Genomic DNA, 115,343 nt, shown 5'->3' with positions numbered 1-115,343 from the left:
TTCCAAAGAAAGCAGAACAAAGGGGAAAATAACAAAAGACTATTGACCATTGACTAATGACTAAAAATTGGTTCCGCATTGGGTTAGTGAGTATCTTTTTACTCTCACTCGCTTTGAGATTTTGGGGACTAGATAGGTTTAACACCTTAGTCTTTGATGAAATTTACTACGCTAAATTTGGGAATAACTATCTCACCCATGTTTCTTTTTTCGATGGTCATCCACCGTTAGGAAAACTGATAATTGCCCTAGGTATCTGGCTAGGTAGTCATGTACCATTTTGGCATGAAAGCGTGAATGGACTCACAGGTTCGCTGCGATCGCCTTGGGATTATCGTTGGATTAATGCTTTTTTAGGCTCGTTTATCCCTTTACTAATTGCTGGGATTGCTTATCAATTAAGTTCTCGGCGCAGTTTTGCCTTAATTGCTGGCTTATTCACCGCTGTTGATGGCATATTTATCGTTGAATCTCGCTATGCGCTAATCAATATATATATAGTTTTATTTGGTTTGTTGGGGCATTGGTTATTTCTTTTAGCCTTAAATAACCAGAGACAAAAACGGAAATTATGTTTAATAATTGCGGGTATCGCCTTTGGTTGTTCTATTACGACTAAATGGAATGGTTTATTTTTTCTAGCTGGTGTTTATGTTTTGTGGATATTTGCTTGGATATGGCAAATATTCGTCACAAAAATCAATCATAATGATGCAGAAATTAATCAAGAATCTTTATCACCGCTGCAAAAGTTAACACAATTATATGTTTGGCAAGTTGTCTTATTTTTAGGAGTTCTCCCACTTACCGTTTATAGCCTGATTTGGATTCCCCATTTACAACTAGATACCAAATATGGATTTATCGCCGTCCACAAGCAAATCTTAGCTTTTCATGAACGGCTGGGTGGGAATAATGCTGAAGTACATCCCTACTGTGCTGCTTGGTATAAATGGCCGTTGTTAACTCGACCAATGGCATATTATTACCAAACAGCCCAAAAAGCGACTGATCCATTACCTGGCTTGGGGCCTGAATTACCTGCTGGTGCCGGGAAAATTATTTATGATGTTCATGCAATGGGTAATCCTTTTTTGTGGTGGTTTGGTGTGACTGCCATTTTATTTTTAATTGGGATGCTCATTGCTTCAATGGTAATGTTTTGGCAGCAGCAAAAAAGGTTTACCTTACCAAAAAATCTCACTGTTGATACATGGATTGCCTTATATTTAGTGGTAAATTATGCCACTAACTTAGTCCCGTGGATGGGGGTATCGAGGTGCGCTTTTATTTACCACTACATGACTGCTGTGGTATTTGCATTTTTAGCGATCGCTTGGTTTGTCGATCAATGTCTGCGTAGCTATTATCGGCAATTACAGGCGATCGGTGTCACCATTTCTTTGATGATTTTGGTAGCTTTTGTGTATTGGTTGCCCATTTATTTAGGTTTACCTATCACATCCGCAGGTTATAAACTACGGATGTGGTTTAACTCTTGGATTTAAAGCAATTTAGCCTTAAAATGCCTGTTATAATCTAAGCTTTTTATCCTTAATATTGCTACATATATACAGTGTAAACAATCATATATTTTTTACATTTCTTATCTGTATTTATAGAGCCTGCCTGCTAGACTGAAAACGCAAGCAGGATAGATAAAAGATATACAACGCAACTGAGGTATTAAAAGTTAAGCATCGCCAAAAACAGAATTGATGAAGAAATTTCTCATAATCCATCATTCTGCGTTTTTAACAGTAAAAATTGATTAACTAGTTAATTTCTAGAATAAAAATTATACAAGCTTACATCTAGAAAGTGTCATAAAGCTATAAAGTCAATAGGTGTAGAACCTCTATAGACTCTATTTTTGATGCTCTCTAGGTATAGAGGAGAATCCTAATGGAATTAAACTTACAACTTCCGAGCATCAATGTTACTAGCTTAAAAGAAGCTCCGATTCATACATCTCGGCAAATTCAGCCGCACGGAGTGCTGTTAGTTTTGTCAGAACCAGAATTAGAAATATTACAAATTAGTAATAATACTTGGACTGTTTTCGGGATAGAACCCGAACAGATGTTGCAAAAAAAACTAGAAGATTTACTTGACTCGTTTCAACTCGAAAGAATTAAAGCAGGGTTAGCAGAAGATAATCTGGAATTTATCAACCCAACAAAACTTTGGTTCAGAAAAAAAGGTGATGAATACGTTGTTTTCGACGCAGTTTTTCACCGCAATTCAGAAGGGAATTTAATCTTAGAACTAGAACCGACATTTTCTCAAGAAAATATCCCATTTTTAAGCTTTTACCATCTAGCAAAAGCTTCTATTAACCAGTTAGAAAAAACCTCAACGCTGCGGGACTTTTGTCAGATAATTGTCCAAGAAGTACGGAAGGTAACTGGTTTTGATCGGGTAATGCTATACAAATTTGATCATGATGGACATGGTTCAGTTATTGCCGAAGAAAAGCTAGAAATCTTAGAACCATATTTAGGCTTACATTATCCTGAGTCAGATATTCCCAAACCCGCCAGAAAATTATTTGCCTCTAATTCTATTAGAATTATCCCAGATGCTCAGGCAGCACCAGTTCAACTGATTCCGGCAATCAATCCAGTTAGTCAGCGTTCATCAGATTTAACTAACTCAATTCTCCGCAGTCCTGCTGCTTGTCATCTTGAGTACTTGCACAATATGGGTGTGGGTGCTTCTTTGACTATCTCTTTAATTAAAGACAACAAACTCTGGGGATTGATTGCTTGTCATCATCAAACACCTAAATTTGTTTCTTACGAATTGCGGAAAGCCTGCGAATTTTTAGGCAGAGTGATATTTGCAGAAATTTCCGCCAGAGAAGAAACAGAAGATTACGACTATCGCATGAATTTGACACATATTCAATCATTGTTGGTTGAATATATGTCCCAAGAAGAAAACTTTATTGATGGGTTAGTCAAACATCAGCCAAATCTCTTAGATTTAACCAGCGCCCAAGGTGCGGCTGTGTGTTTTGGTGAGCATTGTACATTAATAGGTGAGACTCCCGCAGAAGAAGACCTGAATTTTTTAGTGCAGTGGTTAAAGAATAACGTCGATGAAGAAGTTTTCTATACAAATTCTTTGCCCCAGGTTTATCCCGATGCAGAAAGATTTAAAAATGTTGCTAGTGGTTTGTTAGCGATTCCGATTTCCAAGCGCAATTATGTTTTGTGGTTCCGACCAGAAGTAATTCAAACTGTAAATTGGGGTGGTGATCCTAATAGAGCGTTTGAAGTTAGCCAGACAGATGGAGATGTGCGTCTGTGTCCCCGCAAATCTTTTGAACTATGGAAAGAAACAGTCCGCCTGACATCTTTACCTTGGCAATACGTCGAAATTAAAGCTGCGCTGGAATTACGAAAAGCGATTGTTAATATTGTATTGCGCCAAGCCGATGAACTAGCGCAATTAGCGCAGGATTTAGAACGTTCTAACGCTGAATTGAAAAAGTTTGCCTACGTCGCTTCTCATGACTTGCAAGAACCACTCAATCAAGTGGCGAATTATGTGCAGTTATTGGAGATGCGCTATAACGCAGAACTGGACGAAGATGCCAAAGAGTTTATTAACTTTGCCGTTCAGGGAGTCAGCTTGATGCAGACATTAATAGATGATGTTCTAGCATACTCCAAAGTAGATACACAGGCGATCGCCTTTCAACTAACTGAAGTCGAAACAGCCCTAGAACGCGCCCTCGGTAACTTACGACAGCGCATTGCCGAAACCGGTACTATAATTACCCATGACCCCTTACCCACAGTTATGGCTGGTAGTACCCAGCTAATGCAGCTATTTCAGAACTTGATAGCTAACGCCATCAAATTCCGCAGTGACCAACCACCGCAAATTCATGTAGGAGCCGAGAGATTAGAAGATGAATGGTTGTTCTGGGTGCGCGATAATGGTATCGGCATTGACCCCAGATTTAGCGATCGCATTTTTGTCATCTTTCAACGCCTACATACACGAGATGAGTATGCTGGTACAGGGATGGGTCTAGCTATCTGTAAAAAGATTGCCGAATGCCATCGTGGTCGGATCTGGGTAGAATCACAACTTGGAGAGGGAGCCACCTTCTACTTTACAATTCCAGTTGGAGGGCGCGAGCGTGAGCGTAGAAATGGAAGAAAAGCTCAAAACAATCTTTTTGGTTGAAGATAATAAAGCCGATGTGCGCTTAATCCAAGAAGCATTGAAAAATAGCTCAGTGCCGCACCAAGTAGTGACGGTGAGAGATGGGGTAGATGCTATGGCATTCCTACGCCAAGAAGGAGAGTATGCCGATGCTCCCCGTCCTGACCTGATTCTGCTAGATTTGAACTTACCTAGAAAAGATGGTCGGGAAGTATTGGCAGAAATCAAAAACGACCCCCTACTCAAACGTATCCCCGTAGTTGTGCTGACAACCTCAAAAAATGAGGATGATATCTTTCACAGCTACGACCTCCATGTAAACTGCTACATTACTAAATCCCGTAACCTCAGCCAACTATTCCAAATCGTCAAAGGCATCGAAGATTTTTGGCTATCTACCGTCACCTTACCGTCAGAGTAAGTAAAAAGGCAAAAGTAAAAAGTAAAAAGTAAAAAAGAAAAAATCAGAACTAAAGCTCAAGATTTCTTTTGCCTTTTGCCTTTTGCCTTTTGCCTTTTGCCTTTTGCCTTTTGCCTTTTGCCTTTTCACTTCCCAGGATCGAAACCAGAAAACTATGGCTGGAAGCTTAGTAAAAATCTTGTTAATTGAAGACAATCTGGCAGAAGCTAGGTTATTGCAAGAGTTTTTGCAGCAAGCCGATGCGAAAGAATTTGTGCTAGTTCATGTCAAGCGATTGCAAGAAGGACTCAATCAACTCAGAACCAACAATTACGACATCATTTTATTAGACCTCACCCTACCCGACAGTCAAGGATTATCATCTCTGCCAGTGCTGATTAATTGTGCGCCGAGCTTGCCAATTGTCGTACTCACCAATACTAACGACGAAGAACTAGCAGTGGAAGCAGTTAGGGAAGGAGCGCAAGATTATTTAGTCAAGCGTCAAGTCAATGCTAATGGCTTGGTTCGCTCTATATGTTATGCGATCGAGCGTAAACAGCTATTAGAAACATTACGTCAAGTTAATCAGACATTACAAGTGCGGGTTGATGAGCGCACCGCCGAACTAGTGAAAGCTAACGAAATCAACCAGTTCCGATCAGAATTTGTTTCGATGCTTTCTCATGATATTCGTCAACCGCTAAATACCATTCTCTTAGCCGCTGGATTACTTCAAAATAACGAAGATAAATTAACTCAAGAGAAAAAGCGGAATCATTTACAGATGATTCGTACAGCCATCAAGAATATGGCACAAATGTTAGATGAAGTGTCGTTAATTGGTAGGGCTGATTCCGGCAAATTTCAATGTGACCTTGAGCTATTAGATTTAGAAATATTTTGCCGTCAACTAGTAGAAGAAGCACAATTATCTCTTAAAGATAAAAATTTAACTCTAGTTTTTGCAAGTTATGGAGGAGTTGGTGAAGCCGTCTTGGATGAAACATTACTGCGCCACATTTTAGGTAATTTACTAGGCAATGCGATTAAATATTCATTACCTAATGGCAAAATTCAATTTGAATTAATTGGCCAAGAAAATTCCGTGATGTTTCGCTTTCAAGATTGGGGTATTGGCATTCCTAAACAAGACCAAAAGCGGATGTTTCAGCCTTTTCAACGTGCAGAAAATGTCGGCAGAATTCCTGGTACTGGCTTAGGCTTAGCAATTGTCAAAAAGTGTGTGGATGCACATGGTGGCGAGATTATGGTGAATAGCGAAGTTGGCGTTGGTACTACATTTATCGTTACGTTACCTTTAATCAAGCTTTAAACTCTGAAAGGCTGTTTGCAATCGCATCACTCACTGACTTGTTGAATACTTGTTAGGCAGAGCTTGGCTTTGGTAAACCAACATTATCAAGACTTGGTTGGGTTGCGCTACTGCTCTACCAACCTAATTTTCTGCTTTCAGCAGAAAATTCTAGTTAAATATTGATGAGAAAAAAGAGACATAATTAATTCTATTCTGCGACATCTGGTGTCAGATACTTTATTGCAATTCAAGTCAGATGGGCGATGTGCAGATTTTATTGAACCCCTATTTTTACGGTGTGGACATTGCTCAACTTACAATAATTGAGAATGCTACAAGACACATCCAATTTAAAAAATACCTCATCATTTCGATTTAAACCCACAGAAAGTGCGCTATTTTTGTCCCGATTCATACTTGCTATTCTCTTGCATTCAAAAATCAAAGAAAGCATGATGTTAATAGGAAGAGACAAATCACAGTTTGCTTCCCAAAAACAACTTGAATCTAGAGGTTTATTATCATGGCTGAAATTAAAATCACTCAACTCAACTCTGAAAAAACTGCTGATGAAATCATTGACTTAAAGGCTAAATCTGCCAAAGATTCACCCGAATTTACAGCTTTCACAACTGTACGTGGTGGAGTTGCTTTTGCAGTTGCTAAATGGTCTTCTTTCTTAGCTTAAGATAGTTTTTTAAAATAGTTCTGAAATACACAATATTTATTGCTGCTTTCAGAACTATTTTAAAAGGAATTTCCACAGTGACATAGTTAATTATATAAACTAACGTCACTGTGATTTATCTCATATCTAGCCAATTCTCATCATCGCTTTATTTACTTAGGACTGTATTAACTGCTTAGGGATAAAAATCAGGAGATAATTTTATGCCAACTCTTAATAGTTCACCAATAGCTTGGTTAAATAGACAATATTTTGATCTTGGCCCTTTAAATGGTGGCAAACCACATCATTATGGGATTGAATTTAGTTATAATAGTTTAATAAATAACAAAACACTTCCCTATACTGTACAAGTAAATATTTCTCCTTTTTTTAGAGAATCTCTGGTAAAAGAAACTGGGATGTTTCAATACCATATTGATCATCCACTACAACTAGCAAAAGAATTACGTACCGAGCGTTGGGAAAAATTTTGTGAGTATTTAGCAAATTATCAAGAATTGCCAAATCTCACTAAACTACGCGTGATGAATTTGTTGAGAAGCTTGTGCTTTCATCGGGTAGTGAAAGAGTATATCCCAGAGATATCTAGTGCAGAAATTGCCAGTGATGTAGAACTGGCTACTCTCGCATGGTGTAGAGCGCTTTCGAGCTTGATTACTCACTTTGACGATCGCACCTTTGATTACATACAAGAAATTGAAGCGATCGCCACTCATGCGCCATCAGGAAGTAAGGTAAAAATCAATGCTGGTTTACAAATGGTAGTTGAGTATGCCAAAACATTTGGAGATTTAGCCGCATCTGAATTTTGGCGTGAAGTAGTTACCAAGGACATTCAAGAATTAAAACCTTCACTCAACGATTTTGAATTTAATTTGTTGATGAGTATGTACTATCGTTCTGTTTCTTTTGTGCCATTTTTACGCAGAGATAAACAGAAGGTAGTTGAAGAAATGGATTTATGCGAATCTCACGCCAGAAGTTTAAATCCTGAAAATGAATTGCAACAAATTGTAGCGCGGGAAAATCTTAGCCTGTGTATGGAAAGCCGTTCTAAAGAGTCTATCTGGCTCAAAGATCTCGATCTTGCAGAAGAACGAGTACGCCTAATAGTCCAACTAGAGCCTTTAGAGCCTAGATATCACTTAGAGTTGGCAGAGGTGTTGAGCAAGCAAGGTAAACTGGAAGAAGCTGCCAAAGTTTATCGTTCAGCTACAAGGTTAGGCCCTCCAGGTACTCCAGTGGCTTGGTTTATGGCTGGTCAATGTCACGAAAAAATTGGTGAATTAGAATTAGCTAGTGACTGTTATCTGGCTTCTCTGCAAATCGAGCCAGAGGCTATCTCAGTTGTCAAACACCTATCGAATATAGCTCCTCGCTTGGGAAATCCCGGACTTGTAAATTGGAGTAATTTGCGTTTAGCTGAACTCGAAGAACAGCAACAAAAATTACAGCCTAAAGCTGCACCTAAATTCCAAAGTGAATCTCTATCTGCATTAAAGCGATCAGCAGATAAAGTATTAGTTTAATATAACAATTAAGGTATAGCAATCCTAAATGATTTGTCAATAAATCTACTTATTCTTTCATATCTAGATAAGTAGTTTATCAATCAAATAGGATTACTATATCTCATTTTTTGTGTTCCACATCATCAATAAATTAATGAAAATGACAGACCCTATCGTAATTACCAACCAGGATATTCTGCATCAACTGAAACTATCTTGTAAACTGCCAGAAATCATTGAACAAATTACCGCTGATCATATTGTAAAAGCTGCTGCTGTGGAAAATGGGATTAGGGTAGAAACAGAGGAGTTGCAACAAGCAGCAGATAAAATTCGGTTAGCTAATAATCTTGATAGTGCGGCACAAACATGGCAATGGCTGGAAAAAAACCATTTATCCCTTGATGATTTTGAACAAATTACACATAGCAGTCTGATTTTTGGCAAGTTAGCAGCACATCTCTTTGAAAATAAAGTTGAAGAATACTTTTTTGCCCACCAGCTAGACTATGCTGGTGTAATTATGTATGAAGTTATTTTAGAAGATGAAGATTTAGCATTAGAACTTTTTTACGCTATTAAAGAAGGTGAAATTAGCTTTTATGAAGTTGCTCACCAATACATCGAAAATATAGAATTACGTCGCGCTTGCGGATATCGTGGGTTAGTGCGCCGCAGAGATTTATTACCAGAACTATCTGCGGCTATTTTTACTGTTCAGCCACCCCAACTTCTCAAACCAATTTTTACATCAAGAGGAATTCACTTGATTTTGGTGGAGGAAATTATTCAGCCGGAGTTAGATGCTCAACTGCGCCAACAAATTGTGGCATATTTATTTGCGGAATGGCTGAAACAGCAAACTCAACAAGCTACACATCAGCTTCAGTTTGACTCAAATCAAAAAATTAACTCTTTATACTCAGTTTAAAATTACTTATTATTAGTCACTATATAATCAAAAATATTAATTTTTGTCCAAACTGCTTTAATTGATTATAAATAGTATATATATGTTATAAAGCATATATATTTTGATGAAAATCTTCTGCTAGATACCATAGAGATATAAATTTGTAAATAATTAAGGGACAAAACTTAGCTTTGCAAACTAAATATTTAAGCTGTAAAACTTAGGAATTAATTTCACAGATTTTCGGGACATAAATGTTTTAGTTTATGTCCCGAAAACTTTTTATCTAATAAGCGATCGCCTCATCGCCTAGACAACAGATATCACCTAGACTTCATCATTCAATGAGAATTGAAACGAAAAAAATATTTATTTGTTTTTACGGAAATTAATTTTTTGTATATGTATTTATAGCCCGGTGCAATTTAACCTGTACCGCTGATTGTCATTTACCTGATGTCTAATCTGTATTGGGTAAATAACAACAGACATATCAATTTATAGTGCATTTTTACCGTTATGTCGTACCAACAAGCACAACATGACATCCCAAGGGCGCAAGCACCTACAGGTAAGTATTTAACAAAGTTTCAGCGCAAACTGCTGCAAGAAAATTTGCAAAAAGATTTATCTGATTCCTATCGTCAGCGAATTGAAATTATGTTGTTGGCGGATGAAGGAAAGTCACAAACAGAAATTTGTCAGATTTTGGGCTGTTGTGCTGCTACAGCACGCCATTGGATACACATTGCGCGAATGGGAATGGCGCATCAATGGCAAGATTTCCCAATTGGTCGCCCAAAAGCGGTGAATGAGCAATATTTAGAGCGATTGAAAGAACTTGTCAGTAATAGCCCCCGTGACTATGGCTATTCTTTTCGGCGATGGACAGCCAATTGGCTACAAAAACATTTAGCAAAAGAATTAGGTGTGGAAATTAGCGATCGCCATATTAAACGACTCCTGAAACAAATGGGGTTGTCTACATTACCAAAATCTCAAAATGCTGAAGTAAGCAATACTCAGCCAACGAATGAGTCCAAAATTTTGATTAAAGATTTGCGATCGGCAAGATTAACAGATGATAGCGATTTCTTGTCGATGAAATTTACAAAATTAGGCAGAAATGTAGATCCTTATGGCGCATAATCTATCTGTTCAGTTGGTTACTCTAGAACAACTCAACGCAAGTTTGGGCTGTTCCCTCTCGCTCGAAGAATTTCAGTTCTGTCTGCAACAAGCAAAATCCCTTAATCCCAAAGTTGGTAAATTTTGGCAAGGCATAAATGTTGAACCGGGCATTTATATTGTGGTATCAGGCAAAGTCAGGTTACTAGATGAAGCCGATGAATTAATTGCCACGTTAGAAACAGGAACTTCCTTTGCGGAATTTACCTTATTTCCAGAAGCTAACTTCAAACCATATTCAGCTAGGGCTTCCGTTAATTTACAACTGTGCTTTATTCCCGGTGATATATTGCAACCATTAATGGCCAAATATCCCGAAATTCGGGGTCATCTTTGGACTAAAGCCTTATCCCGTTCGCCACAACAGACAGACTCAGATGATTTTCCCCTCACAACATCACATCATCAAATAGACATTGTTGCGCCACCTGTCGAACTTGCAGACAACAAAAAGATTAGCAAAGCTTACTTCCCCAACCCTACCCAGCGAGTCGGCCATTTATGGCAAAAAGTCACTCGGCGCTATCCATTTTTTGCTCAACAAAGTGCTTCTGACTGTGGTGCAGCTTGTTTAGTGATGGTGTCTCGCTATTGGGGTAAACGCTTTAGTGTGAATCGCTTGCGAGATATTGCTAATGTAGACCGCAACGGTGCATCTTTGCGCGGTTTAGTGATGGCGGCGGAAAGTCTCGGCTTTAATACTAGACCTGTCAAAGCTAGTTTCAACCAGTTAGCCAAGCAAAAACTACCAGCGATCGCTCATTGGGAAGGCAAACATTATATAGTTGTTTATGAAATCACACCGAAAGATGTGATTATTGGCGACCCCGCCATTGGTCAAAAAACCCTCAGCCACAGCGAATTTAAAAGTAACTGGACTGGCTATGCTTTGCTGTTGCAACCAACAGCCGCCCTCAAAGATGCCAAAGAAACCTCTACACCTTTTTGGCAATTCTTGAGATTAATGCAACCCCACTCGTTGGTAATACTGGAGGTGTTGATTGCTTCAGTCTTTATCCAGATATTTGGACTGATTACCCCTTTATTTACCCAGTTAATTTTAGACCGTGTGGTTGTACAGCGATCGGAACTCACATTAACAGCCGTGGGTTTAGGATTGTTGATGTTTAACTTGTTTCGCGTCGCCATGATAGGGTTACGCCAATATCTGTTAGACCACACAGCTAACAAAATCGACTTAGTTTTAATTGTGGGTTTTATTCGCCACACATTCCGGCTACCGTTGAGTTTTTTCGAGTCACGTTATGTGGGAGATATCATCTCTCGCATCCAAGAAAATCGCAAAATTCAAAGATTTCTATCTGGTGAAGCCTTATCTATCCTGTTAGATTTATTCACCGTCTTTATTTATGTAGGATTAATGCTGTGGTACAGCTGGCAAATGGCACTACTAGTATTAGTTATAGTCCCACCTTTTGCCTTATTAGCATTGATAGCTACACCTTTTCTCCAAAGGATTTCACGAGAAATATTTAATGCTGTTGCCAAAGAGAGCAGTTACTTAATTGAAGCCCTAACTGGTGTACGAACAGTAAAAGCTACAGCCGTCGAACAAAATGTACGCTGGCATTGGGAAGAGTTATTAAATCAAGAAGTAAAAACCAACTTCTCCAGCCAAGTTATTAGTAACCGTCTGCAAATAATTAGTAACACAATTCAAGCCTTGGTAACTACTGCCTTGTTATGGTTTGGGGCGCATTTAGTCATCCAGAATCAGTTAACAATTGGTCAATTAGTAGCATTTAATTTGCTATTAGTCAATATTATTACACCCTTTCAAAGATTGACAGTTTTGTGGAATCAATTACAAGAAGTAGTAATTGCTGTAGAAAGGATTAATGATGTTTTAGATGCAGAACCAGAAGAAGATTTACAATATCAGCTAAGGCAAAACTTGCCGCAAATTCAAGGCAGTATTCGCTTTGAAAATGTGACTTTTCGCTATCACCCAGACAGTGATGTGAATATTTTAGAAAATCTTAGTTTTGCAATCAAGCCAGGGCAAATGGTAGCTTTAGTGGGGCGTAGTGGTTCAGGTAAAACAACCATTTCTAAGTTAGTTTTAGGCTTATATCCCCCTACTGATGGCAAAATCTGGATTGATGGTCATGATATTACCAGTATTTCCTTACGTTCTCTCCGTTCTTGTGTGGGAGTAGTTGACCAAGATACCTTTTTATTTGGTGGCACAATTCGAGAAAATATTAGCTTAGGGTATCCTGGAGCAACTTTAGCAGAATTGATAGAAGCAGCTAAATTAGCTGGTGCTGATGAGTTTATTAAAAAGTTACCTTTGGGATATGAAACTCAAATAGGTGAAGGTGGTGGTTTGTTGTCTGGGGGACAACGACAGCGAATTGCGATCGCTAGGGCTTTGTTGGGTAATCCGCAGTTATTGATTTTAGATGAAGCTACTTCTCATTTAGATACCGAATCTGAAAGAATTATTCAACAAAATCTCACCAAAATTCTTCACGGAAGAACAACATTAGTTATAGCCCACCGACTTTCGACTGTGCGGAATGCAGACTTGATTTTAGTTCTAGATAGAGGGCTGCTAATTGAAAGTGGAACCCATGAAGAATTAATGAATAAAAAAGGACATTATTTCTATCTCAATCAACAGCAGTTCCAGCTTAATAATTAATGGTTAATAGTCATTTGTGATGCTCTTGATTGTCTCTCCTCTTCATTTTTAGCACCTACCTCCTGTTTTGAAAAAATATGACAGATACATTTAATGGTAAACGACCAAATACATCTGATCAAGCAATTATAGACAAGTCTACGCCAGCAAAAACTGATGATTGGTCTGATGTTACGCGAGAAACACTAGATAACTTACCCGAAGTGTGGACGCGAGGAATACTATATTTTTTAGTAGTGTTTGTCTCAATTATTTTACCTTGGACAATTTTTTCTCAGATTGATGAAACAGGTACAGCTAGAGGCCGAATTGAAACTCAAGATAAAACCATTAAGCTCGATGCGGCTGTGGCGGGGACGGTAGCTGAAATTCAAGTAAAAGAAGGAGATTCAGTCAAAGCCGGACAAACTTTATTAATCTTAGACTCGGAATTAGTCAAATCTGAATTGCAACAAGCCCAGGATAAATTAGAAGGGCAATTAAATCGATTGACGCAGTTAAATTCAGCGAAAAATCAACTATTTGTTTCTTCGGCAACGCAAGCGCAACAAAATCAATCGCAACAGTTAGAGAAACAATCACAAATTGAACAATTCCGCCAAAATCTGCAATTAATTACCAATAATTTTAATTTACATCAAGAAGAAGGAATAGCACAATTAAACCAAGCTAAACAAACTATTATACAACACGAAAAAGCGAAAAAATTAGCTGAAGTTAGCTTGGCGATCGCCCAACGAGAACTAGAGCGTTATCAAAAGGCTTTCAAAGATGGAATTGCGGCTGAAGTTAATGTTGTGGAAAAAGAAGATGCTCTACAAGAAAGAATAAAATTCTATGAACAAACAAAAGCAGATATTCAACAAGCAAAGTTACGTTTAGCAGAACAACAAAGCAGTTATGAACGGAATATTCGCCAAGCTAATGCAGATATTCAACAAGCCCAGTTACGTCTCAAAGAACAAGAAACAAGTTATCAAACTTTAACTCGTTCTGGCAAATTAGCCATTTTAAGAATTGCTGAACAACAAAAAAATCTCGAAACTGAGATTACATCTTTGCAATCAGATATCGCTCAAACTAAAAGTCAAATCGAATCGCTCAAATTTCAATTGCAACAGCGAGAAATCAAAGCTACTACTAACGGGATTATATTTCAACTACCAATACAAAAACCAGGAGCTGTTGTCCAATCTGGAACAATGGTGGCGGAGATAGCACCTGCAAATTCACCTTTTATTATTCGCGCCACAATGTCTACCACTGAAAGCGGTTCTTTACATACAGGATTACCAGTCAAGCTAAAATTTGATGCCTATCCATTTCAAGATTATGGAGTGATCTCAGGAGAGTTAATGAAGATTTCTCCGAATACTACAGAAATAGACACCCCTAATGGCAAAGTTGCGGCTTATAACTTAGATATTGCGCTCAAACAAAACTGTTTGCCCTCTGCTAATAAATGTATACCCTTGCGCCCAGGTGATACAGCCATAGCCGAAGTCATTATCCGCCAACGGCGAATCATTGATTTTCTACTTGATCCATTCAAGCAGTTACAGCAAGGAGGAGTTAAGTTGTAATATTACCCTTGTTTCACAAACAAAGCGCGATAAATTGGTTCGCCTTTATTTTGGGTAAATATTTCTCGTTCTGTGGGTACGGCTAATGGATTTTCTGTTAACCATTCGTCTGCACCAACTCGTGTAAAGGCTGAGTTTTCGGCAAAGCGATCGCACATTTCCACAGCGACAAATTTCATATCTGATTGCAGAAATACCACTCCACCCACTGCTAAATATTGGGCTAATTCTGCCACTAATTTTGGTTGCACTACACGGCGTTTAGCATGACGAGTTTTAAACCAGGGATCGGGAAATTGAATCGTCACCCGTTGTAACATGCCTGGAGTTAAGCCTGATAAAAGAGATTGTAAGGAGTTATTCGCATTGCCATACAAATAATACAGGTTAGTTAAACCCAAGTCAGAACGCAACTGATTCGCCTCCACTACCAATGGTTCCCGAATTTCCAAACCTAGAAAATTCCAGTTAGGTTCTACCTGCGCCATTTGCAACACAAACCTCCCTCTCGCACAGCCAATATCTAAATGCAGTGGTTGGTTTGGTTGTGCATAAATTTTTTCCCACTCAAGGGGATTGACTGGTGTACGATATTTTTGGGCAAGTGGGTTAACGTGTTGGCGGACTCTCACAGCTGGCAAAGTGAAAACTCCTTGTAGTAACGACAGTAAACAGAGATTTGCCGATAAAAAATTAGGTATACTATTATATAATAAATTTAATTTGACAGCTAAATAATTAATAAACTATTCAATTTTAAAAATATTAAACATTCTCTGTTGAGCAAAAAACGGTGAAAAAAACTCAAATATTCAGTCAAAAATATGAGCTATCTTAACCGTAAAAATAGCTCATATTTTTCTAATAGCTAACAAAAATATAAAATTTTTCAATTATGCGTGAATAATTCAGATCCCTGGCTTCTTTAAGAAGTCTGGGATCTAAGTTTCATATACAAATGTTAAGTCATGATTTTCCGGCAGAGTTGCCAAAGCAAAGGTTATACTTTGTGGAAAAGGCTTTTTTTTACCCGTATTTATAAAATTGTCTGCAAATCAATGGCTCTCAATTTTCGCTTTGCTGTAGTCAGCGACTTACACATTGCGCTTCCCCATACAATCTGGGATCATCCCAGTCGGTTTCATTTGGTGGAAGTTAGTATTCCGGCTTTTGAAAGTGTCATCGAACATATAACACAACTTGATTTAGATTTTCTGTTGCTTCCAGGGGACTTAACTCAGCACGGTGAACCAGAGAACCATCTTTGGTTACAAAAACGCTTATCTGAGTTGCCATTTCCGGTGTATGTTGTTCCGGGTAATCATGACGTTCCTGTTGTAATGGCAGATCAGCAATCCATTGGTTTTGCTGATTTCCCTCATTATTACGGCAAGTTTGGTTATGACAATCCTGAGCAAATTTACTACACTCATCAAGTGTTACCTGGAGTGCGGTTGATTGGTCTTAATTCCAACTTTTTTAATGAAGAAGGTCAGCAATTAGGTCGTTTGGATAATCAACAACTAATTTGGTTAGAAAATGTTCTAGCAACAGCGACTGAAGAATTAGTCTTGGTGATGGTGCATCACAATGTAGTTGAGCATATACCGCAGCAGTCGCGCCATCCAATGGGCAATCGCTATATGCTGCAAAATGCGCCGCAACTGCTAGAATTGCTCCGTCAGTATCAAGTCAAGTTAGTATTTACAGGTCATTTACACGTTCAAGATATTGCCTGCTCTGATGGTGTTTACGATATCACTACTGGTTCTTTAGTCAGTTATCCTCATCCTTATCGAGTTTTTGAGTTTCGCCAAGATAACTACGGTAGAGAATGGTTGCAAGTTTTATCTCATCGTGTAGAGTCTGTCCCTGATTTTCCTGACTTGCAACATTTATCAAAACAATGGATGGGCGATCGCTCTTTGCCTTTTTTAATGAAATTTCTCACTCATCCACCTTTAAACTTACCACCAGAACAGGCTCAAGAAATTGCCCCTAGTTTGCGTTACTTTTGGGCAAATATCGCTGATGGAGATGCTCTGTTTGACTACCCGCAATTTCCTCAAAAAGTGCGTCATTACATTCAAGCCTACAGTGCGATCGCCCGTTGTGGTACTCCTCACCTCATTGATAACAACAGCACCCTACTGTTGGAAAAGATGGGGGATTAAGGGTGTGAGAGAGCAAGGGTGTAAGGGTGTAGGGGAAGAATTTCTTACTCAGCACTTATCACTCATGCTGACGACAAATGCCAAACACAGAAGTGTAACCATGTAAAAAAGTATTACCGCCTACAGGGCCGATTTCGCCACCACAGAAAAAACCACCAATCGGTATATTTTGGAAGTAGCGCCTAAATAGTGAGGAATCAAAATTAGGTTTACCATAAAGTCCTTCACCTCGACCGATGCAAGAAAACATTAAAGCGGCGATCGCAGAGGATGAAGAAGCTTCTTGATTGTGATATTTCTCTAGCAGAAATTCCAAATCTTCTGCGGAAGCTTCAGCATCACGTAAATGAAATTGTAGACGTTGACCAGGGCGAACGCGATCGCCAATTGCGATCGCACCTCCGGCGGGATCTACCCCTAAAATACTGCGAATTAAAAAGTCGCCTTGTTGCAAAGACAGCTTAAACTCATCCATCGCTACGCCCACAAATAAAGAATGCTGGGCTAAAGTTCGTTCTTGATCGCTCAAACTATTAATTAAATCTCGCAGCACCACCAATGGCACTTGCTCATCTAGTTCTAAAATAATATTGCGTTCAGCCTTGGTAACTTGCATCGGCTGACCAATGGGGCGACAGCCCTGAGCCACAATCGTTTCTAGTACAATATTGCCAGTCAAAGCCAAGGCGACAGTTCCTTCACGATAGAGGCGATCATTACAAAATAGAGCCTGTCGTCCACCCATACCACCACTGGCTTGTCCTCCCACAATCACAGAACCAGGATAAGCAAAATCTAAACCTTGCAAAAGTTCGTTGATTCCTGAAGAAAAAGAACTAGACAGCAAAATAAACTGCGGTGTGGCAGATGGTTGTACACCAATTAAATTCACCCAAGCATCTGGCGAACTATCTAAATCGGGTAACTCTTCCGCCAAAATATGAGAAACTTGGAGATTTACTCCAGGCAAATGTGCCAATGTCAAGCTCAAAGCCGCTTCTGCTTCTATTTCTTGGGTTTGTCCATCAGTTGTAGTACCAATTACACCACCACCGCTACAACCAATCATGACGGGTACGGAAAGTTTTTCTGCCAGCAAAGGTAAAAGCCGGGAATATTCACTAGCAAAAGCAGATGAAATAAATACCAGCCCTAAATCCGCCTGTGCTGTTAACAAAGACGTAGTTTTTTGCACCACCTCCGTAACAGCGGCTTCTAGAGAAGGACGGGTGGATAGGGCATTAGCCCACTGCATTTGATCTGCCATGAAATTTCATCTCTTCCTTTTTCGTAGTGCTTTTAGCCCAAGGTTTTGAAGAGGCAAAGCTGTCTCACAGACTGCCTCACCGCACTGCTTCACCTCCTACATAGCTGCCTTCACAGACAGATATTCATCAATTCCCATTACATGCAATAAATATAGTTGATAGATGCACTTTCGCAGTACGGACTCTAGAAAATCTTAAAAGATAGACAAAGATACAGTCTGAATATCCCCATTTGCCGTGGTTATCAATCATTCGCCTGCCACATCCACTAAGTAGATCAACTTATTAGGTAGAATGATGAGTGGTAGTACAGAAAATAGCAATTTTTGAATTTTTCTATACTAGTATTAACAACACACAACAAAACGACAGCTATGAGCGAAACCAAAGCAAAAGTTGACATTCAAGAACAAATTCAAGAAGAAGTAGAACAAGCTCGTGCAGTTTGTGATATTTCAGGTAGCAATTCTGCTGAGTGTGCTGCGGCTTGGGATGCAGTGGAAGAACTACAAGCTGAAGCTTCTCACCAGCGCCAAAGTAAGCCTAAAAATTCTCTAGAACAGTACTGCGATGACAATCCAGATGCAGCTGAGTGCAGAGTTTACGATGAATAGACATTGAGTGGGTAAACTTCTATTCATCCAACAGGCAAGCAACCAACATCTGTTTACTGCGACCTTGTACTTTATCTGTTTAGGGTAGGTTTTGTAACTGACCCTCAATATAACTTGTCAGTTAGTACAAGCTACAAATGTAAAAGATATGCAAGTTGCTTGTTTTTTTTACCTATAAAGAGATGAATTTCGCCCCAAGGAAATATTCACACACCAATAATTAAATTAATATTAATTTAGATATTGAGAAATTTGACTATCAGTCCAACATCAGGCTACCCATAACTACAGCCTCTGTCCTACTCTGTACTATGCCTCATTTTGTTGCTCAACGGAGTAATTTATTTTGCATGACTATTTAAAGTATTTGCAGAAGTATCCGTTATATTAAATATCTGTTCTTCATGCAAAATTTTTATTTATCGTCTGGCAACAACAATGGAAGACGTTTGGTTTCGCCCATATATCTGGGCTGATTATCGACTAGCAGTATTATTTACGTTGATTATTCCCCTAATTCTGCTAATTTGGGCATTTGTACAAAGGGCAGAAGGTATACAACGCCTATTAATGATTTATTGGCGAGTTGCTAGTCTTTTGGCAATTACAATTTACTTGATGATAGCTGAGTATCCAGTCAGCTTTATTTCCGGGTTGATAGCACGGATTTTGATACCCATTTCTCTGTGGTTTTGGGTGGATCTCAATGATGAAATTGAGTATCAACCAAGTGGCCCGTTGAAGCTGATTTTTACCTCTTGGCGTTGGGCTGTGACAGTTTATAGCCTGCTGGGTGCGATCGCTTTTCTCCCGTTTATCGGTTGCGCTTTTTCTGAATCAGCCATTAAAACTCCCTATTGTCGAGTCTGGTTTGAAGCCCCCTTACTCTTTAAAGATTATTTCCATCACAACAGCAAGCCTGGATTTCTCGGTTTTCTGGGCATCATCTTTTTAGTCATTTATGTGCTTTACTTAAGCTACTTTGTTCTCATTAAGCTGGGTAAACAAGGACGTTCAGCTACACCTCAGTAATTAAATACAAAGCCAAAGTTCCAATTTGATGAATAATTCCATTGGCAAGCGCCTAGAACAGTACACCACCAAACGCCCCCAAGAAGTTTTATTGATCACGGTGGAAATAGCCGATGAACAAGACAAAATTGCGGTTTTTAAAGGTTTTTCGAGTTCTTTGATGCGCCCCACAGCTTTTGATCCTGATGTCCCAGTGCTATTAGATGCAGCCACAATTCTAAGTATCGATCGCATCGCTAGTCCCTATAATCCTGAAGCACCCCGCTACATCGAAAAAGGCATCTCTTGGGAAGCAATGCAAGCTTTGTTGTCAGAAGTCGGAGTTTAAAGGGAGCAGGGGAGAAGAATTAATGACTATTGACCAATGACTAATGACTAATGACTAAGGCCGGATACACTTTACCTGTCTTTGCTTGTGCTGGGGCTATGGCGGCGTTACATTGGTTACGCCAGCGTCAGCCTCTGCAAACTGTAGCGGTTGATTTAATTACACCGCCGCAAATTGCGGAAATCCCCATTGAACAAGTAGCAGGGTTATCAGAAAATATTGCGCTGGCAATTACACGGAGTGACCCTGGTGATAATCTTGACCTCACGCGCGATACACCAATTTGGGCAATGGTGGAGTGGGGTGGAGACACGGAATCAGTCGTCACAATTAAAGGTGGCGAAGGAATTGGCAAAATTCTCAATGCAGATGAACAGCCGGCGATTTATAGTTATGCCCAAAGATTATTGCAAGAGAACTTGCAGCGTATGCTCACACCGAGCGAGAAAATCACAGTCACAATTATTTTACCGTTCGGGCGATCGCTCGCTGTGCGGACTTCTAATGCTGCCTTTGGTGTAGTGGAAGGACTTTCGCTATTAGGGACAACCGGGATTTCTCAACCTTTAAGTTCACCAGATCAGTTAGCGGCTTTTCGGACAGAATTACAACAAAAAGCCAGCCGTTTTGCCAGTTTAGTTTTTTGTATTGGTGAGAACGGCTTAGATTTAGCGCAAAAACTTGGGATTAATCCCGAACAATTAGTCAAAACAGCTAACTGGTTGGGGCCGATGTTGGTCGAGGCTGATGCTTTAGGCGTGAAAGAAATCTTATTGTTTGGCTATCATGGCAAGTTGCTGAAACTCGCTGGAGGGATTTTTCATACCCATCATCATTTAGCCGATGGTCGGCGAGAAATTTTAGCAGCCCACTGCGCTTTGGCGGGTATGCAGTCATCAGATATACAAGTAGTATTTAATAGTGCAACTGCGGAAGCGGCGCTGAAATATCTGCGAGAATTAGATACTTCTAAGGGTAGTGATTGGGTGAATTTAGTTTATGGAGCGATCGCCCAAGCGATAGATACACGTTCTCAAGAATACATGCAAACCCATAATAACCGAGGTGCATCTGTAGCAAATTGTGGCTCAATTCTCTTTGATCGCGATCGCAAAATTATCGTAAAGAGTAAAACAGCTTGTTTCTTGAGCGAGAAATTATGTTAACTTATTATGAATAATCATTAATAATCTACATAAATAGCTTTTTCAGTAACCACTCTAGGGTAAGTTATTCCTTCTAATACTATGTCAGACTGATTAGCCGAGCAAACGCTTCATAACCCGCGTTTGTAGGGGACTCCTTTACCATTTACCAGCCACAGAAAGCAAATAGAGCAAAGTGCTGAGTATATAACCAGTTACTAGCTTTGTGCAATCAACTATTGTTCTCATCTATTTGACTAAGGCTATAGATGGTATTTTTGTCAGATTACAGTGCAACTATCTACTACTTCATTCACACTCCCCCATCATGAATACAGCGGTGACTCTACTAACCGAACAAGCGCCTCAACCAGTAGAAGATTTGAGGCGGCTTGATCGTCAAATAATTGTGATTCTCGACTTTGGCTCTCAGTATTCCGAACTAATTGCCCGACGCATCCGGGAAACTCAAGTATATTCTGAAGTTCTGTCTTATCGCACTACAGCTGAACAATTGCAGCAACTCAACCCCAAAGGCATCATTCTCTCTGGCGGGCCGAGTTCAGTTTATAGTGAAAAAGCCCCCCATTGTGACCCAGCAATTTGGCATTTAGGCATTCCCATCCTGGGTGTATGTTATGGGATGCAGTTGATGGTCAACCAACTCGGCGGCGAAGTCGCAAAAGCCGATCGCGGTGAGTATGGCAAAGCCTCATTATATATAGATGATCCCACAGACTTATTAACCAACGTCGAAGATGGCACAACCATGTGGATGAGTCACGGAGACTCTGTAATTAAAATGCCACCTGGTTTTGAAGTCTTAGCACATACAGAAAATACTCCTTGTGCTGCCGTTGCTGACCACGAAAAGAAACTATATGGCGTGCAGTTCCATCCAGAAGTTGTGCATTCCCTTGGTGGTTTAGCCTTAATTCGCAACTTTGTTTATCATATCTGCGAGTGCGAACCCACCTGGACAACCGCAGCATTTGTAGAAGAAGCAATCCGCGAAATTCGGGGTAAGGTTGGCGATAAACGTGTACTTTTGGCGCTATCTGGGGGAGTAGATTCTTCTACATTAGCCTTTTTACTGCATAACGCGATCGGTGATCAGCTGACTTGTGTATTTATCGACCAAGGCTTTATGCGGAAATATGAGCCAGAAAGATTGGTGAAATTATTCCAAGAGCAGTTTCATATCCCTGTAGAATATGTGAATGCCCGCGATCGCTTCTTAGAGGCCGTTGCTGGTGTCACCGATCCCGAAGAAAAACGCCGTCGCATCGGTCATGAATTCATTAGTACATTTGAAGAAGCATCCAAACGCCTTGGCCCCTTTGATTATTTAGCTCAAGGCACACTTTATCCAGATGTGATCGAATCTGCCGATACCAACGTTGATCCCCAAACAGGTGAACGGGTAGCAGTCAAAATTAAAAGTCATCACAACGTTGGCGGCTTGCCTAAAGATTTGCGATTTAAACTTGTAGAACCTCTGCGGAAACTGTTTAAAGATGAAGTCCGCAAAGTTGGTCGTTCTATTGGTTTACCAGAAGAAATCGTTCAACGCCAACCCTTTCCCGGCCCTGGTTTAGCAATTCGCATCATTGGCGAAATCACAGCCGAACGCCTGAATATTCTCCGCGATGCAGATTTAATTGTGCGTCAAGAAATCAATCAACGTGGATTGTATAACGAAGTTTGGCAAGCCTTTGCTGTTTTATTGCCAATTCGCAGCGTCGGCGTAATGGGAGATCAGCGTACTTATGCTTTTCCTATAGTTTTGCGGATTGTTACCAGTGAAGATGGTATGACCGCAGATTGGGCGCGTCTTCCTTATGATGTTTTGGAAGTAATCGCCAACCGGATTGTCAATGAAGTTAAAGGTGTGAATCGCGTAGTTTACGACATCACATCCAAGCCACCTGGAACCATCGAATGGGAGTAATAGGTGGACGATGAGTAAAGCGAAATTTAAATGAAAAATCGAGGTGGGAAATACCCACCTCGATTTTTCATTTAAGCCTCACGCAAAGGCGCAAATAAAAGCGTGCAAATAAGGATTTTTATAAGACGTTCAATAGCTACACAAAGTTTTAAGTAGTCTTAATTTTACTCTTTTTAATTTGATACTCCTTCGTTTCAAATAGAAAGTCACACAATGTTTTAGCTGAATTAACTGCTAACCTGGCATGATGCTCTGATGGTTTGTAAGAAATGACATGAGAATCACTCATTGTATTCCGCAACGTAGCTAGACCAGAAACTATACTTGTTAGCCCTGAAAGAATTTGCCGTAAACACTCTGCAAGGCTTTCCTGACCTGGAGAAAGATTCAAATGCTTTTGAACTCTCTTGTAAAGCTTTGGAAGATTTCCGTCATACTCTGATGGATTAGGGTCGAACTCTTTTTCTATTGCCGCTAAAACTGCCTCAACTAGAGATCGCGCATTAGTTATTGCTCCGTCAAAATCACCTTCAGCTAGTTTTTTGTCACATTTTTTGATTTGCTCATCAATAAAGATATGTGTTATCTCAACTGAATTCTCATACGGATGTAACAAATTAATTTGAGTTCCACCTAGCTTATAAATTTCCCACTTCTTACCCGCAGGTCGTAATTCGTAGTTATCAAATTCAAGAAATTGGTTAAGGTATTCAACTGCAACTTTAATATCAAGTTCTTTTGCAAAAAAATGACGAGGATCAAGAGCCGTGAGCAGTATATCTTTCATAGTCGGCGTATCATTAAATTCACGCAACTTTTCCTCGGCATACTGCCAACGAGAAGGAAACCCACTACCGTAGATATCCTCCAAACCAAATTCATTAAAGAAAGCAACAATTTGTGGGCCAGTTCGATAAGGTGAACGTCCTTGATCGCCTGTGACAATAGTGCCAAGTGCTGATATTGTTTGTTCTGATAACTTCACATTTAGACCAAGCTTGTATATCCTAAACAATTATTTTAATAAATCCCTTTAATGTTGAGCAAACTTAAAGCACTGTGAACTTTCGGTGATGTTGGGTTAAAAAAGAAACATGAAAATTATCAAACCCATCACCAATTGGTTAGAAAATCGTGCCAGTACCCCGACATACGGCGGTTGGGTGCTTGCGGGAATTGCTATTTGTTTTTTTGGGGCGGCTGTGAATACGATGGCGGGTTGGCTGTACGCTATTAGCGGTGTGAGTGTGGCGCTGTTAGCAGTAGCAGCAGTTTTACCACCGCGATCGCTTGTGGGTTTAACTATCACCCGCCATTCGATTCAACCTGTCTCCGCTGGGGATGACTTGACTGTAGAATTAGAAATCCACAACCCCACACCACAATCTGTCAGTTTGCTGCAAGTAGAGGATATTTTGCCCTTTGTTTTGGGTAAGCCCATCAAACAGGCGATTGAAATTATTCCGAGTAAAAATAGTTACCGTTGGGTTTATTACCACCCGACCCAGCACCGGGGTATTTATCGCTGGCACAATGTTGAATTAGCTACTGGCGCACCTTTAGGTTTATTTTGGTGTCGTCGTCAGCGAAATTGTGAGGCGACGGCGATTGTATATCCGACTGTATTACCGTTAACTACTTGTCCATTAGTGGATGAAATGGGGCTAGAAGAAAGCAAAAAAGGCGATTCGATCAATCGACCTTTGCAGACTGCGACATCGGGATTAGTGCGATCGCTCCGTCCCTACCGCATCGGAGACCCCACCAGACTCATCCACTGGCGAACAAGCGCCCGTTATGGTGAATTAAGAGTGCGGGAGTTAGAAGTTGTCACAGGTGGACAAGAAATAATTATTGCCTTAGATAGTGCTGGTAAATGGCAAGAAGATGATTTTGAACAAGCCGTAATTGCCGCAGCCAGTTTGTACTTTTACACACAACGTATGGGGATGCCTGTTAAACTCTGGACAGCATCGACAAGTTTAGTTAAAGGCAATACCAGTGTTTTAGAAACCTTAGCAGCTACCACATTTTCAGAAGATGCTAACACCACAGAAGCGCCAAACTATCCTTTAATTTGGTTAACTCAAAATTCTCTGACACTATCTTCTTTACCCAAAGGTAGTCGCTGGATTTTGTGGCAAAATAATAATTCCTCAGATCAAACATCAGTGGTAGTTAATCGTGATTGCCCTGGTGTTGTGGTGCAGAGCGAACAAGCATTGCAAACTCAGCTACAAAAACCTATACAAGCATTGTAAATGAGTATTCTATGTATTCAATATTTCAATGAATGCTGATATATTCAGGTTTTTGTCAGACATCATCATTGAATCTGTTCAGGTTGGGGAGATATCCCCAGTAACAGCGCCTTGAGGCTGAGGTACAATGCAAAGAAATATTTAAATTATGAGCGGCCGATCCACATGATCACATCAGAAGTTAACGCAAATTCCAGCGATAAAAGCCTAGAGGCAATGCGGCATTTTTCCGAACAATACGCCAAGCGTACTGGAACTTACTTCTGTAGTGAACCTTCGGTTACAGCAGTGGTAATTGAAGGGTTAGCCAAACATAAAGACGATTTAGGTGCGCCTTTGTGTCCCTGTCGCCACTACGAAGACAAAGAAGCTGAAGTCAAGGCTACATATTGGAACTGTCCTTGCGTGCCAATGAGAGAACGGAAAGAATGTCACTGTATGCTATTTTTGACACCAGACAATGAGTTTGCTGGAGAACAACAAGAAATATCTCTCGAAACTATCAAAGAAGTACGAGATAGTATGGCATGAGCGAAACTATGCCCCAAGAGTTTTGGCAAGGTGTAGAACAGTTCAATTCTGGGCAGTTTTACGCCTGTCATGACACCTTAGAGGCTTTGTGGATCGAAGCCAATGAACCCGAAAAAACTCTTTATCAGGGTATTCTCCAAATTGCTGTAGCCTTGTATCATCTAAAAAATAATAATCTGCGCGGTGCGGTTATTTTACTTGGAGAGGGCAGCAACCGCCTACGCCGTTATCCAGATACTTACGGCGGTATTAATGTAGATGAGTTATTAAGCCAAAGTGCAGCATTATTGACGATATTACAGCAAACAGGCGTAAACAATATATCCGCAGATGAATTGCTTCAAAGTCAAGTTTTGCCTATACCGAAAATTGTCCTATCTGACGATTAGTCAAGTTTTATCAGGTGGTTAGGAATGAGGAATTGGGGAATAGATTTTTCTACTCCCCAATTTTTTGCTTAATTAATCAGGCTTGAAAGATGTTCAACTATTCTTTACTTTTGCCTTGTTAGACGTTGACGATTTCTCTAGGTGGTGTTGCTTTGTAATAGTTACTAGGTGCTTCATTACCTACTTGTAGCGGCGATTTTTGTCCAGTAATCAATCTTGCGCCACGTTTGCGGGTGACATAATTCCATACCCACTGAATCATCACTACTAGTTTGTTATCAAACTCGATTAAGAAGTAGATATGAATCACAAGCCAAAATAGCCAAGCAAAGAATCCTTTGAGTTTGATAAAGCCTAAATCCACAACGGCTAGATTTTGCCCAATCATGGCTAAACTGCCGCGATCGCTATAATTAAATGCAGGTAGGGTATTACCTTTGAGTTTTTGCTGAATTAATTTGGCAACATATTCTCCTTCTTGCATCGCTACTGGTGCAACACCAGGTAGAGGTTTGCCATTTTGATGGGAGAAGTTAGCTAAGTCGCCAACTATATGAACATTGGGATAACCTTTGATGCTTAAGTCGGGTTCAACAATTACTCGTCCGGCGCGATCGCACTCTGCACCTGTACGTTCGGCTAAAACTTGTCCCATTGGCGAAGCTTTCACACCTGCTGCCCATAATACTGTTTTTGCAGCGATTTCTTTCACTTCATCCCCTTGCTTGAGGGTGACAACATCGTTTTCAATGTTGGTGACTAAAGTTTTTGTTTTGACGCTGACACCCAATTGTTGTAAGGATGCTTCGGCTTGTTGAGATAATTCTGGTGCAAAGGGTGGCAGAATCCGATCTAGTCCTTCTAAAAGTAAAACTCTCGCTTCTGAGGTGTCGATGTTGCGGAAATCTTCTTTGAGGGTTTGATAAGCGAGTTCGGCGATCGCACCTGCTAATTCTACCCCTGTCGGGCCGCCACCAACAATCACAAAAGTTAACCAAGCTCGACGTTTTTCTGGATCTGTTTCTTTTTCGGCTGCTTCAAAAGCCGAGAAAATCCGGCGACGCATTTCTATCGCATCTTCTACGGTTTTTAACCCTGGGGCAGAATCTTCCCAGTTATCTTTACCAAAATAGGAATGCTTGGCACCTGTAGCCACTATTAATGTATCGTATGGTATTGCTTGATCACCCAACAAAACTTGCTGTGCATTGGGATCAATATCATTCACTTCACCCAGCAACACTTTTGTATTTTTGCTCTTGCTGAGTACCGAACGCAACGGTGAGGAAATATCGGCGGGTGATAGTGTACCTGTGGCAACTTGGTACAGCAATGGTTGGAACAGATGAAAATTCCGTTTGTCAATCAGCGTAACGTTGACTTTAGCCTTAGCAAGTGCCTTTGCCGCGTACAGTCCACCAAAGCCGCCACCAATGATCACAACTTGATGGGGTGGGTTATTCTCAAGGGAGTCTACCATAAGAAGAAATATTTCCTAGTGTTACGGGTGCTGTAACTATTCTTAACAAATATGTATCAAACTTGTCATATATTTTTCTGTTCATCTTGCACAAATGAAAAAAAGATAAAGGTGAGCAAGGCTACAGTTACAAGGCGATAGATATTACATTGATATATTGCCCTCTTAGCTCTAGTGCCTATCGCCCTTTGCATAACTTTTATCTAAGCAAAGGGCGCTCTTTAGAGTATGAAGACAAGGTAAAAATTGTATCTCTCGTACTGCCCTGCGACCTTAACGATAAGTCTTTCACCAGACACGATATTATTCTTGCGCGCCTGCTTTTTGCAAAATCTTGACTATATCTTGATACCCGTTAAATTCTGCCAGCATCAAAGCTGTATAACCACCACGATTTTTTAAATTGGGGTTGGCACCAGCTTGGAGTAATATCTGCACAGTCTCAGTGTAACCTCCAGAGGCAGCCCACATTAGTGCTGTGGCTCCGGCTATGTCTTGAAAATTGACATCTGCACCTTTGGCTAGTAACAGTTGAATAATTTCTGTCTGATGGCGTTTAGCCGCCTTTAACAAAGCTGTCTGACTGTCATTTCCCAGCGTATTAGGATTAGCGCCGTAGTCTAATAATACTTTGACGGTTTGAATATGTCCCAAGGAGATGGCAGCGATTAAAGGAAGTTCTGATTCTCCATAAATATTGGCACCAGAACTTAGCAGTGCTTCAAGAATTTCGCTGTGTCCTTGCAAGACGGCGACTATCATCGGTGTGTCGCCTAAATTATTTCTAAGTTGGGCATTTGCACCCCGACTGAGTAAGACTTGCACTACATCAAGATGTCCTTCGACAACGGCAATATGTAATGCTGTTTCACCGTCTTTGTCTTGCAGATTAACTTGGGCATCTTTATCTAGTAAAGCAGAGGCGATCGCACTATTACCAGATGCCGCAGCAGCCAATAATGCTGTACCACCATCACTGTTTTGTAAGTTAGCATCTGCACCTGCGGCTAATAATGCTTGGACAATCTCTAAATTGCCCAAGTCCGCAGCAATCATCAACAGTGTTTCACCATCTTCATCTTGAAGATTTACATCAGCGCCATTTTGTGCTAGAGCTTGCACAACTTCTGGGTGTCCTTGTTTGACTGCCAATTTTAAAGCAGTGTCATCATCTTTATCGGCAATATTTACTTTCGCACCAGCCGCGAGTAATATCCGCACTATCTCTACATAACCTTTGAGTGCAGCGGCCATTAATGCGGTGCTGCCATCTTCATTGATAGCATCAACATCAGCACCTCTAGATACTAAAAGCTGGACAATATCTACTTGTTTATTACTAGCAGCCAACATCAACGCCGTTAACCCATAGCGTTTTCTGGCTAAGTTGATATTTGCCCCCGCATCTAAAAGCGATCTCACAATTTCGGTGTAACCTAAATTAGCAGCATACATTAATGCCGTAGTTCCATCGCGATCGCACCCATCCACCTTGACACCAGCAGCGAGAATTTCACTCAGCCGCTTGATATCACCATTTTTCGCAGCCTTCAGCAGCAAGACATCGTTGTTTTCAGTCATGAATTAAATCCTGCCTGGGCAGTTTTATCATCTATTCCCCAAATTTAGTTTGAAATTCTTTAAGTACTTTTGCAATAGGGGTGTCTGGATAAAGTGCTGAGTGCTGAGTAAACACACTCCAGCATGACTAATTAATTACAAATTACGAATTACGAACTACGAATTACCCTTGGACTTATGCTAATTTTTATTAAGATTTAAGAATTGGGCGAGAACACGATGACTCCGGAAATATCTCCCTCGGTAAAATACTGGCTTAACTTTTTCCACCCGCTAATGATGTGGGTACTTTTAGCGATTTCACTTTATGCTGCTTATTTAGGATTGCAAGTACAGCGTACCAGAAACGCTCAAGGGGAAGAAAAGAAAGAACTGATTAAAGGTAAATTTAACGTCAAACACTACCAAATTGGGTCTATTCTCTTAGCTTTGATGGTAGCAGGCGCAGTTGGGGGGATGGCTGTTACCTATATTAATAACGGAAAGTTATTTGTAGGGCCGCACTTGCTTGCAGGGCTAGGTATGACTAGCTTAATTGCTTTTTCGGCTGCCCTATCTCCTTTTATGCAAAAAGGAGCCAATTGGGCAAGAGTAACTCACATTTTGTTGAATTTCGTGATTTTAGGCCTATTTACTTGGCAGGCTATCACTGGCGTACAAATTGTGCAAAGAATTTTGAGTAATGCTTAGTTATTAGTCAAGAGTCATTAGTCAATGGTCAAAAATCTTTGGACTATTGACTCTTGACTTTTGACCTAGCGCTTCTTTTTAGAATTAGCCGGAAAAGGTATACCTATCGACTGATGAAAATCTTCTTGAACTTTGCGAGTTAAGCGGCGAGAAACTTGGCGGACAATTTGATTAAGTAAGCGATCGCCTGTAGATTGAATGAGAGACTTGGGCAATCGTTGAATAAATCTGGGAAAGTGAAGATAAACTTTTAAATCTAAATCCCATTCCACTTGCGTTACTCCAGCGGAAATCTCAGCATCATCACTGGCATACTCTTTTAGTTGCATTGATGCTCGATAATCTACGTCATAACCTGGTGCTTGATAATCAGGAATGGGGATAGTCCGAATGCGATATATGCCTTCTTCCGGTGGTAAAAGTTCTAAACCAATTTTTGGCTCCACTTCATAACCAAACGAGCCAAAACGACCAATAGTCAAAGCATAGCCATTTTCTCCCAATGGCTGCACCTTCATTGGTTCAGCGCAACGTGTAAACCACGAAGAATGAGCATTGAGATATTCAGCAACTTGATGTATTGGGGCATACATCGCCATATAATCGCTGTAGCAACCACAAAACTGTGTTTGTGCCGCTAAAGTAGCATCTGTAACTACATGATCAGTTTCTACTAAGTTGGATTCTACAGGTAAAACAGTTTCTTTTATATCCAAGGATTGATATTCGCCGTTTGTTGAAAGCATCAAAGCATTCCCCTCTGAGTTGGCGTTTGGCTATATTTATAATTCCCAGCTTACTTGGGTGATTTCGCAGGCAAGATCTTATTTTGGCTGAAATTTCAAGATTCTGTCATGAACTTTATGAAATCACTAAAATACGGATAAATCACATACTAGTTTTTTAGGATAGCGTTTGTTATGAAAGCATTTGTAGCAGGGGCCACAGGTGAGACAGGCCGCCGAATTGTCCAAGAGTTGGTAGCGCGTAACATTCCCGTACGTGCTTTGGTGAGGGATGTAGAAAAAGCTAGAGCGATTTTGCCCCCCGATGTGGAATTGCTTGCAGGTGATGTCTTGCAACCTGAAAACCTCGCTACAGCTTTAGGAGACAGTACTGTATTGCTGTGTGCAACAGGGGCAAAACCAAGTTTTGATCCGACTGGGCCATATAAAGTAGATTTTGAAGGTACTAAAAATTTAGTGGATGCTGCTAAAGCCAAAGGAATTGAGCATTTTGTGTTAGTTTCTTCGTTGTGTACATCACAGCTATTCCATCCTTTGAATCTGTTCTGGCTGATTTTAGTTTGGAAAAAACAAGCCGAGGAATATATTCAAAAAAGTGGTCTCACCTATACTATTGTGCGACCTGGTGGATTAAAAAATGAAGATAACTCTGATGCGATCGTCATGCAGAGTGCAGATACATTATTTGATGGTAGTATTCCTCGGCAAAAAGTTGCCCAAGTTTCTGTGGAAGCACTCTTTGAGCCAGCAGCCCGCAATAAAATTGTTGAGATTGTTGCTAAACCAGAAGCTAGTACTAAAACCTTTGGAGAGTTATTTCAGCAATGCTGAGTCTAGAGTCTGTAGTTAATAGTTAACGCCGTGTGCAACTTTCTCTCAAACCTAACCCCCAACCCCTTGCCTACGAGGGAAGGGGCGCAAGAAAGTAACAAGATTCAAAGCCTCTCTCCTTGCAGGGGAGAGGTTTGGAGAGGGGTTTAAAAAATAAGTTGTACATCGCGTTAGTTAAGGCAAAATACCATTGACAAAAACGAAGGAGTCAAAATCTGAAACGTTTTGAACTTAAAGGCGTTGAAAAATTAATCGGCCCGATCGCAGCGCTGCTGGCTTTTGTATGCTTATTGCAGTGGTATCTCTTTGGAGATTTGCGATCGCCTTCCGATCCCGTCTTTAATGATAATCAACCACCCCTAGTCATGAAAGGCGGCGACCCTTATATTCGCGCCTTAATGCGAACTATTTCCGCCAGCGAAGCTAATGGGAACCGTCCTTACTCTCTCCTATATGGCGGACAACAAGTAACAGACCTCAGTCGCCACCCAGAAATCTGCGTCACCATCGTTACTGGGCCAAACACAGGTAATTGTTCCACTGCTGCGGGGAGATATCAAATTATCAACACTACTTGGCATAATATTGCACCACGCTATCACCCCAACCCTATGAGGATGGTGTTTTGGACTGCTTATAGTTTTGAGCCTGAATTTCAAGATACAGTAGTTTATCGTTGGTTGAACGATACTCAAGTTTGGGGAGTAGATATTCCTAAACTGCTGCGTCAAGGCAAAATCATTGAAGTGTTACGGCGTTTATCTCCAACTTGGACAAGTTTAGGATATGGAATAGAAACTAATTCTATCAGTAGTTCTTTACCTCAGATTTATCAAAAAATGTTAAAGGAAGAGTTAACCGCAACCAATCAACCAGTATTTGCCATAACACCAAATCCAGCACTTACACCTCAAAAGAAATAGAAGGTAAACACATTAATGTAATCATCCGAATTTTTAAGTTTTTGGTAAAAAAGTGCAAAAGTCTTGAATGTTCTGCACAAAGTTGTTAGTACTTTCTAAGTGAATATTGTGAGCAGAATTACTAATTATTCTTACCTGAGCTAGTTTGTCTCTTTTAGCTATATTTGTGTTAATAATTAAAAATTTCTCATCATTTTTACCTACTAGTAAAAGCAAAGGTACTGTATTATCTTTAAGTTTTTCCCATAAAGAAGGCTGACTTCCAGTTCCCATGAATCTTAGTGACTTAGCTAACTCCAGCGGTTGATTTTGTAACCGACTCTCTAACATCCTGGCAAATTCTGGATGATTTTTGATAACGCCAAAAATCGGCTGATTATACCAGTTTAATAAAAATTCTCGAAACTGATTTTTGGAAACACATCTTGTTAGTTTTCTTGCTATTTGTTCATCTTTTCTCACACGTTCTAATCGTTCTTGTTCTGTAGCCAAACCAGGGGAAGCTGATTCTAATATAACTTTGTAAAAACGTTCAGGAAAATGCAATGTCAGATATAAAGCTAATCTTCCACCCATTGAATAGCCCACTAAAAAGCATTTAGGGATATTCAACTCATCTAATAAATTAATTAAAGCTTGAGCAGTTTGTTCAATTGTATAGTATTTATCTTCACCTAAAACTTGAGTTTTACCATGTCCGGGAAGGTCAAGTGTGAGATAAGAAAATTCTGTACCTAGCAATTGTATAACTTCATCAAACTCATCTAAATTGCCAATAAACCCGTGCAAGAAAAGAATAAATTGTTCGTTTTTTGAGTTAATTAACTTATAATTAAATTTATAATTTTCTTGCATATTTTAGTTATTATAAACTAATTAATTAAAAACAAACTTATGATTATTTCGGAAATTCATAATAAGCTAATATATGACATAAAGTGATATTATGCGAAATGAAATGCTTAACATCCGTTGTGAAACTTTGCCAGACTATCCAGCAATAGCTGAGATAAATATATTAGCCTTTGGACAGGAAAATGAGGCTAAACTTGTAGATAAAATTCGCCATTCAGACTGCTACATTCCGGAACTTTCACTAGTTGCTGAGATTGAGGATGTCGTAGTCGGTCACATTTTATTTAGCTATATTAACTTAGTGAATGAAGAAAACCTACAGGTAATCGGTTTAGCACCTTTGGCAGTTCGTCCAAAGTTTCAAAGACAAGGTATTGGCAGCGCACTAGTACAAGCAGGGTTAAACATAGCAGATGTAAGAGGAGAAGCCATAGTAATTGTATTAGGTCATCCCGACTTCTATACTCGCTTTGGATTTCAGCCTTCTGTTTTTTATAAAATCGAGTCTCCCTTTCCAGTACCAGAGGATGTTTTCATGGTTAAACCACTGCAAAACTATCAGCAAAAGTATATGGGGAAGGTTGTTTATCCACCTGCTTTTGATGAAGTTTAAAGCGATCGCACGCACACTGCCTTATTTTCTAGGCAAAAACGATTTAACTAATGGGATTCCCCCAATTACTACAAAAAGTGAACCCATGCCAGTAAACATAGCAGGTAAAAACCATAAAGCAAACCAAGAGTTTATCTTGGCAGATTCTGGCTCTTGAGGATTGTAAAGAATTTCTACTTTTTGACCTTTAGTATATGCTGGAGGGTTGCTACCACTATTGGCTTCAAATTCTATTGGCTTACCAGAATTTGCAGTAAAGCTTATTACTGGATAATAAGCAGTAGAAAAACGGCCGTTACTGTCTCTAGATGTATGTTTCTTCAAATCAATAACAGTTCCTTGAGTAGAGATAGACTTGCCAAAAAAATTGCGCGTATTCACGCCAATTATGATGCCCATGATTAAAAAAATGCTGCCAACACCAGCGAATATAGATCCAAATGCACGAAAAAAGGTCACATCTTCATTCGTCATATAATTTTTAACAATTAAGTAGATATTTACCCTTGAGTACCAAAATTTTGGTATAGCATACTTTATATTTCTGATTTAGCAAAGGTGATTTGGAAAAGAATATCTAGATTTGGCGATCGCGGCGATTATAAGGTGAGTCAAAATTAATGATCGGGCCTATTGGCATAATCCCATTAGGATTCAATTCTGGTAAACCTACATAATAAAGTTGTTTAATATGACTGATATTACACCATTGTTTGACACCAGGAAATTGATATAACTCTCGGCAATAGTTCCACAAATTAGGATGCTCAACTAATCGCTTGATATTACACTTAAATAAACCATAATATACTAGGTCAAATCGGAATAGAGTAGTAAATAAGCACCAATCTGCTAAGGTAATTTCTTCACCGCAGAGATATGGTTGTTTACCTAAAACTTTTTCCCAATATTCTAGTGCGAGAAATAATTCTTTGAGTGCTTGTTCGTAAGCAGTTTGTGATGTTGCAAAACCAGTACGATATACACCATTATTTATCGGTTGGTAAATAGCATCTATAGTTTTATCAATTAAAGTTTGCAACGATTTGGGATAAAAATCTACCGTCTTCTCAGCGAAGAAATTAAACTCTGTATTTAATATGTAAATAATTTGGCGAGATTCATTATTGATAATAGTTTGTGTATGTTTATCCCACAACACTGGGACGGTAACTCGCCCGGTATAATTTGGGTTTGCTTTGGTGTAAACTTGCCAAAGATAATCCGCTTGGTTGACTTTATCTCGAATACATCCTGGTTTATCAGAAAACTTCCATCCTTGGTCACTAATTACAGGGTCAACAATAGAAAGACCAATAACTTTTTCTAGCCCTTTCAAAGCGCGTAATAAAACAGTGCGATGCGCCCAAGGACAACCTAAAGAAACATATAGATGATATCGGCCTGCTTCTGCCCTAAATCCACTGGCTCCATCTGCTGTAATCTGATGATGAAACTGTGTTGGCATTCGCTGAAACTCACCGTTTTCGTTGCGTTCTGTCCAGACAGTTGTCCATTGACCGTTAACTAATCTACCTAATGCCATATTTTTGCCTATATTAATTAATTTGTTATCTAATCAAAAGCGTTGCTGCCATAATAAACACGCCGTAAGTATAGCTACTATGAACACCACTTGCACCTACAGCCACAAATAACGGTACTAAGTGTCGTCTGTGGGTAAGCTGTTAAGCATTTAATTTGCACATTGAGGCCGCAGGGGAGCAGGGAGCAGGGGAGAGGGTTTGCAGCTTTTATTACCATGAACATGGTGCAACTTAAATGACGATTAGCTTATCTAAAGTGTAAGGAGCGAGTTGGCGATAGTGTAGCAGGCTTTTGACATCATTTTGCGCGATCGCCTGTGCCAACCATTCATCAAATTTTGTTACCCATAGTGGTGGTTTGACATTGTAACTGGCGTTTGGCTGAAGAATGAACTGCGGAAACTGGCGCAGAAAATTTTGTACAGCACCAGATTTTACTGGTATGTCCGATGCGCCATGAGAAATGAATACTGTTGGTAAATAAGTCATAAATTAACTTAATTATTTCTAATTAGTTTAATTCTAGTTAGAAATATTTGGTTTAAATAACCTAAAAAACCAAATGCAAGCGACTGAGTAAAACACACAATAGTTCTAACTCAGACTTTTCTAGCTGCTCAAAGCGTTCTTTGAGGTGAGCAATATGGAGAGGAAATATCACCTCAAACAAGGCTTTTCCTTCATGGGTAAGTTTGACAATCACACTACGGCGGTTGTCTGCGGGTACTTCTCGCAGTACTAAGTTTTTTTTCTCCAAGCGGTCTATCACTCCTGTCAGGGTTCCTTTGGAGATTAAAGTTTTCTCACCAATTTCTCCCATACACATACCAGATGTGTTACTCAGAGTTGCAATAACATCAAATTGTGCTGGTGTGAGGTCAAATTGTCGGATGTGAGCTTCTGAATAGGCGGAAAATGCTTGATAGGCTCGCACTAATTCACGCATAGTGAGAATAAACGGCTCTTGCGCCGCTACTCTAGCTGAATAATCAGACATAGGGATATATAATTTAAATAGACTATTCTAGTTAGAACATTATGATAAAAATTAAGCATCAAGGCGAAGATTTCACCTTATGCTTGATCTAATTAACAAGTATTTTCTTGCTAGTGCATTTCGTCGTATTCTGGTGCTTCAACGCGTCTAGCTTCTTGACGGGAAGGCGGGAGAAACTCAGCCCGACGCACAGGAACCAAAGGTGCTGTAGAACCACCTTGATAAGGATGAATTACCTGCACCGTACGAGTCGGACGATTGCGAGGGCCAAACAAAGCCAAGACACCAGCAACAACAATACCACCACCAACAGTCAGCGTCGCGCCTCCTACAGCCCAAACAATAGGTGATGTCCACCAAGCATTTTGAGATTGCAATGTTTCAGATGCTACAGCTTGTTTTTGCTGTGCTAATTGCAATTGTTGAGCGTTGAAACCATCGATTAGCCTTTGGTTCTGTACCCTTAGCTGTTCGTTATCGTTTTTTAAACGATCCATATCAGCTTTTAACTGATTAAATTCTGCGCGTTGCTCAGGGTTAGGCGCTGCGGGTGGCTGAGTATTGGGATAAGGCTGTCCGTAGGCGGATGGATATTGCACGGGTGGCTGTAGCTGGGGTGCAACTACAGTGGGGATTTGGGGGGTAACAGCGAAGTTAGGTTGTAAGGGATTATTTGTTCCCTTGAGCAAAACAAGAGCCGCCAGCCCCGCCACAGCGACTCCACCGATAAATGCCATACTCTCACTCATCGCCTTTGCCCCTCAACTGCGACGTAATCATTTGTGACTGACACACTCTCACACTCATAATCTTTTACTTACTCAACTTCACCTAAACACTTCAAGTATAAGCGGCAGTATCAGCTAGTTTTTTTACAGCCTGCAATCTGCTGTTAATATTCAAGACCATAAACGTCAAATTGTCTACTAAACTAGGGTAAAAAAACTGCACTGTTATACATTCTTAATCTACTTTTTCTGAGGTGGCAAGAAAGTCATTAGTCATTGGTTAATAATTCTTCCTTACTCTCTATTCCTTAGTTATGAGTGCAGATTTGAGACTTTGGCAAAATTGACCGATCGCCTGAAGCCCTTCTTCTGGTGTGGCTTCTGCCAAACGTTTGACAAAAGCACTACCAACAATTGCCGCATCTGCGCCCCAATCTCTCACCTGACGGGCTTGTTCAACTTGAGAAATGCCAAAACCTACCCCAATGGGTTTATCAGTAACATTACGAATTTGTTGCAACAAATCTGATACTCGTACCTCCATTTGCGATCGCATCCCAGTAACACCAGTGACGCTAACTAAATAGATAAACCCTTGGGAAGCACGGGCGATCGCTTCAATTCTATCGCTAGAACTAGTAGGTGCTACCAATAAAGTTAAATCAATCCCTATCTCACCAGCCGGTTTAAGCAACCCAGCCGCTTCTTCTAAAGGTAAATCAGGTACTACCAACCCTGCGACACCAGCCGCTGCAATTTGCTGGAGAAACTTTTCAATACCGCGGTGCAGAATTGGGTTGTAATAAGTAAACAAACTAATCGGCGCTTGCAAACTGGGGGTAATTCCTTGCAACATTTCTAGAACGCCTTCTAATTTCGTTCCCTTTTGTAAAGCGCGGGTAGCAGCCGCTTGAATGACTGGCCCATCGGCTAAAGGATCAGAATAGGGAACACCCAGTTCAATTATGTCAGCACCACTGCGATCAAGGATTTGCAAGGCAGAGGCGGTGGTAGCTAAATCTGGATCACCAGCAGTAATAAACGGAATCAGAGCGCACTCTTGATTCCGTTTTAAGATTTCAAAGCGATCGGAAATGGCGGTCATTAGTCAAAAATCAAAAGTCAAGGGTCAATAGTCAAAAGAATTCACAAGAACCTAGAAAACGGTTAATTCTTATAGAAGTTGATATCTCTTACTCCTAGAATTGAGAACAGAAAATATTTCTCTGTTCCCTGTTTCCCCTTCGGGGTGAGTCAGTCGCTCATGGGGGTTTTCCCCTTGGCGTTAGCCTCTCCCTTTGGGAGAAGACCGCGCTGACTCACCTGTTCCCTTCTTCCATGACTATTGACTATTGACTCATAAAATGATCACTTTACACCTGAGATTGCTTTTCTTGTTCAATCTCAGTTTGAATTTTCGCTAGTTCTTCCGGCGTAAGTTCATCCAAACGCTTTTGGAAAAACGCTTGTTCATAGTCTTCCCGTTGCTGATGGTAGGTCATATTGTTATTCACAGCGCGGTAAACATAAGTGCTTACCCAACCAATTAAGCCAATTACTACTAGGACAGCCTGGCTCCATATCCCAGCTTGTTGACTATCTACACCAACTAGCTGTAATCCCACATAAGCCAAGCCACCAGCAATAAAAATACCTAAACCAATTACAAGAGCGTCGATGCGTCGCATGAGAGTTATGACCTACCAATCTCGTTAGACTTCTATTTTGCGCGGTTGTGGTCGCAGATTGACAAACGGCGACAGAACCAATAAACCGGGAAAGAAGAAGAAAACCAAAAAGTACATAATAGTACGCTCAATAGAGGTAGCCACATACCACCGCTGCTTGAGGTAAAACAGTACAGCCACAGGAATGACTAATAAATAAGCTCCAGCCAAAATCAGATACAGCAGGGCGACGATCATAGGTTTTTTCTCTTTGTAGACAAGGCCATTCGGTGCATCTGTTTCTCATCATAGGCTGAATGCGTAGCTTGAGGAAAGTCTGATTAATCATACCGTCCAACAATTACGCAGTTTTACCTGGACAAAACTCAGGATAGTGCTACAATAGCAAAGCCAGTATCTAATCAGTGTACTTGTCACACCCAGATGAAGATGCTTGTCGAAAGTGAAAGATTGCCAAAAAAATTCGGCGATCGCTCAAAATAGACAAATTTCTTAAATCTAGTTGCACAAAATACACATTAGTGGTGGAATAGATGAGGAGGTATTTGCTGCCTCCACAACATAAGTGGCTCCTAAGTAAACTTGGGGGTGTGGCGGAATGGCAGACGCTACGGACTTAGAAAACTGAGCCTTGAGGAAGAAATTCTTCAAGTGGAAGCTCTCAAACTCAGGGAAACCTAAATCTGTTTCCAGACAAGGCAATCCTGAGCCAAGCCTAAAATTAAGTACTGAGAAAAAAGTGCTGAGTGCTGAGTAATTTTAAAACTCATACTCTTAAATTTTAACTCAGAGTTTTAGGAAGGTGCAGAGACTCGACGGGAGCTACCCTAACGTCAAGGCGAGGGTAAAGGGAGAGTCCAATTCTCAAAACCGGAAGGTAGTAGTGAAAGCTGCAAGAGAATGAAAATCCGTTGACCTTAAACGGTCGTGAGGGTTCAAGTCCCTCCACCCCCACTGAAAAAATCAAGTTAAATAAAGCCTGCTTAGATATATCTAAGCAGGCTTAACTGTATATATACAATTTGAAAATCAATTGCAGGATGGCGATCGCACTTAATTTAAACGAGCTATAAAATTAACTCCCCTGTCCTACACCCAAAAGCCCTATCTCCAGTTCTGGTATTTCACCTTTTCTTCGTAAAATTTCCGTCTAAACCCTTGATTCGTCATCTCGCTGCTTCAGCCTTGTTTCCGTAATTCTCCTGAAAAATTTAGTTTTTTAAATTGAATCTTGAAGAAGACTTCAGTAAATTCATCAAAACTCATTCAAAAAATTACTTTATCTTTGAAAACTTGATTGCTACTGGTGGCTGACAAAGTTAATCTAATAAATAATAGATTCATACACTTCATTGGTCTTGAGAACTTCCATGACCACTCATAGCTTATTTACGGATTTAGAAGATCCAAATTTTATCAAACCCCATCTTCAGCCATTAAATCTCCAACTTGGGCAAGAAAAAGTATATGGCTTCTTCATGGAAATTGTTAATCAAAAGCCCCCAGAAGAGGTCTTGCGAGAATTTAAAAGACTATTTTTCGATTTTCTCGAATCAGGCAGTTTAAATACTGTACCCATCATTCGTAAACTCCTGTTAGCTAATCATGAGCAGGAATTTCGCAATACTATCAAACGCTGTTGCTATATCATCGTCAATAACTGGGCATCTAAAAGAGAATATGAATATATTCAAGAATTAATTAACTTATTGGTTAATTATGATACATGCTGCAAAAAAAGCAGTTATACCAGTTTACATATTTATAAAAGCTGGCTAGAAAATTTTGTTAAAAGTGACGACTATCAAGAATTAAAACTCTTTGCTAATAGACACGATCATAAGAGCAAAGTTCATTGGGCTAATCGTTATGCAGCTTATTTACTAGTTGCTCAATCTCTTGATGCTAATAACCCCAAAGAGCAACAAGAAGCAGCCCAACAGCTTTCTCAGCAAATGAAAGACAACTTCAAGTTTGAATTAGCAATGTATATTGCTCGTTCTCAGTCTGCTGCTTCCAGTAATAGCCGTTATGTAAATCCTAGCATTTTGGGCGATAACGTTTTGCGTTTAATCAAAATGATTATCGTGAAAAAAGGTGCATTTAGTTATGAAAATCTAGCCCATATATTTATTAAACAAACTCAGGGTCAAACCTTTAAAGGATTTAAAGAAAGCATCCGTAAGTACTTGTTTTTTTCGGTTAAAAACATAGGTTTTGTCAAAACTATAAATCGCCAGCTAACAGAAAATTTATCTAACTGGAAAACAGAGTGTGATGAAGAAATTTTAGATAAAAATTTGTTTCTGAGAAGCTGTAATCGTCTGATTGATTGTCTGACTACAGAAAATGGTCGAGAGCCTTCACATCTATTTACTTTATTGCTATCTCAAGGTCATCCATTAACCTTGGTGATTATATTACTCAAAATTATCTTAATTTGTCAAAATTCCCGCAGTCATTTAGAAATTAGAATTGCCCATTTAATTCGCTATTACGAAAAATTACCACAAGATGAATGTAAATGGGTAATTAATTTTCTGGAAATATTTAATATTACTTTTGCCATCTACGCTGAGAACATTGAATATAACTTGATTAAAGTGCCAAAAAATCGGCAGAATTCCCAAGGAAAATCAAAGATAGAAACTTATCATGTTTTTTCACAATTAAGGGAAAACATCTATAAATAAACCAGTGAAAGTGCTTTTGATTCAGCACTTTGCTGTATTTAGTGGGAAAACATAGCGATCGCCGGGAAAAGCTGATAAGATTCGCTTTTAATGAGAATCGAACATCCCAAGTAGATTAATACTAAAGGAAAGACTTTGCGACCATAGCGAGTCAGCATAGGAGCTAACAGAGGATTACGCGTTAAATTGTAAGAAAGAAAACACCACATTCCCACAGTTAAATAGCAGACACAGAGAATTACGCCTAAGCTGGGGAGATTGCTACTAGCAAACAGTGGTACGTAAATTCCAATGTTATTTCCTCCATTTGCAATGGTGACAGCAGAAACACGATAAGTTTGACGGTCGCGCAGAGTTTTCCAGATAGATTGTTTTTGGCGCTTGGTTGAAGAAGCAGAGAAATCAACAGATACAGCTTGTACTGCTTCTTCCGCTTGTTCTCGCGTTAATAGATGATTAATCCCAATAGCTATAGGTAAAAATCCTAGTAAGCCAATCCAAGCTGTGGGTAAAATTAAACCACCTAAAAAACCAGGAAGACTAGCAAATATTAATACTGTAAACCCTAAAAACTCACCAAGAATAATATTTTGCGGACGAAAATGACGGTTAACTTTACCAAAAAAAGCTGTCAAATATAAATTGTCGTCAAAAGTAGTGGCAAAAGCAGCAGAGATGCCGATAATTATTGTACTAGTTAGCCAATTCATGATTGTTGCGTAAGGTAATGTAACACTCCAAAACCTGGAGAATTGATTGTATTGTTTTAGCTAGGTACCTTAGCCGCGTATGTCATAAATATTAGGGCTAACAACTAAATAGGAGCAAATATTCTTTTTTGTTAAATCGATAAAAAAAGATTATGAACTTGAGGAAATTAACAGATGATATGTCAATTCATCTAAAACCTGGTCTGATACTCAATTACAGCGCGACTATCATCTTCTAAATTAGTAGAAGCCCGTACCCGCAATTCATCATTAATACGGTAATTTATCCCCCATTGAAAGGGATCATTGGCAGTTAAAATTTTAATGCTGGAAATAGAAAACTTTGTGGAAATATCAACACCAGCTTCTGCCGCTAATTCTAATGTAGAACTGCTTCTCCCAGCTTCGGGATTATCAGAAATCACAGTTGGAAATATGCGAAACTCACTTAAACCAAAAGCATTAGCAATTTGGTTAAATGTTGTCTGAAAATTATTAAAGACTGCTGAACCGGCAATATTAATTAAGCCTAATGTACTATCAGCACGCCCTTGAGTATCGACAAATCCCCCGCCTAACAACGCGACAATTTCGGTTTGACTGCGTGAAGGACTGCTGGTGAGTTCGAGATTTTCGTTGAGTTTACTCGCAGGCCCTTGGACTCTCGCTTCAACTCGCACACTTTCTAAAGAACCCAATCCACCTACGCTACTTGTTCTAGAGAACTCGGAAGTTTGGACTGCATCCAGTACCTTAGCAAATAGCTGCACATCTAGGATGGGATCACGCGGTTGATCAGATCTAAATGTCGCTGTATTTTTATAGCCGCGAGCCAAGTTAAATTGGGTGGTAAATAAATTCACTCCACCCTTTTGGAGACGGATTGTACCATCGGGTATAGGAGAAGATAAAGCCCCATTAACTGTCAGATTACCTGTAGCGAGAAAACTGAGAATCGGGGGACGGGTAATTTGGATATTGTTACCTAATGTTAATTGCAGATTATTTAATCTGGCTGTATTGGGATTATTTCTCGCCTCAGTTTTATCTTGCTTGTTAGCTTTGACAGCATCGCTAGTTGTAGATTGATTAGTATTGGTTGATTCTGCTAATAAAACCTGACCATCATACAGACGAATTTGACCACCAATCAGTGGATTTAAGGCTGAACCAATAATTTGTAAATTTCCACTAGCGCCGCCTTTATACAATCCTTTGAGATTTAAATTTAATTGCTCAAGATTAACCGTGAGGGGATTATTTGACGCTTCCCCATTATTAAATACAGGAAGTTCACCAGCAGCCACTACTTGACCTCGACTAAATCTGCCTTGCAGACTTTCTACTACAATGCGGTCAAAATTGAAATTAATCTTACCTGTCACCCGTCTGATTTTACCGGGTAAAGCTTGGGCTGCAAAAGTTGCATCTTTGACAGAGGCAATTCCTGTTAACTCTGGACGCTGTCTAGTTCCACTTACTCTTAGGTCAATTTCCCCTTCACCTTTCTCAAAGGCTATCTGATCAGTCAGTAAATTTAACAGGGCTAATCCTTCATTTCTAACTTTCACATCTAAACTAATTTCATTGCTGGCGGGTGCAGTAGTGGCGAAGGGCAACTGATAGGGTATGCTGCCAGTAATGTTAACTGGTTCTGGGCCAGCCACGGAAACATTACTACCAAAGTTCAAACGGCCATTGATATAGCTAAAGCTGGCGGTAGCTGATTCTACAGGCTTTTGATTGAGGGTTCCGTTGGTAATTTCTAATTCGCCTTGGGCTTGGGGATTGGTGATACCGCCTGCTAAAGCTGCTGAGGCGTTGAGATTACCTGTGATATCCACTGGGAGTTTGACAAAGTTATTAATTAAAGCGATGGGAAAATTAGTAACGCGCAACTGGCCTGATTGGTCTTTACCGCCGATGTTTCCGGTAAAAGCTAAGAGACCATTGTCTAACTCAACACGTAGCGGACGGAACTGCAACACACCATTTTCAAAGCTACCTTGGGCAATAATCTGTTTAGCATTGTAGAATCGCTCGCTTTCACCTTTTTTCCCCCAGGTAAAGTTCTGCCCGTTAATATTAAATTGCACCGATAGTCCGTTGGCTGTGGCGGTATCTAAAGCTACTTCCCCGTTGAATGTTCCTTGTAAGTCTGCTAGTTCTGGTAAGTAATTAGAGTCACGCCGTTGTTGTTGCTGTTGGGCTAATTCTGCGTCAATTTCGTACAAGCGTCGCAGTTGATCGAATAAAGGTTGATTGGGTAAACCCCGTGCGTAGGTAGTTAAATCGGCGGCTGTACCATAAGCTGGTTCTGATATGCCTCGTTGAAAGTCTTGGATTTCAAATATCTGGGCTGCGGCTAAGACATCTTGGATTTTACCTTGGCTAACGTTGAGTTTGCCTTGGAGTTGTGGCCCTCTCGGAGTTTGACCGAAACTCCCTGCAAAGGCGTAAATGCTGCTACCTTTGACAAATTTACTACTGGTAAGAGTGGCTTTGCCATTGGCATAGTTGAATTGCGCGGTTAACTGGTCGCCTTGGATACGTCCGATTTTCGGTTGGGCGATCGCTAAATTACCATTGGCTAAGAATGTTTGGGGATTTACTTGCAAATCTCCACTAATTAGCCCCGCTACCTTCCCAGTTCCTAAACGCAGGGCTGGCGGTACAGAAACATTCAAAATTTGTAGGGGGAAGTTCTGCACATTCAAGGCGATATTATTGCCTTGAAATTGACCTTTAGCTACAGCATCTTGCCACTGCACTAAAAAGGATTGGGGGCGATTATTGCCATCTAAATTTAGGGCAATGCGATCGCGGTTGCCAATCAAATCTAAGTTCAGGCCGCGCCCTTGGGCTGAATCAATACTACCCGTTAACAATGGCTCAAAAGCAATGTTCTGGACAACCAAGTCACGTAAGGCAATTTTGCCGTTGACGTTGGGTAATGGTAACTTCCCTGTAACTCTACCGTTAAAATCTACCTTGCCTTTCACAGCTACCTGATTCGGCAAATTAATCGGTAACTGTTGCAAATTATAGTCTTGGGCTTGGACATTCAAATTTAAAGCCGTAATTTCTGGTATCCCGGCTTTGTTGGCGTTGGCGGTGATGTCACCAGTCACATTTAAACCAGGGGCGGTGAGTTGATTAATCGCTAGTTTCTCACCATTCCAAGCGATCGCTGCTGTTAATGGCCGTTCTAAACCCGGCAAGCCTTGGGATAACTGCACGTTACCAGAGGCATTCACATTCGCTAATGTGGCAGAACCCAACGCCCCAGCTACTTGTAATCTGCCCCCCAATTGACCCCGCAACTGCTGATTTAATTTTGTTAACTGCACACCAGCGGCATCGACTAAGGCTTGATAACGACCGTTATTTACTTGAATATTGGTGGCGGTAATTGTCCCCCCAGCAATATTCAACTTTCCTTGACCACTAGCTTGAATAGTTTGTGGTTGGAAGGATGCAACAGAACCAGCAACATTTAATTGACCTGTTAATGCACCTTGAAATTGTGGCGGGACTGCGACCAACTTTTGCAACGGTACATTACTCGCTTGAATTTGCGTTTGATAACGACCGTTATTTACTTGGATATTTGCGGCGGTGATTGTCCCTCCGGCAATAGTCAACTTTCCTTGACCACTAGCTTGGATGGTTTGCGGTTGGAAGGATGTCACTGAACCAGCAACATTTAATTGACCTGTTAAATCTCCTTGAAATTGGGGCGGGACTTTGGTCAAACGTTGGACTGGCACGTTATTAGCCTGAATTTGCGCTTGATAACGACCGTTATTGACTTTGATATTTGTGGCGGTAATTGTCCCACCTGCAACAGTTAACTTGGCTTGACCATTAGCTTGAATACTTTGCGGTTTGAAGGATTCCACCGAACCCGCTACATTAAACTGACCAGCTAATCTACCGCGAAGTTGTTGTGTATTAGGCGTGAGTTGCTGTACAGCCAGATTATTGGCGACCAACTGAGCTTGATAGATTCCCTTCGCCAGTTGAATGTTTGTGGCTGTAACTATACCATCTGCAACACTGAGATTAGCTGTGCCAGTACCCCGAATAGTTTTCAGGCTGAGGTTATCTCGATTGCCGGCGATTTGGAATGTTCCTGCCAAGCGCCCTTGCAAAGCCGAGGGAGCTTGTTTGAGAATACGTCCTAGCCGCACATTATTGGCGACTAATTGCGCCGCAAAGTTTTGGTTTTGGAGTTGGACATTGGAAATGGCGATCGCCCCACCCGCAATCTGCACTGCTGCGCCTTGAGTGCGAATCGAGGCGATTTGAAATGGCCCACTAGTACCAGCCAAAATCAACCGCCCGTTAAATTCTGCCCCATCTAAGGAAATATTTTGCAGTTGATTTTTGTTAACAAAAGGTTCTAACTGTACGCCATCACCTGTAACGTCTGCTTGCCAACGTTCATTCGCATATCTACCTACTGCCCGCACTACGCCACGACCAACTCTCAGGGCGACATTTTGGAAATAGACGGTGCGATCGCTGGTGATAATAGTTTCACCCCTACCGGGGTATGTGGCTTGGGGTACTTGCCACTGTACGGTGGTTTTGACATTGGAGGGAGCGCCAGTGACTTGGGCTGTGGCGGCGACTCTGCCGATTTGGAAAGTTGGGCTGGAGTTGTAGATTTTAGCGATCGCATCTCCACCAATATTCTTAGCAGCAAAATTCAAATTCAGTCTTGGAGTTTTGCCAACAGCGATTTGGCCACCTCCTGTGATTTCACCTCCCACAGTGGTTGCACCTTGAATATCTCTCAAAGTTAATAAGGCTGCATTCGGTGAAAATTCAAACTTACTCGTAATACTTTTAAAATTAACTTTATCAATCCGGGCAGTGTTAATTGTGGCCACAGCACCCGAAAGAATTGGGTTGGTGGCTTTACCTGTGATTTGTAAATCTGCTTTGAGTTGCCCAGCTACAGGTACAGGTAGTTTCAGCTTGAGTGTTGTTTGGGCATTGGCAACACTCACTGTTTTGATCCGCCCTGTGAGTTGATAGCCGGCTTTACTATCAATAATGCCGTTAGCAACTAAGGGAATTTTGCCGTAGTTAGTATTGAGATTATCAAGCCGTATTTCTGTACCTTTAAAGTAAATGTCTCCTTCTGTATTGCTTAACAGTTGAGGTACGCGGGGAATTTGCAGTGTGACTTTTTGTAAATCTGCACTGCCATATAACAAAGGAGTTTGCTCTGGTGCTAGTTTAATTTGCAAGTCTCCATTGACTCTGCCTGCTTGTAAGTTCAGCGGTAACTTCACCAAATTAGTCACAGTAGCGGCGAGTAAATCTTTTCCTTGCAACTGAAGATCAGCAACTAAAGTTTTCGTCCGCGCCTGTCCTTGAATTGCTACATTCCCACCCGTTTCTGCCTGTCCCGCCACATCAAACTTCACCAGTTGGTTATTTTCCACCAGTTGGGCAGAACCGTTAAGTTGGGCAAATGTTACAGGTGATGTGACTCTGCCAACACTTTTATGAGCTAGTAATATTACCTTGCCATTGCGTAGCCGCAGATTATCTAAATCAGTTTTAATTAATCCGCTTTTACCTGGTGGCGCAATGGTAGTGCTAACCCAACGTCCTTGCTCGTCTTGTTCAATGTAGACATCGGCATTAACTAAGGTGACATCAAGCTTGAGTTGACGATTAAAAACTAATTGCCACGGATTAAAACCTACTTCTACAGTCTCTACGGCTGCTTTATCTGGGTCTGTAGGCGTTGCCGGAATTTCCGAAGCCCCAAACTGCACACCTGTCAGGGAAAAATTGGTCACTTTTCCCAATTTCACCGGACGGTTAATGGTATTGGTAAGGCTTTGTTCTGCTAACGGCGCTAACTCTTTTTGGACAAAACTTTGTAACCGCCAAATGCCCAAAATAATTCCTACTAACAAGATTCCTAACAAGGGAATGCAACCACGACTTAAAATCAACAACCACATACGCACACGGGTGCGGGATTTGGATTGACGTTCTTGATGGCGAGAGTTAGTCATCTGGTTTCACTCTATACTTGCTGAACCTAGGGGGAACGTTACTGGCACTAACAGCATATTTTGTTCACTATGCCAAATCCCAGGAGCCAAACCAATTTTAGACCTGGAAATTTGCATGACCTTGGTCAACTCATGTTGTTCAGGGGAGTTGGGGGAATATTCAATTAAATTTTGTGCTATCTGGAAACTTTGATGAATAAATCAAGTTCAAGTGTGCGGGAATCTACATATAAAGGGAGTTGCAAAATGCCAGCCAATCAAAATTATCTGACCCACAACTAATGATTCTATCTCAAAGCCTAATGTTTATAGGTAATATATAATTCATTGATTTAAGCAATTTTACGGTAGTAAACTTAATTTTTTTACAGATAAACGGAAAAATCTCAAATAATGCCTGATACTATTTATACTATATTTTTAGCGATTCATAAAGATGAAGTAAAGACTTGCAAAGTAATATCTAATAGAGTCAGCCAAGTATATATAGGGAACACCTGCGGTATCACAAGAAAGGTGACGCTGCTAAGGTCACTAACACTAACGCCAACAAACCTTAACTCATCTACAATCTGATACCTTCATAAAATACCTTCTGATTCCGCAAATTTTCGCAAGCGTGGCAGACATTGACGCTGATAAAAGCTACTCAAAGTAGGAATAGGTAATTTAAATTCCTCTGATAGTTCTTTCCAGCTAACTTCTGGCGGTAAGCGTTTGAGAATCAAGACCTGACAAGTCACATCTGGGCGACCTTTAATGTGAATACTGCATAATTCTCCATCTGCATCAGTCTTAGCCCATGTTTCCACATTTTCGAGAATTGGCGGGACTTGGGGTGTCGCCTGGAGGTTGTCGGTAAAATCAATAGTTTCTGTATTTCCACTTGACCAAGACTGGCGTACTTGTAGAGGAACCGTTAAGGCTTGTTCTCGATGATGGTTGAGGTAAAAGTCTTGGAGTCTGCGTTTGAGATAAGCATTTAACCAAGTGACCACAGTACCATAAGTAGGGTCATAGGTCTGACCAGTTAAACCATCACAAATATTTCGACAGAAATACAACCAAGTTTGTTGCAAGGCATCTTGATAATAGATAGTACTTTCCCGCCAAAGTCTGTCTGAAGTTAAACGGATGATTTGGGTCAGCAGCTTCTGACGCTGCGGATTTCCTGGAGGATAGCCGCAGGCTTGAGTAACTAAGTTGCGTAACTCTTCATCGAGTTCCATGATGGCAATTTTGACGAAAAAATAGCAAGAATATTTTAAGTATTGCTTACAATGACACCCCAAATATTAACCCTATGTTATGGATAGACAATCTTCTTGACTAGAAGATTCCCGATTTATTTAGCACTTCAAATCAATTTTGTGAGCAGGACTGCTTAAAAAAGTAATCATTTCGTCACACCAAGCTAACCAGGCGTTCTCCGACTGAATTCCACATCTGAGGGTGACATATTTAAATTTCCAATCATCTGGTAACTCTTGGGGTTGGAGAAAGAACTTTTGCTCAATTTCTTGATAAATAACTAGTCTTTGCTGATGTTCACGCCGATGGGTTTCTAGCTTTGTCAGGATAGTTTCACGCTTCACTAAATAACCAGCATATAGCTTGACAAGTAAATCATTTTTAAATGATGTTGCTGTTTCAGCTTCCGCAATCCAATCACATAATTCCTGTTTGCCTAAGTCTGTGACTGAGTAAATTTTTTTATCTGGGCGGTTTTCTTGTAAAACTTTTTCCGCTTGCAGCCAGCCTTTTTCTTCGAGGCGACTTAATTCGCGATAAATCTGCTGAAAGCTGGCTTCCCAAAAAAATCCTACTGAACCTTCTACAGATTGATCAAACCTTTTAGCCAAGTCATAGCCGCTACACGGGCTATCTATCAATACTGACAAAATTGCATGGGCTAAAGCCATAGTTTTTTATTGACATATTCACATAGTTGAATATATCATGCTAATTATATTCAACTATGTGAATAATCTGTTAGTTGAATAAACAAGTTTATAAGGAGAATCTAATCATGACAAAAGTGATGTCAGGACGCTTCACGGCTGAAATAGACACACCATTTGTGGTTTTCTTGATTGGGATGCGTGTTAACCAATTTTGGTCTTTTTCCAAGTGGCTACCTGTGGCTCAAGCAATGGCTCCGATGCTGAAAACCTTACGTGAGCATCCCGAAAAAGGCTTTTTGGGTGGAGAACATTTCTTTAATTTGTCTCCAATATCGACGTTGATGCTGTCATACTGGCGATCGCTAGAAGATTTAGAACACTTTGCTCGTAATCCTTCTGATCTGCATTTACCTGCTTGGCAACGTTTTAACAAAGCTGTTGGCAATGATGGCACTGTCGGGATTTGGCACGAAACTTACATCATCGAACCCGGACATCACAAAGCAATTTATGGCAATATGCCAGCTTTTGGTTTAGCCGCAGCAACCAAACTCGTTCCCATCACCAAGCGGACTGATACAGCTAGAGCAAGAGTGCAAAGAGTCATCAATTAATTCCCGTGAAATATCCTGAAAAAGTTCTGAAAGCACAAAACTCTACTTTAATTTGCACAATGATGGCGAGAGATGGAAGCCAAAAAAATATTTTTGGTAACTCTGTCACAATCCAACATGGAATCTAGGAGCATAAATCTATGACTTCCTTTCGCCCAGAAGATGTGCAGCAGATTCTTCAGCGAGCAATGGCTGATAAACAACAAGAAGATTTTTCCGAACAGCAGTTACAAGAAATGGCCGCAGAACTGGGTATTTCATTTGTCAGCTTACAAACCGCACAACAACAATGGCAACAGGAGAAAGAAATTATGAAACGGCGGCAAGCATCTAACTCTCACCGCCTACAAAAAATCAAGCCACATTTGATTAGCTTTCTTGTGGTTAATCTCTTTTTAATTGTGTTGAATTTGGTAGTTAGTCCTGGTTACTTCTGGGCAATTTACCCTCTACTAGGTTGGGGGTTGGGTCTTGCTCTCCATGCTGCCAGTGTTTACCTACAACAATAGGACTTACCGAACAAGGCAAAAGTAAAAAGTTAAAAGGCAAAAGAAAGAAAAAGAAAAATGGTTTGTTCGCGCGGCTTCTCTTCAGAGAAGCCCCTAAATTTATTTATGGGGATTATCTTTTTACTTTTTACTTTTTAAGCAGTGCAACGATTAATTAATAATTTTAGTCAGGGGTTTAGGGGTGTGAGGGTGTAGTGTTCAAAACCTTACACCCTGATAACTAGCCTTGCTTAACTACATTCCCAGCCAGGACATGAAATTTTCCCACCAAGAATAATTCAAATCACCCAGACTCAACTTCATTTTTTGGCGAATGTCTTGGATCTTCCAATTAGTGAGTTTTGCCAAAGTTTGGGCTTCTTGTTCAAACCGCTTGGGTAAAGACCGCTTGTATTCTCTACCAGCTTGACATTTGAGGTCGCCTGTAAAGGGATGCTGTAGAATGTATCTGCCTTGAAAAGATTCTTGGTTAGAGGTGGCTTGAAATATTGGGTCTTCTGGGAATTTGTCACGGGTGTAGCGAATATGCAATCGGGTAATAAATACGTTGCTACTAGAAAACGACGGACGACGGAAATTTGAGGGTACTGGCACATCGTCGCTGGAATTGTTATCTAGCCAAAATACACCTGCTTGCTTAAGTTCTTCTTGGTTCAACGGTTCGGCTGAACAAGGGTCACAACTACTCATATCCCAAGCGTATTCTAAGAAAGCTACCTTTCTGTCTTCTTTGAGATATGCAGTTTGAAACATGGACTTGTAGAAATCACTAAATTCATTTTTAACAAACACAGGAATATTGGCATCAGAGGGAACTTTCACGGTGCGGTAGTTAGTGATTTCTGCTTGCCCTTTGGGCGAGAGGACATAGACAATCAAATCCTGGGCTGCGTTGGCATTAATCATACCTAAACGAATGGGCAGCATGAACTTGGGTGATTGGTAGGAAATTTGTAGGGGACGCAGGAACTGATAGCCAGATTGCTCAAATTTATCGAGGTTGACTTTCGCCACAAAGAATTTCATCCCAGAGCGAATGTATGGTTTAAGTAGCTGTTTCGCGCCTCTGGGAATTTTGTAACCGTTACGATTGAGCCAAGTTTCTAGTCCGCCCGATTCTTTAGCACTCAAAATCACAATGTCGTATTCACCAACATTGAAACGTGCTTCGACGGTTACGCCTAAATCACTCGCACTACCTCTGGCGGCTCCTGCTGCTCTGGCTGCTGGTGAGGGTACGGCTTCGTTAAGTACTCGGTCATATTCAGTGCAAGGATCAGAGTCGAAGTATTCTACTAAGCGTGGTGCGCTAAAAGCATCTAAACGCTCGACAATTTTGGGTGGAGCAATCCGGACTTGCTCTTTTTTTAAGACGGTTGGCACAGGTACAACCATTGCAAAATCTTTGACTGCACCTTGAAAGTCATTAGCCATAGTTAAAACAGTGCGATCGCCATCCCGCGCTAACACTACCTGAGATGCTTGGTTATATAATTTACTATCGGCTTTGGCGACATAAAAGCCACAAAATGCCCAGGCTGTCGGGGCAAAACACAGCACAGCTAACACTGTGATTAATGATGAAATTATCAGTCTAAATCGCTTCATTTTATACCTCTTTTTAAAATGCTGAGTTTTGAGTTTTATCTTCTTCCGTGACTTCTAGCCAAGAGAATCTGGGAGATGACCACAGCCAATCTAAAAGGATGGTCAACGGTGCAAGGGCAAACAATGACCAAAATACGGCGGTGGAGATGAAGAAATTATTTCGCAGAATAAAAGTTAAGCTGGCGATGCAGATAGCCCAAATCACACGCCCAATTTTGGCGTTGGGAATTGAGCGTGGATCTGTCACCATAAATAAAGCAAACAGCAGTAAAGACCCACTCATTAACCGATGCCAATATACATCCCAAGTCCAACCTAGATAGAAGTTGCGGATGGCTTCTAGCAGCGAGTAGGAACCTAAAAAAGCTACTGTGGTATCCCAACGACCAATGCGTTGCAGAATCAATCCACCAGTTCCGGCAAATAATATGCCATACCACCACTCTTCACCCCATTGTCCTGGTGATACCCAAGCATCGGAAGTAAGAGTCAAGACGGTGATGATGCCAAAATTGGCAGGATTGAAGAAATGTTTATCGCCAACTTTCAAGAAAAATTTACTGGCGATCGCACTAACTGCTGCTAACAGCATTGTTGTCCAATGGTCAGCCCGCAAGAGCAAACTCAGTCCTAGCGAAGTAATCAAAGCACTACGCAGATTTATTTGTTTTTCCTCTTGACCATTGACCAATGACAATATCCACTGCGTTGATAAACAAGATGCGATCGCCACAGCAATCATCTCTGGTCGCAGTGTCCAGTCTCTTGTGCCAATTCCCAAGGCCAGAAATGAACCCAGAAATAGAATTTGATAGTCCCGTATATCTTTCAGCAACATTACCCCTATATTCAGGGATTACCCGGAGATTTTTCCCCAATCTAGTCGAGTAAAAGCTCAAATACCATTGCTGTTACAGATTTTGTTACAAACAAGCAGCTGTTGAGGCTGGGTGTATGGGTTTTTGCGCCCCCATACCTTACACTTTTCCCAAACCCTTGATTGTTTGTAAGCTATAGCCATAGCCAGAAAGATTAGGACGTAAACTATAAGAGTTAGCATTGCATCTACCTCATCCCAATGGCAAAAGCTTATAGTGATGATTTCCGGCGAAAAGTTATGCAAGCGATTGAATTAGATGGTCTCAAAAAGTGCGAGGCAAGCCTTCTGTTCAATATCAGTCGCAACACAATTAACTTGTGGTTTCAACGCAAAGCCGAAACAGGTGATGTCAAGCCTAAACAGAGGAAAGTATCGCCGCACAATGGCAAAATCGGTGATTGGGAGAAGTTTCGCACCTTTGTTAAAGAGCATGGGGATAAAACTCAGACTGAGATGGCACAGGTATGGGAGGGAGAGATTAGCCAGCGCACGATTTCCAGAGCGTTAGGAAAGATAGGAAATTCGCGTAAAAAAAAACTTACGGATATAGTCAACGAGACGAAGCCAAACGGGCAGCGTTCTTAGCACAACTGGAAAATCCGAAAGCATCGCATCTAGTATATGTTGATGAGTCTGGCATGGATGAACGCGACAACTACGGCTACGGATACTCCCCAATAGGGGAGCGATTCTATGACCTCAAATCAGGTAGACGGCAGGGTCGCATTAATATGATTGCTGGGTATCGACAAGGAAAAGTGATTGCGCCATTTACTGTCGAGGGGGCTTGTAACCGTACCGTGTTTGAGACTTGGTTAGAAAATTGCTTGATTCCGGTGTTATGTTCAGGCCAGTGGGTGATTGTAGATAATGCCACGTTTCATCGGGGCGGTAGGATTGCTCAATTAATTGAAGCCGCAGGCTGTCAGTTAATCTATCTGCCACCCTATTCGCCAGACCTCAATCGTATTGAAAAGTGTTGGGCAACTTTGAAGAGTAAGGTTCGCAAGCTATTACCTCATTCTAATAATTTACGTGATGCAATGGAAACTGTTCTCAAACAAGCAGCGTCCTAACGAAGTTGGCTACAGCTATATTACGCCTACAAGTTGGACTATTGAAATTGTGAATAAAAGACTCATACCTTCTCCTCAGCTCCCCTGCCCCTCTGCCCCTCTGCGGTCTAAACTGCAAATTAGGTGCTGAATAGCTTATAGTTTTTAATTAACGCTGTGTGCAACTTTCTCTTAAACCGGACGGGGAGCAAGAATCAAAGCCTCTCCCCGCTGCGGGGAGAGGTTTGGAGAGGGGTCTGAAAAACTCAGCAGCACATCACTTTACTTTTTTGGTCGTATATTTCCCCAAATATTCACTCTGCCGTCAAAACCGCCGCTGGCTAAAAGTCTTCCATCAGGACTAAAAGCGATCGCACTCACCCAATCACTATGTCCATAAAGTGTATTTAATAACTCGCCTGTAGTTAAATCCCACAGTTTAATCCCATCTCTACCAGCACTAGCTAGGGTTTGGCCATTGGGGTTGATGGCGATCGCATTTACCCAGTTATTATGTCCTTTGAGGATACGGACTAAGCTCTTTGATTGGATATTCCAAAGTTTGATGGTGCGATCGCGGCTCGCACTGATTAAAGTTGTACCATCTGGTGTAAAAGCTACAGCATTCACTGCTTGAGAATGTGCCGAAAATGCTCTAATTAATTTTCCGGTCTGCAAGTCCCAAAGCTTGATTTTACCTTGATTATCGCCACTAGCGACAGTCTGTCCATCTGGACTGATTGCTACTGTATAAATTGAGTCACTAACTTTGATTAGTGTTGTCAACGGGCGTTGTTGTAACAAATCCCACACCCGAATTCCGTCTAAAGCACCACTTACTAGGACTTTACTATCAGGAGATACAGCTAAAGATAAGACATTGCTGGTGTGTCCGACAAAAGAACGACGAAATTTATTATTTTTCAGATTCCAAAGATTAATTGTGTTGTCGGTACTACAACTAACTAGAGTTTGACCATCTGGGGCAATCACCAAAGATTCTACAGATGTTTTATGTGCTTTACTATTCGCCAACCTTTTACCCGTTAAAGGGTTCCACAAGCGAATTGTACCATCATTTTCTGCGCCACCACTGGCGAGAATTTTCCCATCTGGACTAAAAGCTAGAGATTTAACAGTTCCGGCGTGTCCCACCAAGCTATAAATTAGCTGAGGATTGACAAAATTAGTGGGAGCTTGGGAATCTGGTATTTGTGCGATCGCGGCATGAGCAGTATGAATCTCAAAACTTTGCCAAATAGTTACTGGCAGAGTCAATGCTGCCATAAATGCCAAAACAATATATGGGCGTAGCCCAGAGCCACTCCCCATTTTTCCCTCACTCCTCACAAGTTTTTCCTCACTGTTTAAAAAGTTAAGTCAATTTATTTCCCAATTGTGACTCAACATTTCAGACTCAGCACTTCTTAACGAGGTGGCTTTTTCTTCGCCACAGTCAGTATCGGTAGAGTCGGACTAGATGAGCGCGAGGGTAAGTAATGTTGCACCACAGGTTCCTCTGGTATGGGGCGATGCTGCTGCATTCGCCACAACTTAAAGGCGAGACTGATACCTGCTGTTCCTAACCCAACGGCTAACAATGACCAACTATCATCAAATCCACCAATCACAGCATCTACAATGCCTATCGTTATCAAGATACTGATAATTGGCTCTTTTCTGTAGGCTGATTTCAAAAAACGAGGTAATGCAGCATTCATCACAGCTTGGTTTATCCAAATCACCTTTGTGTAAGTTTACCGAGAATACCTCACCACCAGATGTCTTTTATCAAAAACACATCTAAATATTATAATTTTGATCAGTAGGTGAGGAAGTGTAACAATTAGCTTTCCTGCATATTTGCCACCCTACAAAGTTATAGACAGCAAATCCTGCAAGATAGTTCTCTTGATAAAGTTTTAACCAGCTGAACATGCCAGCTGGTTAAACCTGTCTACTTACTAGCTTACAACTAGAAAGCTTTTGCTTTGTGATGGCACTACTTGAGACCGAGCCAAGATAGCACACCTTGATTGGTCACGTATTCAATTACCACCATTAAGCCGAAGCCAATCATCGCCGCCCGACCATTGAGACGTTCGGCATATTCATTAAAGCCAAATTTGGGGTCTTCTAGTTTAGGGGTAACTGTTGGTTGTGGTTGTGTCATGTTCAAAAAACCTCTGTTCGGCAAACGGGACTTGAGAGTAAAATCTTAAATCGTCACTTTTGTAAGATTTGAGCCAGAGAGCTTAAGAACTCTAGCAGCAGCTTCTCAAATGTAGCTGTGCTAAGGCTCGTTTAACAATTTGTAATTATTCTTTATATATTGTAGTCAACTATGACAATAGTCAAGGGTAAGAGTTTTCAGCTTTGTTACCGTGAAAGGGAAAACTAAGGTTGTAGATAGCTATATCTAATACGGAAGTGTCAGTCTGAGACTGGCAGGCTAAATTAAACCAAAAATTCATCAGAGGCGTTATATGGAAATTGGCGTTCCCAAAGAAACGAAAGACCAAGAGTTTCGAGTAGGTTTAAGCCCATCTAGTGTGCGAGTGCTGCACGAAAATGGGCATAAGATTTTTGTCCAGACACAAGCAGGTAATGGTGCTGGTTTTACGGATGCAGATTACATCAGTGCTGGTGCAGAAATTGTCTCTTCCGCAGAAACAGCTTGGAATCGAGAATTAGTAGTTAAAGTCAAAGAGCCGTTATCAAGCGAATATAAATTTTTGCAAAAAGGGCAAATATTGTTTACATATTTGCATTTAGCAGCCGATCGCAAATTAACCGAACATTTAATTGATTGTGGCACTTGTGCGATCGCCTACGAAACCGTAGAACAACCAGGCCCTAACAGACTACCTCTACTCACACCCATGAGTGTCATAGCAGGTCGCCTATCAGTGCAGTTTGGCGCGAGATTTTTAGAACGTCAGCAAGGCGGTAGAGGAGTACTTTTAGGTGGTGTTCCCGGTGTTAAGCCAGGCAAAGTTGTAATTTTAGGTGGCGGTGTAGTCGGCACAGAAGCAGCGAAAATTGCTGTGGGGATGGGTGCGACAGTGCAGATTTTAGATGTAAATGTAGAGCGCTTATCTTATTTAGAAACTTTGTTCGGTTCGAGAGTTGAATTACTTTACAGTAACTCTGCCCACATAGAAACTGCTGTTAAAGAAGCTGACTTACTCATCGGTGCTGTTTTAGTCTTGGGACGCAGAGCGCCAATTTTGGTACCCCGCGAATTGGTAAAACAGATGCAGCCTGGTTCAGTAATTGTTGATGTTGCTGTTGACCAAGGCGGTTGTGTCGAAACCTTACACGCCACCTCTCACACCAATCCAGTCTACATTGAAGAAGGCGTAGTCCATTATGGCGTTCCCAATATGCCAGGTGCAGTACCTTGGACATCAGCCCAAGCACTCAACAACAGCACATTACCATTCGTTGTGCAGTTAGCAAATCTAGGCATCAAAGCTCTAGATGTTAACCCATCCTTAGCCAAGGGTGTCAACGTCCAAAATCATCGCCTTGTACATCCTGCGGTGCAAGAAGTATTTCCTGATTTGGTGAATTAACTACACATAGGTCAAATCAATGGTTAAGACAGCAAATATATTGGCAAGCTTGAAGTAATATCTTGCATCTATTCCTAAATTTCTTAATGATGAATTTCAAGCCAACATTAAACGTCTTGGCCTATCTTTTAATATCACCCATAAACCCACTGTTCTAATACAGTGGGTTTATTTTTATGGGCGTGGCGTTTGAATTTTAGGAATTATCCAGACGCAAGGTATTTTGGAATTTTGCTTTTGGGACAGGAAGCTTTATTGCGGTACTTGGTCAAAGATTAGCCTTTGGTGCTGTACTCAATATCGTAGAAACAAGAGGCGAGTATAGGCATAACTATGGGGAATATTATGAGGAGAAATCATTAATGGAAAACCCTAAATTATGCAATTCCTGAGAAATATTCGCTGGCGCACAATTCTTTCATTAGCTTTCATTCTCCCCATTGGACTTTTATACAGCCATTATCGCTATTCTGTTTCGTGGTTAAACCAAGAAGTAGGCGGGATTTTTTACCAGATATTTTGGTGTTTGTTTGCCTTTCTATTTACAACCACTCGCGCTTCCGTTTGGCAAATTCCTTTATGGGTATTGGTCATTACTTCTTTGGTAGAGTTTATACAATTGTGGCATCCACCATTTCTGGTTTGGGTACGTTCATTTTGGTGGGGCAGAATGTTAATTGGTACTGCCTTCACCTGGGCAGATTTTCCCTATTATTTTATTGGCAGTGGCTTAGGATGGCTGTGGTTGCGGTTAATAGTTCGGGGAACAAAACTAAAATAATTTAGCCTAATGGTGTGATGTGTCAGGATGCTCATCAGACTTTTTCGCACCTTTCACCGTTCGTCGATCCGATTTTTGTGATAAAGGTTTAGTATGAGAGCGATCGAGACGCTTTTTCCCTTTGGGTCTATGCTTGCGTTCATCTAAAATTGGTTCGGGCTTAATTTGTGAATTAGCACCAAAGCCATTAACCACTTCAAACGGCAATCGTTGTTTAATCAGCGTTTCGATATCTGCCAAAAGATTATATTCATCGGCACACACCAGCGATACAGCTTTACCTGATGCACCCGCGCGACCTGTACGACCAATGCGATGAACATAATCCTCTGGAACATTGGGTAAATCGAAATTGACCACATGAGGCAATTCGCTGATGTCGAGACCGCGTGCAGCAATGTCCGTTGCTACTAATACCTGTAAGCTGTCGTTCTTGAATTTTGCCAAAGCGTGGGTACGTGCCGATTGGCTTTTATTACCGTGGATAGCCAGTGCTTGAATACGTTCTTGGGTCAATTGCTTCACCAAACGGTCAGCACCATACTTTGTCCGTGTGAACACTAGCACTTGATACCAGTTATTTTGCCGAATCAGCTGAACCAGTAATTGGCACTTGCGATCGCGATCTACCTTGTAGACTTTCTGTGTCACAGTGTCAGCAGTAACGTTACGGCGTGTTACCTCGATCATCTCTGGGTTATCTAGCAACCCCGTAGCTAGTTCCTTAATTTTGTCCGAGAAGGTAGCGAAGAATAACAAATTTTGTCTCTGTTTTGGTAGAAGCGAGAGAATGCGACGGATATCACGAATAAAACCCATATCCAACATCCGATCTGCTTCATCCAGTACTAAAACCTCAACATTTGCAAGGTTAACTGTCCTCTGCTGCACATGGTCTAGCAGTCGTCCTGGAGTAGCGACCAGAATATCCACTCGACCCCTCAAAAGCTTTTTTTGCGGATTAATGCTGACCCCGCCAAACATAGCCATTGTGTTTAGTTTTAAGTACTTGCCATACTCACGCACACTTAACTCCACCTGGGCGGCTAATTCACGAGTCGGAGTGAGAATCAGCGCCCTGATAGGGAAGCATTCATCAGATGTGCTTTTAAGGCTCTTTTCAGACGACAATTTTTGCAGCAGCGGCAGAGTGAAGCTGGCTGTTTTTCCAGTCCCCGTTTGCGCCCCAGCTAACAAATCACGCCCTGACAAAACCGCAGGAATTGCCTGCATCTGAATTGGTGTGGGTTTGGTGTATCCTAGCTCGGTGACGGCACGGATAATTTCATTAGACAAGCCGAGATGAGAAAAAGACATAGAACTCCGTAAATAACATCGGCCTGTCGCCGCTGGCGGCATCAGTCTTAGGCGGACGCGCGTTTGAAGGGTGGTATGGGCGGTAGCGCAAAGACTGAGAGCGAATGCCGCAGTTCTGCATTCTAACAGAGTCGAGTCTATATTTTAATGCTCTTCAGATATTCTGACTTACGCTCCAGTCATCCTGGATAAGCCTAGTTTATGGATAGTATTTATTATTTATTGTCAAGTTACATTGATTATTTGTAACAACAAAGTTAAATTTATTTACATAAAGTAACAAAAAACAAAAAAAATTATGTATACCACTATTAACGACAGCGGTCTTCTGAATAACTACGCAACTGAACCCCAAATTTACTACGCTGAATATCCCAACCAAGAGGCGCAAAATCGTTATAAATTACAAGGTGCAGTTGCTACCCTACTAGTTACTGCTCTAGTTTTGGTTGCCTTGGGCGTTAGCTAAAATTTTTGAACTTCGGTTAGGTTATCTTTATCATCGCCATTTAGACTTATCTTAATTTCCTCGGTACTTAAAGCCGAGGTTTTTTGTTGGAGTGAGCGCCTGTGAAGAGAATTGGCGCTCCCTTGGCTTTCACCGATACCAAGATATGTCATACTAGATTTAAATAATGCTTCTGTTTACGGGATGCAGAAAATTCCCTTCTATGTCATCTTAGAAAACGAGAGTTAATTCGGTGAGTATTTTTGTTTTTAGTATTGACAGGCTTTTACCTTTTAGTATTTACAGAGTTTTCTCCGAAATTTACATCTCTACACACTAAAAATTTTGGAGACAATCAATGTCAATTTATGTAGGCAACCTCTCTTACGATGTTACAGAAAATGATATTACGGGCGTTTTTTCTGAATATGGTACAGTAAAGCGAGTACAAGTACCTACAGACAGGGAAACAGGCCGTCTGCGTGGCTTTGCTTTTGTGGAAATGGGAACAGAAGCTGAAGAAGCTGCTGCTATCGAAGCTCTTGATGGTGCTGAATGGATGGGTCGTGGACTCAAAGTTAACAAAGCCAAGCCCAAAGAAGACAGAGGTTCTTCTGGTGGTCGTGGGGGATACGGTGGTGGTGGACGTAATCGCTACTAAGCTTGATAGTGTTGCTCATTTTATGGGGTGACATTTTATTGAGGCCAGAGACTAGAGGCGCTTAGGTTAGAGAAGATATACCGCATTTGATTGGTAATTGCTATAAAACCAGAAATTTGAAGAGTGCATTTTTCGGTCAGGCAAAAAATTTATCTTTTTTTTACACTGTTAGTGCCTACTCAGTCCATTGATGAATTTAATTTAATTAGGAGAGATAATGACCCAAATCATAGTGGGTGAAAATGAACACCTGGAGTCAGCATTACGCCGATTTAAACGAGAAGTTTCCAAGGCGGGAATTTTTCAAGATATGAGGAAGCACCGTCACTTTGAAACGCCTATTGAAAAATCTAAGCGTAAAAAACTTGCCTTACAAAAGCAGGGTAAGAGACGCTTCCGTACTTAAAAATTGACATAGATATTATAAAGAAAACCCTCATAGTGTTTATGAGGGTTTTCTTTATAATTATTTACCAGCAGTCAGCGAAAGTCCCCCATTTATCCCATCTATAAAATCAAGGAGTCGTATCCCAGCGATCGCTCCACCTAACACTACTCAACTACAATAGATATATAGACTTTGTTGCGAATTGTATAGTTAGGGATTGGCTGTCATGGCTCCCGCCGTTTTAATTCAAAATCTGCAAAAGCGCTACGGTACTGTTGAAGCCGTCAAAGACGTTTCTTTTGAAGTCGAGCCAGGAGAAATATTTGGTCTACTCGGCCCCAACGGTGCAGGTAAAACTACGACTCTGCGTGCTTTGTGTACCCTCACCACTCCAGATGCTGGCAAAATCGAAGTATCTGGAATTTCTGTGTTAGACAATCCCAGAGTAGCAAGGCAAAAACTCGGTTATGTAGCGCAGGAAGTCGCTATAGATAAAGTGTTGACTGGAAGAGAACTGCTGCAATTACAAGCGGCGCTTTATCACCTCCCTGGCGCAGTAGCAAAACAGCGAATTCAGACGGTTTTAGATTTACTGAGTTTGCAAGAATACGCTGATAAAAAGACAGGAACTTATTCTGGTGGTTTACGCAAACGGCTCGATTTAGCGGCTGGGTTACTCCATGCACCGGATGTATTGGTGTTGGACGAACCATCGGTAGGACTTGATATCGAAAGCCGTTTTGTTGTGTGGGATTTCCTGCGGAAGCTGCGGGTATCAGGAACTACAGTATTAATTACCAGCCATTATTTAGAAGAAATTGACGCACTAGCCGATCGCGTCGCTATTATTGACCGTGGGATTGTCATTGCCACAGGTACACCCTCACAATTAAAAGATAGGGTAGGAGGCGATCGCATTACCTTACGCATTCGGGAATTTTCCCCCCTTGAGGAAGCCGAAAAAGCCAAAGACCTCTTACAAGCTTTGCCTTTTGTCCAAGAAATCATCATCAACAGCGCTCAAGGTAATTCCCTCAATTTGGTAGTCACACCCCAAAATGATGCCTTAATTACCATCCAGCAAACCCTCAATCATGCCAGTTTACCAATATTCGGCATTGCTCAATCTCGCCCTAGCTTAGATGATGTCTACCTCGCCGCCACCGGACGCACCTTAATGGATGCAGAACTGGCCGCAGTGGCTAACCGTGATCCCAAAGCCGAAAAGAAGCAAAATATGAGATAGAACTGCCTGGCAGAGTCAAGGGTCAAAAGTCCATAGTCCAGAGTTTTTGATCCTTGACCATTGACTATTGACCATTGATTATTGACAAAATCATTATGAGTGTTACTCCTAAATCTGATGTAAATTGGCAGCAACTAGCCTCACCTGCTGATGCTGCACCTAATTTTTTCGGTGAATTAATCCAAGAGACCTTGGCTTTAACTCGTCGCTTGTTTATTCAATTACAACGCCGTCCTTCAACTTTATTAGCGGGAATCATTCAGCCTGTCATGTGGCTGGTGTTATTCGGCGCTTTATTTCAAAATGCACCCAAGGGCTTATTTGGAAGTACGACAAATTACGGTCAGTTTTTGGCCGCTGGTGTAATTGTTTTTACAGCTTTTGCTGGAGCATTGAACGCCGGATTACCTGTGATGTTTGATCGGGAATTTGGCTTTTTAAATCGTTTATTGGTAGCACCCCTCGCATCGCGGTTTTCGATTGTCTTTGCTTCCGCTATCTTTATTATTAGTCAAAGTTTGCTACAAGCGGCTGTAATTGTTGGTGCAGCAGCCTTTCTAGGGGCGGGGCTACCAGATGCTGTGGGTTTGAGTGCGATCGCCCTCATCGTCTTTCTCTTAGCTTTGGGCGTAACTGCTATTTCTCTTGGTTTAGCTTTTGCTCTACCTGGACACATCGAATTAATTGCAGTAATTTTTGTTACTAACCTGCCTTTACTATTTGCCAGCACTGCTTTAGCGCCTTTATCTTTTATGCCCAAGTGGTTACAAGTTGTGGCTACACTGAACCCACTTAGCTATGCAATTGAACCTATCCGCTATCTCTATCTCCACAACAATTGGGGATTGGGCAGTATAGTCATGCAAGCACCTTGGGGTGATGTTACTTTTGGTGGTGCTTTATTAATTTTGTTTGGCTTTGCCGTTGTTGCCTTATTCAGCATTCAACCCCAATTACGGCGGACTCTTGCTTAAGATAAAAGCATGGTGTCGTTGGAGCGTATTAGAGAAGAATCTCATGCAAAAATCATTTTTATCAGTTAAAAGCTGCTGTGTGGCTACTTTAGCCGGAATTAGCTTTGCCTCTTTTCTCACAGCCCAACCGAGTTTGGCTCAACTTAATACAGTCGATGCCAATCCTGGTGATAATTCCCTAGATAATACCAATCCATTTTCGACTAACTCAGGTGGACTAAACCCCCTTGACCTAATTCATCGCGCCCAACTTGGTAATCTCAACTGGAATACTCAACAAAAAGATGACGAATTAAACTCAGCGGTGGCTGAATTAAACCGCAAGCGGGCTGCACTCAAACAAAATCCCAATCAACCAACAAATGGTACTTCTGGACAAGCAGTTCCTGGTTTACCAGCCATCACATCTCCCAGTGTGATTTCTCCAGTGCAAATTTTCCCTCCACAAAACTGAATCATATTCAAAAACCTCACCCTGTCTGTAAATCCTTTACTGAAGCTAGATTTTGCAGTCAGTACAAGGAGATAAAGACAAAAGGTGAGGTGAATGAATTTTGGATTTTAGATTTTGCGGAAAGTTGAGCCAGTGCGTTGGACGGGTTCCCCGGCTTGTTCGCGTAGCGTCTCCGATTAGGAGAAGCAACTGGCGTTGCGTGCGGAGAGAACTTGCGTGCGCGGGTTCCCAGCGTTGAGCAAACTTTCCAAGACAGATTTTGGATTGAGAAATTACAGACCCAGTGCCGCTAAAATATCGCTGGCGTGGTTAGAGGTATTCACGTTGGCATCAACATGAACAATTGTGCCATTAGGATCGATGACATAGGTGACACGCTTGGCATAACCACCACCATCAACATCGTAAGCTTGAATGAGAGACTTATCGGTATCTGCCAGCAGTGGAAAGTTCAGATTGAATTTTTGAGTAAAAGCTTGATGAGACACTTCATCATCGGCACTCACACCCAAAACCACTATATCTTTACCTTGATATTGCTCTTGAGCATCACGGAAGCTACACGCTTGTTTGGTGCAACCTGGAGTGTCATCTTTGGGATAAAAATACAAAACAACTGTCTTACCTTTAAAATCAGACAATGAGACAGTGTTGCCATTAGTATCTTTGACGGTAAATGCAGGTGCATCCGTACCAACTGCTAGAGGCATAGTGAACCTTTCCTGTTTCAGTTTGTTGATGACTTTGAAATTTTACAATAATTTACAATGATTAAATGAATTACTAAAAAAACAGTGTAAATACCAATATCTAAATAATTTTTAGCGCAGTAAGTAACTGGTAATTTAAAATACTGAAATTTTCGTCCAATCACCACAATATACTTAAATGGCTACAATTAATTCCCCAACCTCAAAAATCTTCTCTTACTCACGTACCACAGTAGAAAGAGCAGAGCGATCGCTGATTTGTTGTCCTTTCACTGTTGGTTTATTCACAGCCATGCGTAACCAGAGTGTACCATTAAATGCGATCGCCCTAGAAAATGGTATCCAGCAAGGTTATACCCAGCGTCCCTTATCAGAACTGACTTGTTACAACGCCTTAGACTGGTTAATCCAAGTCGGTGTACTGCGGCGCGAAGTTGATGGACAGGGAATTACTGATAGTTTTCGCCTCACGCCTTTAGGTTATCAACTAATAGAAAAATATCAGGGCAAAAATTGGCCTGCCCCTTCCTGGCAAGATTACCTGTACAATGCAGGCATCCGTTGGTTGAGACTACCTTTTTAGAATTGAAAATTTTAAAGTTAATATTTAGGTTACAAAAGGGAACAATATATCTACGGAAGCATCAAACCCAATATAAATTCTTCATCAACATCTGACCAATTTTTACAGATTTTGATAAGAGTTATGTAAGTAATATGGGGCATTAACGTAGGTGTGGATATTTTTCCTACCTGTAGTTCTGTTAGCTTCTTAGCGTATAACTGTTGATGAACGGATGGCGATATCACCTGTTCATAACCTATTCCACCTCTTATAAAAAACCGACATTAAGTATGAAAGCAATTATGGTAGTGGGAACAACATCCCACGCAGGGAAATCACTGTTAACTACTGCTATTTGCCGTTTGTTGTCGCGGCGTGGTTGGCGAGTGGCTCCCTTTAAAGGTCAAAATATGGCTTTAAATGCTTATGTCACTGCTAATGGGGGCGAAATTGGTTATGCACAGGCGGTACAAGCTTGGGCTTCTGGGGTGGTTCCTTGGGTAGAAATGAATCCCATCTTACTCAAACCCCAAGGTGATATGACTTCCCAGGTAATTGTCAAAGGTAGATCTGTAGGGCGAGTCAAAGCAGCAGATTACTACGAGCAGTTTTTTGACCTAGGCTGGCGGGCGATAGAAGAATCTCTCCAACATCTATCCACCGAATTTGATATGTTGGTTTGCGAAGGTGCAGGGAGTCCAGCAGAAATTAACCTCAAGCACCGCGACCTGACAAATATGCGGATAGCAAAATATTTAAATGCACCGACAATTTTGGTAGTAGATATTGACCGTGGTGGTGCTTTTGCTCATGTAGTCGGAACTTTAGAGTTGCTTGAGCCAGATGAACGGGATTTAATTAAAGGTATTGTAATTAACAAATTCCGTGGGCAGCGATCGCTCTTAGATTCAGGGATAAAATGGCTAGAAGAACGCACCAAAAAACCTGTAATTGGCGTTTTACCTTACTTTCAAGAACTATTTCCCGCTGAAGACTCCCTCGACTTACTAGATCGCAAATCATATAAAACTCAAGCTGACCTCAATATAGTTGTCATCCGCTTACCCAGAATTGCCAACTTTACCGACTTTGACCCCTTAGAATCAGAACCGACAGTTTCTGTGAGATATCTAAGTCCAAAACAAGACCTAGGACACCCAGACGCGGTAATTATTCCAGGGACAAAAACCACCATTGCCGACTTAATTTTATTGCAGAAAAGCGGTATGGCAGAAGCAATTCAAAATTATGCTGCTTCTGGTGGTACAGTTTTAGGGATTTGTGGCGGCTATCAAATGTTAGGACAAATTATTGCTGACCCCGAAGGTATAGAAGGACAAGCAGGGAGATTCCAAGGTTTAAATTTATTGCCCATTAGAACCGTCATTACCGGACAAAAAATTGCTCGTCAGCGCCAAGTTAGCTCAAACTTCCCGCAGATGGGCTTACCTGTCAATGGGTTTGAAATTCACCAAGGGCGATCGCGCATCGAACAACCACCAGATAGTCAAGCGTTTCAAGCGTTATTCGATGATGTTAACCTAGGGTTGGTGGATAGTTGTCAATCAGTTTGGGGTACTTATCTGCATGGATTGTTTGACAATGGCCCTTGGCGACGAGCTTGGTTAAATCGCCTGCGTCAACAGCGAGGTTTGAAATCCTTACCCACAGGTGTAGCCAACTACCGAGAACAGCGAGAGCAAATCTTAGACTCACTGGCTACGGAAGTAGAGCGCCATTTAGACTTAACACCCTTTTTGTCGTAATTAGCCGAAAATTTCATGAGTGTTAGCGTGCGATTTTTACCAGATGATGTCACCATCAATGCCGAAGTGGGAGAAGCACTCTTAGATGTAGCCGAACGTGCTGGAGTGATGATTCCCACTGGCTGTCTTATGGGTTCGTGTCACGCCTGTACCGTAGAACTGGAAGATGGCGATGTCATCCGTGCTTGTATTTCCGCAATACCGCCAACCAATGAGGAGTTGAGGATACATTTGTTTAGCGACCCAACTTGGTAGTTTTTGAATTTTTCAAGATTTGGATAGATGGCATTAGTAAATTAATTTAAATTTAAATAAATGCCTAAGAAAATTCGAGAGCTTAAGCAAATGCTTCGCCAAGTTGGTTTTACAGAACTAGCCGGCAAAGGCAGTCACAATAACTGGGTACATCCTTTGTATGCTGGAAAAATCACGATTGCGGGCAAAGATGGAGCAGATGCTCAACGCTACCAAGAAAAGGAAGTCAAACAGGCAATTGAGGCAGTAGAGAGTAGTAAACAAGATGAGTAAACTCAAGTACCAAATGGTGATTCAGTGGTCGGAAGAAGATGATTGCTTCTTGGTAGGATTTCCTGATTTCCCTGGACAACGTTGGCGCACTCATGGGGATACTTACGAGTCAGCTGTTGCCAATGGCATTGAAGCACTTGAATCTTTGATTATTGCTTATGAAGCTGTGGGTGATCCACTTCCACCGCCAACAGTTTTTAACGCTGCTTAATTTAAACTTGTTAATAATACACTTACTTGTATGAAATATTTGAGGAAAGGCTTACAAATCCTGCTTCTGCCTTCCCTTTGTACAAAGTAAGTTGTAGGCAGTTCAGTTAGCTTTAACATTTAAAGCATATTGTCTAAATCTTTCCAAATCAGCTTGAATAGTTGATTCTACAACTCTTCCTAAAAACAAGTTATCCATAATTTTGCCAATGATGCCAGGGATGGCATAGGACACAGATAGTTTGACGATGCTACTATTGTGGCGATCATAAAAACGAATTGCTCCTTGGTTGGGCAACCCATCAATTGATTTCCATTGGATAATTTGGTTGGGAATAACTTTAAGAATTTGAGATTTCCAAGTAAATTCTAAACCGCCAGTGTTGAGTTTCCAAATAGATATTTCTGGATCATCAGGCGGGATTTTCACCGAATCAATCCATTTCATCCAACGAGGCATTTGCTCTAAATCAGACCACAGACTCCACACTAAATCAATGGGAGCTTCTACTTCTACCTGTACGCTATGCTCTAGCCAATCTGACATTCTATGTAATTCCTCTAGGGTTCGCTACTGCTTGATCGTCTCTAAAATCGCTTTTGCCGCCTGTCTTCCCGAAATTGTCGCTCCTTCCATACTATCGATATAATCTTGCTGGGTGTAGCTACCTGCTAGGAAGAAGTTTGGTATAGGAGTTTTTTGGTTAGGGCGATATGCGTCCATCCCTGGCGCTTCTCGATAGAGAGATTGGGCAAGTTTGACGACACCATACCAAGTCATGTTGAGTTCCCGCGATGAGGGGAAAAGTTCATGGACTTGCTTGAGGACATGCTGGGCGATCGCTTCGTTACTTTCTTTAATAAACGGATCTCCTGGTGTTAATACCAGTTGCAGCAACGAACCTTCTCCTGGGCGATAGTAATCGCTGGGACTAGTTAATGCCAAGTCGGCAAAACAAGAAAAGTCTGCGTCAGCAGTGTAGAGTAAGTTATCTATGCCTGCTGCATAGTTAAGTTGTTTACGTTTCTCTGCATCTTGCAGTTCTGTCACCCAACCATCAAACCGCAATTGTACTGTGGCAACGGGGACTGCATCTAATTGATAAATATTGTCAAATTCTGACCATTTCCGCCAATCGGATGGCAAAATACGCTGAATTCCGGGAATATCACAAGCACAGACATAGGCATCAGCAGTAATGGTTTCTGTAGTATCGCCCTGAGCTACTACAATGCCAGTAACGTGGGTTTGTCCATCATTTTCAGCGAATTGAATTTCTCGCACTTGGCGGCGAGTATAAATTTTAGTGCCTCTTGCGGCTAAATAATCCACAATAGGTTTATGTAAGTACCCATCAGGGGAACCTTCCAGCATCCGCAATACAGAAGCTTCACTTCTCACAGCGAAAAACTGGAAGATAGTCAACATACAACGGGCAGAAATATTTTCGCAGTCAATGAATCCCAAAGCATAAGCAATGGGATTCCACATCCGTTTGATGCTACCTTCACTGCCACCGTGACGACGAAACCAATCGGCAAAGCTAATTTTATCTAGGTTGCGGATGGTTTTCATCGCTCCGTCGAAGTCTACTAGTCCTCGGACTATGGGACTAGTTCCTAGGGCGATCGCATTTTGCAATTTGTCTTGTAATGATAGTTGGGAAGTAGTAAAAAATGCTTTCAATCCATTAAACGGCGCACCTGTGAAAAAGCGAAAATCTAAAGCACCAGTGCGTCCCCCTTTATTAATAAAGGTATGGGAGTGTTCTTTCAGGCGTAAATGTGACAACGCCCCTACTTTTTCCATTAAGTCAAATAATTGGTAGTAGCAGCCGAAAAAGACGTGCAACCCCATTTCTACATGGTTGCCATCACTATCCACCCAACTGCCGACTTTACCACCAACAAACGGACGGGACTCAAAAATCTGGACTTCACAGCCAGCATCAGCTAAATCTACAGCGGTTGCTAGCCCAGCCAATCCCGCACCTACGATTGCAACGCGCATTCCGTCCTACCTCTTCAGTTTCTTTACAAATTGTAACTGGGTTGGTGTCGGAATTTGCTATTAACATCAAGCCTATTTGCGAGGTTTTACACTCGCTGAGTTAGAAGTTAATTGTCAGAGATTTATCAGGAGTCCACCAGTATGTAGATGCACGATGGGTTTTAACCCACTAGTAATAAAATTGCATTTATTACTTTATTTGATTCCTGATCACTAAATTTACTGCATTCAAAATGCTTGTGTTAAGCTACACAAACTTTAGTAAAGGTGGACTGAAAAAAGTATGATAGAGATTTTTTAGGTATCCCAGCGACAATCTACGACGCTGTAGAAAAAATTCCTGATTTTCCCTATCTATTTTGCTTCTTTGTTGTCATCAGATGTTGGTAATCCGCGAATAAGTTCTCGAATTACATCTGTCGCAGGTCTACCTGTTTGCTGACAATATTTTTCTAGTTTCTCTGCTTCCTGTGTTGCTAAATTCACAGTGATACGTTTAACGGCCCATTTTTTATTAGTCATTATCATGCTATCTGCTGTATATTAACACCATCAAAACAACAAAAGACTCCAGACAAGGAGGAATAAGATTATCAGAGTTTGTGTCAAGAAACAAGCAATGCTATAGACACAAAAAATCGTCATTTTGTCAAATTATTCATCATTTTCCCAGAAGATAATCATAACGGGATTACTATTGTGGCAGGAAAAGTCCTTAGTGTACATTCATGTCTTGTAACAATTGCACTAATGATGTTTTCAAGAAAACCAGACAATTAAATTCTCTAAATTAATTTGAGACACCTAAGTTTCACTCAATCGAGATTACCAAGATTTTTATTCACATAAAGCATTTCAACTTCTCTGCTTTATTAAGATCAGCGTACACTTCTTAAGAGACAATTTTTTGAATAACTTGAGACCTTAATAGGTCTACTGATTATCAGGTGTGTATATTTGGCTGGTAATTACCCAATAGTACGCACCTATAAGCGATCGCTCTTATGTGAAAAAGTATTTACTTTGATCTAGCGACTGTTTTTTGGTACTCATTGGGTGTAGATATCCACAAATTCCTATTTAGTGTTTAAGTCATCATGAGTCGGCTCCTTTATCTCAGTCGGTTAAATTTGAGATTTTATTAGTAACTACTAAAAGTAGTAATACAGTGATGTTTGGCGTGTTTACGAATCTCCGCAAAGATTTTCGTAAATGTTTAAAGATATTTGTGTTGTCTGCACACATCACCATCTTTGTTTCAAAAGTTTATCAAGCAAAATAAACATCTGCTTTCTATCCCAAATATTTAGCCAGATTTCACTACAAATTTAGGAATATCTCTAAATTTGTATATCTAAAAATCAAAGCAAATTAAAATTTGCCCTCCTGGAAATTTTCCATCATAAAATTATTTAGTAAGCACTTACCATATAAGGTAATATCTGCTTGATTTTTAGTGTTAAGGCTATTATAACCATGATTTTTAGGCTTTAAATAAACTTCATTTAATACTTAATTACCATCTTTTCTCAACTTTATAAAGAAAATACAAAGAAAATTAATAGCAAATAAAGATTTAAGTAATTTCCTAGAAATATGATGCTAATGATTATCAAGAAAAAGAATATTCCTAAATTTTTAGGATAAAGATCAAAGCTTATTTGATTCCATAATTACTTTGAAAGAAAAATATCTCTGCGGCGAATAGCATCATGTAGTAAAAACATTACTAAAAAGCCAAATAATATCTATGCTTCATGAACTTTGTATAAAGTAATTAACTGCACAAAGCGAGCGCATCAGAAATATGGGAACATCACCGCGAATCTTGGTTAAAAGAATCGCACATACTCGTATTTCACTTGTCAGATAACTAAATCCTGATTTTTTTATATGTTCTAGACAAAAAAGCTGAAAAAGCTGGTTTGATGCGGTTTTTCTCCAGAGTAGACCAATAAGAGCAGTGTTGAACTCAGGTGAATTAAGCACAGCGAAATATCCAACAACTGTGGTTTGGGGAGATTCTCAATTTAGTTATGGTGATTGCCGAGTATTTGTGGGAATTACAACTGCGGCATAAGTTGCAGCATTCCCAGACCTAAATCTTTTGGTGAAAGCGATCGCGCTTCAAACAAAGCCACCATATCACGCAGTTGAGGATTACCACGAGCCGACCCTGTTAGCCCTTTGGCTATGATTAAACCGCAATAACCTTTGGTATTTTTACACCGCTGATTCCATTTTTTACGAGCTTCGACATGAATGGGATCATCATCTAAAAATTCACCGAAGAGAAACAATTCACCATTTTGAGTTTGTAACAAACCCAAATCGTAGCGATCGCCATCAAAAGGATCTGCTCCAGGATTAAAGCAAATGGCTTGTAGTCCACCTGCCGCCTCTATATTTTCAATGACAGTCTTAGCTTTGGGGCGGGAAGTTTGAATCAAAATTACAGGTAATCCATCGCCTACCTGCTTAATTTCGCCAGCGGGATGATAAGTTACCCCTTTACGCAGATACTCCAGCATCTCCCACGAAACCACACCCAAACTCAGAAAAGAATCTTCAGGAATTAAGTCATCGCGTAAAGACCGGAATATTGGTAAATCTGGTGTTGCCATTTCCGACTCCGACACACCAAACCCTGCCATTTCCTCTAACTCAGCTGCCAACTGTGGCATTGAAGCAACCGTCACAGATACTGATTTCGTGCCAGTATCTGATTCTGGTAGAGAAATCCGATAGCGATGGCTGAGTTCAGGGAAAGTTTCATCACGTAACTGCCGACGGTGATCACGAATGAAGCGACACAGGCTTTCTAAGGCAACATAAACGACTAGTGCCTCTTCATCATATAAAACAGACCGCAGTCCTTCTAAGGGGTGAATATTGCCGAATGTTGGGGCAATTTCAGCTAAAGGCATCTCTGATAAATTGTCAATTTCATCCTCATCTTCGTCATCAGCATCTAGACTTTCAAAAGTGAGAAACAGACAATCTTGCTTGAGAAAAGCTTCTTCTAAACGTCCTTGCGACTCTTCACTTTGTAAAACGGCGGCACGAAATCGTTGGAGTGATTCTTCCGAACGATAAAACAAAATGCCATACTCCATCCCCAACATACCCATAACTGAGGCATAAAGCGTCCCGACATCCCATTTATTAATTTCTATAGATAAGATTTGTTGCTCTTCCAAAAATTCCCAAGGAGCTGCTTGCCAAAGAGCAAATGCTTTTTCTTGCAAAGCTTGGGCGTACTGTGGTGGTAAATCTGGGATTTGGCTATCAACAACTTCCGCAAAACCGCGAAATAATTCATCAATTAACGGTAATTCTGGGGCGTAGTCAATGGCAATATCCAAATCTTGTAATACGCCGCGTAGGTAAAATTGAATTTCTCGGTCTCTGACCACAATTTTGTGAGGTCTAGCAGGTTTAGCAGGGCTGTGGGGATGCTCCATTGCCCGCATAAGGGTGCGAACAATTGCTTCCGGGCCTGTTTCAGGAGGTACTACGTCCATACCACGGACAACACCTTGTGAGCCATCAACCCAAAGAATGCAATCACCATTGGCGGATGAATCAGGATGTGGGATGGGTGATGATAATGGACGGCGATCGCCCTCCCACACAGAAGGAATTTGAGGTAATTTATTCAACCGACGACTGGTAGAGCGATTAAAACTTGTCATAGAGTCAGTTAATCAAAGGAAGCAATTTGCATGTCAATTGTTGGGGATGGCTCGCCTGGGAGGAGACTTTCCGGGCTGCACCTGAAGAGGGATTGCGACTCAGGCTGCCACAAGGCTGAAATTCTGAAAATACCGAATCTATCAATATACCGAGTCTCTCAATTCTAGAATAAAAAGCTTTGGCTGCTTTTGACAGAGTGTTTACAATTGGCAATTTCTGTCCTTAATATCGCTAGAATATATACAAAAATTACCCATTAACCCAGCAGCAACCATCAGCTTCTATCAGGTTACTAGTTATAAGGAGTTAACAAAAGATGACACAAGCAACGCAGCCTCAACAACGCGGCATTCTGTTAAGCGAAGCAGCCTTGCGCCAAGTCAAACTCCTGCAAGAAAGGCAAGGACAAGATTTGTGCCTGCGGGTAGGCGTACGCCAAGGCGGATGCTCTGGGATGTCTTATATGATGGACTTTGAGGATACAAGCAAGATCACCCCCCAGGATGAAGTTTTTGACTATGATGGCTTCCAAATTATTTGCGATCGCAAAAGCTTGCTTTACCTCTATGGCTTAATGCTTGATTATAGCGATGCGATGATTGGCGGTGGTTTTCAGTTCACCAATCCCAACGCTAACCAAACCTGTGGTTGTGGTAAGTCATTTGGTGTGTAGTAAGATTGTCAATTGTCAATTGTCCTTTGTATTTACTCATGACCATTGACCATTGACCATTGACTAATGACTAATGACTAATGACTAACACTGTTGAATCCCTGTTTGATACGGGTTTGGAACGCTATAAGGCTGGTGAAGCAGTGGATTCTTTGATCCCTGTGTTTAAGGAGGTATGCGATCGCGCTCCTAAAACTAGTGCAGCTTGGATTTGTTTAGCATGGTTGTATCTGTTAGATAACAAAGGCAACTCAGCTTATAAAGCCGCACAAAAAGCAGTCAAGTTAAGCCCACAAGACCCTCAAGCCAGAGTTAATCTAGCTTTAGCAATGCTAGAAACTAGTCAAAAAGGCTTGCGTCAACATATTGATGCTGTACAACAGTTATTCTTGGTGAACCCAGAATGGCGCGATGAAATCAAAAATAGTATTGAAGACGGTCTGAATAGAAAACCAGACTGGGATAGTTTACTAAAAGTCAAGAAGTGGTTATTTGAAGAATAGCGGTTAGGGGCTAGAGGTTAGAGTAAGATTCCTATGATCGTCAATATCTAATAGCTAATTTCTAGTTCTTGATTCTTATGTTCCTAGTCTCTAGTCTCTAGGCTCTAATTCCTAGTCCTAGTCTCTATTCTCTAATTCTGATATGAAAGATAAATTGTTAAATTGGCTGAACTTGATTTTGGTAGCCGATGTATTCTTGGTTTTATTTGGCTTTGGTTGGTTTGCGATCGCGGTTTTTGGTGATGCTGCGGGGATAAATTTGGGTCTTGATTTATGGCATCAGCTTTGGCAGCCAGTATTTAACCCAGCAATTGGCATTTTGATGGGAGGCGCAATTCTCAGCGGAATTATCAGTTGGGTATCTCGCAAATTTCAGGCTGATTAATTATTCGTCAATGGTCAATAGTTCAATTTTGCTACTATTAACCATTGACTTTTATCTTAAAATCTGACTCAAAGCTGGTTGTAAATTCGGATATTGATAAGCAAAACCAGATTCTAAAGTACGTTTCGGCAAAACTTGTTGACCTTCTAACACCACAATTGCGCCATCTCCCAGCAGGGCTTCAATGGCAAAAGCTGGAACAGGTAGCCAAGAAGGACGATGCAATACTTGGCCTAGAGTTTGGCTAAGATCATTCATTCTGACTGGATTTGGAGCAGTGGCGTTATATACCCCTTGCATATTTGACTGATTTAAAGCTTGCAAAATTAAGTTAACTAAATCGTCAAGATGAATCCAAGAAAACCATTGGCGACCACTGCCAATTGGCCCCCCAGCAAAGAGTTGAAAAGGTGGAATCATTTTGGCTAAGGCACCACCATTGCCGAGAACAATGCCAAACCGCAAAATTACGAGTCGCACCCCAGCTTCTTTCACTTTTGAGGCTTCTGCTTCCCAAGCTTGACAGACTTGAGCCAGAAAATCATTGCCAGAGACACTGGTTTCATCAAAGGTTGCGGTTTCACTTGTACCGTAGTAACCAATAGCTGAAGTATTAACTAACACTTTAGGTTTAGGGTTAGCTTTAGTTATGGCTTCAACTATTTTCTGAGTACCTAGCTGACGACTGTTGAGGATTTCTTGCTTGCGTTCTGTTGTCCAGCGTCCCTCACCAATAGGTTCACCAGCGAGATTAACTATAGCTTCGCAACCGGCAATTGCATCTTGCCAAGCACCCGATGTAGTTGGAGTATAAGTAACAATCTCAACATTTGGGAAATTTGTGGGGGGAAAAACCTTTTGAGCAAAGCCAGAGTTACGCGTTAACACCAATACTTGATGACCTTCTTTGTGGAGTCGTTCTACCAAACGACTACCGACTAATCCTGTTGCGCCAGTAATTGCTACCTTCATAATGCACTTCCACCAAAGCCTTATTTTAAAGTTTTTTATCAATTTTTCAACTTGTGTTTCTCTGGGATATTGATGAAAAGCACTTAGTTTTAGCTTATTTCCCAGTACCTTTATGTAATCAATCTGTAACGAATTACCGTTTGATGGCTTCGGTATTATACGATGGACGGAGTGTTGCAATACTTGGGGCTATTATGGCTCGCTATACCTGTTCATTTACGATTTCTCTTTCTATTGACCATCTTCAGCCGTTACTTTTAGATCTTCTCCAAGGCTGTGATTTGGAAATTCAGTATTACAACGCTGATTACATTCTGGCTCGTGAGATTCCGGGTAATGTTTCGTTCTCCAAATTGGTCAAGGTGGAAGTATTCATTGACAGATCAAGCGCTACGGAAACAGAATCCCGGATGAATATCGTTATTAAAAATGAGGAATTGCCACTCCAACTGGATAATCACTGCCGACAAATGTTTGAATTTGTCAAGCAGGAGATTGAACACAGTCGCCATTGGCATTTAATTGAAAGTCTTGCCGGTTGACATCGCTGACTAGGCTGGCTTTGGGTAAAGCTATCTCTGACAAATTTGGGTATTGAAAAACGAGTTAGCTAATGGTCAACATCTATCTGAAAATTAACTAGTGTTTAATCTTCCATGTCTTCTGGGTCGTCGGTCATACCGGGGTTGATGAGGGTAATATCATATTCGCTGGAATCTGTTTGTCCTGAGCGCTGAGTATTTCTCAAGAGATAATAGATGGCACGTACCTGGGGGCCAAAAACGATTTCGTCTTCATTTTTTAAATCGTGAGCCGGGATTTTGCGGCCGTTAATCATCAATCCATTGGCACTGGGTTTACCTTTAGCATCACCATCGACAATCCGATAGTAATAGCTATGAGTGTTTTGCCCTCTTGGCAATCGTACTAAGGTAGCATGACGGCGAGAGACAAACTGAGAGACTAAACGGATGTTGCAATCTCGGTCTCTACCAATAGAGTAAACAGAACTTTCTAGAGAAAATTCTTTGCGACCCTGATCATCTTCAAGAATCAGTAGATGGCTTTCATTAGTTTCTGGTGCCATTGATATATCGTTATGACTATCAGCGAAATTTTGATTGATTAGTGTTGGTCTATTATTGTTTCCTACCATTCTTACGTACTACAGTCTGTGGTAATAACTCTGACAAACTTGAAAGCTATTCTGACTGAGAAGAGTAGAACAGGAATGTTCTACTCTTTGAGATGTATAACATCTAACTATCGATTTAGTTTAACCTGAGTTGGTAAAAACCGACATTTAGTTTGCAGTTTTACATTCAACAGCAGTCTTGATCAACGGTGAGCTAGTCTTCGCAAAAATATAGAGTTAGTCACAACACTAACTGAGCTAAAGGCCATAAGTGCAGCGGCGTTGGATGGACTGAGGACAAAACCCATAGTGGGTAACAAAACACCAGCAGCTAGAGGAATGCCCAAGGTATTGTATGCAAAAGCCCAAAATAAATTCTGGCGGATTTTGTTGAATGTGGCACGACTCAGGCCAATTGATTCTACAACGTCACTTAAGCGATCGCGCATCAAGATAATTTCCGCGGTTTCCATTGCCACATCTGTGCCTGAGTGTAAGGCAATGCCGACATCTGCTTGGGATAAGGCGGGAGCATCATTAATGCCATCCCCCACCATTGCCACTTTAGCAGCAGATTTTGTCTGTAATTCTTGGATAAAGGCAGCTTTTTTGCTGGGTGGGACTCCGGCGATGATATCACCACTATCTAATCCTAGTTGTTTACCGATCGCACTTGCTGCTTCTGGGCGATCGCCACTCAGTAGCATGACTCTTAAACCCAGTTGACGCAATTTATCTACTGTGGTTTGGGCATCTGGTCTGAGAGTATCTTGAATAGCTATAAGTCCCGCTAAACTACCGCCAACGGCTACACAAACAACTGTTTTACCTGCTGTTGCTAGTCTTTGAATTTCTTGTTGGGCGGTTTCACTCACAGCAACTCCATGCCAACTTAACCAATCTTGATTGCCTAACAGTACTGTTGTATTTTCTACAACCGCAGACACTCCTAATCCTGGTTCGGTATGGAAGTCTGCCGCGTTAGGAATAGTTAACTGTTGGCGTTGTACTTCTTGCTGAATTGCTTTGGCTAAGGGGTGGTATGTGCCACTTTCAACGGCGGCGGCGAGTTGAATCAGGGAGTAGGATATGGGGAGTTGGGAGGAGGCAATTTCCAGGCAATCAGTCACAGTAGGATTACCTGTAGTGAGAGTACCAGTTTTATCAAAGACTACGGTATCTAGTTTGTGGACTTTTTCTAAAACATCACCGCCTTTGATTAATAAACCTTGTTCTGCGCCTACACCAGTACCGACGAGAATGGCTGTGGGTGTGGCTAGGCCTAAAGCACAGGGACAAGCGACGACCATAACGGCGATCGCTAGTTTTAAGCTGGTTAAGAGTGCTGAGTGCTGAGTGCTGAGTACTGAGTGCTGAGTGCTGAGTACTGAGTGTGTGTTGTGGGCGGCGTGACTCATCATTTCCATGCCACTGGAGGTGAGATCAGGCCAGAGGTAGGTGCCGTAAAAGTACCAAAATACAAAGGTTAATACAGAGACTGTCAACACGCCATAGGTGAAATAACCCGCTACTTTATCGGCTAATTTTTGTACGGGTGCTTTGCGGGTTTGGGCTGCTTCGACTAAGGCGACAATTTGCGCCAAGGTGGTATCGTTGCCTGTACGAGTTGCCTGAAGTGCGATCGCTCCTGATTGGTTGATAGTGCCGGCGGTGACTATATCCCCTGGTTGCTTGCTGACAGGTACGGCTTCACCAGTTAACATCGATTCATCTATGGTTGTTTGCCCAAAGCGAACTTCACCATCTACAGGAATTTTATCTCCAGGCAATACCTGTAACCACTCGCCAACTCGTACTTGTTCTGCGGGAATTTCCAGACTGTTAGCAGCAACTCCCCATTTTTCTGGGTCTGGGTTGGGAATTAACCTTGCTACCTGTGGTTGGAGGGCGAGTAATTGTCTAAAAGCAGCAGCAGCTTTACCTCTGGCTTGTCGCTCTAATGTTCTGCCCAATAAGATAAAGCCTAACATCATCACTGGTTCATCAAAGAAGCACTCCCAACCCATTTGCGGGAATAACAGGGCTACTAAACTGGCAGTGTAAGCGGTGAGTGTTCCCAAACCCACTAAGGTGTTCATATTGGGACTGTTGCGCCGCCAGCCTATCCAACCATCGACGATGATGGGACGGCCAGGAAATAACAGGGCTAATGTTGCCAATCCACAGTGAAACCAAATGTTGTCTAATATGGGCAAAGTTACGCCAATGATGCTGCTGAAATGCCCAATTCCTGACAACACCAGTAATATAGCAGCGATCGCCAATTGTCGGAATGCAGCACGCATTTCTTGGTGCTGTCTTTTTGCTGAATCGTTTAAAGCAATTTGGTTACTAGATTTGCGGGGTTGAGTTGGGAATCCAGCGGTGGTTAATCGCTGTGCTAGTGCATCTGGATTTACCACCCCAACTTCTGACTCTACGACTGCTACTTCTGTCGCCAAATTCACGCAGGCAGTCTTGACCCCTGGATATTGGGTTAGCTGACGTTCTACAGCACTTACACACCCAGCACACTTCATTCCTCCCACATCCAGAATAATTTTCTCGGATGTTAGGGCTAGTTCTGGGTCAAGGTTCGTTTTTGGCACAAGTTGCATGGCAAGTTTTTGGATTCGCTACGAACATTTCACGCCTGACTAAAAGCGTCTCTAATTCGAGGGTAGGCGAAATCTGGAACTATGACTGAATGTAAATAACATTAATTTTCTTTATTTGTCTTTTGGCTTTGGCCTCAACTGCGGTTCCAGCGTAGATAAGTCACATAAAAAATAGCTGCAAACTGCAATGGCAGCATGAAAACTACACTCTTTAAATAAGAATTAATTTCTAAATTAGACATAGCACTAAAATATCCACAGCTTAATAGCAGTAAGCAAAACCAGATGAGATGTTTACGTTTGATAGTTGGCATGGCATGAAAATCAGACTGTTTTCTCAAAAGGGTAGACTAAATAGCCATTTCATAAAGTACGTAGGGTGGGCATTTGCAGTCAAAATATCAATCAACCAAGAATAAATACTTACTGTAGAAGCACTTGACCTAAAAGAGATTTGCTAAAATTGATATATAGTTCGCCTATTTGTAATAAGTGAGATAGTCGGAAAATAATTACTTTGTATAGAAGTATTTACCCTAATAACAAGATAATTCATAATTCGTAATTACAATTAGTGGGTCTTTATTCTCTCAAAATTACGAATTATGAATTAGTAATTATTTAGTAAATATAGCGGTAGTCAGATATGTTAGGACAGTTTGAAAGCTTGAATGCAAGGTATAGTAAGACTTTTCCTCCTGCCTTCTGCTATATATGACTCTTGGTTACTTTAGCTAACTAAACATTTAGTTTTCTCTTTTGGCTAAAGGAACACAAGAGCGAATTAGCTTGTGCAGTAGAAATTTTAGAACCAGCCCTGCTTATTCACAAAGTAAGTATCTACGAATTCTTCCGAGGACTTGTTTAAATAAATCATGCCTTCAATCAGTCCTACTAGTTGCATAACTATCAAGGCAATTCCATAAGTGAATGTGCCTGCAACTATAGATATAGCTAACATCATGAAGCCTTCTGCGGCGTAGCCTAAAATAAATTTATGAACGCCAAACCCGCCAAAAAGAATCCCACAGTAACCAGCCAGAAGTTGCTTATTAGGATTACTAGTAGGGTTGAGATTTGCCATAGTATTGTGACTCCTCAAAGATTAGGTAAAAAATTAAATTTTTCTTTTGATTAAGAACCAGTAATATTCAGTGATATTTTGCAATTAAGGTTCTTTAAGCTCAACAAAGATATTGTGAAATAACTAAGAAAAAACCTAGTTTTTCTTAGTTGTGCATAAATAGTAAGCTAGGAAAAAATGTTTATGGGAACTGGGATTTTGTTAGTATACGTCTAACTTCTGTCCAAAGAAAGATTTTAACACTTTAAAAGAAACACTAAAGAATATGAGTAATCAAAGCAAGTACTTTGTAGCCGAGAACTAGAAAGCTATTTGATGTATATATTTAATTAGGATTATGACACCAAATACAGCAGTTTTGCAGATTCGTAAGTATGATTTCTCTGGATGAGTATCAAGACTCAAGAACAGCAAAAAACGGCGGTATAATACCATTTTCTACAAGCCCATTAATGTTATTTCCGGACTTTTTTGATGTGGCTACGATGATGAGATTCCAATTTAGCGAGAAATGTCTAATTAACTACAGATGACATATATCTATTAACTAGAAAATTATGCCATCTTGGTTTCAGTGAATTGAAGTTACACTGAATACTTTATTTAGTTGTCGTTCGTAACTCCTATTGTTAAGTACTATTATTCAATATTGCCTGTAACACACAATACATAGGCAATCAACATCTGAAAAATAGCTTTAACTATCTAGATAATACTAAATGTTTATCTAGAAATTTTGTCATCTATTTAACAGTAATCATGATATTTCCGTTGCCGTCAATATTGTTAAATTTGAGTCAAAATTCACTGAATACTTAATTTAATCATGACCAGCGATAAATCATGACCTACGCAGATGAAATCAGATATTTTTTGTTACCGCAACCGTAGAATACATGTTTTATTAATTACCGCCTAATAAAAACAAGCTAAGTAGTGTGCCACTATTCCAAAGGCTGTGGAGTAGCATAGGAGCGAGGAGATTGCGCGATCGCGTGTAGACTACTCCCAAGACGATCCCCAAGGCGGTGAGTGGTAAAACTTCTGACAAGCTAAGATGAGCGATCGCAAACAATAAACTACTAGCCAGAATTGCGCCCCACACTGGTAAGTAACGAGTTAGGGAGGGCAGCAAAAAGCCGCGAAATAAAATTTCTTCAAATAGTGGGGCGGCGATCGCAGCTGTAGAGAAAAATATACCTAGTGCTACCCCATCTTGGCTTTCTAGTGCCAATTGCAATAACGGATTACTCCCGCCTTGTCCTTGCCAGAGTTTTTGATTAATCAATGACACCACGACAACTATAGGTAAAGCGGTGCAATAACCGCCTAATCCCCACAACCACCAATTATCTCGTAGCTGTAATTTAAACCACAATCTTGGTAGAGGGAAAAACCGTTTGATGGAAAAATACATCACTGAAAGCGCACCCACAGCCACAAACAGATAACTAATTAACACAGATACAGCTTGTAGGCGCACACCCACAATCGGGCGGGGAATCGGCAGTAGAGACAACAACAGGGGAACAAATATCTGTCCCATAAAGAAAAATCCCACGACAAAAACTTGGAGTATGGTTTCCCCATCCCAAGGTGTTGTCCAAACTAAATCACCATTTTGTGCAAGTAACGCCTCTTTTCCTTTCAGCAAGCGTTGCGTCAATAAGAAAATTAGCAGGATTGTCCCGATCAATGCTGCCAAAGCTGGTATCGTACCGATGAGGGTGAGTTTAAATACAGCTTGAGATGCTGCTGATTGCTGTGCGGCTGTAACTGCTGCTAAAGATTCTTGACGTTGCTGGAGTTGGTATAGCTGAATCAAGGCTGTGTTACGAAACCAACCATCTAAATTTTTTTGAATCAACTGTTGAGCATTAGGTAAAATCCGGGGAGGATTACTCCAAATTCCACTTAAGACAGTAGCTGTATCTTGAAATTCAGTATTGAGTGTAGGCTGTTGTAATTCACCCCAAGTTTTTAAGGCTAAGTCTTGTTGTCCTTGTTGTACTTGTAAAATCCCCAGACGCAAATCTAATTCCCCTAGTAATTGTTGCTGTTGCTTAAGGGATTGCTGTAATTGTTGCCGCGTTACTTCAGGAGAGGCGTTAGTATCAACAGTGTCTTGTGGTAGGGGTTTAGCTGGAGTTGTAATTTTTGGCTGAGAACTTAGCTGTGCAAGTTGCTTTTCAACTTTATCTAGATTAGCTTGTACAGATATTTGTGCCTCTTGATATTGCTTTGTAGCATTTTCTAGAGGCTGGTCTTCGAGTATAGCTTGGCGAACCACCTGAAGATTATCACCATCTTCTGGCTGCCAAGCTTGGGCTTGCAGTGCAATATTTGTTTGATAAAGTTCCAGACGACTTTGGAACTGGGGTTTTTGCCAACTACTGACTAGAGATAAAGTTGCCAATCCAACCGCTATCACAGTCGAAATTATTAAAACCAATCGTTTGATCGTCATCTATCCCCCTTTAACAAACCAGAACATGCCCCTTGGGAATTATCGCAAGAAAAAGCAGGAGGTGGATAGATATCATCAATATTGTGAGTCTACTTTACAAGGACAGCGGCTCAGATCAACCCACCATGTTATACCGTTTCACTTTAAGTTTGATACAAATAGACCGCAGGGGGCAGGGGGCAGGGAGCAGGGAGCAGGGGGAAAGAATGAAAAACCCATAAATTCATCTCATTTTTTTCGTGAAATGGTATTAAATGGCAACCTGCGGCATTGCTTCCCCTGTGCGAAAGATTTATCAATACAACCTACTAATTTTTTTGATTTCTTACCTAAGTACAAAGTAATTTGAGCAAAGCAATTTCTCCCATGTTGTGACTTTAACTACAAGATCCCCGACTTTTTTAAAAAGTCGGGGATCTGAGCCTCTCGATTTCTACAATCAAATAAGATTGCTATATAGTATATGGCTACAAAAGCTTTTGATAATTGAGAAGTTAGATTTTACTAAGGTAGACTCAGAAAATCTATTACCCTGATTATTTTCTAAATCTAAATAAAATTTTTAACCACAGGCTTACGAAGATTTGAGTTTTCCCGCTGATATTCATTTTCTCATCAGCTTCGCCAGCTTTTTGGGTAACACTTGCATGGCGGTAATGTAGATTAGTAAACTAAATTACCTGTACCACGTAATTGTCTTAAAGAATTGATGCAATAAGGACAGTCGCACTTAAAGATTCTAATTGCCGCATCACTTTCTTCGTCTGTAAAATTCAGTTCTGCAACGTTGGTGTCAGAAGGTCTGGATGAAACCACCATAGATTTAGGTGCAGGAGCAGCTTTAGGGTCTCTTTCAGAATCTCGAATACAGACAAAATCTTTTAGTCCGTGGGGATTAGTGATACAGGTACGACCATCATCTGTGTGCATTAATCTTTGGGTGAGGTTAACAGAGGCATGGGCTGGATTGATTGCTGCCAATGTAGACATGAGAGAAGTAAAAATTGCCGAACTAGAAAGCAAATTAAGTACTAATTTCTTGTTCATATATTTCCTGATAGAACATCTCTGATTGCCAAGCCTATCCTATTAGTTGTTCTCGGTCAAGATGATGTTAATCATAAATATAAGTTTTTGCTAACATATTGCATCTTTTTTGCCATTTTTGGCGAAAGATAGCAAAAAGTTGTTTTATTCATCTATCAAACTAAGTAAAATAATTCTCTATTAAAGGTCACGCCATGAAGCTAGTCGAGGATACAAACTAACTAAATAAAACTAATGAGTATTTCAAAATTTTTATGGTCTACCAAAAAACATAAATATATATAATTGCACGGTGGTAAAATATAATAACTTGTGTTATCTGCTTAATAATCGGTTTTACATAAATAACTGTCATTAGAGATTGTGAATAAACTTCAATTCCAACCTCACAGATGAAAACTGTAAAGCGGTTAAAGCTACTCTTAGCTATAATCCTTACCGATGCGTTAAATTTTCTATACTCATCCGAGGTATTTGATGACTACTCAAACTCATCCTTCAGTTTTAAAAAAAACCGCAAGTGTGACTTTATCCACACCTGTACAAGCCACTCTTTATGTTTCTTTGTGTGCTTTGACACTGTGGACTGTTTACTTTACTACTAACCCAGCTATTCACGATCGCGTACACTCTGTACGTCACCATACTTTGCTAGTAGGTTGTCATTAGAGGTATTGATGATCTGAACCGATGGGGAAGTAGGGAGATAAGAAATTTAAACTATTCTCCCCATCAGCACCGAAATATATCAAAATTATGGCGATCGCTACGGCTAGATAAGCTCCACTAGCCTCTTTCAAGATATATGCTAAAAATCAAAAAGTTAAAGGTTTATCTACTCCTCAGTACTGTGGCTGGTTTGATGAGTGTGGGTTTTGAACACTCTGCTGTCTTTTCGCAGTCATCGCCTCAAGCAAATGTGCGATTAACTACTGAACCGCCAATTAGCCAAATAATACCTTTTGAGGCAGAAGCCAGCAGCCCCCAAAAGCCAGTAAAACTGACACTGCAAGCGGTCGATGCAACAGGTAAACCTGTAGAAAATGCCAAAATAAATTTAAAAATCTTTACTCCCCCGAAAAATCCTTGGTTTACGACAGATTTTCCCATAGTCGAGGGAACCAAGCTGTTAGATATACAAGCGATCGCTCCTCAAGGTCAACTGCAAGTCCAGCAAATTTTACCAATTCGGGGTAACTACCAACTACAAGTTAATGTTACTCCAGTAACGCCCAATGCTTTTACTCCCATTCAGCAAAATCTCTATCTGTCAGTTCCAGAAAATCCCGTTAAATATCGTAATTTTGCCATTCTCGCCGGAATTTTATTGATTGTCGGCTTAGGTGGTGGCTGGGTAATTGGGGGACGACAAGAAACCCAACCAGGAGAAATTGCGCCCCAACGAGTAAGATTATTGTTGAGTGGTGCAACTGTTGTCGCCATTATTGCGTTATTAGCAATTAACCTCAGTTCAGAAATGGCACAATCGCAGACATCGCATGGAGATCATCATCACCACACATCTGCGGCTGAACCGGAAACTGATAACTACGATATTGTGAAACAGCAGGGTTTACAAGTGCAACTGTTGGGTGATGCTAGTGCAACAGTTGGCGAAACTGATAAGTTACAAGTGCAAGTTGTAGATGAAAAAACTCAGCAGCCTGTTTCTGATGTCTTGTTAAATATTCAAACGACTGCAAAAGAAGATGGCTGGGTTGCTTTCGCTTACCAAGGTATCCCAGATGCTACCGGGAAACTTACTTGGGAACAGCAATTTTTTGATGGCGCACCTCACAATGTTTTGGTAGAAGTTTCGCCTCAACCAAACGCTTCACGACGATTTTCACCTTTGCGGGTGCAAAAAAATGTTGATGTCGAAGGAGTTGCGCCACCATTGTCCATCCGGCTAATTGTTTTGGCTTATCTCACCGGAATCATTATCATTGGGTTGTTAGTGGGATTGCAGCTACGTCGGCAACTTAGTCTACAACACTAACGTTGCACCTGTTGAATTAGAGTTTGGGTTTGTTGATAGCTGGCGGTGTCGCCTTGTTGACGAAAAAGTGTGGCTGCTTGCTGGAGATCGGCGATCGCGTTACGTTGATCGCCTAAAGTATATTTAGCCAGTCCCCGATTACCATAAGCATCAGCTAACTGAGGATTTAAGCTAATTGCTTGGTTAAAATCAGAAATCGCCGCTTGGGGATTTTGCTGTTTAAAGTAAGCAAGTCCGCGATTATAGTAAGCATCTACAGACTGCGGATCAATTTTGAGTGTAGCGTTAAAATCGGCGATCGCCTTTTGCAGATTTCCCAGTTGAGCATAAATCGTTCCCCGACTATTATAAGCGTCTACATGGTGAGGATTGAGTTGTAGCGCTTGGTTAAAGTCGCCAATTGCTGCTTGTAAGTCTCCCAGTTGTGATTTAGCTAAACCTCGCAGACAAAAACCTTCATAAAATTTAGGATTTTGCTGTACTACTTTGTCAAAATCTGTGACTGCTGCACTAAAGTTACCTTGTTCTAATTTTTGCACCCCTTGTTGAAAAGATTCCTGAAAATTTGTTTGACTACTTGGTGTTTTTGCATATACAACCGCAGGTGTTGCACCAAGCAATATTGTAATTCCCCAGACGGCAATTTTTTGCTGGATATGGTTCATAATTTCACCCCTTTACACTTGCAGTATTCTTTTATTTCTACATTTTAACCAAACAACCAAGCATAAATAGTTTGCCATAGCAACCAAGCATTTAGAATAATTATGGCGATCGCTGCTAACCATGATAAAGTCTTCAGCCACCAAGGATTAACAAATTCACCCATTAAGTGACGGTTACTAGTAAACATCACCAATGGTACTACCGCAAATGGTAGCTGTAAACTTAAGATTACTTGACTAAAAATTAATAAGCCGCTTGTACTTTTTTCGCCAAAAAACATAATAGCAATTAATGCTGGCACAATTGCAATGAGCCTTGTCAATATTCGACGTAACCAAGGTTTCAGGCGTAAATTTAAGAAGCCTTCCATGACAATTTGCCCTGCTAAAGTGGCTGTGAGGGTTGAACTTTGTCCAGAAGCTAATAATGCTAAACCAAAAATTGCACTAGCTGCATTTACGCCCAACAAAGGAGAAAGCAATTTATAAGCATCTTGAATTTCTGCGACATCTTGATGGCCTGAAAAATGAAAAGTTGCAGCTGCCACAATTAAGATTGCTGAATTTATAAACAATGCAAAACATAAAGCCAATGTCGAATCAATAGTGCTGAATTTAATTGCTTCCCATCGCTTTTCATTAGTTGGTTGCCAATCTCGCGTCTGCACAATTGATGAGTGCAAATACAAATTGTGTGGCATAACTGTTGCGCCTAAAATGCCAATAGCAATGTACAGCATTGCTGAATTTTGTAAAATTTCTATTTTCGGGGCATAACCTAATAAAATTCCGCCCCAGTCAGGACGCGAAAATATAATTTCGGCTGTAAAGCAAATGCCCACAGTTCCTACTAACATAATTACTAAAGCTTCCGTATAACGAAAGCCTTTATTTTGTAGTAATAACAATACAAATACATCTAGCGTTGTGATGCACACACCCCAACTTAGGGGAATACCAAAAAGTAATTGTAAAGCGATCGCACTTCCTAAAACTTCTGCTAAATCACAAGCTGCGATCGCAATCTCACACAGTAACCATAAACAAAAGCTCACACGCGGACTAAAATAATCTCGACAAGCTTGAGCTAAATCTTTCCCCGTCGCTACCCCTAACCGCACACACAACGACTGCATTAAAATTGCCATCAAGTTGGAAAGCATAATCACCGTTAGCAGTGTATAGCCAAATTTAGCCCCGCCAGCTAAATCAGTCGCCCAGTTCCCAGGATCTATATATCCTACAGAAACTAGATATCCTGGCCCTGCATACGCCAATATCTTGCGCCAAAAACTTTTCGTATGGGGGACTTTAATGCTGCGGTGAACTTCAGGTAAGCTAGGCTTTTTAGCACTATTCTCCGAAAAAGGCATTCGTTTATGCTTAAATTTTCATAATTTCCTCATAATCTTACAAAATGCTGAAGCAAATACATCTTTCTGGAGATAAATTCGCAAATATTCACATTGACTGAAAATTTCTCTGCAAATTTCTCTGCAAATTCAACAGCATCCTTAAATTATCACTTGATAAAGATTATCTTTCTTAAAATTTTAGCTTGCAAAAAATATTTATTTCTAATAAATTTGAATACATGCTCATATATTAAATAAGCTCTGAGATTTGACAAAATGCAGCATAAAATACATTCAGAAAACGCCAATTGTTGCACTCATAGTCATGAGAATCATAACCATGCTCATGAACATAATCACGAGGACACTCATAATCATGACCACGGTGGAGAATTCATCCTCAAAAATGAGATATATTCTCTAATTTTGATAGGTGTTTTATATGTATCTGGACTAATTTTTGAACAACAATTACACAATACACCTTATTCTCTTGGGGAATATCTAATTTTTATTCCAGCCTACCTGCTCAGTGGATGGAGTGTGTTAAAAACAGCAGGACGAAATATCATCCGCGGGAGAATTTTTGATGAAACATTTTTAATGACAATCGCCACATTAGGCGCTTTGGCAATTCATAAATTGCCTGAAGCCGTTGGTGTAATGTTGTTTTATAAAATTGGAGAATTATTTCAAGATATCGCCATTAATCGTTCTCGCAACTCTATTAAAGCTTTATTAGAGGTACGCCCAGATTATGCCAATATTGAGACAGGCAACCAAGTAAATAAAGTATCTCCAGAAATAGTAAAAATTGGAGATATTGTTATTGTTAAACCTGGAGAAAAAATTCCTTTAGATGGGGAAATTATCACCGGGAATTCTCAGATTGATACATCTGCTTTAACAGGAGAATCTGTACCACAAACGGTGAGAGTTGGAGACACAGTATTAGCAGGAACAATTAATCAAGTTGGCTTGCTGAAAATTAAAGTCACAAAATTATTTAATGAATCTTCTATCGCTAAAATTTTAGACTTGGTACAAAATGCCAGAAGTAAAAAAGCGGAAACTGAAAAATTCATTACAAAATTTGCTCGTTATTATACACCGATAGTTGTTTTTATTTCTCTGGCAGTAGCAATATTACCACCTTTACTCATTCCTGGCGCTACATCTTCAGAATGGGTTTATCGAGCTTTAATATTATTAGTTATTTCTTGTCCTTGTGGACTAGTGATAAGTATACCTTTGGGCTACTTCGGTGGGATTGGTGGTGCAGCAAAACGCGGTATTTTGATTAAAGGCTCGATGTTTTTAGATACTTTAACTACAGTTAAAACAGTAGTTTTTGATAAAACAGGCACTTTAACAAAAGGCGTATTTAAAGTAGTAGAAATTGTCCCATTTAATGGGTATAGTGAACCAGAAATTCTAGAATTAGCAGCAAAAGTAGAAGCCCATTCTCATCATCCCATTGCCCAATCAATTAGAGAAGAATATGGTGATACTTTTGATATATCAGAAGTTACAGATTATGCAGAAATTGCAGGTCATGGAATTAAGGCAAAGGTAGGAAATAAAGTAGTGTTAGCGGGAAGCGATCGCCTACTACATCAAGAGCAGATCAACCATGATACATGCAATGTAGAAGGTACAGTAGTACATCTAGCAGTAGATAAGATTTACGCTGGATATATCATCATTGCTGATGAGTTAAAACCTGATGCAAGAGCAGCAATTCAAGCACTGAAAAAAGTAGGCGTAGAAAAAACAGTTATGTTAACAGGAGATAATCAGGCGATCGCGGCTCGAATATCTCAACAACTTGGTATAGATTCCTATATTGCCGAGTTATTACCCGAAGAAAAAGTCTCTGCAATTGAAAAGTTACTTAGTCCCAAAGGTCAACATGGAAAAGTCGCCTTTATTGGTGATGGAATTAATGATGCACCTGTAATTGCTAGAGCCGATGTAGGTATGGCGATGGGTGGTTTAGGCTCAGATGCAGCCATCGAAACCGCCGATATAGTCATCATGACAGATGCGCCTTCTAAAGTAGCTACAGCAATCCAAATTGCTCGAAAAACCCGCACAATAGTTTGGCAAAATATTAGTTTCGCCTTAGCAATTAAAACTGCATTTATTGGCTTGGGAATTTTAGGTGTAGCCACAATGTGGGAAGCTGTATTTGCTGATGTTGGTGTAGCTTTGCTGGCAATTTTTAATGCTACTAGAGTAATGAAGTAACAGGGAACTGTCAGCAATAGGAGTCGTCAGTTTAACTCCTACTACTAGTAGTGTACCAAGAAAATTATGACAGGTTTAAAGTAGGATAAAATCGTTGAAATTTAACTCTGGCATCTGAAGCAACAAAACGCCAATCAATTTTTACTTTTCGGTGATTACGCTCTTGTTCCCAAGCTTTGATTTCTTGGCGTAAAGTCTCAATATCTCTAAGGCGACGGTCTAGACATTGACGTGAGAGAACAGAGATTTCAATTTCTACTTGATTAAGCCAACTACCATGCTTGGGAGTGTAATGAAACTCTAAACGCTCAAGAATCCTTCTAGCTTCACCTGGAGGAAAAGTTTCATATAAAGCAGCAGGAGTATGAGTATTTAAGTTATCTAAAACAACTCGAATTTTATCTGCTCTTGGGAAGTGAGTATCTACCAAATCTCTCATTTGGTGGGCGAAATCTTTTTTGGTTCTTGATGAAGTGACTTCTACGTGTCGCCAACCATAATGCGGAGCATAAAATACGAATAAGTTACAAGTTCCTTCACGAGAGTATTGATAATCTATGCGTGGTGGTTGGTCTGGTTGACAAGGTAATGGTTCTACAATATCAGCCAATAATTGGTAGGGTCTTTCATCAAAACAAACAATCGGATTAAACGGCGTAAAATACTCAGCATATAAGTATAGTAAGTTTTCCATTCTATATATATATTCAGCATTTATTTCGCCAATACACCATTCCTGTTTCAGCCAAGGTTTTATCTTGTTTTTTTAAGTGTTGTACGTACTGTTTCGTCCGAAATGCTGTCAATTATTTCCAAGCTAACCAGCTTGTCAGCTAATAGTTGCATTGTCCAACTCTCACGTCCAGATGGTGGGTCACTACAGGCTGTTGCAATCAAAAAAACTTCAGCTTCTGGAGTTAATTTTTTCTCTCTCCCCTTACGAGGCCGTTCGCTTAAGGCTAACTCGATTCCTTCTTCTACATATCTTTGACGTGTACGGTGAACTGTTGATTCTCCTACCATTAGCATTGAAGCTATCGCCTCGTCTTGATAACCTTGATCTGCCAACAGTATAATCTGCGATCGTTTTAAAACACGAGCTGAATTTTTTCCTTTCTTGGTTAAATCAACCAACTGTTGATGTTCTTCTTGAGTCAGGTTAACAGTATATTTAACTGGCATAGTGTCTTAAGTGTTTTTAGACTATGTTCTCACTTAGAACACTACCTGTCAAAATTACTCTGGTGGAATACTACTCACTCAAGAAATATAGTGTATCTACCAATTAAAAACATGACAACGGCTGCATTAGCTTTATTAATTAGCTACTCAGCACACCCAGCCGTTGCGCTACCGCAAAATAATTCTCATCACTTCACTGTTACCCAATCACAACAATTAACAGATACTTTAATCGTTCCCGGCGAACGAGTTGGGCCGATTACACCTACAACCACCAAAAAAGATTTAGTCAAACTATTTGGTGCGTCTCGCCTAGTCGATAAAACTATTTCTGGCGCAGAAGGAATCGGTAGTTTTGCCGCAACTCAGTTAAACTTAGGTCGAGAGCGATCGCTTTTAGTCGTTTGGAGTGATAACACTCGTACCAAACCGCTAGATGTGCGTAACTTAGGAACTGCTTGGAAAACCCGCGAAGGTATTGGTGTTGGGACTCCGTGGCGTGAGTTACGTCAAAAATTAGGCAATTTTAAACTATATGGACTGGCTTGGGACTATGGCGGGACGATTTTGCTAGACAGCAGCAAACTATCCTCCTATCAGGGTAAACTCATCCTGCAAGTAGACGCTGCGCCTAATGCTGACCAAAAATATCCTCATCACTATCGTGCTGTATTAGGTGACAGTACCTTTTCTTCTAGCAACCCTTACTGGAAGCCTTTAGGAATGAGAGTTTCACAGATGATGGTCTTACTTAACCCAGAGCAGTAGCGATGCACATTAGTCGGAATTAAAATCTTAACGCTTGATCAGCCAGAAAAATTGGCATCTCAGATTAATCAGTGTCTATTTATACCATTTTCTATTTCTGAAATCGCTATACTTATCTCTAGGTTCTACCTGGGAATGATGAAGTGGCTTTGCCACTTCTTTTTATTTGAGCCATAGCCTAGAAAAAAGCAAAAATTTGACTTTAACTTTTCAGCTTTCAGCATTACTTAATCATTAATTAAATCATCACGCCATTTATTAGGGTTTTCTTGAGCTTCAACCTCGCGCGATCGCGCTAACTGCCAAGTTCCCCATGTCAGAGGTTTTTGTTTTTCAACATGGTTGATCAGTTGCACAATAGACTGATCCGCTTTAATCGGAGTTTTAAAATTAAACTGCATTGTCTTAAAAATTTTGTTGTCACCCTTAACAAAATTTTGACCAAAAAGCTTGAGCATCCACAGCACAAATTGATTAAATAACTTTCCTAAAATTCTTTTACGTTTTTTCATCATTAAAATAGTTCGTCCTTCCGTTTTGCCACCTTCTATAAGCCGCAGGGCAAACATAATATGTAAACTAAAAAAATCAAACCCCAGTGTCACGATAGAAGTACTAGCATACCAATAACAAATATTGTAAGTAATCGACCTTGTGGATATCCTCCGAATAAGTTTTTTAAAGCTATAATCTCCCCGGACATCGGTAGTGTTACGGAAAATAATTGTATTTGGACTATATTCCTCTGTATCAAAAATAATTTCAAATGGCAGTTGGTGGATTGTATTAAAATGTTGAGCATCAATTGCATTAATCATCACTATATTAGGATGACAGTTTTTGAAAAAGTGAAAACCAAAGGTAACATCGAACTCATCTTGGTCTACATCTGGAATAAATGGTAGTGGTTGTTGTGTGGCTTCTCCTGTCCAAATCCAGATCATGCCGTACTTTTCCTCTGTCGGCCAAGTCTTTAATTTAAGAGGTAATGGCTCATATAAACAGGGAATTTCTACACATATTCCTTGACTATCAAATTTCCAATTATGGAAAAAACAGCGTAATTCATTACCTTCTACTTTGCCTTCAGCAAGATGAGCGCCCATGTGGGGACAGTAAGCATCACAAATAACTACCTGTTTATTTTGACCACGGTAAATTACTAAATTTCTCCCTAAAATAGTAACAGGTTTAACTTCGCCTATTCGCAGATTTTGAGATGGCATTACCCAATACCAGCCCTCAATAAAACGCTCTGAATTATTAAAAGTTTTAGGTTTACGCATCTAACTAAAATTCTGCGAGTTAACATTCATTTGCACGTTTCACGAGTGGTGAAGCGGTTCCTCTAGGAATATCATGTTAATCTCATAAAAACGGTTATTTTTAGTACTAGCTAAAATTTGAATTTAATTAATTAAGTAATACTCTGTATATATAGGTAAAGACAATAGTAAAATTCTGGCTTAATCAGATAAAGTTGCATGATAAACAACCCCAGTATTATCAGTAATTGCAAAACTGAAACTGCGGAAAATACCAATTAATTTAAAAATATTTTGATTTAATAAATAATTAGAAAAGTTGGTTTTTCATAAAAATAAGGGTTCAAAGCAATTTATCCTTGAACCCTTACTCTAACTGTTACAATAAGTCCATTAGTTTCTCATTAAGAATTAGGCTGCGGGATAGCCAGCATCGGCTAAAGCATCCTTAATTTTTTGCTCAGAAGCTTGAGTCTCCACACTAACAAGCTTAGTTGTCGGATCGGCTTGAACGATTGCACTACCATCAACTGTTTTCACAGCATTGGTAATATTGTTTGCACAAGCAGAACAAGCCATGTTGGGAACTGTAAGTGTAAGTGTCATAGATTTAGGATTTGAACGATAAAATTATTTAGACCAAGCTTGATACCATTGCTGCATCTGTTGAATTTCCGCAGTTTGGGACTTGATGATAGCTTCAGCTAAGTTGCGAATTTCTGGATGAGTAGCATTATTTGCTACCATCTTGGCCATCATTACTGCTGACTCATGGTGTGGAATCATCTGGCGAATAAATTCCTTGTCAAAGTCAGAGGCATTTTTTAATGTCTCTAAATTCATCCCCATACCCATCATTCCTGAGTGCATGGACATTTCCGGCATATTTTGGCCTCTACCATGAACCATTCCCATACCAGTTTTGGGAGTAGCAGGAACTTCCGCGCCATACCATTGTTTGTACCAAGCTTTCATTTGGTCAATTTCTTGATTCTGGTCGGCTTTAATCGCAGTAGCCAGCTTTTTAAGCTCAGGATGTTGTGCTTTTTGCAAAGCTAGATCTGCCATCTCTACTGCTCCCTGATGGTGAGGTATCATCATTTCGATGAAGTGCTGATCTACTTGGTGTGTCCCAGCCATCTTGTGTGGCATGGAACTGCTTGTGCCACAAGGTGGAGATTGTAAAGGACGCTGTTGCGCGGCTCTGGTAGTGTAAGTAATGGATAAAGCTGTAATAGCACTACCTGCGAGTATACCTACCAGCCCATAAATTGTTGATTTACTTAACATACTCTTCTTCCTTTTTTTCAAAGGAACTATTTTTGTTCTAGTTGTTACATCCTGTTCACAGTCAATAACTAGACTCAAATTTATCCTAGACTCTCCAGCCGCATGGAGAATCTAGCATAGTTTACAAGTTGTTACATTGAGCAAATTCTGATTGGGCGATCGCAGGTTTACATATCTTTATATTACAATTTTTCTATTTTTTTCCAAATATCAACATTTTATGTAATGATGAGGTGTGAGAGTTAATTCGGCGATAGCGTTTGTTTTTAGTATTGATAGGCTTTTTCCTCTTGGTATTTACAGACTTCTCCCCGAAATCTAAATCTCTGCAAACTTGCGATTTCGGATTAAATTTATGTCAATTTACGTAGGTAACCTCTCTTATGAAGTTACACAAGATGCTCTGAACAGTGTTTTTGCAGAATATGGTTCTGTAAAGCGCATTCAGATACCTACCGACCGTGAAACAGGTCGTCTACGTGGCTTTGCCTTTGTAGAGATGAGTAGCGATGCAGAAGAAACCGCTGCTATTGATGCACTTGATGGTGCTGAGTGGATGGGTCGTGACCTTAAAGTTAACAAAGCCAAGCCTAGAGAAGATCGTGGCTCCTTTGGTGGTGGTGGTAACAGAGGAAACGGTGGTGGTGGCTATGGTGGCCGTAACCGCTACTAAGTTCAACCCTTTAAGAAAATAGTATTGAGATGAATAAATAATCTCAGTTAACTAAATTAGAAAAGGCTCAAGTTTTAGTACTTGAGCCTTTTGTTTTTGCTAATTTTATTTATTAAAAAATAATTAGTAAATTTTCTTTCTCTGGTGGAACTGAGCTTGTGGATTTTCAGTAAACATTGCAAAAATACCGCACTTTCAGCCCAAAAACTTGGGAAATATAAGCACCAAGGATGTTTTAAATGTAGTTTTGGCAGAAAGTTTTTGTGACGTACGACCTCAATCAATTCACACTCAATAATATGTCTGAATGTGGTTTAGCATTACGCCAGTTAGGGAAGAAGACTGAGTATTGAACTACTATAAATAAAAGTTTTCTAAGCTATTAGCAGGCGTTTAATTCAAACTTAAACGCCTATTTAAGTTAAGCTCCTTATACTCTTTATCTAATAGTTTCGCTGTAATTCCATCATCTTTATTCTTTAGCAATCACAATATCGTTAGATTTAATCACAGCATAGGCTTCTTCTCCCGCCACTAGACCCAACTCTTCTACAGATGTTCTCGTAATCATTGAGGTTAGCTCAACTTTGTGAACAATTTCTAGTGTTACCTCACAATTAACAGCCCCAGTCACAACTTTTTTCACCACACCCTTGAGAATATTCCGGGAGCTAACTTTTAAAGCCTTCTTAGGACTACTAACTTCCGTAGTAGGTATTGCCAAATTTTCCTGATTTACCTGTGTAATAGTTTGTTTGGTTGGTATAGGCGCTTGTGATGCTTGGTGCTTATTAAGACCACGGACTAACTCCCGTAGAATCTCGGTTTTGGTGCGTTGTGAGTCCTGGCAAAACTCTTCGAGAATTTTCCGTTCCTCTTCCGATGTTTGAAATGTGATCCATCCTTGTTCTTTTCTTGGCATAATGTTACCAATTCAGTTGGTAAAGACTGGAATGACGCTCGGTATGATCCTACCAAGCGCCATCAAATTGCAGAAGAACCTATTGCTACACCATCTTTCTATGAAAAGAAGACAAGTTCTTTCCTTTTTTGGCACAGCATTGGCTAGTTTGTTACTTGCTGTTTGCTCAACATTCATTGTACCTTCTGTTGTTACGGCACAGTCGAACGTCAATTTACTTATTTCGGCGGCTGCTAGTTTAAAAGAAGCATTGGAAGAAATTAAACCGATTTATCAACAAAGTAAACCCAATGTCAATATAAATTATAACTTTGGGGCTTCTGGAGCATTACAACAACAAATTGAACAAGGCGCACCAGCTGATATTTTTATTTCCGCTGGGAAAAAGCAAGTAGATGCTTTAGAACAAAAAGGGCTGTTGCTTCCCGGTACACGCGCGATTTTGGCAAAAAACCGCCTTGTCTTAGTTGTACCCAAAAATATTACTAGCATTACCAGCCTTTACAATCTCAAAGAATCTAAAATCAAGCGCATCGCTATTGGTGAACCCAGAAGCGTTCCGGCTGGTCAATACGCGCAGCAAGTTCTACAAAAGTTAAAAATTTGGTCGCAAATAACTCCTAAACTGGTATATGCCAACAACGTGCGTCAAGTTTTGGCAGCGGTAGAAAGTGGTAATGCTGATGCAGGTTTAGTTTATGCTACTGATGCCAAAATTTCTGACAAAGTAAAAGTAGTTGTGGCGGCTGATGAGAAATATCACTCCCCAATAGTTTATCCAATGGCTGTTGTGAAACGGAGTAAGAATGCCATTGCAGCTAAGGAGTTTAGTCAATTTTTATCGAGTAGTGCAGCTAAGGCGGTACTCAAAAAATATGGCTTTATACTGCCTTGAAAAAGGGTTGAGTAAATCTGAAGTGTTTCATCTGTAGGACTGACGCAAGCAAGGAAAAATTAAGGGTTGAGTCAGGGTGTAGGTATTCAAAACCCTTACGCCCCTATACCCTGGCTAATGAGCTGACTTCTCTCGATTATCGCAGCCGTTCGCTAATGAACAATGACCAAAAACCAAGGTGAACGCCAGCCTCTAAATTCATCCGTAATAATAAAGGCAGGTGTTACTTCGGTTTGGTTATGTACTTAACTTGGTTAGACAACAATAGTTGGTTAATGGAAATTGGTGGTCAACGCATACTAGTTGACCCTTGGTTAGTTGGCGAGTTAAGTTTTGGCTTAGATTGGCTGTTTAAAGCTTCTCTCAAACAAGAAAGATTAATTGAGGAAGATATCGACTTGATATTGTTGTCTCAAGGTTTGCCAGACCATGCACATCTGCCAACATTGAAGCAACTTGACCACAAAATTCCTGTAGTGGCTTCTCCTAACGCTGCCAAAGTAGTTCAAGATTTGGGTTACACTTGTGTCACCTGTTTAGAGCATGGTCAAAGTTTCACTTTAAATAATCAAGTAGAAATTAGGGCTTTGCCTGGTTCTCCCATTGGCCCTACTCTGACAGAAAATAGTTATCTGCTGAAAGAATTAGCAACTAATTTCTCGCTCTACTATGAGCCACATGGCTATCATTCACCACAACTAAAACAATTTGCACCTGTTGATGTCATCATTACGCCAACAGTTGATTTGGCATTGCCTTTAATCGGCGCAATTATTCGCGGGACAAACAGCGCCTTGGAAGTCTCTAAATGGTTGGAACCGCAATTTATCCTACCTACAGCGGCAAAAGCAGATGCAATCTATGAAGGGTTGATGGTAAATTTTTTAAAGGCTGTGGGTACGGCGGAAGATTTGCGTACTTCGCTTGAGAAAAATAATCTGACTACTCAAGTGCTGGAACCTAAACCTGGCGATCGCTTAGAATTAGCTTTAAAAAAGCGTGCTGTAACCTGCTAAACTTTGTATAGGCGATCGCCCGTTGTCACAGCAAAAATACAGCGATCGCTAATCATCACCAAGAGCAACGAAAAAACCTCACAGCCAGATTTTTCATCAATTTTAATATTCAGTATATTTTGATAAACTTTTTCCGGAATCAAGAAACCCCAACTGTAGTTATATTTCACAATTATCTTTTCAGGCAAACTAAGTATAGAAAGTCTGAAATTATCACAAATAAATATCAGTACTAGAAAGTATTTATTCTAACTTTTAAACCTAACGGAAGTATAAACTTATGAAACTTTCAACTTCAACAGCTTCCTTTATTACAGTTGCTTCCATGATGCTTACCGCAGGAATTGCGTCTGCTCAAACAGCTACGGATATCACATCCGCAAATATTGACGTAACTCACATCACAACACATGGTCAAGTAATAACTACAGCTATTAACTCTTACATGTCTCCTAGTAATGTTACTACTTTCCGTGGAATTCAACCTTTTAATCTTGTTTATCTTGCTTATCAAGGTAATCTCAAATTACAAGGCATTCCTAGTGGCAGCACACTGATATTTCAACACCAAATAGGTACTCTGAACGCAAAAGATTTAGTTCAAGCTGCTGTTAAAGCCAAAAAACTACCAGATCAATTTCTACACGATTCCACTTATCTCAGTGCGGTTGATGTACAACTGTCATCTTTACAAAAGACTTTTTTGCGTTAATTAATACATATAAATTCTATCTCATCTGTGAAAATAACAGGTATTTAGAACCCCGATTTCTGGAAAAAATCGGGGTTATTGTTGTTTATGAATGATTGATAATCAAGCCCTTTATTCAGCCATAGCTTAATTTTAAAGATGGGGATTTACTTATTCCTTTTCCAAAAAATGCAGATGATATAATAAACAGAATATTCGGTTTTGGTGGAGATCAGCCACCAAAGGTAACGGGGAAAGTTCGGTGGAAATCCGGCACTGTCCCGCAACTGTGAAGGAAAGACAAAAAACTGAAAATTAACTTTTCAAGTCAGGATGCCCGCCGAAGTATACTAATAAGTCCAACACATCTGCGAGGTACGGATGACTGCTGCTCATACTACTATTACAACTAATTCGCCTGCGATCGCTTCCCAGACTCATACTTTATTTGTTTGCCAAACCTGTGCCAGCATTTGGCAAGATGGTAAGCGTGTAGGTGAAAGCGGCGGTCAAAAATTACTGCACCAGATTCAGCAACTAGCACAAGATTGGGATTTGCAAGATAAATTTTCGATCCAAGCTGTTGAATGTATGAGTGCTTGTAACCGTTCTTGTGTTGTCGCCTTTGCTGCTAAAGGTAAGTTAACTTATCTGTTTGGTGATTTAAATGTTGATAGTAGTGCGGCGGCTATCCTAGAATGTGCTAGTCAATACTACGCTAAACCTAACGGATTATTGCCTTGGTCAGAACGACCAGAACCCTTGAAAAGGGGTATTTTAGCGAAAATTCCCTCCTTGTAGTCAAGTGCTAAGTGCTGAGTATAAACGTGTTTTAATTTTGGGTGGCACTGGCGAAGCTGCGGAACTCGGTGCGAAAGTTGCAAGCATCACTGGAATTGAAGCGATCGCATCTTTAGCTGGTCGCACCCGTGAACCATCAGTTCCATCTGGAAATGTGCGGATTGGTGGTTTTGGTGGTGTAGAGGGACTGGTGGAATATCTGCGTCAAATGAAAATTGACTTATTAATTGATGCTACTCATCCCTTTGCAAATCAGATATCCTTCAATGCAGCAGCGGCGGCCAATGAAGTAGAAATACCCAGATTAATGTTAATTCGTCCGGCCTGGGAAAAAGTGACAGGCGATCGCTGGATTGAAGTAGAAAGTAATAGCGCCGCCGCAGATGTTTTAAAAAATCAAGCAAAAAGAGTATTCTTAACTGTTGGTAGACAAGAACTAGGCACCTTTGCACACCTCCAAGATATTTGGTTTTTGATGCGGATGATTGATCCTCCTGGACAAGATGCCTTAGTACCACCAGGAATGATATTGTGCGATCGCGGCCCTTTCGTCTTAGAAAATGAAAGGAAAATTCTGATTCAGCACAACATTGATACCATCGTTAGTAAAAATAGTGGTGGTGATGCAACTTACGCCAAAATTCTGGCTGCGCGAGAACTGGGTGTACAGGTTGTTATGGTCAAGCGTCCAAAAGTACCAGCAGGCGAACAAGTTGCAGATGTTAATAGTGCAGTGGCTTGGTTACTAAATAAATTACACTGTTAAAAATAGAGAAATTTCAGATTTTTTATCAAAAAAAATTATAATATATCTTGGTTTAACAATTTATTTATGTTTAAGTTTTAAATTACAGAAATGATTCAGAAAAACTCAATATCAACTATCAATGGTGAGATTTTATCACCCCTCACAGAAGAATTTCTTAATATTGAAAAAGCCCAACGGATGGCGAACTTTTTCAGCTTTCTAGGAGATGCTAATCGTCTGCGAATTCTCTCTTTTTTAGCGCAAAAAGAATTGTGTGTGAGTGATTTAGCCACCTCATTAAAGATGAGTGAATCTGCGGTTTCTCATCAGCTAAGAAATTTAAGGGCAATGCGTTTAGTCAACTACCGCAAGCAAGGCCGTAATGTCTTTTATCGCCTCCACGATAATCATATTCTGCATCTTTATCAGGTAGTAGCCGAACACTTAGATGAACCTGAATAAAATAGGAATTTTAATTGTGATGATGGTGATAACGACTGAAACCTGGGCCATAAGTTGCTAAAAGGTTTTCTGGCGATAAAGCAAATTCTGGCTGACCAGTGCAAACCACAGTTTGATTGAGACAAAGAACGCGATCGCAATGGCGGCTTACCATATCAATATCATGAGAAACTTGTAAAATAGTCCAGCCTTCTTCTTGTTTTAACTCATTTAATAAAACATAAAAATCGGCTGCACCTTGCATATCAACCCCAGCAAAAGCCTCATCTAATACCAACAGTTTTCGCGGCATAACTAAACAATAAGCAAGTAACACCCGCTTTAGTTGACCACCACTGAGAGTTCCTATCGGTTGATGTCGCAAATGATAAACCCCTGTACGTCGTAAAGCTTCTGTGACTGCGGCTGTTTTATCTCGGTTTTGTTTCCACAGTTGAGAAAACAACGAATGTTTTGCCTTGGCTTTTTGCTGTTGAAATTCTTGATTCCATCCCAAACCAATTAATTCAGCCACAGAAATAGGAAAACTGCGATCAAAAATGAAATTTTGTGGCATATAGCCCAAGCAGTGACGTAAATTGCCTAGTTTTGTAATTGGATAACCAAAAATTTCGACTGTGCCAGCATTGCGAGGTAATAAATCTAAAATTGCTTTGACTAAAGTACTTTTACCAGCACCATTTGGCCCAACTATAGCAGTATCTGTTCCTGGTAATAATTCAAAGGAAACATCTCGCAGCGCTAAATAATTTCCTTGATATACAGTTAATCCGTCTACTTTTAAAATAGGTAAATTCATAAGAACAAAAAATTATTTATTGAAATTCAAAATAGTATTTTACTGACATGAGGTTTCGAGAGTCTGCAAATTTAATCTCATTGCTTTGAAATAGTATTGCGGGTCTTTTTCACCTTTTTCTAAAGAATCTAGAGTCTGCAAATTTAATTTTAAATCTTGTGCCAGCGTTTTCAGTAATTTATTATCTACACCTGGTTCACTAAACAAAGCTTTAACTTTGTAATTTTTGACTGTATTAACTACTGTTTGTATCTCTGTTGGTGATAATTGATCTTCGGGAATTTGGACTACAGCAACTTGTTTAAGATTATAGCGTTGTGCTAAATATGGATAAGCATCGTGAAAAGTCACAAAGGTACAATTAGGTTTTTTCTGTAAGGCTTGTTGAAATTCACTATTTAATTTGTCTAACTCCTGGATATAAGCCGCCGCATTAGTTGTGTAAAAGGCTTTATTTTCTGGGTCAGCAGCAATTAATCCATCTCGAATATTCATTACTTGCTGTTTTGCTAAAACAGGATCTAACCAAACATGAGGATTCCCTATGGCGTGGTCATGGTCTTTTTCTGCTTTTGCGGTGGTTTCCACTGGGGAAATTTCATTTAAAGGTTTAATCCCTTGACTAGCATCGATTTCAACTAACTGAGCATTTTGGGCATTTTTAACGGTACTATCCAAAAATTCTTCTAAGCCTAAACCATTTTTCACTAATATCTTAGCTGTGGCGATCGCCTTTACATTATCTGGTGTTGCTTGGTACTCATGCACCTCTGTACCAGGAGGAACTAAAATTTCCACATCAGCCGCATCACCTGCCACCGCCTTGGTCAACAAATACATCGGTAAAAATGTCGTTACGACCTTGGTTTTAGCTGATGGTTGGGAAGCCTCTTGTACCTGTGGTGAATTCTCAACACTGGTTTTTTGATTTGTATTTGCTTGGTTACAGCCGCTAATACTCACTAGCAATGTGAGTAAAGAAATTAACGACAATATACCTCTGGGTTGTCTTTTCTGATTCGTAGTCATCCGATTCCTTTGAGAAAGGGACACTTGTTTGATGTTTACCACTATGATAATGATACTTATTTCTAATGCTCAATATTATAATAATAATTATCATTCTCATGCAATCAACTTGAGAAAAATTTTGTGTCGGCAAATACAGCAGATATCAGTAAAACGTATTTTTTTTACCTAAAAATTACTTAGAAAAATAAATATTTCTTGACCTTATTTATTAAAAGAGTTACTCAATACTGATAATATTTTGAGAATACTTTTTAAAAGTGTTGTTGAACAAAGCGCAGTTTTCAGCGCTACCGACGGTAAAAGAGTGTGAGAGTAAATGCACAAACAATTACATTATTGGCTGGCTATTCCAGCAGCTTTTAGCAGCATAATATCAATTAGTAGTAATACATTAGCTAGTGAAATATCAACCACATCAGATGAGAAAAATCAGCCCTTAGTTGTTGTTAGTCCAGCTAAACCACTTGAGAATCTATATCAAGAACAGACAATGGCACAAGTTACCTCCGTGTCGCAATTGTCGGACGTACAACCTACAGATTGGGCATTCCAAGCGTTGCAATCACTAGTAGAGCGTTATGGTTGTATTGCTGGTTATCCAAATAGTACATATCGTGGTAATCGCGCACTCACACGTTATGAGTTTGCTGCGGGTTTAAATGCTTGTTTAGATAGAGTCAACGAACTACTAGCTACAGCCACGGCTGATTTAGTTACCAAAGAAGATTTAGCCAAATTACAAAAACTCCAAGAAGAATTTACCGCAGAACTAGCCACATTGCGGGGTCGTGTCGATGCTTTAGAAGCACGCACCTCTGAGTTAGAAGCTAATCAGTTTTCCACCACAACCAAACTCAGTGGTACTGCTATTTTTGCACCCATCAGCTTTTTTGCAGGCGATCGCGCCGATGGTAGTAATCTTGATAGAGGAACTTCATTTGGCGATAGAATACGCCTTGACTTCAACACCAGTTTTACAGGTAAAGACCTGTTAAGAACTCGACTGCAAGCCACCAACCTGGATGCGTTGTCCGCTTCCACGCTCACACCAGAAGGAGATTTGCGGTTTGTAGATAATGAAAATTTCGGTTCTGGTAATAGTAATGAGGTAGCTATAGATGCACTGTTGTATAGCTTTCCTCTAGGCGAAAAAACCACAGTCATCCTAGAAGCCAACGCGGGTGCAGCCGATGACTTTACCAATACTGTGAACCCGTTTTTTGACGGTGATGGTGATTTTGGTGCATTGTCTAACTTTGGTACACGCAACCCAATTTATTATCCTGTTGCTGGTGCAGGAATTGGTCTAAGACACCAGTTCAACGACGCATTGGAATTAAGTTTAGGTTATCTAGCCAGCAGCCCTAACGACCCTACCTCTGGAAATGGTCTATTTAACGGCGCTTACGGTGCTATAGGACAGTTAACAGTCCAACCGACTAAAGGTTTGACTCTCGGTTTTACCTACGTTAATTCCTATAATGCTGATTTGACCGCTGGTAGTAACCGTGCTAACTTGCGTACTGCTTTGGCAAGTAATCCGGCTTTTACAGATGTTTTAGGAGAGGGAATAGATCTACCAATTTCGAGCAATTCCTACGGCTTCCAAGCATCCTTCCAACTTAGTCCGAAGTTTGCTATTGGTGGTTGGGTTGGCTATACCAACACGCGCACCTTAGCAGCAGTTGATACAAATAATGGTACTATTCCTCGTGGTGAACTGGACATTTGGAACTATGCAGTCACACTCGCTTTCCCCGATTTAGGTAAAGAAGGTAGTGTTGGGGGCATTATTGTGGGGATGGAACCAAAAGTCACAGGTGCCAGTAGTGGGTTAAGAAATACTATTGGTACAGACTCTGATACTTCACTGCATATTGAAGGCTTCTATCAATACAAACTCAGTGATAACATCAGCATTACTCCAGGAGTTATCTGGTTAACTGCGCCAGACCATAATAACGACAACGATGACATTGTGATTGGGACAATCCGAACCACATTCACTTTTTAAATTTACGTGAGTTCGATGAACCTCTGCCCAACCCCTCTCCGATGCGGAGAGGAGCTTAAATATCTTAATTACCAACGAAAAATTAAGCGTTCAAAGCCTCTCCCACGGTGGGAGAGAGGTTTGGAGAGGGGTTTTTAATGGGTCGAACTCACGTTAAATTTTGAAACTTTCATAGAAGACGCAAATAATAACTTTGCGTCTTCTATGCTGTATTTTTATGCAAATAAAATTAGGTGAAACTCTCCAAAATTCTAATTGTTGGTATCAATGATTCTGCTTGAACGAATAGCATACTTTGCTCAGGAAAAGCCGTCCAATTTTGGTTAGATAAAGGTTCTGAAGCAACAATAAATTGACTTGGATGACTTACATCATCGCAACACCAATAAGGGCTTGAGTTAGGTCGAGGGGGAGTATTATCTTCCCCTCGACCTAACTCAATACCCTTACCTGAAGCAGGACTTTACAACTCTAACGTATCAATGCTTTGGGCAAGAGTAACATCATTCATGGTAATTCCACCTGCATCGTGGGTTGTCAGTTGAACTGTAACCTGGTTATAAACATTGAACCACTCTGGATGATGGCCTTGGGTTTCTGCAATCAGTGCAACGCGAGTCATAAAGCCAAATGCTGCGATAAATGAGGTGAATTCAAAGTGACGGTAGAGTTTACCGTCTACAATCTTCCAATGATTGAGTCTTGCGAGCGCGCGCTCCAGTTCATCTGGTGATAGCACAGCGCAATGTACCAATTGATTGCCAATCATACAATTTATGTCTCCAATCGATTTATCAGAATTGCGTCAAACTTGAAGGGCATCATCTCCTGTTGGATGCCCTTCAAAGCCTGATCAACGGGAGATGATGTCCTCAACAATCGATCAATGGCGCTGCGCGGCGAGAGTGGGGGCGAGTGCATCCCGCAGATAAGGACGGCTATACCAACTCCAGAGTCCTTCGGTCACTGGCACAATGTTTAATTCGGCACGCCACTCGTCTAGAGGACGTTCCAGTCCTTCTTCAAACTTCACCGGAAACAAGGGTGTAGCTTGCCGTGCAATGCGGATGCCTTGAGAAACTAGGTCAAAATTATATTCCAGAGGAGAATTGATGCCTTCCCGTGCTTGATTAGCCATGAACGCTAACAACGAACCAACCAAATCAATGAACGTGAATGCGGGATAGCCAATTTGCCCAACCGTCACTGAAATCACTCCCAGTTCACCGTAGTCATCAAAGCTAAAGCCCGTCAAAATATGATGCAGATCATGAGTTTTGCGAACGCGATGGGTAATATAATCGACATCTGATTCAATCTTTCGGAGGCGATAGAACTGTAGATCATAGTTCATGGCACTGAGTACGCGAGCATAAGTCCAACCCAATGAGCCTTCCGGCAGCTTCAGCAAGGTTTCCAGATCAAACTCTGGGCCCATATAACGCTCATCAACTAATTGTGCTGAGTCTGGATTTTGACGGACAACCTGCAAACATCTTTTCATTTGCTCACTATCAGTCAAAGCATCCTCAATATCGAAGATGTTTTGCGTGTCAACTCTCCCCCCAGCAACCATGTCAACTAAAGACAGCAGTTTATCAACATTTTCAGGAGTTGCTAGTTCGTTGATATATTTGAATCCCATGATTGTTACCTCGCGGTGCGTTGTTTGTTTTCGACAACTGCATCCTACGGTGACTCCACAGGTAAGCAATAGGGGATTTTTTTGATATATGTCAAATTTGATAAAGATCAAATTTCCTGGGCTAGATGACGGCGGCGTTGCTGATTTCGATATCTGGCGCGGATACGACTGAGGGTTTCTTGGGTGATTCCCAAATAGGAGGCAAGATGTCCTAGCTTGACGCGCTCAAGGATATCAGGGTGTCTCTGAACGAGATCCTCATATCGTTCAAAGGCGGTTTGAGTTTTCATGAGAAAAGCTTGTTCTTCTAACTCAACATAATAATGTTCAGTCAATAATCGACCAATTTTATTCCAGTCAGGGTCGTTTTCATACAGATATTGCAACCCATTATAACTTGTTACAAAAAACTTGCAATTTGAAACTAATTCAACATTTTGTTTGCTGGGTTTTCTCAAAATAAAGCTATAAAGTGAGCAAATAAAATCATCTTCGAATGCAAACCTTGATGTGATTTCTTTGTCTTCAATGCAGTAGAATTGCCGAACTACCCCTTCAATCAGGAAATATAAGTGGCTCGATATTTCGCCTTCCTTCAGGAGCCGATAGTCTTTTGGGAACTCCTGGTACTTGAAAAATTTACGAACATTTTCCTGCTGTTGTTTACTGAGTATGACTACTCGATCTAAAACTTGAAATAGCTTTTCGTATTGATCAATTTCTTGCTGCATATACATCATGTATGTATAGGTGAGTATAATCACTACGATAATATGAATACTTATTTTTTCTGAAAATAAATGAATTGTCAAAAATATTTAAGTGTTAAAAATATAGCCATAAAGGTATTGAATTAGAGGATGTTTGAAAAGTTTTAGGCGAATATAATTCGCTACTACACAAACAAAGTCCGCCTGCACGGACTAACAGAAAATTAAGGTTTTTTAACCCGCGTAGGCGGGTTTTGTCCGTATAGCCGCGATTTCCAATCGCCAGAGCTAGTATTAATTTAGACTTTTCAAACAACCTCTTAGGTCGAGGGGGAGTATTATCTCCCCCTCGACCTAACTCAACACCAATAAAGACTGGGTGCTTGTGTACGCTAGGCATAGCGCGTTGCTGGCTGTCTGCGGTGCTTCGGATATAGCTACTAAACCTATTGCCAGCGATCGCATGGTAGCAGAATTACCCAATGCTCACAAAATAACTCTGCAACCAGGTGGACACATGGCACTGATGGAACAAAATCGTCAGTTTTCGCAAGCTATTGAGGCTTTTTGTGCAACTGGTTCTCAAATTAGTGAGCTTCCTTAATAGAAGGCAGGAGGCAGGAGGCAGAGAGCAGCGCGTTGCGGGGGTTCCCCCCGTTGTAGCGACTGCGGAGAGGCAGGAGGAAAAGTCTTGCTATTCCTGGCATTCAAGCTTTCAAGTTGTTTTAACATATTTGACTACCGCTATAACTGAGTTACTAGGGAAAGATTTATCTCATATTTATTTCTTAAAAAAGTAAAATATGCTCTTTGATCACAGATGTATGAGTCATATTTGATTTGGGAAAAATCAGTATATTTAAACAAATTTTTTGTGGTTTCCTGTTTTCTGTTTCTCATTACCTACCTAAATAAATAACTTCATTAATCAAACCAGAGTCCTATAGCTATCTGACTAATGAAAGATAAATTAATTATGCCTATGCCCTATAGTGAATTCTCAGTGTTGTCAAGATGAAATAGTGGTGACTTTTTCATCTAAATTGCGGCGCAAGAATCATCTATTTGGAGCAAGAATGCACTTATTAATAGGGTAAGAGATCATCCTGTTGCCCACATTTAAATAAAGTTAGATTCCGGTTTCAAAATTAATGGTTGGCAAACTCACGTTTAGTTAATTTTGCTGGGGCAGTTGTAGGGTGAGGTAATGGAAACTCCTAAAATTAGTAATTCCGCGTTGAGAAGGCTTTCAGGGCAGCAAGGATTGTTAGTAGGGTTGGGGTTAGGTCTCGTTGTTGCTATTGGCGGAATGACTGTGTTTTCGCATTTTGGCAATCAACGTTCAGCTGCACCTACTGGAAATGCTCCCACAGCTAATGGAAAAAACTCGGCATTACAAGTAAAAGTTCAGCAAGTTGGTAATAGTACAACCGAAGAAAGTTCTAATTTTGTAGGAGCTTTAGAAGCACAACAAAAAGTAACGCTACAGCCGCAAATTCAAGGGCGAATTGAATCAATTTTGGTGTCTAGTGGTCAGAGGGTACAAAAGGGAACAGCGATCGCAACTTTGAGTTTAGATCAAACTCAAGCCAATGTTGCTAGTTCCATCGCAGCCACCAATGCTGCTCAAGCTGGGTTAAAAACAGCGCAAGCACAACTACAACAAGCTGAGGCACAACGGACAAAAGTTGCTGCGAATGTTCAGTTGCAAAGAACACAATTTAATCGTACCCAGCAGTTAGTTACACAGGGAGCGCAAGCCAGACAAGAATTAGATATTGCTAGAAATAATTTACAAGCGGCGATCGCAGATTTACAAGCCGCAGAAAAAGAAGTTGCAGCGGCTGGTGCAGCAGTTCGTCAAGCCCAAGCGAATGTGCGCGAAGCTCAAGCAGGTACGGCGGCGGCTCAAGTTAATGTGAATCAAAAACGAGTAGTCGCACCCATTGCTGGCGTAATCAGTGAATTTCCTGTCAAAGTGGGAGATTATGTCAACACCGGACAAACAATCACCACAATTATCCAAAATGATGCCCTGGATCTAAATCTTTCTGTGCCTTCCAATCGAATGCCGCAACTGCGAATTGGATTACCTGTAGAATTGCTCAATCCCAACACACAGCAAGTAATCGGCCAAGGTGCAATTAATTATATTTCCCCAACGGTAAGTTCTGATCAGCAGTCAGTATTAAGCAAAGCCCGCTTTCGTAACGCCCAAGGACGATTGCGCGATGGGCAATATGTACAGGCGCGAATCATTTGGAATCGACAACCAGGGATATTAATTCCCACCGTTGCGATTTCTCGCATTGGCGGACAAAGTTTTGTGTTTGTCACAGAAGACACCACCGTCAACGGTAAACCGCAGCAAGTTGTACATCAGCGTTTAGTCCGTTTGGGTGAGATTCAAGGCACAAATTATCAAGTTCTTGACGGACTGAAAGCCGGCGAAACCATCGTTACTTCTGGCATTCTCAAACTCAGAGAAGGCACACCTATTCAACCCCAATCTTAAATCCAGGACATCCGATCATGTCGATCGCTAATACCTTTATCAAGCGTCCGGTTTTAACTACCGTTTGTTCTCTGTTGATTTTGATTTTGGGAGGCGTGTGTATTCCTCTACTCCCACTCAATTACTTGCCAGATATTGCCCCCATCCGCGTTCAAGTCTCCGCTAACTATACTGGGGCGGATGTTTCTACAGTGGAAAGTGCTGTTACCACAACAATTGAGCGTCAACTGAACGGGGTCGAGGGAATGCAGTACATGACCTCGAATAGTTCTGCTGGTAGTAGCCAAATCTCTGTATATTTTGGTTCGGAAACTGATAAAAATATTGACCAAGTAAACGTCCAGAACCGGATTGCTCGTGCTACACCCCGCTTACCCACAAGTGTGCAACAACTTGGTGTAACCGCGCAGACAGCTTCTACAAGTATCTTGTTAGTGTATACATTTTATGCGGAAAATAATGAGTATGATCCGCTATTTATTAGTAATTATATTGACCTAAATTTGCGCGATCAACTGCTGCGAACACCGGGGGTCGGCGATTTAACAATTTTTGGCGAAAAACGTTATGCGATGCGGCTGTGGCTCGATCCTAATGCCTTAGCAAGTCGACAATTAACTGTCGCAGATGTAGCGACAGCATTGCGATCGCAAAATATTCTCGCTGGAGCCGGAACTTTAGGTCAAGCACCAATACCTGCTGGTCAAAGTTATGAAATTCCGCTGCGGGTGAATGGGCAGTTTAAAGATGCTGCGGAGTTTGGCAATCTGGTGATTAAAGCGGGGACTAACGGTAATTTAATTAAACTCCGAGATGTTGGCCGGGCAGAACTCGGCTCAGAAACTTACGCCAGCAATGCCAGAAATAATGGTAAACCTGCCATTGGGCTGGCAATTTATCAGTCACCAGGAAGTAACGCGCTGGATGTGGCAAAAAACATTGAAGCGCAGATGGATGAATTGATTAAAGATTTTCCGCCGGGATTAAAAACTCAGATTGTTTACGATACCGTTGGGTTTGTGCAAGCTTCTTTAGAAGAAGTAATCAAAACCTTAGTCGAAGCGATCGCTTTGGTAGTATTGGTGATTTTTCTGTTTCTCCAAGACTGGCGAGCTACGATTATTCCCATTGTGGCGATTCCGGTTTCGTTGATTGGGGCATTAGCCTTTGCTTACATATTTAAATTTTCTCTCAATAATTTGACCTTATTTGGCTTAATTTTAGCCACCGGGTTAGTTGTGGATGATGCGATTATTGTTGTAGAAGCGATCGCCAGCAAAATTGAACAGGGAGTTAGACCGCTGCAAGCTTCCTTTGAAGCAATGGAGGAACTGACGGGAGCAGTAGTTTCTACTTCCTTAGTGTTAATGGCGGTATTTATTCCCGTGGCATTTTTTCCTGGTTCCACCGGAAAAATGTATCAACAGTTCGCTTTAGTAATTGCTTTTTCTATCGCCATTTCCACATTTAACGCCCTTTCCTTCAGTCCGAGTATGGCGGCGATTTTACTGCGTCCACCCCAACCTAAACGCGGCCCCGTGGGTTGGTTTTTCAACAAATTTAATCAGATATTGCAATGGATTATTCAAAAGTTTATTGCGATCGTTAACTTTTTGATTCGCTTGCGTTATGCTGTTGTGGCATTGTTTGTAGTGGGTTTAGCTGCAACCTACTTTATGTTTACTCAAGTGCCGACAGGGTTTGTGCCTAATGAAGACCAAGGCATTGTTTTAGGAATTATTCAAGCTCCTGATGGCGTTTCTCTCGGTTATACCGATGAAGTAATTACAAAACTTGAACAAATTCTGGAGAAAGAACCAGAGATTGATAATGTTTTTGCAACGTCAGGATTTGGCTTCGCGGGTAGTGGTTCTAATCGCGGTGTATTTTTTGCCAAACTTAAACCTTGGGAAGAACGTACTCAACCAAATCAAAGCGCCACGGCAATTTTAGGAAGAATCAATGGCGCATTTCAATCAATCCCCGAAGCCATTATCACCGCAGTTAGTCCACCACCAATTCAAGGTTTTAGCACCTTGGGCGGATTTGAGTTACAGCTTGAAGACCGCACCAACGGACGATTAACAATTGATGACTTTTTCGCCAATGCTCAAGCAGTAATTGCCCAAACTAATCAACAACCAGCCTTAGCAGGCGGCGTGTTTACGCAGTTTACCGCCAGCACACCCCAGTTTCAAATCAACTTCGATCGCGATCGCCTAGAAGCCCTCAACGTTGATTTTCAGCAAGCTGTCAACACCCTCTCATCTGCCGTTGGTTCCCAATATGTGAATGATTTTACCTTGGGACAGCAGAGCTATCGCGTTTATGTCCAGGCAGACGGCAACTATCGACAATCACCAGATGATATTCGGCAATTGTATGTGCGATCGGCAAATAACCAAATGGTGCGCTTAAGTGAGGTAGCAACACTCACACCCATTACCGGGCCAGCCGTCATCTCTCATTACAACGGCTTCCGCGCTATCAGTCTTCAAGGTAGAGAAGCATCGGGTTACAGTAGTGGACAAGCCATCCAAGCAATGCAGCAAGCAGTAAATACAGCCGCCATTCCCGGAATTGGTAGCGACTGGATTGGCACAGCGCGGGAAGAATTATCTGCGGGTAGCTTGGGGATTCTGATTTTTGGTTTCGGAATTGTAATGGTGTTTCTCACCCTTTCGGCTCAGTATGAAAGTTATATTGACCCAGCAATTATTTTGTTGACTGTACCCTTGGCGTTGTTAGGTGCTTTGAGTGCTTTAGCATTACGCGGTTTAGTCAACGATGTCTATGCCAACGTTGCATTAGTTATGTTAATTGGACTGGCATCAAAAAACGCAATTTTGATTGTCGAATTTGCTAACCAAGCCTTTGAACAAGGGATGACAATTCAAAAAGCGGCTTTAACTGCTGCTCAAGAGCGATTTCGACCGATTGTCATGACATCAAGTGCATCATTACTAGGGTTTTTCCCTCTTGTCATCGCTTCAGGAGCCGGTTCTGCCTCACGCTGGTCGTTAGGAACAGCTTTGTTTGGCGGATTACTTGTTTCTACCATCTTGAGTTTGCTGATAGTACCAGTGCTGTACGTCATCATCAAGAATTTAGAAGAACGCTTTTTAAAGCGCAAACCTTCTCATCGTTCTGGCTCACCTGATTCTGAGAGACAAGCAACAGCAAATACACAACCTAAATCGGTTGTGACTGTAACCCAGAACCCTGATGATCACCAATCTCATGATTCAACTCACTAAAAATTAGTTTTTTTCATCGGCAATGTTAATGTGAGGCGTTACATTAACATTGCGTTATTTCACATTGTGAATGTTAAGCAACACATTGTGAATGCGTCGCCTGACATAATAAATGTGTTGGCTGACATTGTGAATGCAGCGACTAAATTAAGAATTTCATATTACAACAGGTAAAAATTTAGGTGCAAATTTGTTAAATCCACAGATAATCAAGCTATACCCGCAAGAACACCAATTCAGTAATCTTGGAAGAACCTCTCCCCCGACCCCTCTCCGCATCGGAGAGGGGAGTTGAGTTACCTCCTTCCCTGTGAGAATTAAGTTTTTGATTAGTGAATCGATGCTCTAGTATGCGAGTAAATTGAGCATTGGAGCAAAACAAATGAACGCCAAATTAATTACCTTCTCTGGCATAGTCACCGCATTTTTAGGTGCAGGTATAGGTTTTGTTGTGGCTCATTTACTTCCTTGTCCATACACAAGTCCAATGTATAAAGATTTAGCTCAAAAATACGCCATTATTGGTGGAGTTGCGGGTTTATTAATTGGTTCCAGCCAAGAAATGATTCGAGAACTCAAGCAAGAACGCGATGCAGAAGAAGACTTGTTTCAAGATTTGAACAAAGCCATTCGTTCAAATACGACAAACAAAATTACGGATGATGTATAACCTGTTTGCTTAAGTTCACAAACACAGCGGTTGAACAATTAAATCTTTTAAAGTAATTGTGAAATTACGCTGTTGTGCTGTGGCAATAAATGAAATGATCGCCTCACAAGTCACAGCCACAGTTAACATCACCAAGTTTCGCGCTAAAGGATAGTCACAGACATCATCATTCACCTCAGAAGGTACGCGATAAACTTCATTCCAAATAATTTCTGCATAATCAGCAGCTAACCCAGCATGAATACAAGGAATGCTAAATTGATCAGCATAATCTTTCAAGGCTTGACGTGACACACTGTTGTCAAAAACATCAACAATTAGCTGACTATCTTTGAGTAGTTGATTGGTATTTTCTGATGTCAATTCTTTAGTTTTGGCATCAACTTTAGTACCAACTGCACGATATAAATTATTGGCTAAAATTTTGGCTTTGAATGCGCCGACATCAGCACGGTAGTAAGGTTGAGTGGAAAGATTGCGTTCTTCAATGCGATCGCGATCAATCACTGTCAGTTTATCAAAACCAGACCGCGCCAAGTTCTCAGCAATATTAGCCCCTAATGCACCTGCGCCGCAAATTGTTACAGGATAATTCTTTAACTTTGCCATAACAGCATTGCTGCGATAAAGCTGTTCGTGAAAAAAAATACTCATTATTG

111 protein-coding genes and 1 riboswitch are annotated in these 115,343 nt (G+C 40.6%); of the genes, 60 read left to right on the top strand and 51 right to left on the bottom strand.

Annotated elements, in window-relative coordinates:
* The first annotated feature begins 56 nt into the window (after window positions 1–56).
* The 10 genes from AC504W_RS15775 to AC504W_RS15730 all read left to right on the top strand — a co-directional run bounded on the left by AC504W_RS15775 (window position 57) and on the right by AC504W_RS15730 (window position 14,454).
* Window positions 57–1,508 (top strand): dolichyl-phosphate-mannose--protein mannosyltransferase, encoded by a 1,452-nt coding sequence (locus tag AC504W_RS15775; protein ID WP_494873241.1) that lies wholly within the window; start codon window positions 57–59, stop codon window positions 1,506–1,508.
* 397 nt (window positions 1,509–1,905) lie between these two features.
* Complete coding sequence (locus tag AC504W_RS15770) at window positions 1,906–4,203, top strand: ATP-binding protein (RefSeq protein WP_494873240.1); 2,298 nt, start codon at window positions 1,906–1,908, stop codon at window positions 4,201–4,203.
* Window positions 4,157–4,603 (top strand): response regulator, encoded by a 447-nt coding sequence (locus AC504W_RS15765; protein WP_096577851.1) that lies wholly within the window; start codon window positions 4,157–4,159, stop codon window positions 4,601–4,603. Before AC504W_RS15770 ends, AC504W_RS15765 begins: the two co-directional genes overlap by 47 nt.
* A gap of 154 nt (window positions 4,604–4,757) precedes the next feature.
* Window positions 4,758–5,918: a hybrid sensor histidine kinase/response regulator gene (locus tag AC504W_RS15760; RefSeq protein WP_494873238.1), complete on the top strand. Its 1,161-nt coding sequence runs from the start codon at window positions 4,758–4,760 to the stop codon at window positions 5,916–5,918.
* A gap of 505 nt (window positions 5,919–6,423) precedes the next feature.
* Entirely contained in the window at window positions 6,424–6,588 is a 165-nt protein-coding gene (locus tag AC504W_RS15755) for a hypothetical protein (protein ID WP_494873237.1), read from the top strand.
* A 203-nt stretch (window positions 6,589–6,791) separates the two neighbouring features.
* On the top strand, window positions 6,792–8,120 hold the full coding sequence (locus AC504W_RS15750) for a tetratricopeptide repeat protein (protein WP_494873236.1): 1,329 nt from the start codon (window positions 6,792–6,794) through the stop codon (window positions 8,118–8,120).
* Window positions 8,121–8,262: 142 nt separating this feature from the next.
* Window positions 8,263–9,033 (top strand): peptidylprolyl isomerase, encoded by a 771-nt coding sequence (locus AC504W_RS15745; RefSeq protein WP_494873235.1) that lies wholly within the window; start codon window positions 8,263–8,265, stop codon window positions 9,031–9,033.
* A gap of 501 nt (window positions 9,034–9,534) precedes the next feature.
* Window positions 9,535–10,164 carry a helix-turn-helix domain-containing protein gene (locus AC504W_RS15740; RefSeq protein WP_494873234.1) on the top strand — a complete coding sequence of 210 codons (630 nt, stop codon included), beginning with the start codon at window positions 9,535–9,537 and terminating at the stop codon, window positions 10,162–10,164.
* Window positions 10,154–12,871, top strand: coding sequence for a peptidase domain-containing ABC transporter (locus AC504W_RS15735; protein WP_494873233.1), 2,718 nt, complete (start codon window positions 10,154–10,156; stop codon window positions 12,869–12,871). The genes AC504W_RS15740 and AC504W_RS15735 overlap by 11 nt, the downstream gene beginning before the upstream one ends.
* A 77-nt stretch (window positions 12,872–12,948) precedes the next feature.
* Window positions 12,949–14,454, top strand: a complete 1,506-nt coding sequence (locus AC504W_RS15730) for a beta-barrel domain-containing protein (protein ID WP_494873232.1) — start codon at window positions 12,949–12,951, stop codon at window positions 14,452–14,454.
* A gap of 2 nt (window positions 14,455–14,456) precedes the next feature.
* Here the strand turns inward: AC504W_RS15730 and trmB are convergent, their stop codons facing one another.
* Window positions 14,457–15,095 carry a tRNA (guanosine(46)-N7)-methyltransferase TrmB gene (trmB, locus tag AC504W_RS15725; protein WP_494873231.1) on the bottom strand — a complete coding sequence of 213 codons (639 nt, stop codon included), beginning with the start codon at window positions 15,093–15,095 and terminating at the stop codon, window positions 14,457–14,459.
* 417 nt (window positions 15,096–15,512) lie between these two features.
* Between trmB and AC504W_RS15720 the strand changes: the two genes are divergently transcribed.
* Window positions 15,513–16,628, top strand: a complete 1,116-nt coding sequence (locus AC504W_RS15720) for a metallophosphoesterase family protein (RefSeq protein WP_494873230.1) — start codon at window positions 15,513–15,515, stop codon at window positions 16,626–16,628.
* Between the two features lie 58 nt (window positions 16,629–16,686).
* Here AC504W_RS15720 and AC504W_RS15715 read toward each other — a convergent pair whose 3' ends face one another.
* Complete coding sequence (locus AC504W_RS15715; protein ID WP_494873229.1) at window positions 16,687–17,895, bottom strand: FIST signal transduction protein; 1,209 nt, start codon at window positions 17,893–17,895, stop codon at window positions 16,687–16,689.
* 375 nt (window positions 17,896–18,270) lie between these two features.
* Here AC504W_RS15715 and AC504W_RS15710 point away from each other — a divergent pair, with 375 nt between their 5' ends.
* The 5 genes from AC504W_RS15710 to guaA all read left to right on the top strand — a co-directional run bounded on the left by AC504W_RS15710 (window position 18,271) and on the right by guaA (window position 22,966).
* Window positions 18,271–18,510 carry a Calvin cycle protein CP12 gene (locus tag AC504W_RS15710; RefSeq protein WP_015115885.1) on the top strand — a complete coding sequence of 80 codons (240 nt, stop codon included), beginning with the start codon at window positions 18,271–18,273 and terminating at the stop codon, window positions 18,508–18,510.
* 438 nt (window positions 18,511–18,948) lie between these two features.
* The gene (locus AC504W_RS15705; RefSeq protein ID WP_494873228.1) at window positions 18,949–19,542 is read left to right on the top strand and encodes a DUF3177 family protein; all 594 of its coding nucleotides are present in this window, start codon (window positions 18,949–18,951) and stop codon (window positions 19,540–19,542) included.
* Between the two features lie 28 nt (window positions 19,543–19,570).
* Window positions 19,571–19,870 (top strand): DUF7734 family protein, encoded by a 300-nt coding sequence (locus tag AC504W_RS15700; RefSeq protein WP_494873227.1) that lies wholly within the window; start codon window positions 19,571–19,573, stop codon window positions 19,868–19,870.
* A 50-nt stretch (window positions 19,871–19,920) separates the two neighbouring features.
* Window positions 19,921–21,036, top strand: coding sequence for a cobalt-precorrin-5B (C(1))-methyltransferase CbiD (gene cbiD / locus AC504W_RS15695; protein WP_494873226.1), 1,116 nt, complete (start codon window positions 19,921–19,923; stop codon window positions 21,034–21,036).
* Window positions 21,037–21,343: 307 nt separating this feature from the next.
* On the top strand, window positions 21,344–22,966 hold the full coding sequence (gene guaA, locus AC504W_RS15690; protein WP_494873225.1) for a glutamine-hydrolyzing GMP synthase: 1,623 nt from the start codon (window positions 21,344–21,346) through the stop codon (window positions 22,964–22,966).
* Between the two features lie 148 nt (window positions 22,967–23,114).
* Here the strand turns inward: guaA and AC504W_RS15685 are convergent, their stop codons facing one another.
* On the bottom strand, window positions 23,115–23,951 hold the full coding sequence (locus AC504W_RS15685; RefSeq protein ID WP_494873224.1) for an abortive infection family protein: 837 nt from the start codon (window positions 23,949–23,951) through the stop codon (window positions 23,115–23,117).
* A gap of 109 nt (window positions 23,952–24,060) precedes the next feature.
* Here AC504W_RS15685 and AC504W_RS15680 point away from each other — a divergent pair, with 109 nt between their 5' ends.
* The 3 genes from AC504W_RS15680 to AC504W_RS15670 all read left to right on the top strand — a co-directional run bounded on the left by AC504W_RS15680 (window position 24,061) and on the right by AC504W_RS15670 (window position 26,147).
* Window positions 24,061–25,227: a DUF58 domain-containing protein gene (locus tag AC504W_RS15680; RefSeq protein ID WP_494873223.1), complete on the top strand. Its 1,167-nt coding sequence runs from the start codon at window positions 24,061–24,063 to the stop codon at window positions 25,225–25,227.
* Between the two features lie 165 nt (window positions 25,228–25,392).
* Complete coding sequence (locus AC504W_RS15675) at window positions 25,393–25,758, top strand: ferredoxin thioredoxin reductase catalytic beta subunit (RefSeq protein WP_193888001.1); 366 nt, start codon at window positions 25,393–25,395, stop codon at window positions 25,756–25,758.
* Window positions 25,755–26,147: a DUF309 domain-containing protein gene (locus AC504W_RS15670; RefSeq protein ID WP_494873222.1), complete on the top strand. Its 393-nt coding sequence runs from the start codon at window positions 25,755–25,757 to the stop codon at window positions 26,145–26,147. The genes AC504W_RS15675 and AC504W_RS15670 overlap by 4 nt, the downstream gene beginning before the upstream one ends.
* A 118-nt stretch (window positions 26,148–26,265) precedes the next feature.
* On the opposite strand, the gene AC504W_RS15665 is transcribed toward AC504W_RS15670, so the two are convergent.
* Window positions 26,266–27,627, bottom strand: a complete 1,362-nt coding sequence (locus tag AC504W_RS15665) for an NAD(P)/FAD-dependent oxidoreductase (RefSeq protein ID WP_494873221.1) — start codon at window positions 27,625–27,627, stop codon at window positions 26,266–26,268.
* A gap of 303 nt (window positions 27,628–27,930) precedes the next feature.
* On the bottom strand, window positions 27,931–29,208 hold the full coding sequence (locus AC504W_RS15660; protein WP_494873220.1) for an ankyrin repeat domain-containing protein: 1,278 nt from the start codon (window positions 29,206–29,208) through the stop codon (window positions 27,931–27,933).
* 219 nt (window positions 29,209–29,427) lie between these two features.
* On the opposite strand from AC504W_RS15660, the gene AC504W_RS15655 reads away from it, so the two are divergent.
* Entirely contained in the window at window positions 29,428–29,898 is a 471-nt protein-coding gene (locus AC504W_RS15655) for a DUF4079 domain-containing protein (protein ID WP_494873219.1), read from the top strand.
* A gap of 65 nt (window positions 29,899–29,963) precedes the next feature.
* Here the strand turns inward: AC504W_RS15655 and AC504W_RS15650 are convergent, their stop codons facing one another.
* A complete protein-coding gene (locus AC504W_RS15650) occupies window positions 29,964–30,644 on the bottom strand; it encodes a DUF1997 domain-containing protein (protein ID WP_494873218.1) in 681 nt (226 codons plus the stop codon).
* 174 nt (window positions 30,645–30,818) lie between these two features.
* On the opposite strand from AC504W_RS15650, the gene AC504W_RS15645 reads away from it, so the two are divergent.
* Complete coding sequence (locus AC504W_RS15645) at window positions 30,819–31,475, top strand: NAD(P)H-binding protein (protein ID WP_494873217.1); 657 nt, start codon at window positions 30,819–30,821, stop codon at window positions 31,473–31,475.
* Between the two features lie 251 nt (window positions 31,476–31,726).
* Window positions 31,727–32,398 carry a glycoside hydrolase family 24 protein gene (locus tag AC504W_RS15640; protein WP_494878662.1) on the top strand — a complete coding sequence of 224 codons (672 nt, stop codon included), beginning with the start codon at window positions 31,727–31,729 and terminating at the stop codon, window positions 32,396–32,398.
* 33 nt (window positions 32,399–32,431) lie between these two features.
* On the opposite strand, the gene menH is transcribed toward AC504W_RS15640, so the two are convergent.
* Window positions 32,432–33,253, bottom strand: coding sequence for a 2-succinyl-6-hydroxy-2,4-cyclohexadiene-1-carboxylate synthase (gene menH / locus AC504W_RS15635; RefSeq protein WP_494873216.1), 822 nt, complete (start codon window positions 33,251–33,253; stop codon window positions 32,432–32,434).
* Window positions 33,254–33,344: 91 nt separating this feature from the next.
* Between menH and AC504W_RS15630 the strand changes: the two genes are divergently transcribed.
* Window positions 33,345–33,866 carry a GNAT family N-acetyltransferase gene (locus AC504W_RS15630; protein ID WP_494879335.1) on the top strand — a complete coding sequence of 174 codons (522 nt, stop codon included), beginning with the start codon at window positions 33,345–33,347 and terminating at the stop codon, window positions 33,864–33,866.
* 21 nt (window positions 33,867–33,887) lie between these two features.
* Here the strand turns inward: AC504W_RS15630 and AC504W_RS15625 are convergent, their stop codons facing one another.
* The 8 genes from AC504W_RS15625 to ndhL all read right to left on the bottom strand — a co-directional run bounded on the left by AC504W_RS15625 (window position 33,888) and on the right by ndhL (window position 39,063).
* Window positions 33,888–34,340, bottom strand: coding sequence for a DUF3592 domain-containing protein (locus tag AC504W_RS15625; RefSeq protein WP_494873214.1), 453 nt, complete (start codon window positions 34,338–34,340; stop codon window positions 33,888–33,890).
* Window positions 34,341–34,443: 103 nt separating this feature from the next.
* A complete protein-coding gene (locus AC504W_RS15620; RefSeq protein ID WP_494873213.1) occupies window positions 34,444–35,412 on the bottom strand; it encodes a glutathione S-transferase family protein in 969 nt (322 codons plus the stop codon).
* Between the two features lie 232 nt (window positions 35,413–35,644).
* Window positions 35,645–35,902 (bottom strand): hypothetical protein, encoded by a 258-nt coding sequence (locus AC504W_RS15615; RefSeq protein WP_494873212.1) that lies wholly within the window; start codon window positions 35,900–35,902, stop codon window positions 35,645–35,647.
* A gap of 61 nt (window positions 35,903–35,963) precedes the next feature.
* Window positions 35,964–36,410: a MarR family winged helix-turn-helix transcriptional regulator gene (locus AC504W_RS15610; protein WP_494873211.1), complete on the bottom strand. Its 447-nt coding sequence runs from the start codon at window positions 36,408–36,410 to the stop codon at window positions 35,964–35,966.
* Window positions 36,411–36,520: 110 nt separating this feature from the next.
* Window positions 36,521–37,159, bottom strand: a complete 639-nt coding sequence (locus AC504W_RS15605) for a heterocyst differentiation related protein (protein WP_494873210.1) — start codon at window positions 37,157–37,159, stop codon at window positions 36,521–36,523.
* 280 nt (window positions 37,160–37,439) lie between these two features.
* A complete protein-coding gene (gene trpA / locus AC504W_RS15600) occupies window positions 37,440–38,243 on the bottom strand; it encodes a tryptophan synthase subunit alpha (RefSeq protein ID WP_494873209.1) in 804 nt (267 codons plus the stop codon).
* 268 nt (window positions 38,244–38,511) lie between these two features.
* The gene (locus AC504W_RS15595) at window positions 38,512–38,826 is read right to left on the bottom strand and encodes a DUF3007 family protein (protein ID WP_494873208.1); all 315 of its coding nucleotides are present in this window, start codon (window positions 38,824–38,826) and stop codon (window positions 38,512–38,514) included.
* Window positions 38,827–38,850: 24 nt separating this feature from the next.
* Window positions 38,851–39,063: an NAD(P)H-quinone oxidoreductase subunit L gene (gene ndhL, locus AC504W_RS15590; protein ID WP_096577784.1), complete on the bottom strand. Its 213-nt coding sequence runs from the start codon at window positions 39,061–39,063 to the stop codon at window positions 38,851–38,853.
* A 1,133-nt stretch (window positions 39,064–40,196) separates the two neighbouring features.
* Here ndhL and AC504W_RS15585 point away from each other — a divergent pair.
* On the top strand, window positions 40,197–41,519 hold the full coding sequence (locus AC504W_RS15585; protein ID WP_494873207.1) for a Sll1247 family protein: 1,323 nt from the start codon (window positions 40,197–40,199) through the stop codon (window positions 41,517–41,519).
* Between the two features lie 38 nt (window positions 41,520–41,557).
* Here AC504W_RS15585 and AC504W_RS15580 read toward each other — a convergent pair whose 3' ends face one another.
* From AC504W_RS15580 to AC504W_RS15565, 4 genes are all read right to left on the bottom strand, one after another.
* Window positions 41,558–42,229, bottom strand: a complete 672-nt coding sequence (locus AC504W_RS15580; protein WP_494873206.1) for a cadmium resistance transporter — start codon at window positions 42,227–42,229, stop codon at window positions 41,558–41,560.
* 191 nt (window positions 42,230–42,420) lie between these two features.
* On the bottom strand, window positions 42,421–48,273 hold the full coding sequence (locus AC504W_RS15575; RefSeq protein WP_494873205.1) for a translocation/assembly module TamB domain-containing protein: 5,853 nt from the start codon (window positions 48,271–48,273) through the stop codon (window positions 42,421–42,423).
* 581 nt (window positions 48,274–48,854) lie between these two features.
* On the bottom strand, window positions 48,855–49,505 hold the full coding sequence (locus AC504W_RS15570; RefSeq protein ID WP_494878660.1) for a sigma-70 family RNA polymerase sigma factor: 651 nt from the start codon (window positions 49,503–49,505) through the stop codon (window positions 48,855–48,857).
* Window positions 49,506–49,622: 117 nt separating this feature from the next.
* The gene (locus AC504W_RS15565; RefSeq protein WP_494873204.1) at window positions 49,623–50,195 is read right to left on the bottom strand and encodes a PadR family transcriptional regulator; all 573 of its coding nucleotides are present in this window, start codon (window positions 50,193–50,195) and stop codon (window positions 49,623–49,625) included.
* Window positions 50,196–50,302: 107 nt separating this feature from the next.
* On the opposite strand from AC504W_RS15565, the gene AC504W_RS15560 reads away from it, so the two are divergent.
* Together AC504W_RS15560 and AC504W_RS15555 are read left to right on the top strand one after the other, a co-directional pair.
* Entirely contained in the window at window positions 50,303–50,791 is a 489-nt protein-coding gene (locus AC504W_RS15560; protein ID WP_494873203.1) for a DUF4188 domain-containing protein, read from the top strand.
* Between the two features lie 140 nt (window positions 50,792–50,931).
* Window positions 50,932–51,300, top strand: a complete 369-nt coding sequence (locus tag AC504W_RS15555; RefSeq protein ID WP_096577772.1) for a 2TM domain-containing protein — start codon at window positions 50,932–50,934, stop codon at window positions 51,298–51,300.
* Window positions 51,301–51,534: 234 nt separating this feature from the next.
* On the opposite strand, the gene AC504W_RS15550 is transcribed toward AC504W_RS15555, so the two are convergent.
* Both AC504W_RS15550 and AC504W_RS15545 read right to left on the bottom strand, forming a co-directional pair.
* A complete protein-coding gene (locus tag AC504W_RS15550; protein ID WP_494873202.1) occupies window positions 51,535–52,908 on the bottom strand; it encodes a DUF2330 domain-containing protein in 1,374 nt (457 codons plus the stop codon).
* A 13-nt stretch (window positions 52,909–52,921) separates the two neighbouring features.
* On the bottom strand, window positions 52,922–53,746 hold the full coding sequence (locus tag AC504W_RS15545; RefSeq protein WP_494873201.1) for an RnfABCDGE type electron transport complex subunit D: 825 nt from the start codon (window positions 53,744–53,746) through the stop codon (window positions 52,922–52,924).
* A 240-nt stretch (window positions 53,747–53,986) separates the two neighbouring features.
* On the opposite strand from AC504W_RS15545, the gene AC504W_RS15540 reads away from it, so the two are divergent.
* A protein-coding gene (locus AC504W_RS15540; RefSeq protein WP_494873200.1) for an IS630 family transposase occupies window positions 53,987–54,864 on the top strand; the annotation gives its coding sequence in 2 pieces (ribosomal slippage) (window positions 53,987–54,316 and window positions 54,319–54,864; 876 coding nt in all).
* A 261-nt stretch (window positions 54,865–55,125) separates the two neighbouring features.
* Here AC504W_RS15540 and AC504W_RS15535 read toward each other — a convergent pair.
* The 3 genes from AC504W_RS15535 to AC504W_RS15525 all read right to left on the bottom strand — a co-directional run bounded on the left by AC504W_RS15535 (window position 55,126) and on the right by AC504W_RS15525 (window position 57,016).
* A complete protein-coding gene (locus tag AC504W_RS15535; protein ID WP_494873199.1) occupies window positions 55,126–56,175 on the bottom strand; it encodes a WD40 repeat domain-containing protein in 1,050 nt (349 codons plus the stop codon).
* A gap of 95 nt (window positions 56,176–56,270) precedes the next feature.
* A complete protein-coding gene (locus tag AC504W_RS15530; RefSeq protein WP_494878658.1) occupies window positions 56,271–56,564 on the bottom strand; it encodes a hypothetical protein in 294 nt (97 codons plus the stop codon).
* Window positions 56,565–56,845: 281 nt separating this feature from the next.
* Complete coding sequence (locus AC504W_RS15525) at window positions 56,846–57,016, bottom strand: hypothetical protein (protein WP_096577760.1); 171 nt, start codon at window positions 57,014–57,016, stop codon at window positions 56,846–56,848.
* 313 nt (window positions 57,017–57,329) lie between these two features.
* Here AC504W_RS15525 and ald point away from each other — a divergent pair, with 313 nt between their 5' ends.
* Window positions 57,330–58,421, top strand: coding sequence for an alanine dehydrogenase (gene ald, locus AC504W_RS15520; RefSeq protein ID WP_494873198.1), 1,092 nt, complete (start codon window positions 57,330–57,332; stop codon window positions 58,419–58,421).
* A 379-nt stretch (window positions 58,422–58,800) separates the two neighbouring features.
* Window positions 58,801–59,202, top strand: a complete 402-nt coding sequence (locus tag AC504W_RS15515) for a ribosomal maturation YjgA family protein (RefSeq protein ID WP_494873197.1) — start codon at window positions 58,801–58,803, stop codon at window positions 59,200–59,202.
* Between the two features lie 6 nt (window positions 59,203–59,208).
* Here AC504W_RS15515 and AC504W_RS15510 read toward each other — a convergent pair whose 3' ends face one another.
* Window positions 59,209–60,519, bottom strand: a complete 1,311-nt coding sequence (locus AC504W_RS15510) for a DEAD/DEAH box helicase (RefSeq protein ID WP_494873196.1) — start codon at window positions 60,517–60,519, stop codon at window positions 59,209–59,211.
* 298 nt (window positions 60,520–60,817) lie between these two features.
* On the opposite strand from AC504W_RS15510, the gene psb34 reads away from it, so the two are divergent.
* The 6 genes from psb34 to AC504W_RS15480 all read left to right on the top strand — a co-directional run bounded on the left by psb34 (window position 60,818) and on the right by AC504W_RS15480 (window position 64,690).
* On the top strand, window positions 60,818–60,988 hold the full coding sequence (psb34, locus tag AC504W_RS15505; RefSeq protein ID WP_494873195.1) for a photosystem II assembly protein Psb34: 171 nt from the start codon (window positions 60,818–60,820) through the stop codon (window positions 60,986–60,988).
* 337 nt (window positions 60,989–61,325) lie between these two features.
* Window positions 61,326–61,628 carry an RNA-binding regulator gene (gene rbp / locus AC504W_RS15500; RefSeq protein WP_494873194.1) on the top strand — a complete coding sequence of 101 codons (303 nt, stop codon included), beginning with the start codon at window positions 61,326–61,328 and terminating at the stop codon, window positions 61,626–61,628.
* 217 nt (window positions 61,629–61,845) lie between these two features.
* Window positions 61,846–62,034, top strand: a complete 189-nt coding sequence (rpsU, locus tag AC504W_RS15495) for a 30S ribosomal protein S21 (protein ID WP_015115835.1) — start codon at window positions 61,846–61,848, stop codon at window positions 62,032–62,034.
* Between the two features lie 208 nt (window positions 62,035–62,242).
* Window positions 62,243–63,262, top strand: a complete 1,020-nt coding sequence (locus AC504W_RS15490; protein WP_096577744.1) for an ABC transporter ATP-binding protein — start codon at window positions 62,243–62,245, stop codon at window positions 63,260–63,262.
* A gap of 95 nt (window positions 63,263–63,357) precedes the next feature.
* On the top strand, window positions 63,358–64,236 hold the full coding sequence (locus AC504W_RS15485) for an ABC transporter permease (RefSeq protein WP_494873193.1): 879 nt from the start codon (window positions 63,358–63,360) through the stop codon (window positions 64,234–64,236).
* Window positions 64,237–64,279: 43 nt separating this feature from the next.
* On the top strand, window positions 64,280–64,690 hold the full coding sequence (locus AC504W_RS15480; protein WP_494873192.1) for a hypothetical protein: 411 nt from the start codon (window positions 64,280–64,282) through the stop codon (window positions 64,688–64,690).
* A gap of 272 nt (window positions 64,691–64,962) precedes the next feature.
* Here the strand turns inward: AC504W_RS15480 and AC504W_RS15475 are convergent, their stop codons facing one another.
* Window positions 64,963–65,400, bottom strand: a complete 438-nt coding sequence (locus AC504W_RS15475; RefSeq protein ID WP_494873191.1) for a peroxiredoxin — start codon at window positions 65,398–65,400, stop codon at window positions 64,963–64,965.
* A 178-nt stretch (window positions 65,401–65,578) separates the two neighbouring features.
* Between AC504W_RS15475 and AC504W_RS15470 the strand changes: the two genes are divergently transcribed.
* The 5 genes from AC504W_RS15470 to AC504W_RS15450 all read left to right on the top strand — a co-directional run bounded on the left by AC504W_RS15470 (window position 65,579) and on the right by AC504W_RS15450 (window position 68,470).
* Complete coding sequence (locus AC504W_RS15470; protein WP_494873190.1) at window positions 65,579–65,983, top strand: Npun_F0494 family protein; 405 nt, start codon at window positions 65,579–65,581, stop codon at window positions 65,981–65,983.
* Window positions 65,984–66,255: 272 nt separating this feature from the next.
* Window positions 66,256–67,731: a cobyric acid synthase CobQ gene (gene cobQ / locus AC504W_RS15465; RefSeq protein ID WP_103126726.1), complete on the top strand. Its 1,476-nt coding sequence runs from the start codon at window positions 66,256–66,258 to the stop codon at window positions 67,729–67,731.
* 15 nt (window positions 67,732–67,746) lie between these two features.
* Window positions 67,747–67,986 carry a 2Fe-2S iron-sulfur cluster-binding protein gene (locus AC504W_RS15460; RefSeq protein WP_494873189.1) on the top strand — a complete coding sequence of 80 codons (240 nt, stop codon included), beginning with the start codon at window positions 67,747–67,749 and terminating at the stop codon, window positions 67,984–67,986.
* Between the two features lie 60 nt (window positions 67,987–68,046).
* On the top strand, window positions 68,047–68,259 hold the full coding sequence (locus tag AC504W_RS15455) for a type II toxin-antitoxin system HicA family toxin (RefSeq protein ID WP_494873188.1): 213 nt from the start codon (window positions 68,047–68,049) through the stop codon (window positions 68,257–68,259).
* On the top strand, window positions 68,252–68,470 hold the full coding sequence (locus AC504W_RS15450) for a type II toxin-antitoxin system HicB family antitoxin (protein ID WP_494873187.1): 219 nt from the start codon (window positions 68,252–68,254) through the stop codon (window positions 68,468–68,470). The genes AC504W_RS15455 and AC504W_RS15450 overlap by 8 nt, the downstream gene beginning before the upstream one ends.
* Before the next feature lie 102 nt (window positions 68,471–68,572).
* Here AC504W_RS15450 and AC504W_RS15445 read toward each other — a convergent pair whose 3' ends face one another.
* From AC504W_RS15445 to AC504W_RS15430, 4 genes are all read right to left on the bottom strand, one after another.
* Window positions 68,573–69,016, bottom strand: coding sequence for an SRPBCC family protein (locus AC504W_RS15445; RefSeq protein ID WP_096577730.1), 444 nt, complete (start codon window positions 69,014–69,016; stop codon window positions 68,573–68,575).
* A gap of 24 nt (window positions 69,017–69,040) precedes the next feature.
* Window positions 69,041–70,480, bottom strand: a complete 1,440-nt coding sequence (gene zds / locus AC504W_RS15440; RefSeq protein ID WP_494873186.1) for a 9,9'-di-cis-zeta-carotene desaturase — start codon at window positions 70,478–70,480, stop codon at window positions 69,041–69,043.
* Window positions 70,481–70,834: 354 nt separating this feature from the next.
* On the bottom strand, window positions 70,835–71,008 hold the full coding sequence (locus tag AC504W_RS15435; protein WP_015115823.1) for a ribbon-helix-helix domain-containing protein: 174 nt from the start codon (window positions 71,006–71,008) through the stop codon (window positions 70,835–70,837).
* Between the two features lie 1,535 nt (window positions 71,009–72,543).
* Window positions 72,544–74,175 (bottom strand): DUF6930 domain-containing protein, encoded by a 1,632-nt coding sequence (locus AC504W_RS15430; RefSeq protein WP_494873185.1) that lies wholly within the window; start codon window positions 74,173–74,175, stop codon window positions 72,544–72,546.
* Window positions 74,176–74,492: 317 nt separating this feature from the next.
* Here AC504W_RS15430 and AC504W_RS15425 point away from each other — a divergent pair, with 317 nt between their 5' ends.
* The 3 genes from AC504W_RS15425 (at window position 74,493) to AC504W_RS15415 (ending at window position 75,737) form a co-directional block, all read left to right on the top strand.
* Window positions 74,493–74,849, top strand: a complete 357-nt coding sequence (locus AC504W_RS15425) for an iron-sulfur cluster assembly accessory protein (protein WP_494873184.1) — start codon at window positions 74,493–74,495, stop codon at window positions 74,847–74,849.
* An 80-nt stretch (window positions 74,850–74,929) separates the two neighbouring features.
* The gene (locus tag AC504W_RS15420; protein ID WP_494873183.1) at window positions 74,930–75,352 is read left to right on the top strand and encodes a tetratricopeptide repeat protein; all 423 of its coding nucleotides are present in this window, start codon (window positions 74,930–74,932) and stop codon (window positions 75,350–75,352) included.
* 142 nt (window positions 75,353–75,494) lie between these two features.
* The gene (locus AC504W_RS15415; protein WP_096577720.1) at window positions 75,495–75,737 is read left to right on the top strand and encodes a DUF8620 family protein; all 243 of its coding nucleotides are present in this window, start codon (window positions 75,495–75,497) and stop codon (window positions 75,735–75,737) included.
* Between the two features lie 51 nt (window positions 75,738–75,788).
* On the opposite strand, the gene thyD is transcribed toward AC504W_RS15415, so the two are convergent.
* Window positions 75,789–76,709, bottom strand: coding sequence for a thylakoid membrane protein ThyD (gene thyD / locus AC504W_RS15410; protein ID WP_494873182.1), 921 nt, complete (start codon window positions 76,707–76,709; stop codon window positions 75,789–75,791).
* A 194-nt stretch (window positions 76,710–76,903) separates the two neighbouring features.
* Here thyD and AC504W_RS15405 point away from each other — a divergent pair, with 194 nt between their 5' ends.
* Window positions 76,904–77,251 (top strand): hypothetical protein, encoded by a 348-nt coding sequence (locus AC504W_RS15405; protein WP_103126744.1) that lies wholly within the window; start codon window positions 76,904–76,906, stop codon window positions 77,249–77,251.
* A gap of 104 nt (window positions 77,252–77,355) precedes the next feature.
* On the opposite strand, the gene AC504W_RS15400 is transcribed toward AC504W_RS15405, so the two are convergent.
* The 5 genes from AC504W_RS15400 to AC504W_RS15380 all read right to left on the bottom strand — a co-directional run bounded on the left by AC504W_RS15400 (window position 77,356) and on the right by AC504W_RS15380 (window position 85,060).
* On the bottom strand, window positions 77,356–77,865 hold the full coding sequence (locus AC504W_RS15400) for an FHA domain-containing protein (RefSeq protein ID WP_494873181.1): 510 nt from the start codon (window positions 77,863–77,865) through the stop codon (window positions 77,356–77,358).
* 182 nt (window positions 77,866–78,047) lie between these two features.
* Window positions 78,048–80,462: a heavy metal translocating P-type ATPase gene (locus AC504W_RS15395; protein WP_494873180.1), complete on the bottom strand. Its 2,415-nt coding sequence runs from the start codon at window positions 80,460–80,462 to the stop codon at window positions 78,048–78,050.
* An 805-nt stretch (window positions 80,463–81,267) separates the two neighbouring features.
* A complete protein-coding gene (locus AC504W_RS15390) occupies window positions 81,268–81,546 on the bottom strand; it encodes a TM2 domain-containing protein (RefSeq protein ID WP_096577710.1) in 279 nt (92 codons plus the stop codon).
* A gap of 904 nt (window positions 81,547–82,450) precedes the next feature.
* A complete protein-coding gene (locus tag AC504W_RS15385) occupies window positions 82,451–84,013 on the bottom strand; it encodes a CPBP family intramembrane glutamic endopeptidase (RefSeq protein ID WP_494873179.1) in 1,563 nt (520 codons plus the stop codon).
* A gap of 663 nt (window positions 84,014–84,676) precedes the next feature.
* Window positions 84,677–85,060, bottom strand: coding sequence for a hypothetical protein (locus AC504W_RS15380; protein WP_494873178.1), 384 nt, complete (start codon window positions 85,058–85,060; stop codon window positions 84,677–84,679).
* A gap of 477 nt (window positions 85,061–85,537) precedes the next feature.
* On the opposite strand from AC504W_RS15380, the gene AC504W_RS15375 reads away from it, so the two are divergent.
* Window positions 85,538–85,729 carry a CbtB-domain containing protein gene (locus AC504W_RS15375; protein ID WP_096577704.1) on the top strand — a complete coding sequence of 64 codons (192 nt, stop codon included), beginning with the start codon at window positions 85,538–85,540 and terminating at the stop codon, window positions 85,727–85,729.
* Here AC504W_RS15375 and AC504W_RS15370 read toward each other — a convergent pair.
* Entirely contained in the window at window positions 85,726–85,860 is a 135-nt protein-coding gene (locus AC504W_RS15370; RefSeq protein ID WP_494873177.1) for a hypothetical protein, read from the bottom strand. The genes AC504W_RS15375 and AC504W_RS15370 overlap by 4 nt on opposite strands.
* 5 nt (window positions 85,861–85,865) lie before the next feature.
* Here AC504W_RS15370 and AC504W_RS15365 point away from each other — a divergent pair, with 5 nt between their 5' ends.
* A complete protein-coding gene (locus tag AC504W_RS15365) occupies window positions 85,866–87,059 on the top strand; it encodes a hypothetical protein (protein WP_494873176.1) in 1,194 nt (397 codons plus the stop codon).
* On the opposite strand, the gene AC504W_RS15360 is transcribed toward AC504W_RS15365, so the two are convergent.
* Complete coding sequence (locus AC504W_RS15360; protein WP_096577702.1) at window positions 87,056–87,724, bottom strand: tetratricopeptide repeat protein; 669 nt, start codon at window positions 87,722–87,724, stop codon at window positions 87,056–87,058. The two genes, AC504W_RS15365 and AC504W_RS15360, sit on opposite strands and share 4 nt — an antisense overlap.
* A gap of 44 nt (window positions 87,725–87,768) precedes the next feature.
* Window positions 87,769–89,097 (bottom strand): Nramp family divalent metal transporter, encoded by a 1,329-nt coding sequence (locus AC504W_RS15355; protein ID WP_494873175.1) that lies wholly within the window; start codon window positions 89,095–89,097, stop codon window positions 87,769–87,771.
* Between the two features lie 258 nt (window positions 89,098–89,355).
* Between AC504W_RS15355 and AC504W_RS15350 the strand changes: the two genes are divergently transcribed.
* A complete protein-coding gene (locus tag AC504W_RS15350) occupies window positions 89,356–91,329 on the top strand; it encodes a heavy metal translocating P-type ATPase (protein ID WP_494873174.1) in 1,974 nt (657 codons plus the stop codon).
* Window positions 91,330–91,393: 64 nt separating this feature from the next.
* Here AC504W_RS15350 and AC504W_RS15345 read toward each other — a convergent pair.
* Window positions 91,394–92,511, bottom strand: a protein-coding gene (locus AC504W_RS15345; protein WP_494873173.1) for an IS630 family transposase whose coding sequence is annotated in 2 segments (ribosomal slippage) — window positions 91,394–92,091 and window positions 92,091–92,511 — 1,119 coding nt in all. Because the reading frame shifts where the segments join, the coding sequence is not laid out codon by codon here.
* Window positions 92,512–92,622: 111 nt separating this feature from the next.
* Between AC504W_RS15345 and AC504W_RS15340 the strand changes: the two genes are divergently transcribed.
* Entirely contained in the window at window positions 92,623–93,279 is a 657-nt protein-coding gene (locus tag AC504W_RS15340) for a hypothetical protein (RefSeq protein WP_494873172.1), read from the top strand.
* A 227-nt stretch (window positions 93,280–93,506) separates the two neighbouring features.
* On the opposite strand, the gene AC504W_RS15335 is transcribed toward AC504W_RS15340, so the two are convergent.
* The 3 genes from AC504W_RS15335 to AC504W_RS15325 form a co-directional block, all read right to left on the bottom strand.
* The gene (locus AC504W_RS15335) at window positions 93,507–94,565 is read right to left on the bottom strand and encodes an aromatic ring-hydroxylating dioxygenase subunit alpha (RefSeq protein ID WP_494873171.1); all 1,059 of its coding nucleotides are present in this window, start codon (window positions 94,563–94,565) and stop codon (window positions 93,507–93,509) included.
* A gap of 390 nt (window positions 94,566–94,955) precedes the next feature.
* Window positions 94,956–95,150, bottom strand: coding sequence for a heavy-metal-associated domain-containing protein (locus tag AC504W_RS15330; RefSeq protein ID WP_103126714.1), 195 nt, complete (start codon window positions 95,148–95,150; stop codon window positions 94,956–94,958).
* Window positions 95,151–95,174: 24 nt separating this feature from the next.
* Window positions 95,175–95,834, bottom strand: coding sequence for a DUF305 domain-containing protein (locus tag AC504W_RS15325; protein WP_494873170.1), 660 nt, complete (start codon window positions 95,832–95,834; stop codon window positions 95,175–95,177).
* A 355-nt stretch (window positions 95,835–96,189) separates the two neighbouring features.
* Here AC504W_RS15325 and rbp (AC504W_RS15320) point away from each other — a divergent pair, with 355 nt between their 5' ends.
* Window positions 96,190–96,507 (top strand): RNA-binding regulator, encoded by a 318-nt coding sequence (rbp, locus tag AC504W_RS15320; protein ID WP_096577688.1) that lies wholly within the window; start codon window positions 96,190–96,192, stop codon window positions 96,505–96,507.
* Between the two features lie 472 nt (window positions 96,508–96,979).
* Here the strand turns inward: rbp (AC504W_RS15320) and AC504W_RS15315 are convergent, their stop codons facing one another.
* Window positions 96,980–97,429 (bottom strand): TOBE domain-containing protein, encoded by a 450-nt coding sequence (locus AC504W_RS15315; protein ID WP_096577686.1) that lies wholly within the window; start codon window positions 97,427–97,429, stop codon window positions 96,980–96,982.
* Between the two features lie 100 nt (window positions 97,430–97,529).
* Here AC504W_RS15315 and modA point away from each other — a divergent pair, with 100 nt between their 5' ends.
* Window positions 97,530–98,324 carry a molybdate ABC transporter substrate-binding protein gene (gene modA, locus AC504W_RS15310; RefSeq protein ID WP_494873169.1) on the top strand — a complete coding sequence of 265 codons (795 nt, stop codon included), beginning with the start codon at window positions 97,530–97,532 and terminating at the stop codon, window positions 98,322–98,324.
* A gap of 239 nt (window positions 98,325–98,563) precedes the next feature.
* Complete coding sequence (locus AC504W_RS15305) at window positions 98,564–99,340, top strand: MBL fold metallo-hydrolase (protein WP_494873168.1); 777 nt, start codon at window positions 98,564–98,566, stop codon at window positions 99,338–99,340.
* On the opposite strand, the gene AC504W_RS15300 is transcribed toward AC504W_RS15305, so the two are convergent.
* Entirely contained in the window at window positions 99,337–99,510 is a 174-nt protein-coding gene (locus AC504W_RS15300) for a hypothetical protein (RefSeq protein ID WP_494873167.1), read from the bottom strand. The genes AC504W_RS15305 and AC504W_RS15300 overlap by 4 nt on opposite strands.
* A gap of 110 nt (window positions 99,511–99,620) precedes the next feature.
* On the opposite strand from AC504W_RS15300, the gene AC504W_RS15295 reads away from it, so the two are divergent.
* The 4 genes from AC504W_RS15295 to AC504W_RS15280 all read left to right on the top strand — a co-directional run bounded on the left by AC504W_RS15295 (window position 99,621) and on the right by AC504W_RS15280 (window position 102,042).
* Window positions 99,621–100,052 carry a hypothetical protein gene (locus AC504W_RS15295; protein WP_494873166.1) on the top strand — a complete coding sequence of 144 codons (432 nt, stop codon included), beginning with the start codon at window positions 99,621–99,623 and terminating at the stop codon, window positions 100,050–100,052.
* A gap of 180 nt (window positions 100,053–100,232) precedes the next feature.
* Window positions 100,233–100,390: riboswitch (cobalamin riboswitch) on the top strand.
* Between the two features lie 22 nt (window positions 100,391–100,412).
* A complete protein-coding gene (locus AC504W_RS15290; protein WP_494873165.1) occupies window positions 100,413–100,832 on the top strand; it encodes a DUF1636 domain-containing protein in 420 nt (139 codons plus the stop codon).
* A gap of 4 nt (window positions 100,833–100,836) precedes the next feature.
* Window positions 100,837–101,598: a cobalt-precorrin-6A reductase gene (locus tag AC504W_RS15285; RefSeq protein ID WP_494873164.1), complete on the top strand. Its 762-nt coding sequence runs from the start codon at window positions 100,837–100,839 to the stop codon at window positions 101,596–101,598.
* A 90-nt stretch (window positions 101,599–101,688) separates the two neighbouring features.
* On the top strand, window positions 101,689–102,042 hold the full coding sequence (locus AC504W_RS15280) for an ArsR/SmtB family transcription factor (RefSeq protein ID WP_494873163.1): 354 nt from the start codon (window positions 101,689–101,691) through the stop codon (window positions 102,040–102,042).
* 10 nt (window positions 102,043–102,052) lie between these two features.
* Here the strand turns inward: AC504W_RS15280 and AC504W_RS15275 are convergent, their stop codons facing one another.
* Together AC504W_RS15275 and AC504W_RS15270 are read right to left on the bottom strand one after the other, a co-directional pair.
* Complete coding sequence (locus tag AC504W_RS15275) at window positions 102,053–102,841, bottom strand: metal ABC transporter ATP-binding protein (RefSeq protein ID WP_494873162.1); 789 nt, start codon at window positions 102,839–102,841, stop codon at window positions 102,053–102,055.
* Window positions 102,842–102,880: 39 nt separating this feature from the next.
* A complete protein-coding gene (locus AC504W_RS15270) occupies window positions 102,881–103,870 on the bottom strand; it encodes a metal ABC transporter substrate-binding protein (protein ID WP_494879334.1) in 990 nt (329 codons plus the stop codon).
* 319 nt (window positions 103,871–104,189) lie between these two features.
* On the opposite strand from AC504W_RS15270, the gene AC504W_RS15265 reads away from it, so the two are divergent.
* Entirely contained in the window at window positions 104,190–105,887 is a 1,698-nt protein-coding gene (locus AC504W_RS15265; RefSeq protein ID WP_494873160.1) for an iron uptake porin, read from the top strand.
* 463 nt (window positions 105,888–106,350) lie between these two features.
* Here the strand turns inward: AC504W_RS15265 and AC504W_RS15260 are convergent, their stop codons facing one another.
* The 3 genes from AC504W_RS15260 to AC504W_RS15250 all read right to left on the bottom strand — a co-directional run bounded on the left by AC504W_RS15260 (window position 106,351) and on the right by AC504W_RS15250 (window position 108,263).
* Window positions 106,351–106,656, bottom strand: a complete 306-nt coding sequence (locus AC504W_RS15260; protein WP_494873159.1) for a 4a-hydroxytetrahydrobiopterin dehydratase — start codon at window positions 106,654–106,656, stop codon at window positions 106,351–106,353.
* 114 nt (window positions 106,657–106,770) lie between these two features.
* On the bottom strand, window positions 106,771–107,532 hold the full coding sequence (locus AC504W_RS15255; protein WP_494873158.1) for a Coq4 family protein: 762 nt from the start codon (window positions 107,530–107,532) through the stop codon (window positions 106,771–106,773).
* A 107-nt stretch (window positions 107,533–107,639) separates the two neighbouring features.
* A complete protein-coding gene (locus AC504W_RS15250; protein ID WP_494873157.1) occupies window positions 107,640–108,263 on the bottom strand; it encodes a Crp/Fnr family transcriptional regulator in 624 nt (207 codons plus the stop codon).
* A 364-nt stretch (window positions 108,264–108,627) separates the two neighbouring features.
* Here AC504W_RS15250 and AC504W_RS15245 point away from each other — a divergent pair, with 364 nt between their 5' ends.
* From AC504W_RS15245 to AC504W_RS15230, 4 genes are all read left to right on the top strand, one after another.
* Window positions 108,628–108,846, top strand: a complete 219-nt coding sequence (locus AC504W_RS15245; RefSeq protein ID WP_494873156.1) for an alpha/beta fold hydrolase — start codon at window positions 108,628–108,630, stop codon at window positions 108,844–108,846.
* Between the two features lie 603 nt (window positions 108,847–109,449).
* Complete coding sequence (locus AC504W_RS15240) at window positions 109,450–110,757, top strand: efflux RND transporter periplasmic adaptor subunit (protein WP_494873155.1); 1,308 nt, start codon at window positions 109,450–109,452, stop codon at window positions 110,755–110,757.
* 17 nt (window positions 110,758–110,774) lie between these two features.
* Window positions 110,775–114,014, top strand: coding sequence for an efflux RND transporter permease subunit (locus AC504W_RS15235; RefSeq protein ID WP_494873154.1), 3,240 nt, complete (start codon window positions 110,775–110,777; stop codon window positions 114,012–114,014).
* A 382-nt stretch (window positions 114,015–114,396) separates the two neighbouring features.
* A complete protein-coding gene (locus AC504W_RS15230; RefSeq protein WP_494873153.1) occupies window positions 114,397–114,684 on the top strand; it encodes a hypothetical protein in 288 nt (95 codons plus the stop codon).
* Window positions 114,685–114,699: 15 nt separating this feature from the next.
* Here the strand turns inward: AC504W_RS15230 and AC504W_RS15225 are convergent, their stop codons facing one another.
* The gene (locus AC504W_RS15225; RefSeq protein ID WP_494873152.1) at window positions 114,700–115,338 is read right to left on the bottom strand and encodes a HesA/MoeB/ThiF family protein; all 639 of its coding nucleotides are present in this window, start codon (window positions 115,336–115,338) and stop codon (window positions 114,700–114,702) included.
* Window positions 115,339–115,343 lie beyond the last annotated feature (5 nt).

Source organism: Nostoc sp. C96 (assembly GCF_059384975.1).
Note: the sequence above shows the minus strand (reverse complement) of the source record. Positions and strands in the feature narration are given on the sequence as shown.

Excerpts from the sequence above, each read along its gene's own strand:
- rbp (WP_096577688.1), top strand. The coding sequence starts at position 96,190 with ATGTCAATTTACGTAGGTAACCTCTCTTATGAAGTTACACAAGATGCT.
- AC504W_RS15305 (WP_494873168.1), top strand. The coding sequence starts at position 98,564 with ATGTACTTAACTTGGTTAGACAACAATAGTTGGTTAATGGAAATTGGT.
- AC504W_RS15295 (WP_494873166.1), top strand. The coding sequence starts at position 99,621 with ATGAAACTTTCAACTTCAACAGCTTCCTTTATTACAGTTGCTTCCATG.
- AC504W_RS15710 (WP_015115885.1), top strand. The coding sequence starts at position 18,271 with ATGAGCGAAACCAAAGCAAAAGTTGACATTCAAGAACAAATTCAAGAA.
- AC504W_RS15675 (WP_193888001.1), top strand. The coding sequence starts at position 25,393 with ATGATCACATCAGAAGTTAACGCAAATTCCAGCGATAAAAGCCTAGAG.
- AC504W_RS15485 (WP_494873193.1), top strand. The coding sequence starts at position 63,358 with ATGAGTGTTACTCCTAAATCTGATGTAAATTGGCAGCAACTAGCCTCA.
- AC504W_RS15730 (WP_494873232.1), top strand. The coding sequence starts at position 12,949 with ATGACAGATACATTTAATGGTAAACGACCAAATACATCTGATCAAGCA.
- cbiD (WP_494873226.1), top strand. The coding sequence starts at position 19,921 with ATGACTAAGGCCGGATACACTTTACCTGTCTTTGCTTGTGCTGGGGCT.
- AC504W_RS15425 (WP_494873184.1), top strand. The coding sequence starts at position 74,493 with ATGACACAAGCAACGCAGCCTCAACAACGCGGCATTCTGTTAAGCGAA.
- AC504W_RS15375 (WP_096577704.1), top strand. The coding sequence starts at position 85,538 with ATGACTACTCAAACTCATCCTTCAGTTTTAAAAAAAACCGCAAGTGTG.
- ald (WP_494873198.1), top strand. The coding sequence starts at position 57,330 with ATGGAAATTGGCGTTCCCAAAGAAACGAAAGACCAAGAGTTTCGAGTA.
- AC504W_RS15740 (WP_494873234.1), top strand. The coding sequence starts at position 9,535 with ATGTCGTACCAACAAGCACAACATGACATCCCAAGGGCGCAAGCACCT.
- AC504W_RS15595 (WP_494873208.1), bottom strand. The coding sequence starts at position 38,826 with ATGCGACGCATCGACGCTCTTGTAATTGGTTTAGGTATTTTTATTGCT.
- trpA (WP_494873209.1), bottom strand. The coding sequence starts at position 38,243 with ATGACCGCCATTTCCGATCGCTTTGAAATCTTAAAACGGAATCAAGAG.
- AC504W_RS15585 (WP_494873207.1), top strand. The coding sequence starts at position 40,197 with ATGACCACTCATAGCTTATTTACGGATTTAGAAGATCCAAATTTTATC.
- AC504W_RS15515 (WP_494873197.1), top strand. The coding sequence starts at position 58,801 with ATGCAATTCCTGAGAAATATTCGCTGGCGCACAATTCTTTCATTAGCT.
- rbp (WP_494873194.1), top strand. The coding sequence starts at position 61,326 with ATGTCAATTTATGTAGGCAACCTCTCTTACGATGTTACAGAAAATGAT.
- AC504W_RS15260 (WP_494873159.1), bottom strand. The coding sequence starts at position 106,656 with ATGATTGGCAATCAATTGGTACATTGCGCTGTGCTATCACCAGATGAA.
- psb34 (WP_494873195.1), top strand. The coding sequence starts at position 60,818 with ATGTATACCACTATTAACGACAGCGGTCTTCTGAATAACTACGCAACT.
- AC504W_RS15580 (WP_494873206.1), bottom strand. The coding sequence starts at position 42,229 with ATGAATTGGCTAACTAGTACAATAATTATCGGCATCTCTGCTGCTTTT.
- AC504W_RS15385 (WP_494873179.1), bottom strand. The coding sequence starts at position 84,013 with ATGACGATCAAACGATTGGTTTTAATAATTTCGACTGTGATAGCGGTT.
- AC504W_RS15395 (WP_494873180.1), bottom strand. The coding sequence starts at position 80,462 with ATGCAACTTGTGCCAAAAACGAACCTTGACCCAGAACTAGCCCTAACA.
- AC504W_RS15480 (WP_494873192.1), top strand. The coding sequence starts at position 64,280 with ATGCAAAAATCATTTTTATCAGTTAAAAGCTGCTGTGTGGCTACTTTA.
- AC504W_RS15535 (WP_494873199.1), bottom strand. The coding sequence starts at position 56,175 with ATGGGGAGTGGCTCTGGGCTACGCCCATATATTGTTTTGGCATTTATG.
- ndhL (WP_096577784.1), bottom strand. The coding sequence starts at position 39,063 with ATGATCGTCGCCCTGCTGTATCTGATTTTGGCTGGAGCTTATTTATTA.
- AC504W_RS15460 (WP_494873189.1), top strand. The coding sequence starts at position 67,747 with ATGAGTGTTAGCGTGCGATTTTTACCAGATGATGTCACCATCAATGCC.
- AC504W_RS15290 (WP_494873165.1), top strand. The coding sequence starts at position 100,413 with ATGACTGCTGCTCATACTACTATTACAACTAATTCGCCTGCGATCGCT.
- AC504W_RS15655 (WP_494873219.1), top strand. The coding sequence starts at position 29,428 with ATGACTCCGGAAATATCTCCCTCGGTAAAATACTGGCTTAACTTTTTC.
- AC504W_RS15380 (WP_494873178.1), bottom strand. The coding sequence starts at position 85,060 with ATGAACAAGAAATTAGTACTTAATTTGCTTTCTAGTTCGGCAATTTTT.
- thyD (WP_494873182.1), bottom strand. The coding sequence starts at position 76,709 with ATGAAGGTAGCAATTACTGGCGCAACAGGATTAGTCGGTAGTCGTTTG.
- AC504W_RS15405 (WP_103126744.1), top strand. The coding sequence starts at position 76,904 with ATGGCTCGCTATACCTGTTCATTTACGATTTCTCTTTCTATTGACCAT.
- AC504W_RS15705 (WP_494873228.1), top strand. The coding sequence starts at position 18,949 with ATGGAAGACGTTTGGTTTCGCCCATATATCTGGGCTGATTATCGACTA.
- AC504W_RS15225 (WP_494873152.1), bottom strand. The coding sequence starts at position 115,338 with ATGAGTATTTTTTTTCACGAACAGCTTTATCGCAGCAATGCTGTTATG.
- AC504W_RS15430 (WP_494873185.1), bottom strand. The coding sequence starts at position 74,175 with ATGACAAGTTTTAATCGCTCTACCAGTCGTCGGTTGAATAAATTACCT.
- AC504W_RS15240 (WP_494873155.1), top strand. The coding sequence starts at position 109,450 with ATGGAAACTCCTAAAATTAGTAATTCCGCGTTGAGAAGGCTTTCAGGG.
- AC504W_RS15270 (WP_494879334.1), bottom strand. The coding sequence starts at position 103,870 with ATGACTACGAATCAGAAAAGACAACCCAGAGGTATATTGTCGTTAATT.
- AC504W_RS15450 (WP_494873187.1), top strand. The coding sequence starts at position 68,252 with ATGAGTAAACTCAAGTACCAAATGGTGATTCAGTGGTCGGAAGAAGAT.
- AC504W_RS15235 (WP_494873154.1), top strand. The coding sequence starts at position 110,775 with ATGTCGATCGCTAATACCTTTATCAAGCGTCCGGTTTTAACTACCGTT.
- AC504W_RS15490 (WP_096577744.1), top strand. The coding sequence starts at position 62,243 with ATGGCTCCCGCCGTTTTAATTCAAAATCTGCAAAAGCGCTACGGTACT.
- AC504W_RS15565 (WP_494873204.1), bottom strand. The coding sequence starts at position 50,195 with ATGGCTTTAGCCCATGCAATTTTGTCAGTATTGATAGATAGCCCGTGT.
- AC504W_RS15510 (WP_494873196.1), bottom strand. The coding sequence starts at position 60,519 with ATGTCTTTTTCTCATCTCGGCTTGTCTAATGAAATTATCCGTGCCGTC.
- AC504W_RS15230 (WP_494873153.1), top strand. The coding sequence starts at position 114,397 with ATGAACGCCAAATTAATTACCTTCTCTGGCATAGTCACCGCATTTTTA.
- AC504W_RS15680 (WP_494873223.1), top strand. The coding sequence starts at position 24,061 with ATGAAAATTATCAAACCCATCACCAATTGGTTAGAAAATCGTGCCAGT.
- AC504W_RS15360 (WP_096577702.1), bottom strand. The coding sequence starts at position 87,724 with ATGAACCATATCCAGCAAAAAATTGCCGTCTGGGGAATTACAATATTG.
- AC504W_RS15340 (WP_494873172.1), top strand. The coding sequence starts at position 92,623 with ATGACAACGGCTGCATTAGCTTTATTAATTAGCTACTCAGCACACCCA.
- AC504W_RS15550 (WP_494873202.1), bottom strand. The coding sequence starts at position 52,908 with ATGAAGCGATTTAGACTGATAATTTCATCATTAATCACAGTGTTAGCT.
- AC504W_RS15475 (WP_494873191.1), bottom strand. The coding sequence starts at position 65,400 with ATGCCTCTAGCAGTTGGTACGGATGCACCTGCATTTACCGTCAAAGAT.
- AC504W_RS15630 (WP_494879335.1), top strand. The coding sequence starts at position 33,345 with ATGCGAAATGAAATGCTTAACATCCGTTGTGAAACTTTGCCAGACTAT.
- AC504W_RS15620 (WP_494873213.1), bottom strand. The coding sequence starts at position 35,412 with ATGGCATTAGGTAGATTAGTTAACGGTCAATGGACAACTGTCTGGACA.
- AC504W_RS15365 (WP_494873176.1), top strand. The coding sequence starts at position 85,866 with ATGCTAAAAATCAAAAAGTTAAAGGTTTATCTACTCCTCAGTACTGTG.
- AC504W_RS15350 (WP_494873174.1), top strand. The coding sequence starts at position 89,356 with ATGCAGCATAAAATACATTCAGAAAACGCCAATTGTTGCACTCATAGT.
- AC504W_RS15735 (WP_494873233.1), top strand. The coding sequence starts at position 10,154 with ATGGCGCATAATCTATCTGTTCAGTTGGTTACTCTAGAACAACTCAAC.
- AC504W_RS15615 (WP_494873212.1), bottom strand. The coding sequence starts at position 35,902 with ATGACTTATTTACCAACAGTATTCATTTCTCATGGCGCATCGGACATA.
- AC504W_RS15545 (WP_494873201.1), bottom strand. The coding sequence starts at position 53,746 with ATGTTGCTGAAAGATATACGGGACTATCAAATTCTATTTCTGGGTTCA.
- menH (WP_494873216.1), bottom strand. The coding sequence starts at position 33,253 with ATGCAAGAAAATTATAAATTTAATTATAAGTTAATTAACTCAAAAAAC.
- AC504W_RS15400 (WP_494873181.1), bottom strand. The coding sequence starts at position 77,865 with ATGGTAGGAAACAATAATAGACCAACACTAATCAATCAAAATTTCGCT.
- AC504W_RS15275 (WP_494873162.1), bottom strand. The coding sequence starts at position 102,841 with ATGAATTTACCTATTTTAAAAGTAGACGGATTAACTGTATATCAAGGA.
- AC504W_RS15525 (WP_096577760.1), bottom strand. The coding sequence starts at position 57,016 with ATGACACAACCACAACCAACAGTTACCCCTAAACTAGAAGACCCCAAA.
- AC504W_RS15315 (WP_096577686.1), bottom strand. The coding sequence starts at position 97,429 with ATGCCAAGAAAAGAACAAGGATGGATCACATTTCAAACATCGGAAGAG.
- AC504W_RS15415 (WP_096577720.1), top strand. The coding sequence starts at position 75,495 with ATGAAAGATAAATTGTTAAATTGGCTGAACTTGATTTTGGTAGCCGAT.
- guaA (WP_494873225.1), top strand. The coding sequence starts at position 21,344 with ATGAATACAGCGGTGACTCTACTAACCGAACAAGCGCCTCAACCAGTA.
- AC504W_RS15650 (WP_494873218.1), bottom strand. The coding sequence starts at position 30,644 with ATGCTTTCAACAAACGGCGAATATCAATCCTTGGATATAAAAGAAACT.
- AC504W_RS15355 (WP_494873175.1), bottom strand. The coding sequence starts at position 89,097 with ATGCCTTTTTCGGAGAATAGTGCTAAAAAGCCTAGCTTACCTGAAGTT.
- AC504W_RS15610 (WP_494873211.1), bottom strand. The coding sequence starts at position 36,410 with ATGTCTGATTATTCAGCTAGAGTAGCGGCGCAAGAGCCGTTTATTCTC.
- AC504W_RS15715 (WP_494873229.1), bottom strand. The coding sequence starts at position 17,895 with ATGGCAGATCAAATGCAGTGGGCTAATGCCCTATCCACCCGTCCTTCT.
- AC504W_RS15325 (WP_494873170.1), bottom strand. The coding sequence starts at position 95,834 with ATGTTAAGTAAATCAACAATTTATGGGCTGGTAGGTATACTCGCAGGT.
- AC504W_RS15645 (WP_494873217.1), top strand. The coding sequence starts at position 30,819 with ATGAAAGCATTTGTAGCAGGGGCCACAGGTGAGACAGGCCGCCGAATT.
- AC504W_RS15770 (WP_494873240.1), top strand. The coding sequence starts at position 1,906 with ATGGAATTAAACTTACAACTTCCGAGCATCAATGTTACTAGCTTAAAA.
- AC504W_RS15560 (WP_494873203.1), top strand. The coding sequence starts at position 50,303 with ATGACAAAAGTGATGTCAGGACGCTTCACGGCTGAAATAGACACACCA.
- AC504W_RS15760 (WP_494873238.1), top strand. The coding sequence starts at position 4,758 with ATGGCTGGAAGCTTAGTAAAAATCTTGTTAATTGAAGACAATCTGGCA.
- AC504W_RS15755 (WP_494873237.1), top strand. The coding sequence starts at position 6,424 with ATGGCTGAAATTAAAATCACTCAACTCAACTCTGAAAAAACTGCTGAT.
- AC504W_RS15335 (WP_494873171.1), bottom strand. The coding sequence starts at position 94,565 with ATGCGTAAACCTAAAACTTTTAATAATTCAGAGCGTTTTATTGAGGGC.
- AC504W_RS15390 (WP_096577710.1), bottom strand. The coding sequence starts at position 81,546 with ATGGCAAATCTCAACCCTACTAGTAATCCTAATAAGCAACTTCTGGCT.
- modA (WP_494873169.1), top strand. The coding sequence starts at position 97,530 with ATGAAAAGAAGACAAGTTCTTTCCTTTTTTGGCACAGCATTGGCTAGT.
- AC504W_RS15420 (WP_494873183.1), top strand. The coding sequence starts at position 74,930 with ATGACTAACACTGTTGAATCCCTGTTTGATACGGGTTTGGAACGCTAT.
- AC504W_RS15720 (WP_494873230.1), top strand. The coding sequence starts at position 15,513 with ATGGCTCTCAATTTTCGCTTTGCTGTAGTCAGCGACTTACACATTGCG.
- AC504W_RS15660 (WP_494873220.1), bottom strand. The coding sequence starts at position 29,208 with ATGACTGAAAACAACGATGTCTTGCTGCTGAAGGCTGCGAAAAATGGT.
- AC504W_RS15265 (WP_494873160.1), top strand. The coding sequence starts at position 104,190 with ATGCACAAACAATTACATTATTGGCTGGCTATTCCAGCAGCTTTTAGC.
- AC504W_RS15330 (WP_103126714.1), bottom strand. The coding sequence starts at position 95,150 with ATGACACTTACACTTACAGTTCCCAACATGGCTTGTTCTGCTTGTGCA.
- rpsU (WP_015115835.1), top strand. The coding sequence starts at position 61,846 with ATGACCCAAATCATAGTGGGTGAAAATGAACACCTGGAGTCAGCATTA.
- AC504W_RS15555 (WP_096577772.1), top strand. The coding sequence starts at position 50,932 with ATGACTTCCTTTCGCCCAGAAGATGTGCAGCAGATTCTTCAGCGAGCA.
- AC504W_RS15575 (WP_494873205.1), bottom strand. The coding sequence starts at position 48,273 with ATGACTAACTCTCGCCATCAAGAACGTCAATCCAAATCCCGCACCCGT.
- AC504W_RS15750 (WP_494873236.1), top strand. The coding sequence starts at position 6,792 with ATGCCAACTCTTAATAGTTCACCAATAGCTTGGTTAAATAGACAATAT.
- AC504W_RS15670 (WP_494873222.1), top strand. The coding sequence starts at position 25,755 with ATGAGCGAAACTATGCCCCAAGAGTTTTGGCAAGGTGTAGAACAGTTC.
- AC504W_RS15250 (WP_494873157.1), bottom strand. The coding sequence starts at position 108,263 with ATGCAGCAAGAAATTGATCAATACGAAAAGCTATTTCAAGTTTTAGAT.
- AC504W_RS15435 (WP_015115823.1), bottom strand. The coding sequence starts at position 71,008 with ATGATAATGACTAATAAAAAATGGGCCGTTAAACGTATCACTGTGAAT.
- AC504W_RS15775 (WP_494873241.1), top strand. The coding sequence starts at position 57 with ATGACTAAAAATTGGTTCCGCATTGGGTTAGTGAGTATCTTTTTACTC.
- AC504W_RS15530 (WP_494878658.1), bottom strand. The coding sequence starts at position 56,564 with ATGAATGCTGCATTACCTCGTTTTTTGAAATCAGCCTACAGAAAAGAG.
- cobQ (WP_103126726.1), top strand. The coding sequence starts at position 66,256 with ATGAAAGCAATTATGGTAGTGGGAACAACATCCCACGCAGGGAAATCA.
- AC504W_RS15255 (WP_494873158.1), bottom strand. The coding sequence starts at position 107,532 with ATGGGATTCAAATATATCAACGAACTAGCAACTCCTGAAAATGTTGAT.
- AC504W_RS15445 (WP_096577730.1), bottom strand. The coding sequence starts at position 69,016 with ATGTCAGATTGGCTAGAGCATAGCGTACAGGTAGAAGTAGAAGCTCCC.
- AC504W_RS15625 (WP_494873214.1), bottom strand. The coding sequence starts at position 34,340 with ATGACGAATGAAGATGTGACCTTTTTTCGTGCATTTGGATCTATATTC.
- AC504W_RS15280 (WP_494873163.1), top strand. The coding sequence starts at position 101,689 with ATGATTCAGAAAAACTCAATATCAACTATCAATGGTGAGATTTTATCA.
- AC504W_RS15665 (WP_494873221.1), bottom strand. The coding sequence starts at position 27,627 with ATGGTAGACTCCCTTGAGAATAACCCACCCCATCAAGTTGTGATCATT.
- AC504W_RS15605 (WP_494873210.1), bottom strand. The coding sequence starts at position 37,159 with ATGAGTGAGAGTATGGCATTTATCGGTGGAGTCGCTGTGGCGGGGCTG.
- AC504W_RS15700 (WP_494873227.1), top strand. The coding sequence starts at position 19,571 with ATGAATAATTCCATTGGCAAGCGCCTAGAACAGTACACCACCAAACGC.
- AC504W_RS15745 (WP_494873235.1), top strand. The coding sequence starts at position 8,263 with ATGACAGACCCTATCGTAATTACCAACCAGGATATTCTGCATCAACTG.
- AC504W_RS15470 (WP_494873190.1), top strand. The coding sequence starts at position 65,579 with ATGGCTACAATTAATTCCCCAACCTCAAAAATCTTCTCTTACTCACGT.
- AC504W_RS15455 (WP_494873188.1), top strand. The coding sequence starts at position 68,047 with ATGCCTAAGAAAATTCGAGAGCTTAAGCAAATGCTTCGCCAAGTTGGT.
- zds (WP_494873186.1), bottom strand. The coding sequence starts at position 70,480 with ATGCGCGTTGCAATCGTAGGTGCGGGATTGGCTGGGCTAGCAACCGCT.